The following is a 112733-nucleotide window of genomic DNA, read 5'->3' as shown; positions in this document are numbered from 1 at the left end:
TGACGATGACCGCCACGCGCAGGCCCTCGCGGTTGCGCAGGATCTGGTTGAGCAGGGTGGTCTTGCCGGCCCCGAGGAAGCCGGACAGCACGGTGACCGGAAGGCGGCGGTCGGCGCGGGAAACAGTGTTCATGTCGGAGCGGGTTGGCTGCGGAACGGAAATGTTACTGTATAACAATAGTTGCGCAAGGAACCTCCCCCGATGAAGTCGCCTTCTGCCGCCCTGCTCGATGCCGGCGCGGTCGCCCTGTCCAGCCTGTGCCTGCTGCACTGCCTGGCACTGCCCCTGCTCGCCGCCGCGTTGCCGCTGTTCGGCGCGTGGGCCGAAGCGGAATGGGTGCACCTGCTGTTCGTGGCCATCGCCCTGCCGCTGACCGGCTATGCGCTGTGGCGGGCCGAGCGCCGTCATCCGCTGCCCGTGCTGGCCTGGGCCACCGCCGGTGCCGGTCTGGGGCTGTTGCTGGCCGGCGCGCTGGCGCTGCCCTCGCATGACTGGGAAACGCCGATGACCGTTACCGGCAGCCTGCTGCTGGCTGCCACCTGGAACGCACGGCACCGACACGCGGCACGCGGCACGCGGCACGCGGGGTAGAGTCGACTGTTAGTCGACTATCGCGCGAAGCGCGGGATTTCATGCCGCCTGGGCAAAGAGCAGTCGACTAACAATCGACTCTACACCCCACGGCCTATTTGCCGTAGCGGCGCAGCAGCTCCACCAGCACTTCGGCTTCGGCGGCCCGCTGCTGCGGGTCTTCGGCGCCCACCACGTGCTCCTGCAGGTGCTCGTGCAGCAGCTCCATCAGCAGGCTGTGTGCGGCACCGCGCACCGCGGCGACCTGCACCAGCACGTCCGCGCAGTCGCCCGCCTCGCCCTCGGGCGTGTCCAGCGCCTGTTCCAACGCCGCCACCTGGCCGCCGATACGGCGTACCCGGGTCAGCAGCTGCTTTCGATGCTTGTGTACATGGGCCATGACTGGATCATATACCCTATGGGGGTATCCTTTCCACCCTCTGGTCTCCCCATGCATCTGGACGCCCTCGCCGCCGCGCGCCGCCACGAACACCGCTTCGACGACGGCAACCCGCTGGCCGAACGCAATACCCGCCGCGCCATGTGGCTCACCGTCGGCATGATGCTGGTGGAGATCATTGGCGGCTGGTGGTTCAACTCCATGGCCGTGCTCGCCGACGGCTGGCACATGAGCTCGCACGCGTTGGCACTGGGCCTGTCGGTGTTCGCCTACCGCTGCGCGCGCCGCTACGCGCACGACCCGCGCTTCGCCTTCGGCACCTGGAAGATCGAGATCCTGGCCGGCTACACCAGCGCCATCGCCCTGCTCGGCGTCGCCGCGCTGATGGCCGTGCAGTCACTGGAGCGGCTGTGGGTACCGGCGCCGATCCACTACAACGAAGCCATTGCCATCGCCGTGGTCGGCCTGGCGGTGAACCTGCTGTGCGCCTGGTGGCTGCACGACAGCCCGGGCCACGCGCATCACCACCACGGGCATGACCATGGCCATCATCACGGGCATGACCACGAACACCACGATCACGGCCGTGCGCACGGTCACGACCTCAACCTGCGCTCGGCCTACGTGCACGTGCTGGCCGACGCCGCCACTTCGGTGCTGGCCATCGTTGCCCTGCTCGGCGGCAAGCTGCTGGGCCTGACCTGGCTGGACCCGGTAATGGGCCTGGTCGGCGCGGTACTGGTCACCGTGTGGGCAGTGGGCCTGCTGCGCGACAGCGGCCGCATCCTGCTCGATGCGCAGATGGATGCGCCGGTGGTGGCCGAAGTACGCGAGGTGATCGAACAGGGCCCGTGGCCGGCACGCTTGGCCGACCTGCACGTCTGGCAGGTGGGGCGCGGCAAGTACGCGGTCAGCGCCAGCCTGGTCACCAGCGACGCCAGTCTGGATGCCGATACCGTGCGCCAAGCGCTGGCGATCCACGAAGAACTGGTGCACGTGACGTTGGAGATACACCGCAGCTGATCCTGCGCGACTGCGGTCGAATCTGTAGAGCCGAGCCCATGCTCGGCTTGCCGTTGCCCTTGTAGCGCCGAGCCATGCTCGGCTGTCGCAGGCCATCAGCCGGGCACGGGCTCGGCTCTACAATCAGAGCTTCAGCATCATCCGCAACAGGTACATCAGCAGCGGCAGCGCACTCAGCACCGCACCACCGATGCCGATCCACGGCCAGCGCTCGCCGCGCACGCGCGACGCCACCGCCAGACCGCCACCCACCAGTGCCGCACCCAGCACGCCCACGCCTAGTCCGGCGGCCATGCCATTGCCGCCTGCGGCCACCGCCGCCTGCGCCGCCAATGTACCGGCGCCCCAACCCACAGCGATCCCCAGCCAACTGGCCACGCCGCACCACGGTGCCTTACCCTGCGCCATCCGAAAACCCCTGTGTTCTTGCCGAATTTCTGTACGGGCCGTGCCCGCATGCTGCCTACACTAGCCGCACCTGCCCCGTCGGGACATCCCATGCGCACGCTCCGCCTGCTGCTGCCCGGTGCCCTCCTGCTGCTCACCGCCTGCGGTGGCGACGCCGGGCTTCCGTTCTCCGCTGATCCGCTGCAGGGCTGTTTCGCCACCAGCGCGCGCAAGCAGGCCGACTTCCGCATCGACAGGGAAGGCGGCCAGTACTTCGTCTCCTTCAGCCGCGGCGACCAGTGGCAGCGCGAGCCGAATGCCCTGCACAAGGCCACCCGCAGCGAGATCAGCCGCTACTTCCGCGATGACGCCGAGCAGATCGACAGCGCGCTGATCCGTATCGCCGGCGGCTTCGGCATCTTCCACTTCAACAAGGACGCGACATTGAAGGGCAAGGCCAGTGATAGTGACTACATGGCGCTGATGCTGATCGGTGCTGGGCCGGTGTATGCGGTGAAGTGCCCGTAAGACGCAATGATTCTGATGGCGACTCAGGGCACTATGGGCGCATCCTGTCTTCTTTGAGGAGCGATGCCAATGCTGCTGCTTCTGCTGCTTGCGGTAAGCGCGCCGAAGACCCAGGGTGCCTATGACGAAGTCCGGCAGCTGCCCGATGGCCAGACCCTGATCATGCGCACCCTGGACTGGGATCTCGGTGATGGTCGCCACGAGCGCGTTACCGTGCATTGGCTGCTGCAGGAAGACGGCCGCCTGCGCTACGACTTTGATCGGCAGCCACCGGAAACCCAGGACGTCCATCGTCGGTCGTGCGCGCTGCAGGGCATGCAGCCCTCGCGTGGCGTCAACATGATTTCAGGAGAAGGAGCTACACACGGCTACAGCTGCACAAGCCAGCTGTAACGCCGAGCCCACGCTCGGCTCCTGCCGTCTTCATCCACGCATGGCGTGGATCTACAGCAGCAGCCACCCCGGGACCCCGGTAAAAGCTGCGGTACCATGCCCTCCCCCGAACCGCCCCGGTACCCGCCGTGCCCCATTACACCGGCCCCCTGCTGACCCGCGACAGCGCCGATACCCTGCGCCGTGCCCATGACAAGGGCGCGGCCGACTGGCAGGGCTCGCTCGACCTTGGCCGCAGCCAGGACAGCGTGGCGCTGGATGGCGACGGCTTCCACTTCCGTGGCCAGCACTACCCGTGGCCGGGCAAGCTGAAGGACCGCACGCTTTACTACTGGGATGGCGACGAGTTCGCGTCGATTTCGCGCTACAGCGGTTCGCTGATCAAGCTGGTACCGACCGAATGGGGTGCGCCCACCTTCGAGATCGACGGCATCAAGATGCTGCCGACCTCCAAGCTGTCACCGTTCGAGGATGCGCGCCGCAAGGTCGAGCTGGTCGCTCCGGCCGGCAAGGTCATCCTCGATACCTGCGGCGGCCTGGGCTACTTTGCCGCCTGTGCGCTGGAGGCCGGTGTCGGCCAGATCCGCTCGTTCGAGAAAAACGCCGACGTGATGTGGCTGCGCACGCTCAACCCATGGTCGCCGGATCCGGACTCAGCCGCGGCCGGTGGCCGCCTGCAGTTCAGCCACGGCGATGTCTCGCAGCAGATCGAACAGGTGGCCAGCAACAGCGTCGACGCGATCCTGCACGACCCCCCGCGCTTCGGCATCGCCGGCGAGCTGTACTCACAGGTGTTCTACGACCACCTTGCCCGCGTCATCCGCAAGGGCGGGCGTCTGTTTCATTACACCGGTGCGCCGAACAAGCTGACCAGCGGCCGCGACGTGCCGCGTGAAGTAGCCAAACGCCTGGAAAAGGCCGGGTTCAAGGCCGAGCTGGCGCTTGACGGCGTGCTGGCCGTCAAGCGCTGAGCCTCACTCCGAATCTACCTTGGCCAGCTTCATCACCCACCTTGGCACTTCCGGGTCACCGGCGTAGAAGTCCTTCGGTTTTTTCTCCGCCATCGCCCAGCGGTGCAGCCAGCTCGGGCCGTAGCGGCCACTGTAGCCTTCGGCCCCGCGTGCATAGGCCGGATCGCGCATCGCCTCGTCCAGCGAGATGAAGCGATAGCCGCGGCGCTTCGTCGCGGCTACCAGTTCGGCGAAGGTGGCCGCGTTGAGTTCGTTGGCATGCATCAGCCACACCTGCGGCAGCGCATAGCCCAGCAGCGCCTGCGACTGCTTCTCGTAGTAGTCGAGCTTGTTCAGCATGTACGGCACATAGCCCTTGCGCAGCTGTGCCAGCGTCGCCTCGCGCGCCAGGGAATCCGGCTGCTCGTTCATTACGTTGGCATAGGCGAACGCCCACACCCACTCGCCGTTGTCGACCGTCACCGGTGCCACGCGGTAGCCATGCTGCTTGAAGAACACGTCCATCTCCGCGCGTTCTTCCGGCGTGCGCCCGGCACGCAGATAGGGGTGACGCATCCACTGCGGTTTCAGCCCGCGCTCGGCCAGCAACGGCCGCAGCACCGCCTCACCACGAAGGAAATCCTGCTGGAACGCAGGCACGCCCTTGGCGTTCAGGTCCATGTGCGAGTAGGTGTGGTTGCCCAGCACATGGCCGGCGTCCAGCCAGTCGCGCAACATCTTCACCCGCGCCGGCTGCACCTGCCCTTCGATCTCAAGCTTGTTCTCGTTGACGAAGCCGACCACCGGCACGTCTGCCTGATGCAGCTGCGCCATCAGCGCTTCGTGCCGCGACTGAAGATCCGGCGGAACGATCTCGTCCACCCGCGCCCAGGGCAGGTCGTCGATGGTCACCGCAATCCGGCGATCGACTTCAGCGGCGTGTACCGCCAACGAACACAGCAGCAATGGCACAGCACGCAGCAACCAATGCATCAGCACATCCTTGCAGGAGCGAAGCGCAGACTGTAGCGCGATTGCGGGCGCGTGGTTGGTCACACACCTCTCAGGGGCTGGGCGACTGGACCTGACGTTCGCGCACGATCGCCCGCCACAGCATGAATCCCGCCGCCATCGCCATCAACAGCAGTGCGGCCAGCACCAAGGCCAGATCATCAGGATTGCGCAGCAACGGTGCATGCGCGCGGGTAAGAATCTCGAACACCACCTGTTGCGCCTGGGCCAGCGGCAACCGCCCCTGCTCACCCAGCTCCACCAGACACGCTGCCGGCGAAAGCGTGGCCACGCTGGTCCACGCCATGTCATACAGATGCAGGACGCGGGTAGCCAGCAGCAAGATCACGGCATGCAGTGCCATCAAGCCCCAGTTGGTCCATCGCAACCGTTCCGGCAAGCGACCCAGCCGGTAGATGCTGATCGACATCGCACCCAGCAGCGCCAGCACCACACCGGCCATCGGAACCCACTGCAACGGTTGCCACGGCGCCAATGCGGTGGACCGTGCCATCAGCTGCTCTGCCACCTGCATGCGTGCGGCAGCGTCAGGGCCACCACAGGCTTCATCCACAGGCTCGAGCAGCAACCCCACGCGGCTGTGGAAGAAGCCGGCGGCAAGCGCCACCGCCAGCAATGCCACGACCTGCAGAACCAGCAGGATCGGGCCCGGGCCACAGATACGGCAGAAGCGGGTAGCAGCAGAGGCCATCGGTTCATCCATGACAACAAAGGACCATCCTAACCAAGCTCCCTGTGCTTGTCGGCTGTCGGATGCGACAACCGTCGCGTGGTCCCGGTAGGATGTGGATGAGCATGGATGGGCGTATGTAGAGGTGTTGTGGATGGTCACGCTGTATCTGTGGGTGCGAACGCTGCTCCCGCTGCTGGCGTTCGTGATCGCGTGGATGCTGCTGTCGCACCTGATCAAGACCCGCGCGGCGCGCCTTCCACGCGTTCCCTTGAACCTGCCCGAGCACAGCAGCAGCCCGCGCCGGAAGGACCGGCGCATCTACGCACGCAAGCTGCGGCGCAGACCGGGCCTGCGCACCGCAACGCGCCCGGCCACCGCGCCGCGCAGCTGGAACCTCGCCGCAGTGTTCGTTTCGTTCTCTGCGTTGATTGCCGCCGTGCTGGTCATGCCGGATGGCGCGCGCTTCCAGGTGATGGCCGAGAGCCTCACCGGCTACCCGGCCACGATTGCTGAGGTACGTGTTCCGGCGGCCCGGCAGCCCCTCGTGCTGCAGGCGTGGCGGCCAGCACTGGCGCAACTGTCGCGGCCGGTAAGGATGCGCTACCCGATCGGTCGCACCGGCGGCGAGCATGAAGCGCACGCCACGCTACCGGTACAGGTCAGGCATCAGGGGGATCGGCTGCAGGTAGCTACGGCCGTGCGGGTGGATGCCGATGTGCTGCATGCAGAGCTTGCGCGCCTGGCGGGGCTGCCGGTTGAGGCCATCACCGTCCGCCAGAAAAAGATCGCGCCCTTGCTGGAACCCGGTTGGACGCCGCTGGCCAACCTGTAGAGCCGAGCCCACGCTCGGCTGCTGTTCCGTGAAAAAAGCACGCGCTATGCGCGCTAGCCGAGCATGGCTCGGCTCTACAGATCAGGACCCCCGCGGCAGCTTCGCCGCCCACATGTTGTCCACCAGATTCGGGTAACGTCGTCCATTCTCTTCCGCACGCTGCCGCGCCGCCTCTTTCTGCGCAGGCGACAAGGGCTGCGAGGTCTGGCCCTTGGGGTTGGGCTTCTTCCACGGGGGTGTCTTGGTCTGGCGCATGGATGCAGCTTACCGCTTCAGGAAGTTCAGCAGCGCCAGATTGAAGTGGTCGGCATGGCTCGTATTGCAGCCATGCGGCGCGCCTTCCAGGATCACCACCTCGCTGCCCGCTATCGCCTGATGTGTTCGCTGCCCGGAACCTTCGAACGGCACGATCGCGTCGCTGTCACCGTGCAGGATCAGGGTTGGCACCGTGATCTTCTTCAGATCGTCGCGGAAGTCGGTAGTGGCAAACGCCTGCATGCAACCCAGCGCCGCCGTCTGGTCGGATTGATGGCACAGTGCGATCGCCGCCTGACGCGTCTCTTCGGTCACCATCAGCTGGCCATTGGCGCTGAAGAAATCGCGGGTGAAGCCATCGAAGAAAGCCTCGCGATCCTTCTCCAGACCACTGCGCATTTCGTCAGCCTTGTCCTGGGTCAGCGGGCCTTCCGGGTTGTCGTCGCCGCGTAGCAGGAACGGCGGCACCGCCGCCGCGAACACCACGCTGTGCAGGCGATCCTGGCCATGGTTGGCCACGTAACGCGCCACCTCGCCACCGCCCATCGAGAAGCCGACCAGGGTGACGTCGCGCAGGTCACGTTCATCGATCAGCCCAGCCAGATCCGCCGCCAGCGTGTCGTAGTCATAGCCCTCGGCCGGTTTTTCGGAGCGGCCGAAGCCGCGCCGGTCGTAGCTGATCACCCGGTGCTGGGCGTCGCGCAGGATCGACACCTGCGTCTTCCAGGCATCGGCGGACAGCGGCCAACCGTGAATCAGAATGACCGGGCGGCCATCGCCACCGGTGTCTTCAACGTGCAGGCGGACGCGGGAAGCAGGCATGGGAGCTCCTGTGGAAGGGGAGGATTTCAGGATATGCGCCGACCCCTATCGCGGTCGTGATGGAATCGCCGGTCGCCATGACACCGCCTGCACAGGGCACGCCACCCGGACAATCCATGGATGCGGGCATTCACCCCCTGGAAAACCCGTTTCGTCGCAGCGCGGCTGCGGCCCCCGGAGCGCCGTGCGACCCTGCGTGAATCCCGCCCTGGAGCCTTGCCATGCTGCTGCTCACCCTGCCCCTGCTTGCTGCCGGCCTGGCCGCCACGCCGGGCGCTAACGAAGCCCTGCGCGAGCAGATCCGTCAGGCCGACGCGCAGCTGTTCGCCGCCGCATTCGACGACTGCGACGCCGACAAGGCCGCGACCATGACCACTGAAGACATGGAGTTCTTCCATGACAAGGCGGGCAAGTCCGCCAGCAAGCGTGACGACTTCCGCCGCAGCGTGGCTGCCCTGTGCGAGAGCACCCGCGCCAACCGCACCCACCTGCGCCGCGAGTTGGTGGAAAGCTCGCTGCAGGTGTTTCCGCTGCACGACGATCGCGCCCTGGAGATCGGCGATCATCGCTTCCATGAGCGTGATGCAAAGGGCGTCGAGCACTGGACTGGCCAGGCGCGCTTCATCCAGGTCTGGCACCGCGTAGACGGGCGCTGGCTGGCCGAGCGGGTGATCAGCTACGACCATCGGCCGGCGGACTGATCGCCGCGATGCGGTGGTTCACGGGCCGGTTCTATACTGACCCGATCCATCACGACCTACCGCTGCAGATCGCCCCATGGCAGAGATCACCCCCAACCACCCCGACTATGGCCTCAACCAGCAGATCCGCCAAGGCGTGGCCGCACTGGATGCCCAGCACGGCCGTGCGTTCGACCAGACCAGCGAGCGGCTGACCGCCAGCCTGACCGTGCTCGCCCGCGAGCAGGGCCTGCAGCAGGTCGACCACGTGCTGGTCAGCAACGCCACGGCCAACCAGCCGGCGGGACACAACATCTTCGTGGTACAGGGCGACCCGGCCAATCCGGCGCACCTGCGGGCGATGATGCCGACCGCAGTGGCTGCGCAGACGCCGGTGGAGCAGTCGATGCAGAAGCTGGGCATTGCCCCGCAGCAGCCGTCCATGGGGCAGCTGCCCGAACAGCAGGTCCGTGAGCAGGAACAACAGCAGAACCCGGCACACCGCCTGGGCTGAGCCGCCTCCAGCGTTACCGGCGGCCCACCGCGAGAACGTCGACTCGCCGTGCGCTTGCTGCCCTAGGCCATGCGCGGCCCGGACTGCTCCTGCACCTGGCGCTGCTGCAGTTCATCCTGCGTGCGCGCCTGCCCAGACTGCGACAGCTGCTCAGCGCGCTCGAACGAGGTTTCTGCCGGTGTCTGCGCGGCCACCGCCGTTGGCATGCTGGCCCGCAACTGTGCCGGGTCGTTGCGCTCACCCTGGACGATGAAGATGCTCTGCGCCACATCGGCCTGCGCAGTGCGATCGCTCAACAGCACATGGTCAACCTGGGTCAGGCCATTGGCTTTGGCCAGCGCGTACAGGCTGGCACTGATGTTCTCGCTGGTGGCATCGAAGTCGCGGCCCCGCTCTGCATCGAGCCGGGCCACGCCCTGGTTGATCTGCGAGAGCAGCGGATCGTTGCTGTGCCAGGCCAGACGATCACCGCTTCGTTCGCCCATGCTCTCAGCATCACTCAGCATGTGTTGCTTGAGACTGCGCTCCGGCAGGGGATTGGTTTTCCTCTGGTTGAGCTCGCTGTCCGGAAACGGCGGATCAATGCTGTCCACACCGTGGATGTTGCGCAGCGGTCGGAATGCATCCTTGCCTGCCCCCTTGATGTCAAGAGGAATGCGAACATCCGGAAGAAGCTGGCCGGCGGGACCTCCCAACGCGTTCACGTCGATGCTGCTTTTCCGCTGGATGCCCGCGTGATTCAGCGCCTCCCAGGTGAAGTCCACGCAGTTGTGGCGAACATCCTGATAGTGCTTGCTGAAGCCGAATTTCTCCGGGTCCGAGCCGAACTGCTGGAGCTTCCTGTACTGCTCTTCGCTGATCTCGAGGGTACGGGTGTAGCGCGGGTCTCTATAGACCGTTGCGTCATCCTCCATGATGGCGCCAGGACCATTCATGCTTCCGTGCTCCTTGGGAGCAAATCCGTAGCTCTTCGCAGGCACGCCGGGTGCATGCAGGACGTAGAACATATGTCCTGGGGCGGACGTCTGCGGAACACCCTCAGCGTCGACGGCCTGCTTGTGCGTCCTGGGGTCGATCAGCGGTGTGCCAGGTGCAGCAATAACGATCTCTACGGTATAGCGCGGCTTGTCCATAAGGTGATTCCTTCGTTCCTTCCAGCGGTGAAGTTGATTACTTGCCTGGCGGCCGGGCTGCGTGTAACCGCACCTGAGCCGAGTAATGCTGCAGTTCCGGCGAGGCCTGCACAGTACGGACCTGTACGCGATAGCGGTTATCAGGCTCCAGTGGCAGAGCAACCAGGCTCAGCGTGTACTGGCCGTCACTGCCCATGTGCGGCGACGTATACCGCCATTGGCTGGATGCATGCCATTCCGGAAGCTGTTCACCTGCATTGAGCACCCCGGCCTGATAGCTGTCGTAGGTGGGAACATCCTTCCAGGCATCAGTGCCCCACTGCTGCAGGGTCACCTCGAACGGGACCCTCGATGTGCCCACGTCAGGCTCGTCCGGCCTTCGCGTCCCTTGGCGCTGCAACTCCAGCTCCAGCGCATACGTGCGACCCGGCTGGAAGTTGCGGGCATTCGTCTCGAACTCGAACCGCACCGCTTGCCCGGACTCGGCAAGGTTGATCGGCTTGACCAGATCCAGCGGCTCCGGCGCATCCGGTACGCGGCTGCTGCAGGCGCCGAGTGCGCTCGCCAGCGTGAAGATCAGGCCGGCACGCAGCCAGCGGTGGATACCCAGCATGATTCAGATCCTTTGGCTCCCTGCCATGGGGTTCAACCCTAGCGGGTCGGCGTTGGGCACTGCAACCGGGCAAAGAAAAAGGCAGGGTCTTCACCCTGCCTTCTTCACGCCAAGAACCACCCGGCGGGCCAGAACATCCGGGTGGTGCAGGGCGATCCGGCCAATCCGGCGTACCTGCACGCGAATTCCGCACCGCGATTGGGCTGTACGTCAGCCCATGCGCATGGCGCTCGGTTCCTGCGCGGTCTGCTGAGGCTCCAGCGCCGCCGCACGCACCTGCGCGTGCTGCCCCTGCTCCAATTGTTCCACGCGCGCGAGTGACTGCTCGACAGGTGACTGCGCCGCCATGGCGGTGTCCATCGACACCCGCGTGGCCGCGGGATTGTTCGGGTCGCCCTCGACAAGGAAGATCCGCTGCCCCGCATCAGCATCTGCAGTGGGCTGGCTCAGCGCCACATGGTCCACCCGCTCGATGCCGTTTTCCTTGGCCAACGCAAACAGGCTCGCAGACATGCGTTCGCTTGCGTCGTCAGGGGTGCGGCCATGCTGCTGGTCCAGCGCTGCCACCTTGCCGCGAATGGACTCCAGCAACTCGCGGTCCTTCTGCGGAAGCTGCTGCTCGCTGATCAGGTATTGCATCAACGTGCGCTCCGGCATCGGGTTGCGCACCTCCCTGTTCAGCTCGCTGTCCGGAAAGGGCGCGCGGATACTGCGTATCGCATCCACGTTGTCCAACGGTTTGAGGTGGCCCTCGAAGCCCTTCCGCTCCATGCCCAGGATGTTTTGAGGATGCAGGCCCGCGTGATTCAACGCACCCCAGGTGAAGTCGATGCAGCTGTTGCTGGCACCGTTGTAATTCATCTCGAAGCCGTGCTTCGCAGGTGCATTGCCGAACGTCAGCAGTTTGTCGTACTGCTCCCTGGAGATCTCCATGTCGCGCCGGTAGAACGGCTTCTGATACTGATCCGCATCGTTCGTATACACCTTGCCCGGACCACTGCGGGCGCCATGCTCTTCCGGCGCGAACCCCAGGCTGTGGCTCGTTTTCCCATCAGAGACCGTGTAATACACGTGCCCGGCCATGGACGTGCCGCCCGCGCGAAGCGGTGTACCGGGGGCGGCAACATAAATGGAAACGATGTAGCGATCATCCATGACGTACTCCTACTTGGCGCGATGTGTGTAAGCCAACTGCAGTTCAGATGGAACAGCCTCCAACCCGGCCGGCGGTGACAGCAGCTGGATGCGCAGGCGGTAGCGCCCGGGCGTCACCTGCTCCGCCCAGGCGAAGGTCACGGTGCGATAGTGCCCGCCCGGCTCAGACAGGCCGGCCGCCACCAGCGACGCGTCATCAGCACTGTCGGGTACTACGCCGGGCACACGCCCATCCGGGCCAACTGCCACCATTTCCGAGGGCTCGAAGCCCTTGAACTGGCGGCGCGTCAGCGGCACCGGCGAGTTGCCAGCCGCATCGATGCGCTCAAGCCGCACCTCAGCCGACAGCCCGTCGCGCACGAGGCGTTCTGCAGCCTGCGCAGCCTGCTCTTCATCCGTGCCTTTCACACGCAGGCCGATCAGCAAGGTGGGGGCCGCATTCGGGCCGGGCGGTGCCAGTTCGAAATCGACCACCATCGGTTCATGCATGGCTGTCAGCGGGAACGATCGGACGATCGGCACGACGTTCTCCTTCTGCGAGGCGCCGGGAGCCTGTGGCGCAGGTGCGTCGGTCGGTTGGCAGGCCGCCAGCAGGGCCACGCATGCCACGGCGGCCGACTTCAGCAGGTGACTACGAAGTGTCATCCATGTACCTCGATCAGAGCATCTGCAGGCAATCTACATCACGCACACCTGCCACGATGTGATTGGTGTTGGCCTCCAGTTCATCGAATTGCGTCGCTCAGGCGCACACAAAGAAGGGCAGGACGCACCACCCTGCCCTTCCTGTTCATGCTGCCGGATGCCCTTACAGCTGGATGCGCGCCACGCTCTCGTCAGCGCCCTTGTCATCCTTCTCGCCGTTCTTGATGCTCACGAACAACACGTTGTTCTTCGCATCCAGCGCCAGGCTGTTCGGGTGGGTCGGCACCTTGTAGGTCGCCACCTTCTGGTAGCTGTCACTGTTGTACGCGGTCACCGTACCGGCTTCGCGGTTGGTCACGTACAGGCGCTTGCGCGGTGCATCCAGCAGGATGCCCAGCGGGCCAGCATCGGTCGGGATGCTGGCCAGTTCCTTGCCGGTACTGCGGTCGAGCACCAGCACGCGCTGGCCCGGATGCTTGCTGACCAGGCCGCTGCTCTTGGCCTGGTAGCCACGCAGGAATTCCGAGCCCTGGTCGGTCACGAACAGGCGCTTGCCGGCCGGGTCCAGCGCGATGTTCATCGGCTGCTCGGCGGCGATCCTGTGCTGCGCCACCACCTTGTTCGAATCCGTGCCCACCACCACCAGGTCGGCCAGCAGGTTGCTGGTGTAGATGCGCTTGTTGGCCGCATCCAGCGCCAGGCCCGGCGCCTTGGCATTGCCCAGGCCGTCGATGGTGTTGATCACCTTCAGCGTGGTGGTATCGATCACGAACAGCACGCTGCTCACGTCCGGCTGGCTGCTGTGGCCGGTCACGTACAGGCGGTTGGCCGCGCTGTCGACCACCAGCTCGCGCAGGTCGTGGGTGTAAGCAGCCTTGCCGTCCTTGCCGGTCTTCTTCTCCATCAGCTGGATGGTGCCGACGGCCTTGTTCTGCGCGGTGTCGACCACGGTCACCGACAGGTCCACGGTGTTGCCCACGTACAGGCGGTTGTGGGCGTCATCCAGCACCACGCCGAAGGCCTTGCGCTCCAGCGGAATGCGGGTTTCCACGGCCAGCGTGGCCGGGTCCAGGCGCAGCACCTGGGCCGGGCCGGCGTCATCGCCGAAGCCACCGGACGAGGCCACGAACACGGCGTTCTGCTTCGGGCTGTAGGCCAGCTCGTACAGGCCCTTGGCCACGGCCTTGCGCTGCACAGCGGCGGTGGCGCTGGCGGCGGGTGCGTTGTCGGCGAACGCGGAGGGCACGCCGAGGCTGAGCGTAAAGGCCACGGCCAAGGCGGCCGAGCGGAAGAGAGGATTACGGAACATGCGAGCGTCCTTGAATGGGCACGGGAAGGTGTCCTGGCTCGCTGGGCCGTACTGCGACGGCGCGCCCCGCATCTGTCTGCGCGGGGTGGGCTGGCTGGGCTTGCGGGGGAATGGTAGCAGGTGGGGGGCGTGGCGTGCGCCGGTGCGCGTATGGCAGGCGCGCGGATTACTGCTCCTTCAACCGCAGCGAATCGGCCACATCGGTCTTGGCCGCCACCTCGGTGGCGATGCTGGCGCGGCGGTGCCCCGGGTCGTTGCGGTCCCCCTGCACGATGAAGATGCTCTCCGCCGCATGGCTGCTTTGGGTCGGCCTGCTGAGCAGCACGTGGTCCACGCGCGAGAGATTGTTCTGCTTGGCCAGCACCAGCAGGCTGGCGCTGATGCGCTGGCTGGTCGCATCGAAAGGGCGGCCATGCGCAGCGTCCAGCTCGGCCACTTTCTGGATCAGCTGCGAGAACAGGCGATGGTCCGGATGCGAAGGGTCCAGCAGCGTGCCGGCCACTTCAATCGGCGTCGGCGGCGGCTCATCGCTGGCACGGTCGCCCTGGCGATGATGCTCGGCCTCGCGCTCGGGCATCGCGTGGTGGGTTTCGGCATTCAGATCGCTGCCCGGGAACGGCGCGGCAACGCACTGGATTTCCGGCAGGTTGAACAGCACCGCGAACTCGCCCAGGTTGCTGCCGCCATCCAGCGGCGCCGGCAGCGGATGCAGGCCGGCGTAGCGCAGCGCCGCCCAGACGAAATCGCTGCAGCGGTTGATGGTGGCCGGGCGATCCGCGTCGAATTCGAACTCCGCCGGCTCCTCGGCGAAATCACGCAGGCAGCCGTAATGCTCCTCGGAGATTTCCAGGGTGCGGCTGTAGTACGGGTCCAGATGTTCGTCGGCATCATCGTGGCGCACCTGCGCGTACTGCACGCCGGTGCGGGCTTCGCCCGGCGCGTGGCGCGGTGGCGCGAAGCCGTAGCTGTGGGTCTCGTCGCCCGCGGCCACCTGAAGGTACATATGGCCGCGCGGCGAGATGCCTCCACTTTTCAGCGGGGTGCCGGGCGCGGCCAGGTACAGCGTTGCGGTGTAGCGTGTTGCCTGCTCCATGCCTGTTCAGCCTTGATGGGTGCTGCGGTCCTGGCCGGATGATGGCATAGGTGGGATGGGGGGTAGGTGGAGGACAAAGTTGGGGCCACGACTGGCATGCTGAATGTGTGAACCAGCGTGCATTCCGGCGGTGCCCATGTATCGTTGTATGGAGTAAGGCGGGAGTGGGCCGTATAGTTGGCGCATGTGAAGCAATGGATTTGCTCATGGACCTCATCGTGAGGCTGCCGACACTGTTGCCCTTGTATGAACGATTACGCGGGCCGTGCTTTCAGGCTCGGCCCGCTGTCGCGATTGGCTCGAAACCAACCATCAGCCAAGCAGACGCGCAAGGCCCACGCCCTCGCCTCAAGCAGCGATCCGACATGCTGCGGGCCTTTGAATCCCGTGATGGATCTATCGCTGGCAAGGTCATCGGCCCGACGTCGCGCGGCATCAAAGGCGACCGGGCTGTTCTGGCTACGGATGCCCTCCCTATTCTTGCGGACGCCGACCGATCCACTCAATCGGTCACTAGCAGCAGCCGCCCCACTAAACGCAGGAACTAAGATGCCCTTCCAATTCCAGGCCAAGCCTTACTCCTCGCTCGATCCGATCAGTGAAACGGAGATCCCTCGCCCAAGAATTGGACCGACTGTTCTGGCAGACGGTCGGCACGGGACCGAGTACCAGTTCGCCATCTATCGCGGAGAGTCGCGTGTAGGTGGAGTTGGATTCGATGGGTGGGATGAAACTACGCAGGACGAAGGACGCTCCGTCCACTGCTTCGTCTTTGACCTCAAGCATGCTCAGGTCATCCACGCCATGCTGGCATACAAGCAGACGTTGGTTAACGCCGATGACGACTTCACCTATCTCAAAGGGCTCGCACAAGGCTTCGTACTTTCATTCGCAGGCCGAACTGACAACGATGAATCCCTACGCTATCTCGCGGTGACCAGTCCGCAGGCACTGATGGAATCGCAGATTCCGGCACCCGCAGACGTCGTCACGTTGGCCGACGGATCCATCGTGCTGGCCAGCGTTGAAGTCCCCGCATTCGGCGCCTGAGGTCTAAGCCATGAGCAAATTCATCTTCGATGATTTTGTGAAGACCACACTCGGCGGCGCAACCCAGACCGGGAGTGGAGAAGCCCTGACTGCGCAGCAGATTTCCGATGTCATCACCTATCTGAAATCACCGGGATCGGGTCCAACCACCAGCGTCAGCTTCGAACAGTATGTAACCGGCAACATGCAGGCCCACCCTCCGCGACTTCCGGATGGGATGGATTACCTCGCGTTCTCGGGCAAGGACACCGCAAAAATATCCAACTACACCAATGCAGAGGTGTACTCAAAGGATATCAACGGAAAGTCGGGAATAATTGGCGATACCCCATGGGGAAAGTTCGTCGATCAGCTAGCCAAGAATCCAGCTCACATCCCCGATCTCCAGTCGATGGAAGCTGGCCTCAGAAGCGTGATGGAGTCAAAGGGGATCGTTCCCTTCGACAAGAACTATGTGGGTGCGCTCCAAGACATAATGTGGAACGCCGGCAGCCCAAAGTTCTTCGAGAACGCCATTGCTACGGGCAAGCCACTGATCGCTTTCGTGGATGGGGCGCCTCCCGATCGCGGTTTCAGTAGGTTCGAACTAGCCACCGCCCTCGACCACCCCACCGTCCGCATCAACGGCTATCCCATAAGTGCCTTCGGGCCTGAGCCGCTGGCCTTCGCAAGCCAGTCCGCCGCCGAGTACCAGGCGCTTGAGCGCAGCCTCGCGCAGCATGCCACCACCAACAGCGCGCACCCCGTCGACGTCGCGCAGGTGCGCCTGCATCTCAAGCCCATCGACGGCTATGACGCTGTCAGCAAGACACTCTTCGAACGACCGCTGCACGACTACAGCGCGTTGAACCTGAGCGAGATGTCGACCACGCGCGCCAACTGGGTCGCCGCGCATGCCGACCTGGGCACGGGGCCACGTCTGTTCGCTGATCTGCCCGATCCACCATCGCACGCGCCCCTGCAGCCAGGAGCTCCACGCGGCCCTCCCCATGCGGCGACGGTTGCCGAAGCAGTGGCCGACGTTGCACCGCATGGCATGCACGCCGGAATCAACCCCGCCATCAAGGTTGCCGGCGTTGCGGGCGTCGCACTGCTTGCGCACGACTTCGCCACCTCCGGGCACAAGTGGATTGAGCTGAACTCGCAAGGCAATGCCGCAGGCGCAGATTCCACCGCCGCACACTTCGTGGGCCGCAACGTCGGCGGCGCAGTGGGTGGCTTTCTTGGCGGCGCTGGTGTCGGCCTCGCTTCGGGCTCGTGGACGGGGCCCGGCGCCATTGCAACGGGTATCGGTGGCGGTGTCCTCGGTGCGTATCTCGGCGAACGCTGGGCCGAGCAGAAAGACATTGAACGCGTCTACTCCCAAGTTGACCCGATGGGTCGCACTTGGACGCGCGACGCCGCTGACCCCAATGGGCGCTGGCTGCGAGCCGGCGAACAGCAGCAGGTCCAGAGCACCGACCTGGGCACCGGCGTCGAAGTCCGCCCGGTGCAGACGGCACAGGGTGACGACGTCACCTTCCGCACCAGCTATGTTGCCACCGGCACATTGGAGCGCCAGTTGAACTGGCAGGCGGCCCGGGCCTCGTATGAGTTGGGCTTGTCGAATCCGCCACCCCCACAGAACCCCTACCGGCTGAACGCCAATGGCTTGGCCGAGCCGGCACGAGGCGCCTTCGAGACCGATCGCGCCTTTGTACGCGATGCCAGCTCGGGACAATGGGAACTTGAAATCAAGGAAATGGTGGATGGCCGAGTGCCCAACAGCCGCCACCTGCCAGTCTCGGCGGAGCAGGCGCAGGCTCTGGATGAACAGTCGCGCACGGTCATCGCCCAGAACGCGTCAAACACCAAAGCCGCGATGGCTGCGCGCTACATGGTTGCTCACGAGCAAGGACGTTGGAGCGACTTCGGCGACGCGAACAATCCATCCATTCCCCGTGCCATTCAGGACGCGCAAGCCAGCGCCGACACGTTGAAGGCGAGTGATGGCAATGCCTATACACGGCAGGCGGACGGCCAATGGGTCAGCAAGGGTGTGATCTTTGACAGCGCCGCCAACCGGAACCTGAGCGACGAGCTGGAGATCACCTGGCAAAGCCAGAATGACGGTATCGCCGGGCTGCACGACATCGCCAGGCAGCTCAAGGAGACCGCACAGGTTGCACACGAGGGTATTCGCGGCCAGGTGGATGCGCTCTACGCGCGCCATGGCATCGAGCGCACCGAGCAGCAGCTTGCAGCTACAGCCGTCGCGGTGGAGCAGACGCTGAATCTGCAGGGCAGAACAGGCGACGTGGTTCTGGAACTGATGCCAGACCCCCGTACCCACGCGCCCAGCGCAGAAAGTGCCATCGCCACGTTCGGTGACGCCGGCGGAAACCGGATGGTGCTCACCGGCACCACCACCATTGAGGACATTACGCGGGCTCAGTCGCAGTTTCGGCCTGAGGGTTCACTGGCTGCCCAAGGCGCTGCGCCTGCAGATCAGGCGACGACACCCGACGTGCCCGAGCTACGCATTGCTGCGTTGACTGCAAAGGAGCAGGACGCACACCGGCAAGCGCTGCAGGAGGCCAATCGTCAAGGCAGTGCGGCGGTGGATGCGCAGCAGGCAGCGTCTGCGGCCGTGCTGGAGGCGCGAGGGGTGCAGGTTGACCCGGGTGAGGCACTGAAGGTCAACCGTGACCTGCAACGAGGTGCGGCAACCAGTGCTGCCGTTGAACCCGCTCGCGAGCCCACTCCGGCGCCCGCTCCCGTCATCGCCGCACCCTCGGCGTCGATTGTTGAGCCAGAGCGCACGCGTCCCTCGCGTGAGAGTGAGCAGGCGGAGGATGCCGCCCGGCAGAACGCTCGGAAGGAGGAGCCGGCACCGACTGCACCAGCAGTGGGCCCTCAAAGTGCCTCGCAGCATGAACCGACTGTGGAGGAGGCCCGTGAAGCGCGGAATGCCTCGGTCGTAGGTACTGCGGCCGGTGCAGGCTCAACCCAGCCAGTTCACATGCAGGAGCACAAGGCTGAGGATCCCACGCTTCAGGGCGGTGCTGAGCCGCAGAAGCTTGCGGATGCACTGCCGGTGCAGCCAGCCGTCGCTACAGCTCAAGACAAAGCAGAGCAGCCACTGCCGCAACCTTCTGAGAGCGAGCAGGCCCCAAGGACCGCGCAGGAAGCCCCGTTGGATCTCCCAGTTCCGCCGCTACCGGCCCAGGACGATCCGGAGCCGGAACCTACAGGCCCCAGAACGGCTGACGTTGGCGGAGACGCTACCCGTCAGGCAGCGCCGCCCTCTTCCCCTTCAGATGAGGAGCTCGACCTCCCTGAGCATGTAGCGCCGCCGTCGGCCGCTCTGACGGAAAGCAATCCAATGCGGCCCGGACATCCCGATCACCCGCTCTATCAGCAGATCCGCGAGGGCGTAGCGGAGCTGGATGCCCAGCACGGCCGAAGCTTCGATGCCACGAGCGAGAGGATGACGGCAAGCCTGCTGGTTCTAGCCAAGGACAATGATCTATCCCACGTTGATCATGTGCTCGTAAGCAACGCCACGGCAACGCATCCCGCCGGCCACACCCTCTTCGTGGTGCAGGGCGAGGCGAACGACCCCGCCCATCTGCGCGCCTCCATGCCAACGGCAGAAGCGGCGCAGGCGCCTGTGGAGGAATCACTGCTGCAGTTCGATTCGGTCAGCAGGGAGGCGCAGCAGCGCGCATTGGCCAATCAGCAGGAGCAGCAACTGCAGGATGAGCGAGCACAGCTGGACATCCAGGTGCGCGCGGCAAGCGCGGGGTGAGTGCCGGTATAGATGCTCTTGTTGGCCGCATCCAGCGCCACGCCGAAGGTCTTGCGCTCCAACGATGTACGGGTTCTCGACATTGGCAGCACGAGAAAGTGGGGCGCGCCGCCATGGCACGCCCCCCCCACAAACTACCTGCGTCGCCGGGTTGGAGAGAAGCATGGCGCGGCCGCTGCAACACGTTCGCGCAACTGTGCACCGAGTACATCTTCAGGGTCGCACTCCGGCAGAATCTCGCCATGCAACTGTGATCGCAGCGTCTGCCAGCGATACTGGAGCACTCTCCACTGCCGCTCGTCATAGGTGCCTTCAAACACCACCGGACGCACCTGGATGCGCGGCATCGAATCGGCACCCTCGGGACGTTCAATCGCTCTTTCCAGCAACTGCTGCCACAGGCTGCCCATCCGATCCACCCGTCCGATCTGCTGCTCCACCACGGCCGGGTTCCATTCCAGATGCAGCAATACCACGGTGCGGCACGCCAGATGCAGGTTGAGCCCCTCACGCCCCACCTGCGACTGGGCGATCAACACCTTGGGATTCGCATTGGCGCGATTGAACGCCAGCTGCAGCAAACGGCGGGTGCCCGGTGCAGTGTCGCCATTCAGTTGGCGCGCGAACCCGCCTTGCCGATACGAGTAATCCTCCCTGAACCGCTCAAGTGTTTCGCTCCACGTGTTCTCGCCGCGGCATGCATCGTCAACGCTGCCGTCAGCATCATCGGTCAACGGATCCAGGTTGGCAGCCGCCTGCATAAGCTCAACGAACGCAGTGGCCAGCTGCACTGATGTCGGGTCTTCGGCCTCACCCTCCAGATGATCGGCCAAAGCACGCGCCACCACCGCCATTGCGCCGACTGCGGATGAGGCATCGCTGCCGGGTTGGTGCTCATCCTCGAGCATCTGCAACGGCACGGTAAAGCGCGCCCCAAGCAGCGGATCCAGCGAAGTGAAGCCTTCCTTCAGTTTGCGCAGCAAGCCTGTACGGAAGCGCTGCCGGCTGTTCTCGAGCTCACGGTAGCCAGACTGCAGCTTCTGTTCGACCGCCTCCAGGTCGGCCTCGCGGTGGAAAAGCTGCCGATGCGCCACCTGCAATGCCACACGGTCCTCGTGACTATGGAGGCCACTCTGCGGCCACACCTGTCCTTCGTCCAGAGCACGCAGCATCGCCCGTGCGTTGAGCAGGTGTTGAAGGGCGTTCATCGGCGCACGGTAGTGGCCGAACACGAGCACCTTCTCATTCACGGCAACGCTCTCGATGGCGTCCACCGCTGCAAGCAATGCGGGGTGGGTATAGGGCGCCCCACTCCCCGGCGCGGCTTCGCGCACGGCACGTTGCATGGCCCTGTGCCACCACTGGGTACGAGCCATTCGCTTGCTGGATGCCACTACATCATCCAGCGCCGTCTCATCATCCAACGCCGAAGAACTGATCTCCGGCTGCAGAGAGGCTTCCTCCTTTACCGCGTCGATCAACCCACTGATGCCGTGGCCATTGCCCACAGTCAGACGGTGCCGCTTGGCGCGGTTGTCCAGCACTCGCGTTGAGGTGAACGACAGCGCCTCAGCTGCACACACCGCACGCATCCAGGGCTCGGATGTCGTGGCCGGATCCATCCTCACCTTGATTGGACGGACTTCGCGATAGTCCTGCCCCGCCGGCGTTGCGTGCTTTGAGAACCGCTGAACCGTAGGGTCCTCGCGCTTGTCCCGGCGCAGCAGATAGGGATCCAGTGCATCGCGGTAAGCCGCCGCTGCTGCCAGGTAGGCTTGCTCGTACTCCGCATTCAGTGGTGAACGGCGCAGATCAACCACACTGGCCACGTACTTCTTGATGACATCCACGGGCGGCTTGGCAACACCGATACGGTGCAGGCTCTGCTCCCACTGCGATGCGTCCAGCTCAACCGGCGTTGCGCTCATCGCAAGGCAGCGTGCAGAGCCGCTGCGCAGTAGAACATCGTCCAGTAGCGTAGAAAGCAGGCTCTGCTCGTTCCGGCTCTTGTGCGCCTCATCAATGATCACAAGGTCGAAGGCTCCAAGCCCCAACCCCGTCACCTGATCCACGGCACGACGTAGCACGCTTCGAGCGGCGTGGTTTTCACCGTTGGCAGCTTCGCTCCATGCTGGGAGCTCTTCGTGGATGTCATGCAGCAGCGTCCCCGAGGGAGACGCAGAGCCGGCCATCGACAGATTTTCGATGATCGCCCCTGCTGCACGGGACACGCAATCCATCAGTTCCTGCTCAAATTCCCCGTAGCCGTTCGGCCACCGCTTGCCAAGTACTTCCTTGCGATAGCGCGCGAGGGTTGCCGGCAGCAGACTCCAGCGATAGTGAGCCAGCTTCCCCGGTGCCCATCGATTGAAACTGTGCGATACCAGTACCAGCTTCTCCTGCAGCCAGGGCCGCTCGGTGCCAGACCCGTCCCAGGCCTGCAGGAACTGCCAGTAGCTGCGCAGCAGGGCCGGAGGTTGCGGGCCCACCAGCGAGAATTCGCGTCGCCATTGCTCGTCCAGGCCAGGCGGCGCAACGACGACCACCCGTCCGCCCGCAGCAATCACGCAATGAGCCAGTGCTACTGCGATGCGTGTCTTGCCCATACCAACCTCGTCGGCAAGGATCGCGCCGTTGTTCCGAAGGCGTGTGCACAGGGCACGCAGGGATTCCCGCTGACCTTCAATAAGCGCCAACCGCCTTCCCACATCCGACCTGCCATCGCCGAGCAGCACTTCGGCCTGCGCGGCAACCTCATCCCAGCTGATCATCTGCTTCATTCCAGGCCCTCCAGCGACGCCAACCCCGTGGCTCCCCATGTGTCCGAGATCACCTGCAGGGCAGCCTCATAACGTTGCCCATGTTCGCTGTGCTTATCTTCAGCAAAGGCGGGGCGGAAAGGCTCTGCATGCAACGGCGAGAGTGGATCCAGCCCCAGGGCGACGAACTTCGCCACTGCGGGACTATGCCGGGTCTGGCACAGGGTCTGCTGCAGCCGCTGGCACCAACGCGGCCAGTCAGTCACTGGCACTCGTACCTGGCGGTCGGCAATGCGCTCCAGCAACCCCATCATCTGGCGGATGGCGGTGTCATCGCCCACCGCAGCATCGGACACAGGGCGGGGGGACCTGCCGTTCGTCATCGGATCACGCGGAAGTGGATCTCCCAAACCCTCCTCTTCTTCGTCTCCTTCAGGATCAGGCATGCCCGGGAAGGCCAGCAGCTGGCTTTCCGCATGATCCAGCTCCAGATCGCTCAGAGGGGTTGCGGCGACACGCCCATCTGCATCCACCACGGGAACCACCGCCTCACGGACGACACCACTCCCGGCCCAGCGCACACGCACCATGCGCGGCACCCCACCTGGCCATGCAAAGCCTCCATCCACGCGCCTGCAGGGAACACATGCGTCGTCCAGGACCTCGAATGGCGTATCCAGATCGTCATCCTGATGCGGCAGCAGCAGAAGCCCGTCTGCCGCCCTCCATTGGAGGAAGGCCACCGGTGCGGCGTAGTACTCGCTGGCCGGTGGATGCCATGCCTCTCCGGCCGACACCCCTGGTGCGCCTGGCACCAGCAGGTCACCGGCGATGGGCAGCGCGTCCTGCAGATCCAATGCCAGCTTCGCACGCAACCGTGCGCCCCAACTGGCCTTCGTTTCGAACAACAGTATCCCGGCTTCAGCGTTGCCGCCGTCCGGCGACATCGGTAGCATCATCCCGGCCGGCGTCAGATTGCCAGAGCCCAGGTACACCCATACATGGGCCCAGTTGGAACCGTTGCGCTCCGCCCGCGCCGCCACCATGAACTTGGCGTGCAGCGCTCGACCGCTGTAGGCATCTCCGATGACGTCGGCCACCTTTGCGGCATGCACATGGATGGGATGCTCGGGATGCTGCGCGAGCTCGGCAATCGAATGCGCGATGGCCTGGCAGGCGGAAGGGTTTACGTGCAGTTCCAGCGCTGCGCGTTTATCCAGCAGCCCTCGTGCCTTGAGCTTCTTTACGATCTGCAGTGGCACGCTGGCACAGGGCAGCGCGCCGCTTTTGCCAGGCAGCCCTGTCGATTCGAAGAATCCCGACCCCATCGCCAATCGAGTGGTCTTTGGCTTGTCGTGCCTCTCAACCGCATTGAGCACACCCTCAATCAGGCTGCGCGAGCGGTTATGCACGAAGCGGGGCCTGCGCTCACGTAGGGCCGGCTGGTACCTGGTGCAGACAGCAAGCCAGGCGGCAAGGTTGGCTGCGGCTGCACCAGCCCCCATAGGTGCCGGTGCTTCCAACAGACGGGTATCGTGCAGGCCGATCAGCCATTGCAGCCAATCGCGGGCGGCGATGATGTCCACGCATTCCTGGGCCAAGGCATCACCCAACGTCGCACTGTCCACCTCGACCTGGCAGGAAAGGTCCAGGCTGTCTTCCACGGTCTGGCGCGTCCAGTTACCGGTGGATACCACCAGCCGCACACACCACTTTTCAGGTTCGCTCTGGTGGCGGAATCCCAGCAAGGCCACCTTCGCGTGCAGGAGACGGAATGGAATGGGGCTCCGGCTCTCGTTTCTCAGCGGCAGATGTGCCAGCCCGGGTACGGCCGTCGGCAGCAGTGCGGGCTGGCGTGGGTCCAGCATGAGCGCCAGGCGTACTTCTCCACCGGCCTCGCGTTGCGACTTGCTCTGCCCGGTGAAGCGATGCGCAGCCTCGTTGAGGAAACTGGCGTCGGCAGAGAAGCCGCAGATCCAGCCGAACTCGCCAGCATGGTCGGCAGGAGCCTCGAAATGCTTCAACAAGGAAGGACGGGGTGCAGCGTTACCACTCATGCTGTCACCTCCGGCGCAGTGTTCCGGGTCGTGATCGCCACGCCCAGTTCGCCGGCAAGATCCAGGTACAGCAGGTACAGGTTCTCCACGCGATAGGAGATGCCCGCCGGAAGCGGCAGGCCATTGCGCCCCGTCTCGGCAACCTCCTCATCCGCGCCTTGCTCACCTTTCTCCACCACAGGTGGACGGCCGCTATAGGCCGGTCCGGGGCGCGCGCAGTCGTCAACCAGGCAGAGCACCTGATCATCACGTCGCAACAGCGCGCGCAGCACGTCGGCCTCGTTGCCCACGCACTCGCTACAGAATCGGTTGGCATCCTCGTCGTAGTGGTTGAGCGCGAGGAAGCTCTGCGCGTGCACGACCAATGCCTGCAATGCCTGATGCACCGGGAGTGGCAGTGTCCCATCCAACTGCAGGGAACGGCGCTGCCGCGCGTCCAGTTCGACTTCGACACTGTCCAGCACCGCCACTGCGGCATTGCGGACGTCGACAAGCTTCGTACCCGCACGCAGGTCGTGCCAGTGCGCGGCGTCCAGCTGGGCTGGTCCCTGCACGTCGTCCAACGACGCGACGCTGCCCGGCTCGGCGTGCAGGCAAGCCATCCAGTCCCATGCGGCCTTCCGCCGCTGGCATTGTTGCTCCGTGAGGGTCGCCCCCTTCAGGAGCGCATGCCGCAACCAGTGCCGGGCATCCTCATCCAATCCTTCCAAGGGATTCAGCGCCGCAACGACGCCGTGGCTCTTCCAACTGAGTGGGCTGCCCATGACCCAGTAGCACAGGTGGTCGACCAGGCTGTTCTTGCCCACCAAAAGGTGGCCAATGCTGGAGCCGAGGAATACATCCGCCTCTTCGCTGCACTCAAACGCGTTGAACCGAACGCTGGGGGCCGACGCCAAGCCGAGCGACGGCAGTGCCTGCGCGGTGGACATGCGCATCGGCTGCGATACGTAATAGCTGGACCGGCATGCCTGCTTGAACGAGGGGGCCCCCACATCGTGGGAAAGCTTGTTGCGGCCACGCATCCGCCAGTCCGGGCTCCATCCGTTGTGACGATAGCCGATGGTACAGGCCACCGCCTCGATGGCATTTGCGACCTCGATATGCGACCGACGGATGTTCCACGTCCTGAGCCGCTTGGCCACAGCCATTGCCAAGACGGTGTACAGCGCCTGACGTCCATACCAGAGTCCGCCCAGGCCCGGAACGGCCAGTTCGTTGAAACGGCGCACCGCCCGGCCCAGCCCGAGCGTGCGGGTGCGCCGGTTGCTGGGTACCCGGTCCGGTCCGAGCAACCCCCAATCACTTCCTGCCATCATTCTTCCTTTCATTAACCCAGTGAATTGACCGCATTTCGCGATGCTGCTGAACGAACGTGCCGCTGGCAGCGCCGGGTTCGCGTATGTAGCAGCCAGCAGCTGCACATCAGCCTGCATCTCCGCCCGCAGCGACGCTGGCTCCAGCACCTCCACCTGGCTGCCAAAACCGCGCAGCCACCAGCGCAGCGGCTGGTCCAGCGATACCGTCGCCACCACGTCCACCTGCGCTCCATCAGCCAGCTCGTGCAAGACTTGGTCTGCAGACAACGGGGTTTCGCGCAGGTGCTCTGCAGCAGCGCTCGTGAAACGGGCCATCAGCCGCACTGTGCCCTGGTCTTCGTAGCGCCCCGCCCTATCGGCGTACACGGCGAAGTCGAAATCCTGCGGCACTACGCAGGCGGCAGCCTGCACCTGAGTTTCTGAAAGGCGGTGCAGCGCCAGCTGGCGGATGTCCTGGTAGCCATCGAAGGTGCAGGCCAGGTAGTGCACCTGTCCACGAATGATCAGACCCAGCGGATGGATCAACGCGCGTCGGCCCTCGCGCGCGCCCTTGGAGCGGTAGATCACTGATAGTTGGCGGCGCAGTGCCAACGCCTCATGCACATCATCCAGCACTTCGGCGTCCAGTTGAGGGGCCAGAAGGGTCTTCACCGAGGGCTGCACTGCGGTGCGCTGATGCCAATCCTTCCAGACACCTGCCGCCAACTCCCTGCGTGCCATCTGGAACAGAGGCTGCAGTTCACGCTGTGTGGCAGCGGGAAGCAACGTTTTCAGGTGTTGCTGCGCCAGAAGCAGGGCCATGCCCTGCGGTACGCTCAGGCGCGGCATGAAGTCGAAGTTGGCGTCCTTGTGCCAGCTCCAGAGGAAGGGACGCGCGGTTTCGTCCAACTCCAGCGGGAACGTCCCCAGCAGATTCTGCAGGTCGCGCTCGATGGTGCGCTTGCCTGCCCTGATACCACGCTGCGCCAGCCCCTCGCACAGCTCTCCCGCAGTGATGTGGCGCGGAGCGCGCGGGATCATGCGCAGCATGTGCCATTGCCGTTGCAGGGTATCGGTACTGTTGCGTGACACGCGGTTCTCCTTGTCGATGGCGTGCGTCATAGGATCGCCCGTGCCGCGACGCCCGCTGTCGCAGCCCTGCGCAGAATGGAAGACCACGGAACGACAGCGGGGCACGGACGCCCCAAGGCTGCACGCAATGACCCCACGAGGAAGATCATGTTCAGGATCATCGGAGCAACGGTTGTATACGGATGGGCGCTGTATGGACTGGGTCGCTGGCTGAGCGAGCAGTACAACAACGCTGAAGAAGAGTGAGTGCGGTTGCCATGTGGGGCCGCACGCAGCACTGGACCTACAGCTGCAGCCACTGCAGCTGGAAACGCACGACTCCACCTTGCGGGGACGTGCGCATCAAGGGCTTCAACCATTTCACCCACTGCCCCAACTGCCAGTCGGCACCGGTGGTGTGCCGCCCTGCCTCCGCGCTGGACAGCCTGTTTGAGGGGCTGCCCGAAGCCTGGCTCCGGGCCGGCAAGCGCTGAAAGCTGCGACATGGCTCAGCTACGGCTGCCGTCCAGGGTGAAGAACACTTCCACCCTGCGATTGCGCGGGTCGGATGGCGGCACCTCGGCCAATGGTCGCGAGTCGCCATAGCCGGCCACCACGATCCGCCGTGCAGAGGTGGCATCCAGCGTCCCCAGCAGGGTCTTGCGCGCCTCGCGGGCACGCGCCGCCGACAGCGCGAAGTTGTCGTCGTAGACGGTGCAGAACCGCGCGAGGTCAGTGACAGGGCGCTTTACCGGTGCATCATCGGTATACCCTTCCACGAAGATCCGCCCTGCGGGGTGGTCGCGCAGGAAGGTTTCCACCTGTGCTTCCACCGCCTGCATGGCCGCACTGGCGGCAGGTGTTACACAGGCACTTCCTTGCGCGAACACACCGTCACGCAGGGTAATGCGACGGCTGGCCACGTCTACGCTGATCAAATGCCCTGCCCCCTGTGTACCCAGGGTTCCCTGCACCTGCTGCAGCAGCTCAGCCACCGGGTTGCCAGTGGCGGCATCCAGCGCAGCCAGGTCGCGCTGGTGCTGGGCCTCGGCGAACTGGCGCTGCAGGACGACCACGGCCAGCATCAGCATCACCACCGCCAGCACGCCGGCCATCAGGTCGGAGATGGCCACCCATTCGTTGGGCTTGTCCTTCATCCGGCCAGCTCCGCCTCATCCTCCACCTTGGGTTGGACCAGGCGACGGAGTTCCACATTGAGCGCTTCCAGATTGTCGGCCTGGCGCCTCAGCAGGACATCGGTACCCTGGTGCGCATCCACCAGGTCCTTGGTGCCTTGGAGCACCACCTCGCGTAGCTGTTGGCCTTCACTACCATCGCGCTGCATCGCCGCCTGAACCTTGTGCAGAGTCTCACCCACCAGTTCCAGGCTGGCATGCGCGACCTTCAACTGCGCCCCCACTTCCGCCGCGCTTCGGGCCGCAGTTGAAACCGCCTTGAGCCCGGTCTTGATCTTGATGCTGTTGGCCTTGATGTAGTTCGTCGACTTCGCGATGCTCTCCTGAGCCGCATCGGTGACGAGCTTGAGCGATTCGAGACCCTTCTGCTGCCTGTCGGAAGACGTTTCGATGCTCTTCGAAACCTGCCCCAGGGTCTGCTTTGATTCCGTCGTGAACATATCGATCGAGCTGCTCAAGCCACTCGCGATCGTCCCCAGATTGCTGGCCATGGCGCTGACGCTGTCCCGCAGCGAGGTATCCATGCGTTCGATGGTTCCTCCCAGCTCTTCCTTGATTGTTCCCAGCGTGTTGCGTACGCCATCGTCGAAGGCTGCGATGACGCCAGACACGTCCTCGGCAGCATCATTCATGTTGGAAGCTGCGGCCGACATGGTATCGGCGCTGTGCTGGATGGAAGCGCTGAAGGCCTTCTGCGAGGCAGTGAACCCCATCAGCACTTGCCGGGTATCCAGCGCAATATCGTTACCTTGCTCCTGCTTGGTGAGCAGCGCTTCCAGTGCCTGCGCAGCCTGCTCTGCCACACCCCGTTGCGCGGCCTGATCGGCCTGCATGCATTGCTGCAGCTGCGTGAACGCCTCGCCAAGCAGCACCGTCAGCTGTTCTGCCGCAGCACGGTCAGCCTGCAGCCGCAGGCTGCGATCCTGGTCCAGTGCCGCCATGAACTGCAGGCCCAGCGCCTGCACAGCCTGCTGCATCATTTCGGCCGTACCGTCATGATGCGCCAGGCGCAGGCCGCGATCCTGCCGCAGCAGCTCGTCCAGCGAACCATCCATGTGCACGGCCACTTCGGACAGCGCATCCTGCATGCGTTGGCTGCGTTGCTCTTCAAGGTGCTCGCCGGCAAGCCGGGCCTTGTCCATCTCCAGCTTCATGCGGGCAATCACCCACTGCTGCCGCTGGGTCTCCCGCCCCATGCCCGCCAACATCAGCTTTACCAGCAGGAAACCGAGGATGCCCCAGGTGGAGGTCCTGAACTTGGTGCCCAAGCCCCCCATCATTTCCAGCAGGTTGCCCATGCCGCCATCAAGCGCGTTCTGCGCGTTGGCATTGCGCAGGATGGAAGAGGCACTGTCCAAGGCAATACCCAGGCCCACAAAGGTACCCAACAGGCCAAAGATCAGGAGCAGTCCCGGTACGATCTCCGCATACTTCTCCGGCTTGGTGGCAACGGCGTCGCACACATCGTTGAACGAACCATGGTCTACATCCAGTCCGGTATTGCCGCGCCCCGCGCCTTCCCAGTTGGCCTTCCAGTTATCAGGCCGTGCAGTGCGCCACACCCCCACAACGGTCGCCGCTGCGGCACCAAGGATGATCGTGAAGAAGGCCAGCTGGAACGGCTCGCTGAAATCCGGCTTGACGAAGTCAACAACGTGCCCCAGCATCAGGCCGCAACCTCAACCAGGCGCTGCACGCGCTCCAGGCATTCATCTTCGAAGATGTTGGCGAAATCGATGATCAGTTCCTGCTGCCTGGGCGTGAACTCGTTCCACTGCCTACCCTGCTCAGCGCCTTGGATGATGAGCTCACCAACCTGCTGCCCGGCATCAATCAGGTAGCCCATTCCAGCCGCCTCAAGCTCCTCTGCGGGGCGCTCGAGTACCTGCAGGAAGCCTTCAGCCGCATGCAGGTATTGGGACAGCGCCAGCTTTTCCTCCGCCAAGTCGTCGAATGCTTTCTGCTCAAGCGGTACGGAAAGACGGAGAATATCCAGTTCCGCCTGTTCGGCTTCATCAAGGCGCCCATCTGCCGAAATGGAGAGTTCCGCCTCCAGCCGGCGGAGCTTCACCTGCCTGGCGGGCAGCGTGTCGTTCATTTCCTCCCACTGCGCCTCCAGTGCCTGGTTACGCATGTGCCATGCAGGCAGCATTTCCTCGAAGGCGAACGGCAGCAGGCCGCGGCCATGTCGGCGCTGCAGCAGGTCGTCCAGCGCCTGCGCATCCTCGCTCGACAGAGAAGGATCTGCATTGAGCAGATCAGATGCCACGCGCACCAGGAACATGTCGTCCGCATCAATGCGGCTCTCCGCATCCACCGTCGCAAACCGTGCATTCGCTTCCTTCAGCAGCTTCTGCGTAGCGCGCAGGCGCAGGAAGTGGTCGACGTCGACCACCTCGCCGGTCTCCACCAGTGCATTGACCTTGTCCTGTGCAAGCACCAGATCATTGACCATCGCCACCACCGACACCGCGTGGGCCTGCTCGCCGCTGAAGCTACCGGCAACATCGCGGAATTTCTGCTGGTACTGCTCGGCCTGGACGCGCTCCGCAGCATCAAGCTCCACCTGCACCCCCTGCTCCATCGCCGCGTTCATTCGCTTGGCGAGCTCGATGGTCCAGCTCACTGCCTTGTCAATCCAGTGCAGCACCGGGGACTTCTCCAGTGCCAACAGTGCATCAACGGCAAGAGCAACATTCTTGATCAGCGGATGGGAAGCACCTGCCTTGTGCAACAACGCCGTCGCCTGTTTCACGTAGGGGCGCGCGGTCTTCCACAGATCCTTGGCCTTGGCGACGGTCTTCTCGCCGTCTTTGGCTACCAGGGTTACAACCTTGACCGCGGTTTTCTTGACTACTTCCCAGGTCTTCTGTGCGGCACTGGCAACCGTCTGTGCCGCCGTGCTGACGAAGCGTGCGGTTGCCGCAACTGCGTTGGTGAACCATCCCATGGCTGTGTTCCTTTGGTGGTAGAGGAAGGGCGTGCTTACACGCCGAGAAGATCGCGGGCCGCCTGCGCGGCGGCAGGGAAAGACGCATTGCGCCCGACCTGCTGCTGTGCGCGCTGCACGTCACTGATGGCCTGTTGCAGGTGCGGCCAGCCCAGCTTCGCCAGAGCGGGTTGGCTGTCTGCGTCCAGCAGCGCTTTGGGCAGCGCCAGTCGCAGGCAGGTGCGGATGTCGCGCCCTGAAAGACCGTGCGAAGCGTCGGCGGCCCGCCCCAGCAGAGCCGCCCGTTCGTCAGCCAGCGGAATGCCGGGCACCAGCATGCGGTCCCAGAGCGCATGGCGGGCAAGCCTGTCGGGCAGGTCGAAGTGGATGTGATAGCTGATACGACTGCGGAAGGCTTCGTCGTAGTTGCGTGCGAAGTTGCTGGCGAATACCACAATGCCCTCGAAGCGCTCAAGCTCGATCAGCAGGGTGGAACGCATCGCGTTGACTTCGTTGTCCACGCCCTGTGTCACGTTGGAGAGGCGTGCGCCGAGCAGCGTATCGGCCTCGTCGAAGAACAGCAGCGAGGCGCTGTCGTGGGCCATCCTGAAAGCGGCCTGGATGTTGCGGGCGGTTTCGCCCATGTAGCGGCTTTCCAGCTCGGCAATGCCGATGTGGTGGAAGCCCAGCCCCAGGGTACCGGCCAGCGCTTCGGCAGCCATGGTCTTGCCCGTGCCCGGGGGCCCATGGAAGTTGATGACGCTGCTACGACCGAGCGGATCAACCGCTTCGAATCCCCATTCGCGGTAGATGGTGCGATGGTGGCGGATGCGGGCCAGGCATTCCTGCAGCTGCACGCGTGTCTGCGCAGCCAGGATTACGTCCTTCTCCAGCGAGAAGCGCGGTTGACGCACGGCCGGCAGCGCATGATCCGCCGGCACAGGCGGCGGTGTGCGGTGACCAGCCCGGCTCATACCCGGACCTTCCAGCGGTGACATCCCGTCATCAACATCTTCCCGTGTCCTGCTGGCCGGCAACAGCGCCGGCCCATAGCGTGCGACAACCCTGCGACACTGCACGTCGCAGGGCGAACCTGAGGTCGGTATCGGCAGCCCCACGAGGGACTTGAGCCTCTTTGGAGCAGCCGTGCCTGGATGGGGCTGCGAGCTACTGCCAGTGGGTTGAGGACGACCTGGACCGCATCAGGCGTGACACGCTCCGATGAGTAAACAATGGCATTGTTCTACCGTTGCGAGCATTGGTGGACAATCAGAAAACTATGAAATATGGAGAAGTGACGCGGCCGCATCCCATCCTGTGAGATGCAATACAACCATCCTTCTCTCCCCACCGGAGGACGACCATGAGCAGAGTCGATCCCACATGGCTGGAAGCCTTCGACAAGGAGCTCCTCCACCTGTTCGCCATCGACCATAGCGATGCCGGCATGGATGAATACCTGCTGGGCTGCTACGCAGACCTCCCGCCACGTGAGGCTGCACTGGCGTTCGGCAGCGACTACGACCTGGAGCGCGACGATGCGCTGTGGCCACGGCCGGGCACGCCCGTATGACACGTGCAGCAGTCCGCCACGCCGGCATTCAAGGCAAGCGATGCCAGTGGATGGCCGCTATGCTGGCAGCGCACCGGAATGGAAGCCACGTATGCCCCGCCTGAACACCGCCCTGGCACTGAACCTCGTTCTGATGCTGCTGGGCGCTGCACCTGCCATGGCCATGGCGGCAGACCCGCAGGTTTCCACTGAAGTGTTCGTAGAGCGTGGTGACAACCCCACCTTCGAGCTGCAGCAGGCGCCTGCCGTTGTTTATTCAACGACCCCTGCCACGCCGCCCGATACCTTGCTGCAGGGTCCCATGCAGGTGCTGCTAGTTGCTCAGCTGGATGAGCTGGGCCACGTTTCCAACGTGATGGTGGTGCGGTCGAGTGGACTGCGGGAGATCGATCTTGCGGCCTTTACCGCAGTGGACCAGTGGCGCTTTGATCCGGTCGTGGTTGAGGGCGTCGCACGGCATGCGCGGGTTCGGGTGCGTCTGAGCTTCGTGCCTCCGGCCGAGGCGCCGCCCGGCTGAGCCGCCGGCCCAATCTGTCGCGATTGACCCTACTCCATGGCCCTGACTGCGGGCATTCCTGCACTTGGGGCCAATAACGCCAAGCCCTTCAAGACCGTTGCGGCGCAATCGCTTGCCGGCTTAACACCGTGTGCGACAATGCCGAAAGCGTCAGGACTGGCGATCGCCGGTTCTGCAGTTTCTTGGCATTTGGCAGCTGCGCGGGTATCTCTTGGCGTGCCACCGGAAAAGGGTGGCGCGGGACTCGAAAACCCGTGTTTATGCCAGCTGTATGCGCTTGCCAGCCGACGTCACCTTTTATGTGGTGTCGGCTGGCAATCCGTTCGCGTTCCATGGCGGGCGGTGCGTGGGGGTCTTCGGACCCGCCGGTCTGGCATTTACCGGTTTTCGAGCCCGCACCGTCCGCCACCTTTATTGGTGGCGCTGCTGTCTGTCCTGTACGGAGCATTGCCATGAACACATCGGACTTCCGTTCCCTGCACGCGCAGTACGATCCGGACAACGCCGAGACCGAGCGCGCGCCCTCCCCCGATCCAAACGCGTTCGTCGCCACGCTGCATCGCATCGGTACCGGGGCGGCTGCGGACGGCCAGCCTTGGCCGGAGCGGCATCAACTTCCTGGGCGTTGCCTACAGTTGGCGGATGCGGATTGCGCCCTGGCCGGGCTGCGTGTGGTGGCGGAGCTGATGCTGGCTGCGGAGCGGACTCGGCAGAACGGCGCGCCCGAGGAGTACCTGGGGGACCGGGTGATGGAAGGATTGAAGATGGCGTGTGTGGCATTGACTGCGCAGGCTATTGAGCGACTGCAGGTGCGGGAGTAGCCCAGATGGGCCCGGCCATCTGTAACGCGGTTGGCAGCCATTGGCGCTTTGTCGCGCCCCGTTCTCTTTCTCGTCTCCTAGCTGTCTGTAGAGCTATAGAGCTACCAATGAGGTCTGTGGTCTATATCGGCGCGGTACGGGGCATTGGCCATCTGTGAGAGATCGTAGTTCGAGATCAATCCAGTTTTATCGAAGCAAAGAGCAAGAGGCAGCCCCGAGACCGTCAGAACACTTTGACCTGCCCTGGGGCTTTGCGAGCGGACTGATCCGAACTGAAAAATCTGCAAGCCGCGTTAGCCTTCAACGCAACAGATAATGTGCTCGGCAATGACTAGGCTCGGGACTGCACGGCGTTCTTATGAACGACGTGCAATCCCAGGAACTGCGGATGTCGGGGCCTGACGCCATCAAGATGAAATCCACCCACATGATTCCGAGTACTTGGAGCGACGGGATATGGCTGTGCGTCATTGATCCGGCGAATTCGGATGAATCAGCGAAAATGCTGAGCCACCACATTCACGTACTAGATCTTTCTCCGACCCGCATAGAGCGCCAAATCGTCGGCCGTAATATTGGCTGAGGACCCCAGCTCGTAGTGCTCCTCAGAGACCACCTTGATCTCGTCATCCTGCATTGCGAGCTCGAACATCGCAATCTTGTTCGCATTGATGAATTGCGCGGAGACTGGGCGACAGATCAGCCCCGGGAACTTCTCGCGACAACACGCAACATCTTGCTCTGTCTGCTGCCTCCCGTGCTTATCCTTGCCACCCTTGGCCTGAACTGGGATCACGTACTGGCATCCATGGCGATCAAGCCCAACATACAGCTCATCAATCTCAATCTGGCCGATATTCTTTACCGTCGTGCGCAGATGATTCTGAAGAGAAGACGCGGTAATCCCCAGAAAAACATCTACCAACCGATTGTATCGCACCTTCGCGAGCAAGGCCTGTTCGTCGCCAAGCGCATGCGCCTGAATGATCTCCGGTGTCGCATCAGGAATCTTTACAACTAACTGATTCGCCCTTGGCTCGATAGAGAGGGGACGCTCCAGCCGGAACTCGTACTTGGCACGACCGACACTATAAATTGCCCACATCAGACCATCAGGCGCCGTCTGCAGGATTGAAGCTGGAAGACTGCTGCGGTACTTGAACGAATAGATGGCGTCGCCGAGGTTCTTCGGCAGCCGCACCCCTCTTTCGGCCGCCGCCCTTTCGAGATCCTCCCGCTCGAACGGCACACGCGTGGCCCCCGCCCGGTATCCCTTCAAGAAGATCTCTTCAATGAGCTCGACGTAGCGATTTGGCTTTGCGGATTTCCTGGAGGGGCTCAAAATTCTTCCTTTGTAGATCCGGTCAACGTAGGGCTGATGTAGCTAGGGCAAATTTGCGGCAGCGCCAGCTGCCGACCTGCCCATGCTAGCTACTCTAGCCCAAGCGTTCGCTCTGAGGTTAGCTGTTCATCTTGCCGTTCTCAGGCTATGAGACCGCGCGCATCTAGGATCGTCCAGCCCCCCCCCCCAGCCCCTACTCCTGGACTGGCGCTTTTCCGATCAACATCGGACCTCCTCCGCTCTATAATTGGCAACATGACTAGACCCATCGGAATTGATCTCTTCGCCGGAGCCGGCGGCCTCAGCCTTGGCTTCGAGCAAGCCGGCTTCGATGTGGTGGCTGCTGTGGAGATTGACCCCGTCCATGCAGCGATCCACGCGTTCAATTTCCCGAATTGTGCGGTGATTCCCCGCTCGGTGACGGATTTGACAGGTGATCAGATTCGTGCGGCAGCGAAGGTTGGAGACCGCAGGATCGACGTCGTGTTCGGCGGCGCGCCCTGCCAAGGGTTCTCCCTGATGGGCCAACGTGCGCTCGACGACCCGCGCAACTCCTTGGTGAAGGACTTCGTCCGCATTGTGCGCGAGCTCGACTCGGACTACTTCGTCTTTGAGAACGTGAAAGGACTGACGCTTGGCAAGCACCGGCGCTTCCTTGAGGAGCTCATTGAGGAATTTCAGGCCGCGGGCTACGAGGTGGTCACTCAATGGAAGGTGCTGAACGCCTATTCCTACGGTGTTCCGCAAGATAGGCAGCGACTGTTCTTGATGGGCGCCAAGCGCGGCCTGACGGTACCCAACTATCCGGTCGCACTCACGGCGAAACCCGGCCTGAAGGATTCGAGCCTTCCTTCAGGCCCCACCTGCAAGGACGCTCTGGACGACCTTCCGGATGCCGAACGGTTCCAGGAGTTGAATGTCACTGACGAAGTTCGGATCAGGAAGACAGGCAAACCCAGTGCGTATGCGTCACTGATGCGATGCGACGGGATGGATGGCTGGGCATTCGGATATCGCCGAGCCTGGGATCCGGCCGTGATGACGTCCAGCATGCGCTCCAACCACAGCGATATTTCTCGCGGGCGCTTTGCAGAAACCGTTCCAGGCCAGGTTGAGCCAATCTCTCGTTTTCTCAAGCTGCCGCCAAAAGGAGTCAGCAACACGTTGCGCGCGGGCACGGATTCGGCACGTGGCGCATTCACGAGCCCACGGCCCATCCACTACAAGTGGAACCGGTGCGTCACCGTGCGTGAGATGGCGCGTCTGCATGGCTTCCCGGACTGGTTCCGTTTCCATGAGACCAAGTGGCACGGCGCTCGCCAGATTGGCAACTCAGTCCCGCCGCCGTTGGCGCGTGCCGTGGCTTCGGAAATTATGAAGGCTGCTGGACTGCGCCCCATTCGACCGAAAAAGTTGGTGGAGCTTGGCAGCAGGGAGTTGCTGCGCATGACCCTCGCTCAAGCTGCCACCTATTGGGGTATCGTCAGTCCGATTGGCCAGCGCAATAGGAAGAGCGGGGCGAAGAAGACTAAACAGGTTCCTTTAAACCCTGATCAGCTGGGCATTCTGCTCTAGACCTTTATACCAGGGACACAATAATGGCCTGGCGCAGCCGCGGCAGAAGCTGACCCTGATGATAGGAGTCGATGCTATCGCTAACGCTCCAAACCGATGAATCACCGGAATTATCGCCCTACCCATAATTCTTGTCCAAATGCACTTTCGGCCATTGTTGGTTTAGGAATGCTCCTGTCAAGGCGCCAACAAACGACCAATCAGTGCATTTTCAGCGCGGCGGTCTCTAGGACTTGATGACTCCCAGTCCCCGTATGCATCTTCGGCGGCCTGGCCCCCACTCAGGCATGATTAGCCCCGAGCTGACACCACCTGCCGGCGCACCATCCACAGATTGGAAAGGATAGACAGCGCGAGCAACTGCGCGGCGCACTTGACCTAAAAAGTCGCATCCGATGTCCATTTCGCGACACATCTGGCCGATCACCATACCCAGCTCGACGTACTTGAGCGCGCTCGCGATCTGCTCCTCGATGAAACGGGACCTCTTCATCGCGCCCCTCGCTTGCCATGGTACGCAATGCGGGCGAACTCCCTGCTGCGCTTTGACCCAGCTTTCCCGGGGGAGGCACTCGGCCACGGCCGGCCCTAGCTTGTAGTCTTGATAACCACAAGCTAGCGGGCCGGCCGTGAGCATCCCTTAGATGGGAGAAGAATCAAAAAATCGCGCTGGCGCGAACTGAATTCCCTGCAAGCAATTCAGAACAACATCGCTTTGGCCAGAATCAAGGCGCAATTCTACTGTCCGCCCCCTCCATACATTACCTTCTGAAAATCCTGAACGCCGTCAACATTATTGAGATATGCCACGAGTTCTTTGAGAACGATCAGATAGAGCCTTGTGTTGCCTGAACTTAAAACATGCGTGAGGCCGTGAAAATCACGCTGATGAATGTTGTCAAGATCCAGCAAGGATAATGCCTCATAAGTCCGCTTCCACTCCTCTCCGATATCCCAAACTACCGCGAGATGGACATCTTTCTCGCTTTTCTCTCCATTCTCAAATTCTCTAATCAACCCGTCAAGGCTATGCTTGTATTCAAGTATTTTGGGAGCACTAACCCGCTCGCCATCATGATGAAGCTCCTCAACTCCAAGGGGGTTCGTCATCTTGTCGAAGACGTGATTAGCGAGCGGCTCCTTAATCGAGAACTTGAATATCCCGTCGTACTGGCGAACTTGATTGGTAGCAAGCAAGCGTATGCCACGAATAACGCCGCCAGCGATTAGTTGATTAAATAGGACAATTACATCCTGCTCAGACTGAGGAATCGAAGTTATTGAAATCTCTCGAACCGGAGCAAAGAAATTTTTGTTTTCAATAACTAGGGGATTATCACTTTCGTATTTTTCCTGCTGCCTTACCCATTCATGCAATTCCAGCTCTTTGGAGATTTCCGGCTTAGCTCCGCTGTCCGTTTTTAGAAGCTTTGATCGCCACTGCTTATGACGGTTGACGATAGCTACGGATATAGCCTCAGCCGCGGTTCTCAGCTCGGGCTGAAATCCCTTTCTTCCCAGGTCAGGGTCTGCGCCTTTGAAGTGAACTAATATATGAGCTTGATTCTGATAACCAGTATTCGAAGTCAGCGGGATCACGATTAAGTCCCCTTGAATCATCCTATTGTTCGCGAGCTGGAGACCGCCCCGCAAAATTCGGTATCCCCTTCTCAACTTGGCGACTGAATCGTTCAACTGATCCCAGATCGAAGTTGAGTAAGAAAAATAACCGTAAGCCTCCACAGAGAACTCGGAAATAACTCTCGAAATATCTTCATCGACGCCTAGCGATCTCATCTCGAGAAGCTTACCAGTATCAAAGAACTCGTATATTCCATTTAGCTTTGAGTACTTTGAGGGTAGAGCCCCAGGATCCTTCCCGTCCTTGAGAGCCTTCTCCTGATAATCAAGAACATCTTTAAGATTTATACTCGCCTTGATTTTAAGGTGCGGAAACATATAAGAGGGCGGAGCATTCGAAATGCTTGTAACAGCTCCATCTTGACTGATCACCTCTAAATCAAAGGTCACCTTAGACTCCGCCTCTCCGATAAAGGGAACAGATCCCAAAGGTGTTCTAATCAGGAGAAGATAAAGCCATTGCTCGGCAGTTGTGGCCTGATACCAAGACAGCGACTTCGGCCTGGAATTTACACCTCCGAACACAATCCGAAAGTAGGAGCCTCGATCAATCGCATCAAAAGTTTGACTTGAACTCAGGGCTTCCTCAACGACAGGCCTGACGACGATACCGTTCTCGTCATCAACCCAAGTCCGACCTCCCAGCATTTCGCCACAAAAAAGATAGCCGTTACCTTTAGTCGCAAATGTCAAGCTATCGAACCCATATGCGATATAGGTTGCTCCCACCCCTTTATTACCCCGCGTCTTCCTTCCATCCTTGAAAGAAATATTCGGCGCAAGAAACGACTTAAACTCTTTTTCTTTAAATCCAACGCCGTTGTCAACTACCGAAAATGAATTTTCAGCTAGATCAATTCTGATCCAAAGCTTTGGCTTATAGCCATCCCCATCCTCAGAACATCGTCTGTCAAGCGCGTCGAGCGCGTTCTGAAGAAGCTCTGAGAACGAGTCGTACATCCCAACATATGATTTGAGGATGTTCTTTATCTGTCTCTTCTGAGCGGCAGCAATTATCTCGCCATCAATGTCATTACCGTTTTGAAGTGGATCCCATGTGACAGCCATTGCCCCTCCCTGAACTGAGCCTTTAGGTCCTAGAAGACTACCAGGGGATGTCGCATTTGGCACACCAGCTTCAGCTGGAATTGGCACTACACATTCCCTTGAGACTGTCCAGCAGACGTGAAGGCCTCTCCAAGCAGACGTATCGAGTTATGTGAAATCGGAAGCCTAGTCACTTCTCTCTAGGAAGAGCTGAAGGGAATTTGACAGCGGGTTCTGGGCTCCCCAAATGAAAAGAGAGCGGCCAATGGCCGCCCTCTTTTCGCGACAATTAATTGACGAAATCAAATCCCAACAGGATTAGCCTTCTCCGGATCAATCTTGTACTGCTTGATCGCCCGGGCCACATCCTTCGCGGTCATCTTCCCTTCCTTCGCCAGCGCCGCAATCGCGGCATGCGCGATGTAGTACCGGTCAACCTCAAAGAACCGGCGCAGGTTCGCACGCGTATCCGAACGGCCGAAACCATCCGTACCCAGCACCGTGTAGCTCATCGGCACGAACGCGCGGATCTGATCCGCATACGCACGCACGTAGTCGGTGGCGGCAATCGCCGGGCCCTGGCGGCCTTCCAGCAACTCGGTCACGTAGGCCTTGCGCTGCTCGCCTTCCGGATGCAGGCGGTTGGCACGTTCCACGTCGAAACCATCGCGACGCAGTTCGTTGAAGCTCGGGCAGCTCCAGATATCGGCGGTCACGCCGAAGTCCTTGTCCAGCAGCTCGGCGGCGGCAATGGCTTCGCGCAGGATGGTGCCCGAACCCAGCAGCTGCACGCGCAGCTCGCCCTTCTTCGGCTTGCCGGCGTCGGTCAGCAGATACATGCCCTTGACGATGCCTTCGGCCGCGCCTTCCGGCATTTCCGGGTGGGTGTAGTTCTCGTTCATCAGGGTGACGTAGTAATACTCGTCCACCTGGTCTTCCATCATGCGCTTGGTGCCGTGCTGCAGAACCACCGTCACTTCGAAGCCGAAGGTCGGGTCGTAGCTGCGCACGTTCGGAATGCCACCAGCCACCAGATGGCTGAAGCCATCTTCGTGCTGCAGGCCTTCACCGTTCAGCGTGGTGCGGCCGGCGGTACCGCCCAGCAGGAAGCCACGGGTACGCATGTCGGCGGCCTGCCAGGCGATGTCGCCCACGCGCTGGAAGCCGAACATCGAGTAGTAGATGTAGAACGGCAGCATCGGCACGTTGCTGACCGAGTAGCTGGTACCGGCGGCCATCCACGAGCTGATCGCGCCCGGCTCGCTGATGCCCTGCTGCAGCACCTGACCGCTCTGGTCTTCGCGGTAGAACATCAGCTGGTCGGCGTCGACCGGCTTGTACTTCTGGCCGAACGGCGCGTAGATGCCGATCTGGCGGAACAGGCCTTCCATGCCGAAGGTACGGGCTTCGTCGGCCACGATCGGCACGATGTGCGGGCCCAGTTCCTTGTCGCGCAGGGTGATGTTCAGGCTCTGCACGAAGGCCATGGTGGTGGAGTAGCTGCGCTCGCCGCTGCTCTTCAGCAGGCGCTCGTAGGCTTCCAGCTTCGGCGCCACGAAGGTCTTGTCGGCCTTGCGGCGGCGCTGCGGCAGGTAACCGCCCAGCGCGGCACGGCGTTCCTGCAGGTACTGCACTTCCGGCGAATCCGGGCCCGGGTGGTAGAACGGCACCTGGCCGTCGGCCAGCTGCGCGTCGGTCACCGGAATGTTGAAGCGGTCGCGGAAGTGGCGCACCGCTTCGTCGTCCAGCTTCTTGGTCTGGTGGGTCGGGTTCAGTGCCTCACCGGCGCTGCCCATGCCGTAACCCTTCACGGTCTTGGCCAGGATGACGGTCGGCATGCCCTTGGTGTTCACGGCCTGGTGGTAGGCGGCGTACACCTTGTGCGGGTCGTGGCCACCACGGTTCAGGCGCCAGATGTCGTCGTCGCTCAGGCCGGCGACCATCGCGGCGGTTTCCGGGTACTTGCCGAAGAAATGCTCGCGGGTATAGGCGCCGCCGAAGGCCTTGCAGTTCTGGTATTCGCCGTCGACGGTTTCCATCATCAGCTTCTTCAGGACGCCGTTGGTGTCCTTGGCCAGCAGGGCATCCCAATAACCGCCCCACAGCAGCTTGATCACGTTCCAGCCGCCGCCACGGAACACGCCTTCCAGTTCCTGGATGATCTTGCCGTTGCCGCGCACCGGACCGTCCAGGCGCTGCAGGTTGCAGTTCACCACGAAGATCAGGTTGTCCAGGCCTTCACGGCCGGCCAGGGCGATGGCACCCAGGGTTTCCGGTTCGTCGCTCTCGCCGTCGCCGATGAAGCACCACACCTTGCGGTCGGACTTCTCGATCAGGCCACGGTTTTCCAGGTAGCGCATGAACTGCGCCTGGTAGATGGCGGCCAGCGGGCCCAGGCCCATCGACACGGTCGGGGTCTGCCAGTAGTCCGGCATCAGCCACGGGTGCGGGTACGAGGACAGGCCACCGCCGTCCACTTCCATGCGGAACTTGTCCAGCTGCTCTTCGCTGATGCGGCCTTCCAGGAAGGAACGTGCGTAGATGCCCGGGGCGCTGTGGCCCTGGATGAACAGCAGGTCGCCCGGGTGGTTTTCGCTCGGGGCGCGCCAGAAGTGGTTGAAGCCCACGTCGTACAGGGTGGCGCCGGAGGCGAACGAGGCGATGTGGCCGCCCAGGTCACCCGGCTTGCGGTTGGCGCGCACCACGGTGGCCATCGCGTTCCAGCGGATGATCGAACGGATGCGCCATTCCAGCTCGGCATTGCCCGGGCTCTTGGCCTCGAGCTGCGGCTCGATGGTGTTGACGTACTCGGTGGTGGGAGAGAACGGCAGGTAGGCGCCCGAGCGACGGGTCAGTTCCACCATGCCTTCCAGCAGCTGATGCGCGCGCTCGGAGCCCTCGACATCAATAACGGCCTTCAACGACTCGATCCACTCCTGGGTTTCCACAGGATTCGGGTCGTTGTTCAGCACCTCGTTCAACCAGTTCATTAGCGCTCCCATAACCGCACGCACGCGCGCGACTGTTGTATAGATTTCTAGACCGCAAAGTGTAGCGCACCAAGGGCTTTCGTCACTTGGCTACGCAGGCGTATGGATGCAGGCGGCCAGTGTCCGCAAGGCCTGTCCCGCCCTGTCCAGCAGCAGGACAGGCCCCTGTTTCCGGCCGCTACGGCCTCCTGCGGCCGGTGCCCGGCTGTCGCATCAGGACCGCTGCGTCCATGTGCAGGACGCAGTGTTACTGCGGCCGATGACGGTTGTGGGGCAGCGTCGGGGCCACGGCGGGCGACGTTCGGGCTTCGCTACTGAACCGGCGACAACGTGTCGCACCCGCCTCTGGACTGCCGCAGACCGCGGGCCCAAGGTGGCCCGTGAGTGATGGGCCTGGTGGCCCTGCTCCCTTCCACAGCATCGCCGGGGCGCCTCGCAAGGGGCGCCCCTTTTGCTGTGGATGGCGCTGGCCGTGGCCCAAATTGCACGTGCTTGTGGCCGGATCGGGTGTTGTCGCTTTCGACATATCGATATATCGTTTGCACACTCGTTTACCGATATATCGAAATGAGCCGAAGCCCCTCTCCCAGAGCCCGTTCCACCGATTCGGCGGTACCCCGTCGCAACGGCCAGCCGCGCGTGCTCAGCCGTGGCGACCTGCGCCTGCTGGTGCTGGCCCTGATCGGCGAGCAGCCGCGCCATGGCTACGAGCTGATGCAGCTGATCAGCAACCAGTTCATGCAGGCCTACACGCCCAGCGCCGGCACCATGTACCCGCTGCTGGCCAGCTTCGAGCAGGCCGGCTGGATCGAGGCCGAGGAAGTGGACGGCAAGCGGATCTTCCGCATCACCGCCGCCGGCGAGTTCGAGCTGAAGGTGCAGCGCACCCAGGTGCGGCTGGCGCAGCGACGCGCCTTCGACCGTGCCCGCGAGATCACCAAGGCCTCGCTGCCGGCGCCGCTGGCCGGCGCCCTGCACGAGTTCAAGCGGGCGCTGGTGCACCACCACGGACGCTGGGCCGAGGGCGAGGCGGACGAAGTGGCCGCGCTGCTGACCCGGGCCTCGGCCCTGCTCAACGGTACCGCCGGTAACGAGCAACCACCGATTTCAACGACCCAGCCAGACTGATTCCAGCCAGGTCCTCCCCCATGCCGCGCGCCCCCGCGCGACACCTTTACAGGTATCCCCATGACCGAACACAACAACACGCGCCTGCGCCTGGATGTGCGCTTCCGTGAGCTGACCGTGCTGCGCACCGAAGAGGTCACCCCGCACATGCGCCGCATCGTGCTGGGTGGCGACGACCTGGCCGGTTTCGATTCGCCCGGCGCCGACGACCACATCAAGCTGTTCTTCCCCAACGCTGCGGGCGAGATGGTGCTGCCGGTGCTGACCGCCGAAGGCCGCAGCTACCCGGACGGCAAGGAGCCCTCGCCCGCCCGCGACTACACCCCGCGCTGGTGGGACCACGAGACCGGCGAGCTGGCCATCGACTTCGTGCTGCACGACCAGGGCATTGCCGGGCCGTGGGCCGAACGCGCGCAGCCGGGCGACACGCTGGTGATCGGCGGCCCGCGCGGCTCGTTCGTGGTGGCCGACACCTACGACGCCTATGTGCTGATCGGCGATGAAACCGCGCTGCCCGCCATCGCCCGTTGGCTGGACGTGCTGCCGGACGGCGCCGAGGTGCAGGCCTTCATCGAAGTGCGCGACGAGGCCGAGCGCCAGGACCTGCCGCAGTACGAGAACGTGCGCATCCACTGGCTGGAGCGCAACGGCTTCCCGGCGGCCAGCAGTACGCTGCTGGAAGACATGCTGACCGACTTCGAGGCGCCGGACGGTGATGTCTTCTACTGGATCGCCACCGAATCACGCCGTGCGCGGATGATGCGCAAGTTCATCGAAGGCCACCTGGGCGTGCCGCGCGACTGGATTCGTTCCACTGGCTACTGGAAGGCCCACCCGGACGAAACCGACGGCGATTGATCAAAAGGCGGTGGGTGCGGACCGTTGGTCCGCACGCTCTTGACGGTGTAGAGCCGAGCCCACGCTCGGCTGCTCTCCGCTCGGCCACCGATGGACCCATCGCGCTACGCGCGATGAGCCGAGCATGGGCTCGGCTCTACAGCAGGGACCGCGACCGGCGGCTTGGCCCCCTGCCGCGTCCACCCAACCCGCACCGCGTGCCAAGGGGCCATCGCCAAGACGGTCGAGGCCGGGCAGTGGGTGTTCGCTCAGATAGGCCGAGGCGACGGTCTCGGCCACATCGCCCACCGTGCCCTGGCTGCGCAATGCATCGCGCATGCGCGGGTCGTCCAGCGAATCGGTGAAGCCTTCGCTCCAGCCTTCCACCAGCGTCTGCAGGTGTGGCTGGAAATGATCGAGCTGCTTGAACAGCGCGCGGTGCGCACCGGCGGTGAAGCCCAGCTGCAGGCCGAAGAAGGCGGTGGCCAGCGGCAGCAGCACCACGTAGCTGGCCAGCAGCCAGTGATGCCAGCGCTTGCGCCGCTGCAGCCAGCCGCGGCGATGCAGCCAGCGCCAACCGAGGAGGCCCAGAACCAGGCCGAGCAGCGTGCCGAGCAGGCTGCCGCCCAGCAGGTCGAGCAGGCTCAGGCCCGACCAGAATTCGTTCAACCAGTACTGCGCGTCCTGCATGGGTCTTCCTTCCGTGGGTGCGGCTGCGCCTGAAATGCCAGCCAGGTAGAGTCGACTGTTAGTCGACTAACGCGCGCAGCGCGGGGGTTTCCGGCATCGCGCCAAGAGCAGTCGACTAACAGTCGACTCTACCAAAGCGGAAGCCTCCCGGCCCGGAGCACGCCAACCAATGCGACAATCGCGCTCCTTTCCTGCAGCAACGAGGCCCACATGGCCAAACTGACCCTGGCCAGCGTGGATGCGCTGCGTACCCGCTTTGCCGATGACGCCGCCTGCGATGCGGCGCTGGCCGCCTTCGCCGACACCGTTGCCCTGCGCACGCCGCTGCGCGAACTGGTGGAAGCACAGCACCGCTACCTGCAGGCCGAGTTCGAAGTGGCGCAGGTGGCCGACGTGCTGCGCCGCGACCAGAAGTACGCGCCGGTGGGCCGCCCGTCGGTGCATATCGTGCAGCTGCGCAAGCAGCAGGCTGCGACCAAGCAGGCCGCGTTGATCGCCCGCCAGGTGGTGGCGCAGGCGGCGCAGACCTTCGTGCGCGTGGGCGGGCTGGCGGTGAAGGCCAAGCAGAGCCCGAGCGAAGCCTGCGTGGCATGGTTGGGCACGCTGCGCTGAGCGCGCCGCGCACGATGTGATGGAACCGACCAGCGTGTGATGGAACCGACCCGCGCGTGATGGAACCGACCGGCGCGTGATGGAACCGACCGGCGTGTGATGGAACCGACCGGCGCGTGATGGAACCGACCAGCGCGTGATGGAACCGACCAGCGCGTGATGGAACCGACCGGCGCGTGATGGAACCGACCGGCGTGTGATGGAACCGACCGGCGCGTGATGGAACCGACCAGCGGTAGAGTCGACTGTTAGTCGACTCGCGCGCGCAGCGCGGGGTTTTGGCATCCCGCGAAGAGCCGTCGACTAACAGTCGACTCTACCAAAGCAGGTTTTCCGTGCAGTGCAGGGTTTTCGTGCAGTGCAGGTTTTCCGTGCAGTGCAGGGTTTTCGTGCAGTGCAGGTTTTCCGCGCGGTGCAGGGTTCTCGTGCAGTGCAGGTTTCCCACGCAGTGCGAAGTTTCCACGCGCCATCGACGGGGATCGCATTGCCCAAAAAGAAGGCCCGCTTTTCAGCGGGCCTTCTGCCTTCTCACGACGAGTGAGCGGGGGGCATCAAGCCGCCGGCTTTTCGCCGGTGGCTTCGGTGGTGATGCGGATCTTCACTTCATCGCTGACGTTCGGGGCATACGCGCCGACGCCGAAATCGCTGCGCTTCAGGGTGGTGGTGGCATCGAAGCCAGCCGCCGGAACCTTGGCCATCGGGTGCTCGCCGCCGCCGTTGACGGTGACGTCCAGGGTGACCGGCTTGGTGATGCCCTTGATGGTCAGGTCGCCGGTGACGGTCAGCTTGTTGGTGCCGGCCGCTTCCACCTTGGTGCTCTTGAAGGTGGCATCGGCGAACTTGGCGGCGTCGAAGAAGTCGGCGCTCTTCAGGTGCTCGTCGAACTTGGCGGTGAAGCTGTTCAGGCCGCTCAGCGGCAGCTTCACTTCCACGGTGGACTTGGTCACGTCTTCGGCGTTGTACACCAGGGTGCCTTCAACATTGCCGAAGTGCGCGCTGGGGTTGGAGAAGCCGAAGTGGCTCCACTGGGCCAGCACGTCGGTGTGGCTCGGGTCCAGCTTGTAGGTGCCCGAGGCGATCTTGATCGCTTCGGCGGCCGGGGCGGCAGCAGCGGCATCAGCCGCCGGGGTGGCGGCCTGCTCGGTGGTGGCCGGGGCGGCGGCATCGGCGGCCGGGGCAGCGGTGTCGGCCGGCTTGGAGCAGGCGGCGATGGCCAGGGTCAGGGCCAGCGGCAGCAGCAGTTTACGGGTGGCGCTCATCTCAGGAACTCTCCGGATCGTAGGGTGGGTACACGGTGCAGCAAGAGCCCGCCGCGGGACGGCGGGCCCGAAACCGATACAACGACTTACGCGATGCGCGCCGCTTCGTCGAACGACAGGCGCGGCAGACGCGGGAACAGGCCCGCCGAGTCACCGTAACCCAGGTTGACCAGGAAATTCGACTTGATGGCGGTGCCGGCGAAGAATGCTTCGTCCACCTTGGCCGGGTCGAAGCCCGACATCGGGCCGGCATCCAGGCCCAGCGCGCGCGCGGCCAGGATCAGGTAGGCGCCCTGCAGGCTGCCGTTGCGGATGGCGGCTTCGTGGCGGCCTTCCTGCGGGCCATCGAACCAGGCCTTGGCATCGGTGTGCGGGAACAGATAGGGCAGCTTCTCGTGGAAGTCCAGGTCGAAACCGATGATGACGGTGACCGGCGCGGCCATGGTCTTGGCCAGGTTGCCTTCGGACAGGGCCGGGGCCAGCTTTTCCTTGGCTTCCTTCGAGGTGACGAAGACGAAGCGGGCCGGCGTGGTGTTGGCGGCGGTCGGGCCCCACTTCACCAGGTCGTACAGTTCCTTCAACAGGCTCTCAGGAACCGGCTTGTCCAGGAAAGCATTCTGGGTGCGGGCAGTACGGAACAGCTGATCGAGGGCAGCAGCGTCGAGCGCGTGGGACATCGGTGGATCTCCAGGGCAGCGAAGGGAAGTCAGTGCCCGCGGGCGGCGCGGGGCGAATCGACGAGCCGCAGTGTAGAGTGTCGCGACTGTTGCAACACCCAGCAGGGCTGAAACGAATTAATGCCAATGGTGAAACGATCGAGCGCACCCTGGACGGTCACTGACGGCCGCGCGGGCAATGTCCGCCAGGCGGTCGCGCTGGCCTCGGCGCTGCGCCAGGGCGCCCATCGGCCGCTGGTCCTGCAGCCGCGCGCCCCCTGGCGCTGGCTGTCGCCGCGCCGCCTGCCGGGCGATGTGAACGGCTACGGCGAGGCCTTCGCGACACTGGCCGCCGAGCCCCCGCCACTGGCGATCGGCTGTGGTCGCCAGGCTGCGGGCGCGCTGCGCGTGCTGCGCGCCCGTGGCAGCCAGGTGGTGCAGATCCTCGACCCGCGCATCGCTGCACGCCACTGGGATGTGGTGGTGGTGCCCGAACACGATGCCCTGCGCGGCAGCAATGTGCTGACCCTGCTCGGCAGCCTCAACCCGGTGGACGATGACTGGCTGGCCTGGGGCCGCGCCGCGTTCGCCGGCTTCAGCACCCTGCCCGGCCCGCGCACCGCGCTGCTGGTGGGTGGACCGACGCCGCTGGCGCCGTGGGATGAAACGGCGATGGTCGCTGTGTTCCGTGCGCTGGCCGACCAGATACGCAGCGAGGGTGGCAGCCTGCTGGCCACCACCTCGCGACGCACGCCGCCGGCACTGGCCGAGATCCTGCGTGCGACCTTCGCGGACCTGCCGCACGTGATCTGGGGCGATGGTGGCGACGGCACCAATCCCTATGGCGGCCTGCTCGGCTGGGCCAACCGCGTGGTGGTGTCGCCTGATTCGGTGAACCTGCTGTCTGAAGCCTGCGCCACGCGCATGCCGGTGATGGTGGCGCTGGCCGATACCGCGCAGGGTCGGCTGGCGCGCTTCCAGCAGCAGCTGCGCGAGCGCGGGCGGTTGCAGGCGCACTGGCTGGACTGGCAGTACGACCGCATCGAGCCGTTGCGCGAGACCGCTCGGGTGGCCGCGGAAGTGAAAGCGCGGCTTGGCTTTTCGCAAGAGCCCGGGAAAACAGCGAAGGAGTTGTAGAGTCGACTGTTAGTCGACTGCTGTTGGCGATACCGCTGAAAACCCCGCGCTGCGCGCGATAGTCGGCTAACAGTCGACTCTACCGCGCCGCGGCCCAAGCCCCGCGACATGGCCTAAGCCCCCGACTTGCTCCGGCCCTCCGTTAACCGGGTGCGCAGCGATTTCTGAACATTTGGATCCGGCTGCACGGTTAGAGTCCAGCTTCCCCCCTCACGCTGAACGTCTTCATGCGCCCCCTGCTCCTGCTGCCACTGGCCCTGCTCGCTGCCTGCTCCACTACGCCCACCGAGCTGGACCCGATTTCCTACCAGTGCCAGCAGCAGCTGGATGCATACCGCGAACAGCCGGCGCTGCGCGATCCGAAGACGGGCGAGCGCCCGCCGCTGCCGATCGCGCCGATCAGCGAGGCCTGCGACCGCGAGCTCAAGCGCAAGGGCGTGGACCGTCCGCTGCGCTGACCGGCGTATGATCGGCGCGCGGGCCTGCCCGCCGTTGAAGGTACCGACATGGATCGTTTCTCCCGCCTGCCCCGCGCTGCGCTGCTGATCACCAGCCTGCTGGTGACCGCGCCCGCTTGGGCCAACAGTTCCGAGTGCCGCGAACGCTACCCCAGCGTCGCCTCGCAGGCGGCGATGCTGGACGTGGCCTGGACCACCGCCGAACGCCTGGACGCGCTGCCGGATGTGGACGTGGTGGTCGCCGCACGCGGCGGCCAGGATCTGAGCCGCTACGGCCTGCGACACAGCCACCTGGCCTTCCTGCTGCGCGAGGACGATGGCCGCTGGCGCGCGATGCACCTGCTCAACCGTTGCAAGACCGACAGCTCGCAGCTGTACCACGAAGGCCTGGGCAACTTCGTCGGCGAGAGCGGCGGGCATACCGACCTGCGCATTGGCGTGCCTTCGGCACCGCTGCGTGCTGCATTGAAAGCGATGCTGGTATCGCCGTCGATCCAGCCCAAGGCGCTGCACGAAACCAGGTACAACGTGGTCGCCTACCCGTTCGCCACCGACTACCAGAACTCAAACCAGTGGGTGCTGGAAGTGCTGGCCGCAGCGATGGCGCAGGCCGATGGGGCACCCGCCATCGTCAAGCGCGAACAGGCCCAGCAGTGGCTGCGCCAGCAGAAGTACCAGCCCAGCGTGCTGCATATCGGCCTCGGCAAGCGCGTGGGTGCGCGCCTGTTCGTGGCCAACGCCACCACCACCGACCATCCGGCCGGCGAGCGTATTTCCGGCAACTATTCGGTGGTGACCGTGGAATCGGTATTCGACTTCCTGCACCAGCGCAGCCAGCTGCAGCAGGAACTGGTGATCCCTCATGTGCCGGTGGCTGAAGCCACCGCTGCCTCGCCCTGAATCCTGCAAGGAGAACGAGATGCGCGCACTGCCTGTTTCCCTGATGTCGATGGTGATGGTTGCTGGCCTGCTCTGCACGAACGCCGCCCATGCCGAACGCCGCATCGTCATCATCCACGACCCGGGCCCACAGGGACCGAGCCTGGAGATGTCCTCGCAGATGGTGAACGCGGCCCGTGCGGCGGCGGCCCAGGAAGCCCAGGACGCAGCCGACGCAGGCCGCCCGCTTGCCCGCCCGCAGCAGATCAAGCTGCCGCAGATGCAGGTAAGCGCCATCGCCACCACCGTCGATGGCCGACGGGAAGTGCAGCTGCGCGATGCCAACGATCCGCGGAACACCGCCTCGATGCAGTACCCGCGCGGCATCGGTGATCCGGCCGTGCAGTTCACCGTGGGCCAGACCGTGAACTTCGAGCCGACCGGCAACGATCAGGGCTGGCAGCTGAAGGACAACCAGGGCCGTCCGCTGGAATACCTGCCCGAGGCCACCGGCCCGCGCGACATCTTCGATACCCGGCGCTGAGCCGCCGTCCTCACATTGACCAGGAGGTCTCCATGTTCCGTTGCCTGCGCGTTCCCGCGTCCGCCCTGCTGCTCTCGGCACTGCTGGTGCCCACCGCCCATGCTGGCGCCGCGCCACAGTTGAACAGCAGCGAGGCCAGCGTGCTGATCACCTCGGTGATCGTGGTCTCGGTGCCCCTTGCCGCATCGGCAGGCCTGTCCGAACTGTCCAAGGCGCCGTTCAAGGCCAGCGAACGCCGTGAGAAAGCCCAGCGCACCAAGGCGGTGCCGCTGCCGCCGATGGAGGTGAAGAAGGTGGAGACCACCCCGGAGGGCGAGCGCCAGGTGCAGCTGCAGGTGCCGGACAAGGCCGACCAGACCGCGACCCTGCGGTGGCCGGCGCGCGTGCATGAAGACCAGACCGCCGCGTTCGTGGTGGGGCAGCGGGTGCATTTCGACCCCACCGAGGCCGGTGCCGGCTGGACCGTGAAGAGCGCGCAGGGCCAGGCATTGGCCTACGTGCCCACCGCCTACGCCGCGGGCGATGTGATGAGCGAGGCGCTGTAAAGCTGAACGAGTGTTTTTGGATTTGGCGCGGGCCGGGCGGATAATGGGTAATTCCCCTTGTCCCCCCATGGCTCGCCATGTCCGTGCGTCCTGCCCCTCTGTTCGCCCCGCTGACCCCGCGCGCCCTGGTGCTGGCGGTGCTGGCGATGGGCGCGGTGGTGCTGCTGTCCAACGTACTGGTGCAGTATCCGATCAACGATTGGCTGACCTGGGGTGCCTTCAGCTATCCGGTGGCGTTCCTGGTCAGCAACCTGATCAACCGCCGCTTCGGCCCGGGCCCGGCGCGCCGCGTAGCGTGGATCGGCTTCCTGGTGGCGGTGCTGCTGTCGATCTGGGTGGCGACGCCGCGCATCGCCATTGCCTCGTGCTCGGCCTTCATCGTGGCGCAGCTGCTGGACATCACCGTGTTCGATCGTCTGCGCCGTGGCAGCTGGTGGCGCGCACCGATGGTGGCCACCACCTGTAGTGCGACGGTGGATACCACCATTTTCTGGTCGATCGCGTTTGCTGGTTCCGCCCTGCCGTGGGTGAGCTGGGCGGCGGGTGACCTGGCGGTGAAGCTGGCGATCGGCGTCTGCCTGCTGGCCCCGTTCCGCGCGCTGCTGTGGAAGATGGCGCCGCTGCGCGCCGCCAGCTGACCCCCACATGCCTTGGTAGGTGCCAACCTTGGTTGGCACGCTGTTGCCGGGGTCATGAACGCTGATGGGTTGTGCCAACCAAGGTTGGCACCTACCAAGAGCGCATTCCCGCACGACCGTGCATCACCCGAACGGCAACGCCGCGGCTCTGCACGCTGCCGTAATCGCAGCGCACGCCTCTTCAATCGCCGGTGTAGTCGGTGCCAACCGCGGGCGCCGATCCAGCGTGCAGGCCAGGCCTACGTCCAGCAGCGTGGCATGCGCGCCATGCACGGCCTGCGCGGTGCCTTCCGGCAGGAAACCGGCAACCGCCAGCGCATCGATCAACGACGGCGTATCGCGCGGCTGCAGCAGCGCCGCGTGCTGCGCACTGCGCGCCAGCACGCCGGTCTGCAGCAGGAACTCCAGGTCCACCACGCCACCCGCACCCTGCTTCAGGTCCAGCCGCGCGGCATCGCTGCGGTCCAGTTCGGTGCGCATGCGGCCACGCATCTTCAGCACATCGGCATACAGCGTGGCCGGATCGCGCTCACGTCCCAGCGTCTGCGCACGCACCTGTTCGAAGTCGGCCAGCAGGCTGGCATCACCGGCCACGCCGCGTGCGCGCACCAAGGCCTGGTGTTCCCAGGTCCATGCGCGTTCGCGCTGGTATTCGGTGTAGCTGGCCAACGAAGACACCAGCGAACCCTTGCCACCGTCCGGGCGCAGGCGCACGTCGATGTCGTACAGGCGGCCGGCGGCGGTGACCGCGCCAAGCAGTGCCATCACTTTCTGTGCCAGACGCGCGTACCAGCGGCCCGGCTCCAACGGCCGTGCACCATCGCTGGCGTCCACCCCGGCGGGGTTGTCGTGCAGGAACACCAGGTCCAGGTCGGACCCGAAGCCCAGCTCCAGGCCCCCCAGGCTGCCGTAGCCGATGATCGCGAAGCGCCCACCGGGAATCTCCCCGTGTGCGGCGCGCATGTCCGCTTCGGCCATCGCCAGCACAGTGATCACCACCGCCTGCGCCAGCTCGGCCAGTTGCCGGGTGCTGTCCACCGCGCCCTGGCGGCCATCCAGCGTGGCCATCGCCATGCGGAAACTGAGTGCCAGCCGCGTTTCATTGAGCCAGCGCAGCGCGGATTCGGGATCCTCCACCGCCAGCACCTGCTGGCACTCGGCCAGCATGCCGGCGGCGTCGGGCATCGGCCCGGACACGCGCACGTCCAGCAGCTCATCCAGCAGCAGCGGATACGCGGCCAGGCGTTCGGCCAGCAGTGCACTGCGCGCCAGCACATCCACCAGCCGCGCCAACGCACTCGGTTGCTCGTCCAGCAGCGCGAGATAGCTGGTCCGGCGCAGCACCGCCTGCAACAGGCCGAGTACGCGCTTGAGCGCGGCGTCGGGCTGCGGCGAACGCGTGGCGGCATGCAGCAGTGCCGGCAGCACGCGATCCAGCCGCGCACGCGCGGCATCAGACAAGGACTTCACACCGGTGCTTTGGGCGAAATCGCGCAGCGACTGGTCAGCGCCGTTGGCATCGAGGAAGCCGGCCTCGGCCAGCAGTGGTGCGCTGCTGCCGTCGGGCAGGCTGCGCCAGTAGTTGGCCAGTGCGTCGGGTGCGGCCTGGCCCTTGCGCGGCGCCAGCAGCGCAGCGAATTCGGTACTGACCCGCGCCTGCTGCACGGCCAGCGCCGCGCGCAGCACGTCCCAGTCGGGGTAACCGAGGCCGACGGCGATGCGCTCGCGGTCCAATGCATCGCTGGGCAGCACGTGGGTCTGTGCGTCGCGCAACATCTGCAGGCGGTTCTCCAGCCGGCGCAGGAACAGGTAGGCCTCGCGCAGCGCCGCGCCATCCGCCGGCGCGATCTGACCGGCGGCGACCAGCGCATCCAGTGCCACCAGCAGGCGGCGCTCGCGCAGGGCCGGTTCGCGACCACCGCGGATCAGCTGCAGCGCCTGGCACAGGAACTCGATCTCGCGGATGCCACCAGCGCCGCGCTTGATGTCTTCGTGCAACTCGCGGCGCGCGACTTCGGCGGTGATCGCCGCCTTCATCTCGCGCAGGCCATCGAGCGCGGTGAAATCCAGGTAGCGGCGGTACACGAACGGGCGCAGCGTCTGCAGCCACGCCTCACCGGCGGCGATGTCGCCGGCCACCGCACGCGCCTTCAGCCATGCATAGCGTTCCCAGTCGCGGCCCTCGCGCTGGAAGTACTGGTCCATTGCCGCGAATGACAGTGCGACGCGGCCGGCGCTGCCGAACGGGCGCAACCGCAGGTCGACGCGGTGGCTGAAGCCATCGACGGTGGTTTCATCCAGCAGCTTGGCCAGGCGCTGGCCGAGCCGGGCGAAATACTCTTCGGCGGCCAGCGCGCGCGGACCATCGGATTCGCCACCGTGCGCGTAGGCGTAGACCAGGTCGATATCGGAACTGAAGTTGAGCTCGCCACCGCCCAGCTTGCCGAGGCCGAACACCACCAGCTGCTGCGGAGCGCCTTCGCCATCGCGAACCACGCCGTGGCGCTGGGCGAACTCCTGCTGCAGCGCGTCCAGCGCCAGCCGCAGGCAATCTTCTGCGAGTGTCGTGGCGCCGGCCAGGGTCTGCGCCACGTCGTCCAGCCCGGCCAGGTCGCGCCAGATCAGCCGCGTGGACATCGCCGCACGCCAGCGCCGCAGCTGTGCCGGCCAGTCGCTGGACTGCAGCGGGTCGAGCACCGGCGCCGGGATCGGCGGGCAACCGGGCGCGGCCAGCTGCGCCAGCAGGGCCGGTTGCCGCACCAGGGTATCCAGGGCGAAGTCGCTGGCCACCGCCAGCCGGGTCAGCAGCGGCAACAGGTCGGCCGGGGCGGGCTCGGGCAGCACCTGGGCCAAACGCGACAAGGCGCGGTCGACAACGGGCTGCAGGGAAGCGGGCAGTTCAGCGGGGGCGAGGGTCATGCCCTGATTGTATCGACCGGCTGGGGTCGGATCCCTTTGCCATCGGCGAAGGGCTCTGCCCCCAGGAATGCCGCGGGTGGGGCCAGAGCCTTTTGCCTTTGGCAAAAGGATCCGACCCCGCGCCAAGTGCGCGCATTCATACTGGGCGACAGGCAATAAAAAAGCCCGCTTGCAGCGAACTGCCAGCGGGCTCTGCTCCCTCCCCCACGTCGGGATGCAGGGCCATCGTGCGGGCTGCGAAAGCACTTTGCACGCTGCACTGCAAAACAAAACCGGCGGGTATGGGTGAGCCCTCCGGGGAAAAGCCATTCCACGAAGGTAGAACCCCCCGTACGGATGAGGATGGCCGATAATCGGGATTCCCCCCAGAAACACTGTCGTCATGTCTGTTGATCGCATCGCCAACGCGCGTCTCCGCGACCGCGTGGTCTCTGCCGAGGCCGCAGCCGCGCTGATCCAGCCCGGTGAAACCGTGGCCATGAGCGGCTTCACCGGCTCCGGTTACCCCAAGGCCGTTCCGGTGGAACTGGCCCGCCGCATCGAAGCGGTACACGCCCAGGGCAACCCCTTCCAGATCAAACTGATGACCGGCGCCTCCACCGCGCCGGAACTCGATGGCGCGCTGGCCAAGGCCGATGGCATCGCCATGCGCATGCCGTTCCAGAGCGACCCGGATGCGCGCAACCGCATCAACGAAGGCAAGCTGGATTACATCGACATCCACCTCAGCCACGTCGCCCAGCACGTGTGGTTCGGCTTCTACGGCGAGATCGATACCGCCGTGATCGAAGTGTCGGCCATCCGCGAGGACGGCTCGCTGGTGCCCTCCACCTCGGTGGGCAACAACAAGACCTGGCTGGACCTGGCCAAGAAGGTGATCGTCGAGGTCAACGAGTGGCAGCCGGCCGGCGTTGACGGCATGCATGACATCTACTATGGCACCGCGCTGCCGCCGCACCGCAAGCCGATTCCGCTGGTGAACGCCAACGACCGCATCGGCGACACCGCGCTGCGCTGCGACCCGGACAAGATCGTGGCCGTGGTGCGCACCAACGGTCCGGACCGCAACAGCCCGTTCAGCCCGATCGATGCGACCAGTGAACAGATCGCCTCGCACCTGATCGAGTTCCTGCAGCACGAAGTGAAGAAGGGCCGCCTGCCGCCGAACCTGCTGCCGCTGCAGTCGGGCGTGGGCAACATCCCCAACGCCGTGCTGGCCGGCCTGGCCAAGAGCGGTTTCCGCGATCTGGCTGCGTTCACCGAGGTGATCCAGGACGGCATGCTCGACCTGCTGCGCGACGGCGTGCTGAGCTATGCCTCGTGCACCGGCTTCGCGCTGAGCCCGCAGGCCAACGAGACGTTCAAGGAAAACATCGATTTCTACCGCGAGCGCATCATCATGCGCACGCAGGAAATCTCCAACCACCCGGAACTGGTGCGTCGCCTCGGCTGCATCGGCATGAACGGCATGATCGAGGTGGACATCTACGGCAACGTCAATTCGACGCACGTGATGGGCACCCGGATCATGAATGGCATCGGCGGTTCGGGTGACTTTGCCCGCAACGGTTTCCTGTCGGCGTTCCTGAGCCCGTCCACCGCCAAGAACGGCACCATTTCGGCGATCGTGCCGATGGCCAGCCATGTGGACCACACCGAGCACGACGTGTCGGTGATCGTGACCGAACAGGGCCTGGCCGACCTGCGTGGGCTGACCCCGCGCAAGCGCGCGCAGGTGCTGATCGACAACTGCGCGCATCCGGATTTCCGCCCGCAGCTGCAGGACTACTTCGACCGTGCCAGCCGCGAGAGTTACGGCAAGCACACCCCGCACCTGCTGCCGGAAGCGTTGTCGTGGCACCAGCGCTGGCTGGATACCGGCACGATGAAGGGCTGACGCCCGCGGCTGTAGAGCCGAGCCCACGCTCGGCGCCACGGCAAGCGGTTTACCCGCGCAGCGCCGCCAACGATTCGGCCTGCAGCCGCTCGTAGATTTCGAACTCGTCATTCACCGCCACGCCCAGCGCCTGCTCGAAGGCCTCGCGGTTGGCGTGTGCGGCATAGGCGCGCTGTTCTTCACCGCCCAGGTTCGACTGGAAGATGCCCGCGGCGCTGACCGGCAGGAAATCCTCATAGACAATCGGATCGGCCGTGGCCAGGCCCGCGGCCACCAGCACTTCCGCCGGCAGATCGGCCACGCGCTCGGGCGCAGCCCGGCCGGCGTCGGTCAACTGGTAGCGGTAGTAGCCCAGGCCTTCCTGGCGCAGGGTGTCGTGGTCATCCGGGAAGCTGGCGAATACCGCCTGCAGGCGCTGCCCGTAATCGCCGCCGGTGCTGCCTTCGCCACCGGCATCGCGTGCCTGCGACAGCAGCTGGTCGTACAGCGCGCGGCCCTTCGGGGTCAGCGCAAGGCCGCGTTGCTCGATCTCGCCGAAGCGCGCGGTGTGGGTGCCGGCATCGCCACCTTCCGCGTCCGGGAAATGCACCGCCTCTTCCAGTGCCTTGAAGCTGGTCTGGCGCAGCAGGATCGGGCAGGCGCGGCGCGGCGGGCCTTCGATCACCGCCTTGGCCGCCATGCCGTGTTCGATCATGGCCACCTGCGCGGCGTCGATGTCGAGCGTGCGCGGGGTCAGGTGGTTGATGTGCGGGCCACGGAAGCTGACCACGTCAGCCACCAGGCGATGCGCGTTGTGCAGCGCGTGGTAGGTGGGCAGGTCGACGGTGGCATCGCCGTGCCAGCGGAAGGTTTCCAGCGCCTCATCGACGAAGCGCTCGGCATCGGCCTGCGACAGGCCGCCGTCACGCTCGGCCTGGTCGATCAGTGCCAGCGCGCCGTCGGTGAAGATGCGGCGGCGCGCAAGGATCTTCGCCGATTCGGCGCGCAGGGCTTCGTCTTCGATCAGCTCCAGGCGCAGCAGCGAGGTGAACACGCGGAACGGGTTCTGCGCCAGCGCGGCGCCGGTGAGCGGGCGGAACGCGGTGGAGTGCACCGGCACGCCGGCCACCGACAGGTCGTAGTAGCCCACCGGGTACATGCCCATCACCGCGAACAGGCGGCGCAGCGTGGCCAGTTCCTGCACGGTGCCCACGCGGATCGCGCCATGGCGCTCTTCGTCCAGGCGTGCACGCTCATCGTTGCGCTCCAGCTGCGCGGCCAGCACCGGGTCCTGGGCAAGCACCTGCGCATTGATCCGCTCCACCAGTTCCACCAGCGTGCCGTACAGCGGCACTTCGGTGCGGTACATGCGGGACATGGCCTGCGCGAACAGGCGGCGGATCACATCAGGCGAAACGAAAGAGGCGCTCATCAGTCACTCGATTACGGGAACGGGGAACAGCTCGAACCCATATTGTCGCCGGAGTGCGGGGCGGCCGCGATATGCAGAGCAACATGAAAAATACCGGTAGTGCCGGCCTCCGGCCGGCAACCTCCGGACTGCTCCTGGTAGGTGCGAACCTTGTTTCGCACCCACCGGACGCGGCCCGGCACTACCGGTTGAGCTGGCGCTTCAGGGTGGCATCCAGGGTGATCGGCCGGTCCCAGTGCCTGTAGCTGGCCACGATGGCGTGGCGCACCGCACGCACATGCAGGTTCTGCGGCTTCACTGGCATCCGCTTCACCACCGCTTCCCAGCCGCCTTCCCGGTCCTGGCTGAAGGCGCGCACGCTCTCACGGCAGGTCTGGCCGCTGGCCTTGGCCCAGAAACAGGCGAAGTAGATATCCCCAGCCTGCCAACCGTGGGTGGTGAACAGCGCGCTGATGTAGCCACGCGGCACGTCGGCATAGCGCGACACCTCATCGAGAAAGGCATCCGGGTAGCGCTCGGCGTAATGGTTGATGTCCTGCAGCTGGGCATCGACCCAGCTGTCGCCGGTGTCCACTTCATAGGTGGCCGAACGCTCGGCCGTCTGCTGGGCCAGCACGGTGGCCGGCGCGAGCAGCAGGCACAACAGCAGCATGCGCAGTCGGTGGTTCATGGCCCGATTCTGCCGCAGCCGCCGGGCCCTGTCAGGCCGCCGCCGCAGCCTTGGCCTCGATCGCGGCCAGGGCGGCCGGCCAATCGTGGGCAGTATCGGCGGTGACCATGCGCGGTTCGTCGTCGGCCACGCCGTGCTGGGTCTCGTGGGCCCAGGTGACCGCATACGGGGTATGCACGCCCCAGCCACCGAGGGTGACCACCGGTTCGATGTCCGACCGCAGCGAGTTGCCGACCATCACGAAGCGCTGCATCGGCAGGTCGAACTCGGCCAGCACGCGGGCGTAGGTTTCCGGATCCTTCTCCGAAACGATCTCGATGCGCGGGAACAGCTCGGCCAGGTTGGCGACCTTGATCTTGGCTTCCTGGTGGAACAGGTCACCCTTGGTGATCAGCACCACCGGGTAGTGCTCGGCGATGGCTGCTACCGCTTCTCGCACGCCGTCGATCAGCTCGACCGGGTGGCGCAGGGTGTCGTGGCCGATGTCGAGGATGCGCTGGATGTCCTTCGCGTCGATGCGCTGGCCGGTGATGTCGATGGCCGCTTCGATCATCGACAGCGTCATGCTCTTCACGCCGTAGCCAAAGGTGCCCAGGTGGCGCTGCTGCACTTCCAGCAGGTGGCGCGCGGTCTGGGTGTCATGCACGTCGACGTAGCGTGACAGCAGGTCAAGGTAATCCTGCTCGGCCTTGCGGTAGTAGTCCTCGCTCTTCCACAGCGTATCGTCACCGTCAAAACCGACCAGGCCGATGGCGCGCGACGGCGCAGGCGTGGGGGTGTTCATCGGCCAAGGATACAGGGGCAGCGATGACGAGAAAAACCCGGGCGGCCGAAGCCGCCCGGGTCCCCATGCACCGGTTGTCCCGAATCAGGCGTGGATCATTTGCCGGCGCCGGCACCCGCGCCGGCCTGCTGGGCGGCCACGTAGGCCTTGTATTCGTCGGCGCTGAGTTCGCCATCCTTGTTGGTATCGGCCTGGTCGAACACCTGCGCCAGGCCCGCGTTCACCTGCGCCTCGGTCTTGCTGATGGTGCCGTTGCCATCGGTATCGATGCTGGCCCAGGTCTGGCCACCGCCATTGGCCTGCGCCGATGCGGCTGCGGCCGCGTTGGTCGCCTGATCTGCAGCCTGCCCCGCCTGTGCAGCCGCCTGCTGGGCCTGCGCGGCTTCATTCTGCGCATGCGCGGCCTGCTGCTTGGCCGACTGGGCCATCGCCGGAATGGCCAGTACGCTGCCGGCGGCGACGATCAGGGCGATCAGGGGCTTGCGGTTGCGAATAGTCATCGGGGGTGTCTCCTACCTGTTGGGTGGTGTTGCGCGGCCTGTTGTTTCCGCACGGCACCTACCCTGCCACCGACTTCATGAATCGATTTTGCGTTGCGACCGGCGTCCACACACGCGATTAACCACTCGCCCGCGTGCATGCATTAGCGCGCTGGTTAGGGTGAAGTGAGTGGTGCATAAGCTGCGCATTCAGCGCCTCCGGATTTAACCGGCAGGCAACGAAAAACCTGCGTCAGTCGACGGTCTTTTCCGATGACCGCGAACTGAACGACACCCAGCCGAGGGCGACACCGGCCAGCGCGCCGGCGATTTCCAGCACCACGCGGCTGCCAAGTTCGTTCGGATCGTGGATGGTGGACAGGAAAATGCGCGCGTACAGCGGCGATTCCAGCCGCACGATGCCCATGTAGAACAGCTTCCACGCATCGATGCCGGCGGAGGCCACTACCGAGATGACACAGGCCCAGCCGATGGCATGCCCCATCGACCAGTGCAGCACCCGGCACAGCCGCGACCACAGCAAGTACACCAGCAGGCCGACCAGCAGGGCGATGGCGCCGGCTTCCAGGGTGCCGAGCAGGCCGAAGTGCAGGGGAAGGTTCATCGGGTGGGCAGGGATGAAGAAGCGGCCAGTGTAAGGGATCTGCCCCGGACGCAATCCGGCAGCCACAGTAGTTCCACGCCATGCGTGGATGAATCTCCATCGAAATCGAATATCTCGACGATTGAACAAGGAGCAGCCGAGCATGGGCTCGGCTCTACAACGGACCGCGCGGGAAACCGTCAGAGGCGGGGCGCAGCCCTGCCGATACCCCTACCGCACTGGGATGTCGTACGCGGTGCCCGGATCCGGTTCGGGCTGCAGGGTGTAGTGCCACCACTCCTGCGGGTAGTTCACGAAGCCACGTCGCGCCATCGCCTGCAGCAGCTGCTGGCGGTTTGCCTGCTGCCTGTCAGTCAGCCCACTCGTCCGTGTATGCGCACGCGGGCCGAAGAAATCGAAGTCGGTGCCCATGTCCAACGGCGTGCAATCACCGCTGCGGCAATCCAGCAGGCCAAGGTCGACGGTGGCACCGCGGCTGTGGCCGGAGCGCTCGGCGATGTAGCCGTCGGCCAGCAGGCGCGGCTTGTCCAGGCCCGGGTACTGCAGGGCCTTGCGCGAAAGCTCGCGCGGGTCGTTCACCCAGGCCATGAAGGCCTGCACCGAACGCACCGGGCGGTAGCAGTCGTAGAGCCGCAGGCCGAAGCCCTGCGCACGCAGGTCCTGTTCCACCTGCGCCAGCGCCTTCGCCACCGGCACCAGCAGATAGCACGATGGCGCCTCGTAGCCCGGCACGCGCGCACCGGTGAAGTTGTTTGCGCCGGCGTAGCGGATGTCCATGTCGATACGCGGCGACAGCGAACGGATCTCGACCAGACCGGCACTCGCCGCGTCCGTTGCGGGCGAGACGCGCGGTGGTTCAGCGGCGTGGGCGGTCGCTGCCAGGGCAGTCGCCAGTACGAGTGAAATGCAGGTCCTGGAAGTCATAGCTGAAGTCGATGTCCGGATCGATGGCACGCAGGTCCAGTGTCGGTGCCGGGCCTTCGCCTGGCTGCAGCCACGCCTGCGCGTCGTCGCCCAGCGTATCCCAGCGCAGCAGCCAACGCTCCTGCAGTTGCAGTACGGCGCCCTGCAGCCGCGGCGATCTGTCCACGCTGAAGCGCAGGCCGTCCCTGCCCGGGCACAGCGATGCGGGCCCCAGCCAGGGATCACTGTAGCGACCCTGCCAACGCGGCAGATCATCGCCACGTGCCGGCTGTGCGGCTGCGGTCGCTGGCCGTTGGTGGCCAGATGCTGCCTGCGCGACCTGGTCAGCCTTCAGTTCAGCCAGGTACGCCATCGCTGGACGCGCATCATGGGGCGCGGTAAAGCGCTTCAGCATGGCCTGCATCAACGCGGTACGCGCATCCTCGCCATCGCCGTTGATCAGCATCACCACGCCCACCCTGCGGTCGGGCAGCAACGCCAGCGACGAATACATGCCTGACAGCGTGCCGGTATGCGCTACCTTCCACTGCCCGTCCATGTCCGATACCCGCCAGCCATACCCATAACCGTAGAAATGCGCGTTGTCCCAGCGCCGCTGGCGCTCGCCCAGTGGCATCGGCATGTGCAGGGTCCACAGCGTGCGGCGTTGCGTGCTGTCCAGCCAGCCAGGTACCAGGGCGGGATCGAGCAGCACCTGCATCCAACGCGTCATGTCGCGCAGCGAACAACGGATGCCACCCGCCGCCATCGAAGGCAGGTCCGGGCTGATCGCAGCATCGGCGTTCACCACCTCGTTGCGTCCACCACGCCGGGCATGCGGCTGTGCCACGTTGCCCACGCGTTTCACCGACCACGCCCCCACCTGGCAGCGCGTCATGCCCAGTGGTTCGAACACCTGCTCGCGCATCAGCTGGTCATACGGCTTGCCGCCCGCCGCCGCCGCCACTTCGCCGGCCACCACGTACATCAGGTTGTCGTACGCGTAGCGGCTGCGGAAGCTGCTGACCGGCTTCAGGTGCGCCAGCCCGGCGATGATGTCGGCGCGGGTGAATGCGTTCGGCTCCGGCCACAGCATCAGGTCACCGGCGCCCAGGCCGAGGCCACTGTTGTGGATCAGCAGGTCGCGCACCTGCATCTGCTCGCCCACCCACGCATCGTGCATGCGGAAGTCAGGCAGATGCCGCTGCACCGGATCGTCCCAGTGCAGCCTGCCCTGCTGCACCAGTCGCGCCAGCAGCGCAGCGGTCATCGCCTTGCTGTTGGAGGCGATCTTGAACAGCGTGTCCTCGTCGATGCGGCCGCCATCGCCACGCGCGCCTTCGGCATGGCGATGGACCACCCGCCCGTTGTCGACCACTGCCAGCGCCAGCCCGGGCAGATGCTCGGCCTGGACCACGGTGCCGATGTCGGCATCGATGGCGGCGCTGTCGACCGACGAAGCGGACGGGGCGGCCAGTGCCGCCGCGAGGATCAACAGGTGGTGCATGCGGGCAGACCCTCCATTGCCCGCGCCGCCGCAGTGGACGGCGCGGATCGTGGCCTCAGAAGTTCCAGGTCACCACCAGCTGGGTATAGCGCGGGGCCTGCCAGCGCGTGCCGGTCGCAAATGTCGCCTCACGGTACTGGCCGGGTTGCGCTTCATAGCGCTGGTGCACGTTGATGGTCTTCTGGTTGTTGGTGATGTTGTAGACCGACAGACGTGCACTGAGGTCGATACCTTCCACCGGCAATCGCCAGGTCACGTTGGCCCCCATGGTCCAGGTCCACGGCAGGCGACCGAACGCACCGCGCGGGCTGTATTCGAACTGGCGCTGGTTGTAGGGGCCTGAACAGTTGGCCACGCACAGCCAGCCGGTGCCACCACCACTGCCTTCACTGGACGTGCTGCCACCGGCGATGGAGTCGTTCGGCCACATCACGCCGTAGGCGGTGATCGGGCCACCGGACTGCACCTGCAGCGTGGTACCGAACGACCACTGCTTGTTCAGCGCATACGCGGCACGCAGCTTGAACTGATGGCGGAAGTCGTTGAACAGAACACCATAGCGTTCATTGGTGGCCGGGTGGTCCCAGAACTGCACCATGCCGGTGTCACCGTAGTTGGTATCGGAGTTCACCGGCCCTTCGAAGTTGCCCTCGCTCTTGGACCACAGGTAGGACGCGTTGAACATCCACTTCTCGTCCCAGGCACGGTCGATCTGGAACTCCAGCGCCTTGTAGGTGCGCTTGGGCTTGGAGTAACCGATCACCTCGCCACTGCCGCCCTTTCGATAGCCGCTGTTGGCGGTATCGATGGTGATCCAGCCTTCGTTGGCGCAACCGATGCTCTTGTCGCCCCAGATCGTCAGGCTCTCGCCCGGGTTGGCGATCGGCCACAGCGTGCTGGGAGTCGGGCCGCACGGGGTGTAGTTGATGCGGATGTCATCCAGCGCGCGGGTCATGCGCCGGTAGGTGGCATTGACGCCCCACGACCAGGCCTGGTTGATCATGTTCTGGAAGCCCAGGATGTATTCGTCCTGGTAGACCGCCTTCAGGTCGCGGTCCACGCTCTGGCGCAGGTCGGCACCGCCGGTGTTCATGCGGGTGTCGGTCGGCCCGATCTGCTGGCCGACGATCGGTGCCATGTACGGCGAACCGGTCGGCGAGGTCTTCTGTTCCCAGCCGTTCAGTACGTAATAGCTGTATTCGTCGGTCAGGCCACCGGCGAAATTCACGTTGATGTTGTTGGTGACCGGCAGGTAGTAGCGGCCGGCGTTGCCGAACAGTTTGGTGCTGCCATCACCGCGCATGTCCCACGAGAAGCCGACGCGGGGTGCGATCAGGTCATCCATCTTGATGAACGCCTTGCCGGCGGCGGTGCGGTTCTCGAAGCGGTCCCAGCGCACGCCGAGGTTCAGCATCAGGTTCGGGGTGATGTTCCAGATGTCTTCCAGATAGAAGGCATTGGCCTCGGTCTCGAAGGTACCGCCCGAGCGGCGGTTGCGAGCGCGCAGCATCTCGGTGACGCCAGCCGGTACGTAGGCGTTGGCGCCATCCCACACTTCATCCCCCGGCCGCGCCAGGTAGGCGGTGTAGCTCAGCGCGGTCGGCCCTGGATAACGCGTGGACTGCTTGGTGGTCATCAGCTCGCGATCGACACCGAAGCGCAGGAGGTGGTCGCCCAGCTGCCATTCGAAGTCCAGGCGCGCCACGTCGCGGGTGTCGTCACGCTCGGCCACGGCCGCACCGGTCGGATGGCAGCCGGCACGCAGGCCCTGCAGCTTGCCCAGCCGCGGGCCGTAGGTACTGTCGGTGAACACCGGGCTGCAGGCCTGATCCAGCGATGAACTGGTGAACGCACGCTGGTTGTTCTGGCCCACCATGGCGCGGGCGGTGAAGTTCTGGCCGAAGTGGCCGGTGTAGGTGGCCGACCAGTTGCGGCCGCCAGTCTCGGTAACCGAATCGCCGCCCCAGGCACCGAGCTGGTCGGCCTTCCAGTTGTAGCCGTACGACGCATTGGTGACGTCGCCCTCGTCGGAGAACGCCAGCAGTGCCAGGCTGTGGTTGTCGTTGATGTTCCAGTCCAGCTTGGTGCCCCAGAAGCCGTTGCCGGAATCGTTCTTGAACCAGGTACTGCCATCGGACGAGGTGTTGTGGCCCTTATCACTGCGGTCCTCGTACATCGCGAACAGGAACAGCTTGTCCTTGATGATCGGCCCCGAGCCCCAGACATTGGTCTTCAGGAAGGAGTTGTTGTCGCGGCTGCCGTAGGAATGCGGAGTACCGTCACGGTGGAAATGATCGCCGCCACTGGCGCGCCACGCACTGGGCTCGGCGGTGACTTCAACGCCGCCCTCGAATTCGTTGCTGCCCGAACGGGTCACGGCATTGATCACGCCGCCGGTGGAGCGGCCAAACTCGACTGAGTATCCGCCGGTCTTGACCTGGAACTCGTTGAAGAAGGCAAACGGCGCGGTGCTGAAGCCACGACGGGTGTACATGTCGGTGACATTCAGACCGTTGATGAAGACCGCATTCTCGGCCACCGATGAACCGGCGAACGACAGGCCACCGAATGACGAGTTTCCACCGACCACGCCCGGCGCCATCAGCGCGACCGCAGACAGGTCCTGCGCCACCGGCAACCGCGAGATCTCCTGGCGGTTGATGTTGAACGAGGTTTCGGTGGAGTAGACATCCACGCGGTTGATCACGCGGGTGCCAACCACTTGCAGTGCATCCAGGTTGGTGACACCGCCGCCGCTGGCCAGGTTGACCGTGGTGGTGCCGCCGACGGCAACGCTCACCGGCACCTGATCGCCCAGCTTCTGGCCATCGCGGCTGAGCTGCAGCTGATAGTCACCCACCGGCAACTGGCCGAGGCGGTAGCTGCCATCGGCACCAACGGTGACGGTACGGGTCAGGCCCGTGCTGCTGCTGACCACGGTCACCTGGTCACCGGCGGTTGCACGGCCGGCCACCGCGCCGCTCACGTTCTGTGCCATCGCAATGCCTGGCAGCACTGCGCCCAGACACGCCCCCAGGGCGACGCACAACGCCGCCCGCTTGATGCTGTAAGCCTTCATCCCCTGCTCTCTCCTGCAAGAATTGAATGGTGTGAGTTGCGATATGTCGCGCTAGCGTTGCCCGGCTGGCAGTACCCGCCACTGGAAGTCGTAGCTCCATTGGTCGAAGTACAGGTTGCCGCCTGCCCACTCGGCCTCGCCGCGCTGCGAGTCGACCGTTTCCGAGCGGAAGTGCTGTTTGGCCGGCACCAAGGGCTGGCCGAAATCGTCGTTGAAGGCGATACGGTAGCCATCGAGGCCCCCCAGGTAGAAATCGCGCAGTGCCGGCACATCGCTGGCCAGCGCGCCGGTGGTCACGTCCATTGGCAGCCAGCCGTACGGCGCCAGGTAGACCTGCCCCCAATCATGCAGGTTGTTGTAGCCGCTGCCGTCGTCGGAGAACACCATGCCCGACTGCCAGCGCGCGGGAATGCCGTTCAGGCGCAGCAGCGTGATCAGCAGCAGGGTCTGCTGGCCGCAGTCGGCATGGCCGGCACGCAGCGCGTAGTCGCTGATGTTGCTGATCGTGGAATATTCGCGCGCTCCGGCCCAGGGAATGCGGTCGACCGCAGTAAACAGCTTGCGTACCACTTCATGCGGGCGCGTCTCGCCCTGCAGCACCTGGTCGGAGAACAGCTTCAATGCCGGCGTGAAGCGCACATGCGGCAGCTGTTCGGCCAGGAAGGGCTTCAATGCGGGATCGTTCGGTGTGGCCTGCACCTTGGCGGGATCGATCGCGGTGTGCCGGGCAAAGAGCGTGACCGCATAGCGGATCTCGAAGCGGGTCGGCTGCCCGGCCACGGCCTTGGCCTCCAGGTAGGCGGTGCGCTGCAGGGTACTGGCGGGTGCCACCCGCGACTTGCCCGGGGTGCTGCCCAACCACTGCACCTGTTCCTGCTGCCCCGGCATTTCGCGTGGGTACGGAATCCACGCGCGCACGGTTTCGCCGGCCGGCACCGCATCGGCCTTCACCGTCAGCGATTGGGTGAATTCGATGCGCTGTGGCAGCACCGAGGCCTGCCCGCTCTGCGCTGCCGCAGCGAGCACCCGCATGTGGTGTTCGTTGAGCACTTCGTTCGGGCCCGGCGCCGGCATCGGCGCATCTGCGCGGCGGCGTGCACGCGCTTCGTCGCTGAGCAGGAACAGGTTCGATGGTGCGCGCTTGAAGTACCAGCGCGTGCCATCAATATCGAGGTGTTCGATCAGGCCGAGCTGGTCCCAGCGTGCAAATTCCTCGTCGGTGAGGTCGGGAATCCAGCGGCGCACGGCGGACCTGGCGGCGGTTTCGTCGAGGGAAAAATCCAGGCGGATGCGGCGCATGCGTTCTTCCTGGAACGCGATGTCGTCGACACTGACGCCAGGCTCCGCCGCGTCGGCGGCCGACCAGGTGTTCAGTTCGCTGTGCGCTTCAAAGAACCGTCCCGCGTCGATCATCTGCACGACACGTGCAAACTGGGTGGCCGACGGCGGCGGCTCCGCTCCCGCCGACCATGCCCACAGCAGCAGCGCGGCACACAGGCCGGCAGCAGCAGGCAGACGCGGTTTGCGAACGGCAGGATCCACAGCGACACTTCCCCAGCGCGGGTGGTAATGGCTGTGTAACACGGGCTGCCGGACCGGTCAATAATTTATTCTTGCTTTCGCCAGAGAAAGGAATAAATATTCCATCTGGCATTTTAGGAGGGTATGCAGCGCATGATCCTGGCTTTCCGCGCACCGGACCGGCAGTGGCCGCGCCGGTTGACCCTGGCCCTTTGCGTGCTGGCCGCACCGGCTTTCGCACAGGCTGCACCGCCACCTGACCCCGGCGCGCCGCTGCCCTATGTGGTTGGCCTGCACGAGGCCTACCTGACCCCGCAGTACTGGGCCGCGCGCCTGGACAACGCTGACGCGCCGATCCTCGACCGCGCGCAGATCGACGCGCAGAACGCGCGGATGCGGGCGCAGGACAGCCACATCCAGGACATCGCCGCACTGCCCGCACAGCTCGATGCCGCGCAGGTACGCGCCAGCATCAGCGCATTGTCGCGCTGGCCCGAGCGTGTACTGTTCAACGAGAAGGGCCAGGCCATCGCCCCCGCGCTGCGCAGTGGCATCGAAGCCAACCTCGGCCTCGATGCGATTCCTTCCCAGGTGTCACCAGCCTTCGGCCTGGTGGTGAAACGCGCGGCGCTGCGCACCTTCCCCACCCGCGAACGCGTCTTCAGCACGGCCGGCGACACCGACATCGACCGCTTCCAGGAATCGGCACTGTTCCCCGGCGACAAGGTCGCCGTGGTCCACCGCAGTGCCGACGGCCGTTGGCTGTTCGTGCACAGCGAGCGCTACAGCGCGTGGATCGAAGCCGACGCCATCGCCAGCGGCGACAAGGCCACGGTGCTCGGCTACGGCGCAAAGGGCCCGTACCGCATCATCACCGGTGCCACGGCGCAGACCGCCTACACCCCGGAGGAACCGCGCGTCTCGCGCCTGCAGCTGGACATGGGCGTGCGCCTGCCGGTGCTGGCCGACTGGCCCGCCGCCGAACCGGTGAACGGCCAGCAGGCGCATGCCTCGTGGGTGGTGCAGCTGCCGGTGCGCGAAACCGATGGCCGCCTGAAACTGGTGCCGGCGCTGCTGCCGCGCTCGCAGGACACCGCCGCCGACTACCTGCCGCTCACCCCGCGCCTGCTGCTGCAGCAGGCCTTCAAGTTCCTGGGCGAACGCTATGGCTGGGGCCACGACTACGACACCCGCGACTGCAGCGGGTTCGTTTCCGAGATCTACCGCAGCTTCGGCGTGCTGCTGCCGCGCAATACCAGCGCACAGGCGATCAGCCCGGCACTGGACCGCCTGCCCTTCACCGGGAAGGTCGGCAAGGCCGCGCGCGACCGTGCGGTCACCGATCTGCAGGTGGGCGACCTGGTCTACATTCCCGGGCACGTGATGATGGCCATCGGCCACGTCGACGGCCGCACCTGGGTCATCCATGATACGGCGGGCGGCAGCTGGTTCGGTGCCGACGGCAAGCGCGTACAGGCCCACCTCAATGGTGTTTCGGTCACCCCGCTGGAGCCGATGATGGCCAGCGATACCGTCCGCTACATCGACCGCATCACCAACATCCAGCGCCTGCGGGCCAAGACTCCTGAATGAAGATCACCGCCATCGAACTGGGCATGCTGCGCGTGCCGCTGAAAACGCCGTTCAAGACCGCCCTGCGCACGGTGGAGACCGTGGAGGACGTGGTGGTGCTGATCCGCACCGACACCGGCCACACCGGCTACGGCGAAGCCCCCGCCACTGCGGTGATCACCGGTGATACGCACGGCTCGATCATCGAAGCGATCCGCCACTTCATCGCGCCGCGCCTGATCGGCCAGGACGTGGCCAACCTCAACCGCCTGTGCGGGCTGGTGCAGACCGCGATGGAGCGCAACACCAGCGCCAAGGCCGCGGTGGAGATCGCGCTGTACGACCTGTGGGCGCAGCTGCACGGTGCACCGCTGTACCAGATGCTCGGTGGCGGCGACCCGGTGATCACCACCGACATCACCATCAGCGTGGACTACATCGACAAGATGGTGGCCGATTCGCTGTCGGCCATCGAGCGCGGTTTCGAATCGCTGAAGATCAAGGTGGGCAAGGACATCGGCCTGGACATCGAACGGGTCAAGGCGATCCATGCCGCCGTCGAAGGCCGCGCCCTGCTGCGCCTGGACGCCAACCAGGGCTGGACCGCCAAGCAGGCGGTGCATGCCATGCGCACGCTGGAAGAGGCCGGTGTGGTGCTGGAACTGCTGGAGCAACCGGTCAAGGCGGCCGACATCAGCGGCCTGAAGTACGTCACCGATCGCGTCAACACACCGGTGATGGCCGATGAAAGCGTGTTCAGCCCCAGCCAGGTGATGGACCTGATCCAGCAGCGCGCGGCCGACATCATCAACATCAAGCTGATGAAGACCGGCGGCCTGTCCAACGCGATCCGCATCGCCGACATCGCCGGCATCTACGGCGTGCCGTGCATGATCGGCTGCATGATCGAATCGAGCATCAGCGTGGCCGCCGCCGTGCACCTGGCGGTGGCCAAGAGCGATGTGATCACCAAGGTCGACCTGGACGGCCCGTCGCTGGGCCAGTTCGACCCGGTCAGCGGGGGCGTGCATTTCAACGAGTCGGAGATCAGTATCAGCGACGTGCCGGGCTTGGGCATCACCGAAGTGCGTGGGCTGGAGATGCTGGGTTGATCTCTGCCTTGCGGCTGACGTTGCCTGCCACTGACGCTGGGTCGCGCGTTACTTTTCTTTTCGCGAAAAGAAAAGTAACCAGAAGAAACGCTCCGCCGGCCGCGAGCCGGTGCTACGCACCGGTTCCCTGCGCTCCTCGGCCCGTCGAGGGACGGCGCGGGAACTCGCTGCGCTCAGACACCCGCGCCTCTTCGCCCTCGCCGGACCTGCGGTGCTCGGCTCGCTACAAGGCGGACTCAACGTCCAATGCAACAGCTGCACCCAGTAGATCCACGCCACGCGTGGAAGCGCTTGTTTTTGCCCTACCCCGTAATCCCTTCGCGGCTGGCACGCGCGCGATGTGTCCAGGGTCGGGCGGGTGGGGCTTGCGGGGGTGTCCGCCGCATGGATGCGGCGGCCAAGCCTACACGGACGTACTTGCGGCGTCCCCCGCAATCCCCACCCGCCCGACCCACCCCATAATTCGCTTTATGCGGCCAACCGCAACGCCTTTGCAGACCCCCGGACACCCCGCATGCCGCCCCTGCTGAAGATCCGTTCCGAGCGCGGGCAGATGTCGGCCATCGAGCGACGCATCGCCGACTTCATCCTCGACAACGCCCACCTGCTGCGCGACTACTCGTCCCAGCAACTGGCCAGTGCGCTCGGCATCAGCCAGTCCAGCGTCGTGAAGTTCAGCCAGAAGCTCGGCTTCAAGGGCTACCCGGACCTGAAGTACTCGATCGGCCAGGACGTGGCTCGCGCCGGTGCCGATCCACAACAGGCCCCCAGCGAACCCGACAGTGGCGATGACTACCTGCGCCTGGGCGACGCCCTGCGCCGCAGCAAGGCGCAGGCCGAGGAGGAAACCCGCCAGGCCAACCCACGCGAGGAAATCGAGCGCATCGTGCAGCTGCTCGACGGCGCGCCCAAGCTGTTCGTGTACGGCCTGGGTGACGACGGCCTGTATGCCCGCGAGTTCGCCATGCGGCTGTCGCTGCTCGGCCTGCTGGTGGTACCGCATACCGACCCGATCCTGATGCTGGCCAACCTGTCGGCCGCACGCCCCGGCGATGCGCTGCTGGTGTTCTCCGAATTCGGCAACCTGCCGCAGCTTTCGCAGCTGTCGCGGCAGTTCCAGGACATGGGTGGCAAGGTGATTTCCATCACCCGCCACACCGCCAACCCGCTGCGCGCGCATGCTGACGCAGCACTGGGGGTGTGCGCGCACGATCGCACGCCGCAGGTCGCGCAGCTGCTGTACCGTAGCGCCATGCATGCCCTGCTCGATTTCCTGTTCGTGCTGCTTTGCCACACCAATCCGGACCGCCAGCAGCAGCTGGCGGTGAACCTGGAGCGGATCGATCACCTGCTGGATTCCTGACCGGAGCACCTGTTGATGAAATCGCTGGTCCGTCGCGCTACCGCTGCGCTGCTGCTTGCTGCAGCGGTGTCCGTCCACGCCGCGCCGCTGGAGGGTGCGCGCCAGCTGATCGTGGTCACCAGCGAAGGCTGGGACAGCACCCAGGGCCAGCTGCAGGCCTATGTGCGCGATGGCAAGGGCTGGCATGCGCATGGAGAGGCGTTCCCGGTGGCACTTGGCCGCACTGGCAGTGCCTGGGGCCTGGGCCTGCACCCGGCACAGGCCGATGGCCCGCAGAAGCAGGAAGGCGATGGCCGCAGCCCGGCGGGCGTGTTCGCGCTCGGCAGCGCGTTCGGCTATGCCGTCACACGCCCAGGCACGGCCATGGCCTACCAGCCGATGCTTGAAAGCAGCTACTGCATGGACGTACCCGGCTCGCCGTTCTACAACCGCATCGTCGATGAAAGGAAAGTCGGCAGTGCGGCGATCAAGGGCTCCACCGAGCCCATGCGGCTGGACCTGCACAACAAGGGCGACGTGCGCTACCAGGAAGGCTTCGTGATCGCCCACAATCCGGACAACCAGCCGGGCAAGGGCAGCTGCATCTTCGCCCATCTGTGGCGCCAGCCCGGCGAGGCCACGGCCGGCTGCACCGCTATGCCGCAGGCACGCATGCGGGCCCTGCTGGACTGGTTGCGCCCGCAGGAGGCGCCGCGCTTCGTGCTGCTGCCGCGCGCCGAATACACACGCCTGCAGGCCCAGTGGCAGCTGCCCGCACTCAGCGGAGACGCCCGTTGAGCGCGCAGGACGAACCGCAGCTGCAACGCGCGGTCAGCCGCTGGCAGATCGTCGGCCTGTCAATCAACGATGTGATAGGCAGCGGCATCTACCTGCTGCCGGCCGCCACCGTCGCCCTGCTCGGCCCCTTCAGCCTGTGGGGCGTGGTCGCCGCCGGCATCGTCGTCGCGCTGCTGGTGCTGTGCTACGCCCAGGCCGCCAGCTACTTCGATGAACCCGGCGGCAGCTACCTGTATGCGCGCGAAGCGTTCGGGCGCTTCGCCGGATTCGAGATCGGCTGGATGATCTGGCTGACCCGCATCAGCTCGGCGGCCGCATTGAGCAATGCGCTGGCCGATGCGGTCGCGCGGTTCTGGCCATGGGCCGGTGCCGGCATGGGGCGCATCGCGATCATCGTGGTGTCGCTGGGCTTCCTGACCGGCGTCAACATCATCGGCGTGCGCTCGGCCGCGCGGACCGGCGTGGTGCTGGTGATCGGCAAGATGCTGCCCCTGCTGCTGTTCGTGGCCATCGGTGCGTTCTATATCGACCCACAGCTGGCGTTCTCCGGCCAGCGCCCGGACCCGCATGACCTGCAACGCATGGGCGAGGCCGCGCTCCTGCTGCTGTACGCCTACGCCGGTTTCGAAAACATCCCCGCTGCGGCGGGCGAGTACCGCAATCCGCGCCGCGATATCCCATTCGCGCTGATCACCATGATCATCACCGTCACCGTCATCTACGGCGCGGTGCAGGTGGTGGCACAGGGCACGCTGGCCGGCCTGGCCAGCTCGGCAACGCCGCTGGCCGATGCCGCCGCCGGCTTCGGTGGCGAAGCACTGGCGCTGATCCTGACGGTGGGTGCCACCATCTCCATCCTCGGCACCAACAGCAACACGATGATGATGGGCCCGCGCTTCCTGTTCGCACTGGCCCGTGATGGCTATGGCCCGAAGATCCTGGCGCAGGTGCATCCACGCTTCCACACGCCGGCCGCATCGATCCTGTGCCAGGGTTTGATCGCACTCGGACTGGCGCTGTCTGGTTCGTTCGTGCAGCTGGCGCTGCTGTCGATGACCACGCGGTTGTTCGCCTACATCGGCACCGCGGCTGCGGTGCTGGTGCTGGCCAAGCGCTTCGCGGACCGGCCAGGCGCGCTGAAGCTGCCCGGTGGCCCGCTGATTCCGGTGCTGGCGCTGCTGCTGTGCCTGGCGCTGTTCGCCAGTGCCAGCTGGCAGAACATCGCCGCGGCGCTGGTGGCGTTTGGCATCGGCGCGGTGATCTACAAGCTGCCGCGCAAGGATGCCGACGCCGGGTGACCGGTCGCACCGGGCCATGCCCGGCGGATTGATCTGGTGATCACGCTGCCGGACCGGGCCGTTAACCACCACGCAGGCACGATCAGGCTTCGTCAACAACGGAGCCCTTCCATGGCTGAGTACCAGATTCCCGGCCGCGTACCGGACGACAGCACGCCGCGCGATGCGGTCAGCAACTACTGGCGCGAACGCTACACGGCCGAGCCGTACTACGACGACCAGCTGTTCTTCGAGGACTACGAGCCTGCCTACCGCATCGGCCACGCCGCGCGTGCACAGGACATGATCCGCGCCTACGAACAGGTCGAAGCCGAGCTGGAATCGCGCTGGGCCAGTGAACGCGGCCGCAGCCGGCTGGAATGGGCGCAGGCGCGCGGCGCTGTGCGCCGTGGCTGGGAGGATGCACAGCTGGCGGACCCGCGGTTGAAGCGGTAACGCCATGCTTCTGTAGAGCCGAGCCCATGCTCGGCTGAGAGTCGAGCATGGCGCGACGCTACAGAAATCCTGCGAGAGCCGAGCGTGGGCTCGGCTCTACGGATTCACTCCTGTTCCGGCAACGGTGGCACGACCGGGCTGCGCGTGCTCTCACCAGCACCTGCAGCGATGAGGTCGCGGGTGTTCTTCTGCACCGCCACCGCACCGAACAGCGACAGCGCGTAGGCCATGCCGTAGAAGCCTTTCTCGCTCGATGCCAGCGTGGCATTCCACAGCCCAACCAGCAGCAGCATCAGCGCCGAGAGCAGCGCGAACCAGCACAACGCGTAGTACAGCGCGCTCACTGGGATACCCTCAACGCGGTCACGCACACTCTTCTGCAGCGACACCGCCGCGAACAGGCCGAACAGCAGCAGGGTCAGGTAGTAGCCCTTTTCATTGAGCGCCATCGTGGCGGCGTTGAACAGGCCGATCAGGTAGGCCGCCGCGCCCAGCAGCAGGGCCACCCACGAGGCGGCGATGAAGGCGGTGGACGGCTTGTGGGGCATGGCAGTGTTCATTGCAGATCCTTGGCAGGCAGTCGGGCACGCTTTGCCCGGGCGTGCCCACCCTAGACGATCCCGCCGCCGTCGCACAGGGGGGAGCAGGACCTTCGGGCCACGACGGTCACGCCTCCAGTGGTATACAAGGGACAGCCCGGCCATCCGCATCCCCGCCCTGGAGATACCCATGACCCGCACACCCCTGCTGCTCGCCCTCGGCCTGGTGCCGATCCTCGCCGCCTCTGCCTGCAATGCCGCCGACCCTGGCGCCAACGGCGCCCAGACCAGCGCGCCCGCAGCCGCCTCCGCCGCCGACCAGCGTCCGTTCACCGCTACCGAAGTCAGCCGTTTTGACCAGCCGTGGGCGATGACCTTCCTGCCTGACGGCAGCCTGCTGGTCACCGAGAAGCGCGGCAAGCTGCAGCACCTGGATCTGGCCAGCGGCCAGAAGCATGAGATCACCGGCGTTCCGAAGGTCGCCTACGGTGGCCAGGGTGGCTTGGGCGACATCATCCTGCACCCCGACTTTGCCCGGAATCACGTCGTTTACCTCAGCTATGCCGAGGAAGGCACGCTGGATACCCGCGGCGCGGCCGTGGCCCGCGCCACGCTGGCGCTGGATGCGAACGGGGCTGGGCAGCTGAAGGACCTGAAGGTGATCTGGCGGCAGACTCCCAAGGTCAGCGGCCAGGGCCACTACGGCCACCGCCTCGCCTTCGGCCCGGACGGCAAGCTGTGGATCAGCTCCAGCGAGCGGCAGAAGTTCGATCCGGCCCAGGACATGGGCGGCAACCTCGGCAAGATCATCCGCCTCAACGACGATGGCAGCCTGCCCGCCGACAACCCGTTCGCCTCGCAGGGCGGCGTTGCCGCGCAGGTGTGGTCGCTGGGCCACCGCAATATTCTGGGCATGGCCTTCGACGCCAACGGCAAGCTGTGGGCACATGAGATGGGCCCGGCCGGCGGCGACGAACTGAACCTGATCGTGCGCGGCGCCAACTACGGTTACCCGGTCGTTTCCAATGGCGACCACTACGACGGTCGCCCGATCCCCGACCACAGCACCCGCCCTGAATTTGCTGCGCCCAAGGTGACCTGGACGCCGGTGATCTCGCCGGCCGGCTTCGTGATCTACAGCGGCAGCCTGTTCCCACAGTGGAAGGGCAGCGGCTTCATCGGTGGGCTGTCGTCGACCTCGCTGGTGCGTGTGGCCTTCGACGGCGACAGCGCGCGCGAGGCCGAACGCTTCAACATGGGCGAGCGTATCCGCGAAGTGGAACAGGGCCCGGATGGCGCCCTGTGGCTGCTGGAAGACGGCAGCAAGGCGCGCCTGTTGAAGCTGACGCCGAAGGCCTGAGGCAGCGCCGGCCGCTGGCCGGCCCCCTGAATTCTTCCGGCATCCTGCGGCCGCCGGCCAGCGGCCGGCACTACCCTTCTGCAACGGCCCCGCATGCGGGGCCGCTTCCGTTTACTGGATGGTGATGACCTTCACCTCGGTCTTCGTGCAGGCCTGGTCCAGGCACTGCCCGTTCAACCACACCTGTCCATCGCCGATCATCACGCCCTGCTGGTTGACGAAGACCTTGCCGAAGTCCTGTTCGGACACCGCCTTGACCACCGCCGGTGTGATGATCTTCTCGTAGTTGCGCTGGAACTCGCCCGGGCCGGTGATCTTCTTTCCATCCGCGATGTTCAGCGGGAAGCGCACTTCCTCCACCACGGCAGCACGATCCCCACCGACCACTGCGGTCTTGAACGCGTTGAACACCTTTTCGTACTGCGCCGCATCACCAAGCAGGGTTTCGATGCGTGCGCGTGCGTCTTCCGCGGGCGCATCCGCTTCGGGTGCGGCCGGGGCAGCGGCGGCGGGCTCAGCGGTGGGTGCCGCGGGCGTTGCCGGGGCGCTGGCCTCCATCGGCGGCGGTGCATCCGCGACGGGCTCGGACGGTGGTGCCGCCGGCTGCGAACAGGCCGCCAGCAACAGGGCGGGAATCAGACAAGCCATCCGGCGCATGCGCGCACTCCATCGAAACAGGGAGCCCGATGGTAGCGCCCGGGCACGCCCGGCGTGTTCGTGCAATGTGAGCGCAGCAACGCCGGGCATGGCCCGGCGCTGCCATACCGCGATCAACCCTTCAGCAGCTCGAACTGCACGGCTTCGCCGGCCGCCGACGAGGCGCAGACCCACAGGTCAAACTGACCCGGTTCCGCACGCAGCACGCCGTCGCGGCCGGTGAACGCCAGCTGCTCACGGGTCAGGGTGAACACCACTTCGGCCGACTCGCCCGGCTGCAGTGCCACCTTGCGGAAGTCCTTCAGTTCGCGCACCGGGCGCACGCGGCTGGCCACGCGGTCGTGGATGTACAGCTGCACCACTTCCTCGCCGGCCACGCGGCCGGTATTGGTCAGCACGGTGGTGATGGTCAGGGTGTCCTCCCAGCCGAGCTGTGCCGTGCTCAGCTGCGGCACGCCGTAAGCGAAGGTGGTGTAGCCGATGCCATGGCCGAACGGGTACAGCGGTTCGTTCGGGATCTCGCGCCAGCGCGCCTTGAACTCCGACATGGTCGGCAGTTCCGGGCGGCCGGTACGCGGGTGGTTGTAGAAATACGGCTGCTGGCCGGACACCTGCGGGAAGCTGACCGGCAGGCGCGCGGACGGGCTGTAATCACCGAACAGCACATCGGCCACGGCATGGCCGGTCTGCGTGCCCAGGTACCAGGTGACCGCCACGGCGTGCGCGTTGCGCACCGCGCCCTGCAGCGCCAGCGCGCGGCCATTGCGCAGCAGCACCACCAGCGGTTTGCCGGTCATCGCCACCGCTTCGGCCAGCGCCTGCTGTGCCGGCGGCAGAGTGATCTCCACGCGCGACTGCGCTTCGCCGCTGTAACGCTGCGGTTCGCCCAGTGCCAGCACCACCACGTCGGCACGCAGCGCGGCGGCAACGGCCGCTTCGGTGCCGCCCGGAATCGCGGTTTCCAGATCACAGCCGGGCACGATCTCCAGCAGCGAGGCATCGCCGATGGCGGCGCGCGCGCCGGTTTCCAGGTCCACATAGCGCTGCTTGTCACCGAACAGCGTCCAGCAGCCTTCGATGTTCTCGCGGTCCTGCACGAAGGGGCCGATCAGGGCGATCTTCTGCCCGGTCTTCTGCAGCGGCAGCACGTTGTCGCGGTTGTTCAGCAGCACGATCGAGCGGCGCGCGGCATCGCGCGACAGTTCGTCATGCGCGGCGATGTGCGAGGTATCGGCTTCGCGCGCCGGGTCCAGCGAACGGTACGGGTCGTCGAACAGGCCGATGGTTTCCTTCAGCCACAGGATGCGGCGCACGCCTTCATCCAGCACCGCCATCGGCACCTCGCCGCTCTCGACCAGGCCCGGCAGGTGCTCGGCGTAGAAGCCGCTCTGCATGCTCAGGTCCAGGCCGGCGGTGAACGCCTTGGCGGTGGCATCGCGGTCGTCGGCGGCATAGCCGTGGGCGACCAGTTCCATGTCGGCGGTGTAATCGGAGATCACTACGCCCGGGAACTTCCACTCACCGCGCAGGATGTCGGTCAGTAGTTCGGCATTGGCGCTGGCCGGCACGCCGTTGATGTCGTTGAACGAGGACATCACGGTGATCGCGCCGGCGTCGAAGGCGGCCTTGAACGGCGGCAGGTGCACGTCGCGCAGGGTCTGCGGCGAGATGTCCACCATGTTGTATTCCATGCCGGCCATCACCGCGCCATAGGCGGCGAAGTGCTTCGGCGTGGCCAGCAGCGAATCGGCGGCACGCAGATCGCCGCCCTGGAAGCCGCGCACGCGGGCGGCGGCGAACGCGCAGCCCAGGACCACGTCCTCACCGGCGCCTTCGGCACCCCGGCCCCAGCGCTGGTCGCGGGCGATGTCCACGGCCGGTGCGTAGGTCCAGTGCAGGCCGGCGGCGGTGGCCTCGATGGCGGTGGCGCGCGCAGTGCGCTCGGCCAGGTCCGGCTCGAAGCTGGCGGCCTCGCCCAGCGGAATCGGGAACACGGTACGCATGCCGTGGATGACGTCGGCCGCCAGGATCACCGGGATGCCCAGGCGGCTCTCCTCGGTGGCGACCTGCTGGATGCGGCGACCCAGTTCGGCGCCGACGCCATTGAACAGCGAGCCGACCTTGCCCTCGCGCACCTGCTGCAGCACCTGGTCGGCATTGCGCACGTTGGCTTCCGGGTTCACGTCCGGGGCGAACGGGCGGACCATGTCCGCGAAGACACCCAGCTGGCCGACCTTTTCCTCGACGGTCATCTGGGCAATGAGGGATTCGATGCGATCGGAGGCCACCAGCAGTCCTTGATGAAAACGTTTACAAGCCCGGCATTCTAGCGATCCCGAGCCATTTGGCGAGAGGTTTCGTCATTCAGTTTCAGGCTCCAGCCGGATCCGTACGGTCCGGCCGGAGGCATCGCAGCTTACTCCGAGCCGGCCAGCTGGCGCTGCCCGGCCATCAACATGGCGTCGCTGGAGGCCTGGAACACCCGCAGCCCGAAGGCGGGCAGGATGGCCAGCAGGTGGTCGAAGATGTCCGACTGCACCGCCTCGTACTCGCCCCAGGCGGTGCTGCGGGTGAAGCAGTACAGCTCCAGCGGCAGGCCCTCGGTGGTCGGCTGCAGCTGCCGTACCAGCAGGGTCATGTCGGTATGGATGCCCGGATGGCTGCGCAGGTAGCGCTCGACGTAGGCGCGGAAGGTCCCCAGGTTGGTCACCCGGCGGCTGTTGACCTCGGCCACGCCCTGCTCGCGCAGGCGCCCGTTCCACTGCCCCAGCTCCTGTTCCTTCTCACGCAGGTAGTCGCGCAGCAGCGCGAACTGGCCGAGGAAGGCCAGGTCGCCCTCGTCCAGGAAGCCGACGCTGTGCTGGTCCAGGTACAGCGCGCGCTTGATGCGGCGGCCACCGGCTTCCTGCATGCCGCGCCAGTTCTTGAACGACTCCGTCACCAGCTTCTTGGTCGGGATGGTGGTGATGGTCTTGTCGAAGTTCTGCACGGTGATGGTGTGCAGGGCGATGTCGATCACATCACCATCGGCGTTCTGGCTGGGCATCTCGATCCAGTCACCGATGCGCACGCGACCATCGCCGCTGATCTGCACGCTGGCTACCAGCGACAGGATGGTGTCCTGGAAGATCAGCATCAGCACTGCGGTGGCGGCGCCAAGGCCGGTGACCAGATAGCGCAGGTCGACACCGGCCAAGGTGGCGACAATCGACAGGCCGGCGATCACGAAGATGACGATCTTGGCGACCTGCAGGTAGCCCTTGATCGGCTTGTTGCGTGCTTCGGGGCGACGTTCGTAGAGATCGTTGGCCGCATCCAGCGCATGCGAGATGGCCAGCACCACGGTCAGGATCGCCCACGCCTGGCAGGCGCCGATGATGAAGCTCACCAGCCCCGGCGGCAGATCGGGCACGATGCGGATGCCGGAAGCGATCACCTGGCTGGGCACCACATTGGACAGCCGCGAGATCACCCGCATGAGGTGGCTGCCACGGCCGGTGTCAGCGCCCGGCAGGCGCTGCAGCAGGCGCCGCAGGCCCCGCAGCAGGATGCGCTTGGTCACCCAATTGGCCAGGCCGGCGGCGATCAGCAGCGCCGAGATCATCAACGCCAGGTAGGCGCCAGGATAGGGTTCCAGTGTGTCCTGCAGCTTTTCCAGCCACTGTACCGCCACCACCGCGTCTACCATCCGTTGTCTCCTTGTTTTATTGCTGATGAGGTTGCCGACCTGCGGCCGGGTTTACCGGGTCAGTCGCGCGTGCGCTCGATGATCACGCCCACCGCGCGCGCGCCGCGCACCGCACCGGGCTTGCTCAGCTTCAGGCGCAGCCACTTCACGTCGAATTCGGTCAGTACGATCTGGGCGCAGCGCTCGGCCAGGGTCTCGACCAGGCCGAACTCCGACTCGCGCACGAACTGCTCCAGGCGCTTGCTCACCGCCTTGTAGTTCAAGGTGTGGGCGATGTCGTCGGTGGCCGCGGGGCGACGGTTGTCGAAGCCCATTTCCAGGTCGAACACCAGGTCCTGGCGGATCCGTCGCTCCCAATCGTAGATACCGATCAGGGCGTCGATCGTCAGCCCCTCGATGAAAACCTTGTCCATTGCGGTTACCAGCGCCAATACAGGCCACCATGGTAACGGCACGGCGGTGACCCTGCCTGGAACGGGCAGTGGACCGCCGGCGTGGGGCGGCCCGGAAAAGACAAAGGGCCCTGCTAGCGGGGCCCTTTGGTACCTCTCAACGTCCCCAGGGGGAGCTGGAATCCAGCCGCGAGTCCCGGAGCACACGCTGGCGCAGGTATCCCATCGGTCCTGCTCGATGCGAGAGGCGATTGCGGCAATTGCTGGTGACGGAAAAAACAAAGGGCCCCGCTAGCAGGGCCCTTTGGTACTACCGTTTGTCCCCGGGGGGAGCTGTTGAACAGCCGCGAGTCCCGGTGGCGCAGGCACGCAGGGTAGGCAAGGACCGGATCGTCGGTCAAGGCCAATTCCGACAGGCAAGCTCAGGTATTCGTCCGAGGCGAAACACGGAGAATCGGCCGCACGGACAACGACGTTCCCTTATGGTTGTTGCCCGCCTGACTGGCCAACATCGATCCATTCTTCACCACCGCACATCACGATGGCTTCATACGATGCACTGCGGCGCGCGTTGTCAGCGGAGCGTCTGTCCACTTACGAGAGAATCGCATCGACCTGCGGCCCCGACGTCACAGCCGAATCCCTCTACCTCTGGAACATGCGGCTGTGCGGTGCACTGATGATGCCGGTCCATCTGTGCGAGGTGGTCACCCGCAATGCCGCGGCAATGGTTCTTGTTCGGCAGCACGGTCCACGTTGGCCCTGGAATGATGCCTTTAGACGCAGGCTGCCAACTTCGTCCAGTACTTCTCCACGCACGGCACTGGAACAACTTGCCAGTCGCGTAAGCGATACACCTGAAATCGTCGCCAACCTGCCTATGGTGTTCTGGCAGCAGCTATTCACATGTCGCTTCGATTCCACGCTGTGGATACCGGCACTCAGCGGAGTCCTGCGCCATGCGCCTTGCGCCCACCCCAGTGTCATCCGGAAAGCCATCCACGCGGATATTGGCCGCATCCGCCACCTGCGCAACCGCATCGCCCATCACGAGCCCATCCTCGAGCGCGACATCGGCGCCGACCTGGCCGCGATCGGGCGGCTGATCCACGCCCGTAGCCCGCACACCCTGGGCTGGCTGCAGCGCCATGAGCGGGCGACGACCGTGCTGGCGGCGTCGCCGTTGGCAGGGCATCGGTAATACGTCCGCCGGGCGTGGCCCGGCGCCGCTGGTTCACACCGCTGGCAGGGTCGCCATGTCCCAGCGCGGGGTCACGTCCACCTTCGGCGGGCTGTGCTGGCCGGCCTGCAGGCGCAGGGCGCCGGCGAAGGCGATCATCGCGCCGTTGTCGGTGCACAGTGCCGGTCGCGGGAAGCAGGCGCGGCCGCCCAGGCGCTCGGCCATCTGCTGCAGGCGGGCGCGCAGGCGCTTGTTCGCGCCCACGCCGCCGGCCACCACGATCACGTTGGTGCCGGCCGCTTCAAGCGCGCGCTCGCACTTGATCGACAGGGTCTCGACCACGGCATCTTCAAAGCCACGGGCGATGTCGGCGCGGGTCTGCTCGCTCTGGTCGCTGTCGCGCCAGGCCATCAGGACCTGGGTCTTCAGGCCGGAGAAACTGAAATCCAGCCCCGGGCGGTCGGTCATCGGCCGCGCGAAGCGGTACGCGCCCGGCGTGCCCTGCTCGGCCAGCCTGGCCAGCTGGGGGCCACCCGGGTATGGCAGGCCCATCAGCTTGGCGGTCTTGTCGAAGGCCTCGCCGGCCGCATCGTCCAGGGTCTCGCCCAGCAGGCGGTACTGGCCGATGGCGTCCACCGCCACCAGCTGGGTATGGCCGCCGGACACCAGCAGCGCCACGAACGGCGCTTCCGGCGGGTCGTCCTCCATCAGCGGGGCCAGCAGGTGGCCTTCCATATGGTGTACGCCCACCGCCGGCACCTCCAGCGCCCAGGCCAGCGAGCGGGCCACGCCGGCGCCCACCAGCAGCGCACCGACCAGGCCGGGACCGGCCGTGTAGGCCACCCCGTCGATATCGCCTACGCCAAGGCCGGCGTCGGCCAGGGTCTGGCGCACCAGCGGCAGCAGCTTGCGGACGTGGTCGCGGCTGGCCAGCTCGGGCACTACACCGCCGTACTCGGCATGCAGGGCGATCTGGCTGTAGACCGCATGGGCGCGCAGGGCCGCGCTGCCGGCCAGGTCGGTGTCATACACCGCCACGCCGGTCTCATCACAGGAAGATTCGATGCCAAGGACTCGCATGCCTGCTATTATGACGCCCCTGCCGCCCCCTCGGGGGATGTGCAGATCTCACTGCTTTCGAACTTCCGGCCCGTATTCAGGGTTGGCCGCTTGCAGTTTGTCTATTCGCCGCTATAATGTGCGGCTCGCCGGGCGTGACCCGGTTCTACTGTGTCCCGGAGATTCCATGCCCAGCGTCAAAGTCCGCGAGAACGAGCCCTTCGAGTTTGCTCTTCGCCGCTTCAAGCGCACTTGCGAAAAGGCCGGTGTGCTGGCCGAAACCCGCAAGCGCGAGTTCTACGAAAAGCCGACCCAGGAGCGCAAGCGCAAGGCCGCCGCTGCTGTGAAGCGTCAGCTGCGCCGCTCGTCGCGCGACGTCACCAAGCGTCAGCGCCTGTACTGATCGGACGCATCTTCATTGCGACGGGCCTGCCTGTCGCGATGGAGCCGAAGCCGGCACGCGCGAGCGTCGCCGGCTTTTTGCGTTTCCGGGTTCGGGCATCCGCCCCGCCCCACCTACCACCACGAGGTTCCTCATGAGCATGAAGCAGCAGCTCACCGACGACATGAAGGCCGCCATGAAGGCGGGCGAGAAGCACAAGCTGGGCGTGATCCGCCTGATCAACGCTGCCATCAAGCAGCGCGAAGTGGACGAGCGCATCGAGCTGGACGACACCGCCGTGATCGCCGTGCTCGACAAGATGGTCAAGCAGCGCAAGGACTCGGTCAGCCAGTTCGAAGCCGCCAACCGTGAAGACCTGGCCGAGATCGAGCGCGCCGAGATCGTGGTCATCGAAGCCTACCTGCCGGCCAAGATGGGCGAAGCCGAGATCGTGGCCGCCATCCAGGCCGCCATCGCCGAAACCGGTGCTTCCGGCCCGGCCGACATGGGCAAGCTGATGGGCGCGCTGAAGCCCAAGCTCGCCGGCCAGGCCGACATGGGCCTGGTGTCCAAGCTGGTCAAGCAGCTGCTGGCATAAGCCATTGCCGGGGTCGGATCCCTTTCGCATCGCGGAAGGGCTCTGACCCCATCAGCGCCCCTGTTTCACCGCACCTTCGTCGGTCGCCTGCTACAACCGCACACATGGTCGAACCCGAGCCCAACGTTCCCGTGTCACTGCACAAGTACATCAAGCGCCTGCAGGACAGCTTCCCGATGGCGGTGGCCAAGCGCTTCATCGACGTCGACGTGCTGACCCAGGCAGCTTCCGTCTCCTTCTACGCCCTGCTGTCGATGGCACCGTTGCTGGTCCTGCTGCTGTGGCTGACCGCCTCACTGTACCCCCCGGCCCAGCAGGCGCTGATCGACCAGATCAGCTCGGTGGCCGGCAGCAGCGCGGCTACCGTGGCCGAAACCGTTCTGAAGAACGCCGACAACCAGCCGGATGTCGGGTCGCTGGCGGGTGTATGGAGCACGCTGCTGCTGTTCGTGGGTGCCACCGCCGTGTTCGCCCAGCTGCAGAACGCACTGAACCTGATCTTCCGCACCAGCGGCGAGCGCCTGGAAGGCGTCAAGGCCTGGCTGCGCAAGCGCGTGTTCTCGTTCGGCGTGGTGCTGGCGCTGGGCTTCCTGTTGATCCTGTCGATGACCGCCACCACGGTGCTGCAGGTGGCCTTCGCGCAACTGCCTTCGATCCTGCCCGCGCTGGGGTACGTCACGAGCCTGCTGCTTTACGCAGTCGGCTTCGCCTTCATGTACCACTATCTGCCCGACCGTCGCGTGGCGTGGCGCCAGGCCTTCATCGGCGGCGTGATCACCTCGGCACTGTTCGCACTGGGCCGCTACGGCATCGGCGTCTACATCGCCACCGTGGCACCCGGCAGTGCCTACGGCTCGATGGGCGCGCTGGTGATCTCGCTGGTCTGGATCTACTACGCCACCGTGGTCTTCTTCGTTGGCGCACTGATGACGGCTGTGATCGATGAACGCCTGCGCGCACGTCATCACCTGGCCGCAGCCGGCATTGATCCGGCAACCGCCAGCCAGGTGCCCGACAGGGGGTAAACTAGGCCGACCGCCCCCGGTTCCGTCGCGTGGTCCTGCACCGCGCCCTGCCCTGTTGCCCATGGCCCGTATCCCCGACGCTTTCATCGACGACCTGCTCGCCCGCACCGACATTGTCGAGGTGGTGGGCAGCCGCGTGCCGTTGAAGCGCCAGGGCAAGGAGTACGCAGCGCGCTGCCCGTTCCATGACGAGCGCTCGGCCTCGTTCACGGTCTCGCCCACCAAACAGTTCTATCACTGCTTCGGCTGCGGCGCGCACGGCACCGCGATCAGCTTCCTGATGAACTACGACCGCCTCGAGTTCCTCGACGCGGTGGATGAGCTGGCCAAGCGCGCCGGCATGGAAGTACCGCGCAACGAGAACCCGCGCAGCCCGCAGCAGCAGGACGACAGCCGCGAGCTGTACTCCGCTCTGGACGCCGCTGCCAAGTTCTTCCAGAAGAACCTGGAAGGCAGCGAGAAGGCGCGCAGCTACCTCGACGGCCGCGGCGTGGACGAAGAGAACCGCGCACGCTTCCAGATCGGCTATGCGCCCGATGGCTACAGCGGGCTGCGCGATGCGCTGGGCAAGGACGAGCGGCGCATGAAGCTGCTCGACCGCGCCGGCCTGTTCTCCAAGAACGACCGCGGCCACGTCTACGACAAGTTCCGCGACCGGGTGATGTTCCCGATCTTCGACCGCCGGGGTCGGGTGATCGCCTTCGGCGGCCGCGTGTTCGAGAAGGATGACGGCCCCAAGTACCTCAACTCGCCCGAGACCGCACTGTTCCACAAGGGCCGCGAACTGTACGGCCTGTGGCAGGTGCGCCAGGCCAACCAGAAGATCGAGCGGCTGATCGTGGTCGAGGGCTACATGGACGTGGTCTCGCTGTTCCAGTTCGGCGTCACCCAGGCGGTGGCCACGCTGGGCACCGCGACCACGCCGGACCATGCCGAGCTGTTGTTCCGCAACGCGCCGGATGTGTTCTTCTGCTTCGACGGCGACGCCGCCGGCCGCCGCGCCGGCTGGAAGGCGCTGGAGTCGGTGCTGCCGCGCATGAAGGATGGCCGCCAGGCCTTCTTCCTGTTCCTGCCCGATGGCGAGGACCCGGACACCATCGTGCGCAAGGAAGGCGCCGAGGCCTTCAACGAACGCTTGAAGCAGGCCACGCCGCTGTCGCAGTTCTTCTTCGACGAACTGACCCGCGAGATCAACCTGGGGACGCTGGACGGCAAGGCGCGCCTGGCCGAACGCGCAAAGCCGATGCTGGCGCAGATTCCCGACGGCGCCTTCGGCGATCTGATGAAGCAGCAGCTGGGGCAGCTGACCGGCCTGGGGGGTGGCAACGCTGCCGCCACGCGCACACCGCAGCCACAACGCCAGCCCTCGCGCACGATCCAGCCAGTGGCCAGGCGCAGCCTGGTGCGCGGCGCGATCGCCGTGCTGCTGCAGCAGCCGTCGCTGGCGCTGACCCTGGGCGGCAAGCATCACTTCCAGGGCCTGCGCCTGCCCGGCGTGGAGCTGCTGCTGGAGCTGCTGGGACTGGTCGAACAGCGCCCGGACATCAGCACCGGTGCCCTGCTGGAACACTTCGACGGCCGCGAGGAACAGTCCTCGCTGCATACGCTGGCGGCACAGACGCTGCCCGGCACCGAGGCCAGCTGGACCCAGGAACTGCACGACGCGGTGGCCCAGCTGGAAAAACAACTGCTGGTGCAACGTCTGGACGAACTGCTGGCAAAGCAGCGCCAGCAGGGTCTGGACGATACTGACAAGTACGAACTGCGCGAGCTGCTGAAGGCCCGCGCCGGGCTGCGCCTGTAGAGGGGCAGAACGCTTTCACGGAGAGGACCATGCTGCTGCGCCTGACCTGCCTGCTGTTGTCGTCGCTCTGCCTGCCGCTGGCGGCCCTGGCCGCAGATGGCCCGCTCAATGAAGTCCGTCCGGGCCTGTATGCCGGCGGCCAGCCCAGTGCCGCACAACTGCGCGAACTGGCTGCACAGGGTGTGCGCACGGTGATCGACCTGCGCCAGTCCGACGAGGACCACGGTTTCGATGAAACCCAGGTGGCCGAATCGCTGGGCCTGCGCTATGTACGCATTCCGGTGGCCGGCGCCGAGGGGCTGGATGCGCCCAATGTGCGCGCCGTGCATCAGACCCTGCAGCAGAGCCAAGGGCCGGTGCTGCTGCACTGTGCCTCCGGCAACCGCGCCGGTGCCGTGCTCGGGCTGGTCAATGCACGCTACGAACATGCCAGCCCGGAACAGGCCCTTCAGCTGGGCCAGCGTGCCGGCCTGAAGTCGCTGGGAGCCGCCACCCGCCAGCGCCTGGCCACGCCAGCCGCTTCGCCCTGACCCCCCACCGCTCAAGGATCCTGTCCACCATGACCCGCTGGTGGTCGCGCCTGCGACCCGACAACTTCACGCTCGCCCTGCTGTGCACTGTTGGCCTGGCTTCGCTGCTGCCGATGAAGGGCGCAGCCGCCATCGTGCTGGACGATGTCACCACCGTGGCCATCGCCGCGCTGTTCTTCCTGCATGGCGCGCGCCTGCCGCGCGAATCGATCATCGGCGGCATGCTGCACTGGCGCCTGCACCTGACCATCCTGGCCTGCACCTTCATCCTGTTCCCGCTGCTGGGCCTGCTGTTCAAGCCGCTGTCGGGCTGGCTGCTGACGCCGGAGCTGTACCTGGGCGTGCTGTTCCTGTGTACGTTGCCGTCCACCGTGCAGTCGTCCATCGCGTTCACCTCGATGGCCCGCGGCAATGTGCCTGCAGCGGTGTGCAGTGCCTCGTTGTCGAGCATCCTCGGCGTATTCCTGACCCCGCTGCTGCTGACTGCGCTGGCCGGCACCTCCGGCGGCGTGCACGACCCGCTGCATGCCATCGGCGGCATCATGCTGCAGCTGCTGGTCCCGTTCGTGGCCGGCCACCTGCTGCGGCCGTGGATTGCCGGCTGGGTGGAACGGCAGCGCGCGCTGCTGCGCTACACCGACCAGGCCACCATCCTGCTGGTGGTGTACTCGGCGTTCGGCGAGGCAGTGACCGAAGGGCTGTGGAGCAAGACGCCGCTGCTCTCGTTGCTGGCCGTGGCAGTGGTGGCCGCAGTGCTGCTGGGTATCGCCATGCCGCTGATCACCTTCATCGCCCGCCGCCTGCGCTTCAACCGCGAGGACGAGATCGCCATCGTGTTCTGCGGCTCGAAGAAGAGCCTGGCCACGGGTGTGCCGATCGCCAAAGTGTTGTTCGCCGGTGGCAGCCTGGGTGCGATTGTGCTGCCGGTGATGATCTATCACCAGATCCAGCTGATCGTCTGCGGTGTGATCGCGCAGCGCTACGCCAGGCGCAAGCCCTGACCCGACGGGGAGAGCATCCACGCATGGCGTGGATCTACTGTAGAGCCGAGCCCACGCTCGGCTGGCGGTTGAACGGCGCAGTTGAATCCACGTCACGCGTGGATGATCACCAGACCGAATCACTGTCCAGCAGCCGCGCCACGCTGAATCGCGGCAGCCATACCCTCAGGTCGTAGCTGCGGTCAGCACCGGTATCCACCCTGGGCGATGTCCCGGCATGACCCGGCAACTGGCGCGCCTCGCAACGTCCAGGGGCGGCACAGCCCCAACCCTCCCCGCCACGCGCCTCGATACGCACGTTGTAGAGCTCCAGATCGTTCAGCAATGCCGTCATCGGGGGGTATGCAATCATCTTCGGCTGCGTACGCATGCCATGCACATTGCCGGTCAGCACCAGCAGCCGTGCGTTGTTCGGCAATGCCTTTGCGCGCACGCGGACCTCTTCGGCCATCGCCCGGTCGCGAGCCCCACTACCCGCCGTTTCGGCAGGTAGCACGCGATCAAAACCGAATACCTGCACGTCGCGCCCCCGGCTACGCAGCGCGCGCGCCGCTTCGATCAGGTCGAGCATGTCCTTGCTGCGACGGCCGTCATGCATGCGGCTGCGGACGCTCCAGTACGGCGTGCCACGCAATGCAGCGCGCGCCTTGGCAGTGCCGGAAGACGCCAGATAGGTCGCCAGCGCGGCGTTTTCGTCAGTCGGTAGCTCCAATGCCAACCGCACCGGAGTGCCATCGGCTGCGTATGCCTCCATCAGTTCCCGAACCAGTAGCGGTGTCTCGCGGGTACCGTGGAATTCGCCCAGTACCAGCAGGCGGTGATCACCGGCGTGCTGGCGGATCTGCGCGACGGTGTCGTCGGCGGCATGCGCAGTGAAGGCCATGCCCAGCACCAGCAGCAGCGCGGTGGTCCAGCGGAAAATCGAATGCATCCGTGCTCGCTCCTTTCCTTGGGGTCAGGAACAGCAATGGCGACGCCGTTGGAGGAGATCAAGTATAGAGCCGAGCCCACGCTCGGCTGCTCTTCCAACCACCCCTCAGCCGAGCATGGGCTCGGCTCTACAGGTGGCGCTTTACAACCAGGGCAGGATCCAGTGGTCCACCAGCAGGAAGGCGAACAACGCCATCAGGTACACGATGGAGTAATAGAACATCTTCATCGAGAACAATTCATCCGGCGGGTTCAGCATGCGCCAGGCGTACCAGAGGAACACAGCGTTGAGCACGATCGCGCCGCCCAGGTAGAACGCGCCGCTCATGCCCACCAGGTACGGCAGCAGGCAGACCAGGGCCAGCACCACCGAATACACCATGATCTGCTTGCGGGTGTGCACCACGCCGTGGGTCACCGGCAGCATCGGGATTTCGGCCTTGGCGTAGTCCTCGCGGCGGAAGATCGCCAGCGCCCAGAAGTGCGGCGGCGTCCAGATGAAGATGATCAGCACCAGCAGCGACGAGTACGCCCAGTCCGACGAGCCCTGCATGCCAGTCACCGCGGCCCAGCCCAGCATCGGCGGCATCGCGCCGGCCAGGCCACCGATGACGATGTTCTGCGAGGTCGCACGCTTCAGGTACACGGTGTAGATCACCGCGTAGCCGATCAGCGAGGCGAAGGTCAGCACCGCGGTGATCAGGTTCACCCACAGCACCAGGAGGGTCATCGACAGCACGATCAGCACGCCGGCGAACACCAGCACCTGCCACGGCTTGACCTTGCCCACCACCAGCGGGCGCCACGAGGTGCGGGCCATCTGCGCATCGATGTGCGCATCCAGCAGCTGGTTGATCGCGGCGGCGGCCGAAGCGGCCAGCCAGATACCGAGGAAGCCGAGCACGCCTGCGCGCACCTGCTCCCAGCTGGGCACGCCGGGGATGGCCAGGACCATGCCGACCAGGGCGGTAAAGACAATGAGCGCAACGACCTTGGGCTTGGTCAGGTCCCAGTACTGGCGGTAATTGGAAAACATGGAATCAGTCCGGGGCACGCAGGCGGGCCAGCAGGCTGACCAGTACGAACAACAGGGCAACGGCCACGCCGTTGTGGGCCACCGCCACTTCCAGCGGCAGCGCCAGCTTCACATTGAGGATGCCGAGGGTGACCTGCAGCACCAGCAGCGCGATCAGCGCGCTGGCCCAGCCACGCATGCTCGGCAACCGGAACAGGCGCACGCCCAGCCACAGCAGGTAGACGGCCACCACTACCGCGAACAGGCGGTGCGCCATCTGGATGGCGATGCGCGAGGCGCCATCCAGCACGCCGCCTTCGTAATCCACGCCGATGCCACGCCACAGGGTGAAGCCTTCGACGAAGTTGTGCTGCGGCCACCACTGGTTGGCGCAACGCGGGAAGTTGTCCAGCGAGGCGCTGCCACCGCCGCAGGCGAGTGCGGCGTAGTTGGCGCTGACCCAGCCCCCCAGCGCAATCTGGGTGACCAGCACCGCCACGCCGATGCGCAGCAGCCACTTCAGCTTCGGCGCTTCGGCCAGGGTGATCGGCATGTGCGTGGCGCGCCAGGCCATCCACACCAGCAGCGCGAACATCAGCATGCCGCCCAGCAGGTGGCCCATCACCACGATGGGTTTGAGCAGCAGGGTCACCGTCCACATGCCCAGCAGGGCCTGGAAGATCACCACCGCCAGGGTCAGCAGGGCAGCGCGCGCCAGGTCGATGTTGCTCCAGCGCAGCGCGGCGATCAGCAGGATCGCCTCGCCTATCAGCGCCAGGGCGCTGGCGGTGCCATGCCAGCCCATCATGTACAGCGGTATGCCGGCGGCCACCAGTACGCAGGCGGTCACTACCGCCGTGCTTCCGAATCGCCGCTTGCGCGTGGCCAGCAGCGCAAGGGTCAGGATCTCGATGCCCAGCGCGCCGGCCAGGAAGCGGTGCACCTGCTCTCGCCAGGCCTTGTGCGTTTCCAGCGGGCGGATTTCCGCCGCCGGGTGGCCAATGGTTTCTTCCACGTGCTGCGGCCAGGTGGCCTGGCCATAGCAGGTGGGCCAGTCCGGGCAGCTCAGGCCGGCGTCGGACAGGCGCACGAACGCGCCAAACATGATCGTGCTCGCGGTCATGATCATGGCGAACCACGCCAGGCGGTGGAAATTGCGGTGCAGCGCCGGACGCGCGGAAAGACTCATCAAACGGGACTCACTTCAGTTTCAGCAACGTGGCCATGTCCTTGCGCAGGCCCCCCAGGTCACTGCCGGGGGCATGGCGCATGATCACGAAGCCGTTCGGATCGATCACGTAGACCGGCAGTCCCGCCGGATCATCAACGCCCGGCAACGCCGCGCGCAGGGCTGGCGACGGAGCCAGCGGCCGCAGCGCGGGCAGCGAGGCGATCGACGCCGGTGGCGTACCCAGCCACAGGATCTCGACATTATCGGCGTTATGGCCGAACAGCTGCCACACCTTGCCCAGTCCCTGCGACAAAGTGACGCACTGCGCGTCGCAGGCACCGGCCGGTGCCACCAGCAGGCGCCAGGTCCGGGCCTCGGGGTTCCACGGGTAGGCCTGGCCAGTGGCCAGGGTCGGGCTCTGCTGGCGCAGGTCCACCGGCGGCTTCAGCAGTTGGCCGGCATTACGGTGCCCGGTCGGCTGCCAGCCGGAGAAGCGCAGCACGGCAGCCAGTGCCATCGCCCCGAAGAACACGGCAAACAGCAGCACCAGGGTCCGGCGGCCGGAGCCGCGCGCCTGCGGGGACGTAGCAGTGTTCATGCGGGGCATTTTCTCATGGTTGGGTACGGGATGCCGGTCGGGCCACGGCGCGCCTCCTGCGCCATTCCAGCACCAGCGCCACCACCAGCACGGTCAGGGCCAGGCCGAACCACTGCACGGCGTAGCCCAGGTGACGCTGCGGCGGCAAGGTGTTCGGCAGCAGGTCCAGGTCGCGCTCGTCACCGAAGGGCAGTGCAGGGTCCAGGCGCAGTACACGATCGGGAAGCAACTGCACCCCCAGCGCGCTTGCCAGGCCTTCGGCTGGCAAGCGGCTGGCCAGCCAGCGACCCGCTTCCCCCGTGGCGGAGAATGCGGGGCCGAGTGCCAATCCGGCGGCCGGCGGTGGCGCCAGCAACCCACGCACCGCCACCGGCGAGGGGGGGGCCGGCAGCTCCGGCAGGGTGCGATCCGGCGGCAGTGCGCGCCATCCCAGATCGACCAGCAACACACTGCCGTCGTCACTGCGGAACGGGCGGTAGATCTTCACTCCGGCACGGCCGTGCCGGGTCTGGTTGTCCAGCAGCACCACGCCGGGAAGGAAGCGACCGTGGTCGGCCACGCCGTGCAACGCACCGGGCGCTGCCAGCGCCTGCGCCAACGACAGTACCTGCGCTGCGGCTGGACCCTGTGCATCCAACATTGCCTGTTTGGCATGCATGCGCTGCAGCTGCCACAGCCCCAATGCGGTGAAACCGGCCATTGCCAGCACCGCCAGCAGCCATCCGAGCACGCGCGTGTGCTGGCGCATCATGACAAGTCCGCGCAAACGCGGTCAGATAGGCACATCCACCCTGCCCTCGAGCCGCGCATGAGTGATTCGCTGAAGACCCTGCTGGTAATCGCGTTTCTGATCGTCATCGTCTGGAATCTGGGCGCCGGCCTGTATTACCTGCTGGTCGACCGCGGCCAGACCAAGCGCACGGTCAACGCACTCACACGCCGCATCGCGGTGTCGGTGGCTTTGATCGTACTGGTGATCGTGAGCATCTACATGGGCTGGATCAAACCGCACGGCATCGGCGGCTGAGGCCACCGATGCATGCGCGGTCAAAGCACGTAGACGAACATGAAGAGCATCAGCCACACCACGTCGACGAAGTGCCAGTACCACGCGGCGGCTTCGAAACCGAAATGGTTGTCGCGGGTGAAGTGTCCCTTGGCCGAACGCAGCCACATCACGATCAGCATGATCGTGCCCAGCAGCACGTGCGCGCCGTGGAAGCCGGTCAGCATGAAGAACGTCGAACCATAGATGCCCGAGCCGAGCGTCAGGTTCAGTTCCTTGTAGGCGTGGATGTACTCCTCCGCCTGCAGGGTCAGGAAGCCGAGGCCGAGCACCACGGTCAGGCCCAGCCAGATCAGCAGCTGGCGGCGGTTGCCGGCCTTCAGCGCGTGATGGGCGATGGTCAGGGTCACGCCGGAGGTGAGCAGGATCAGCGTGTTGATCAGCGGCAGGCCCCAGGCCGGGATGGCCTGGAACGCACCACCGATCGCTGCCGGGCCGTTGGTCGGCCAGCCGGCGGAATAGCCCTGCCAGAGCAGCTCGTTGGTCATCACCCCGCGGCCTTCGCCGCTGAGCCAGGACAGGCCCAGGTTGCGGGTGTAGAACAGCGCGCCGAAGAAGGCGCCGAAGAACATCACTTCGGAGAAGATGAACCAGATCATCCCCATCCGGAACGAGCCATCGACCTGGTGGTTGTAGTTGCCGGCCTGTGATTCGCGCACCACGTCGCTGAACCACCAGAACAGGGTCAGCACCAGCATCGCGATGCCGACGTAGAACGTCCAGCGTCCCCAGCTGGCGTCGTTGAGCCAGCTGGCCACGCCCACCATGGTCACCATCATCGCGATGGAACCCACGAACGGCCATTTGCTCTGGGCCGGGACGAAGTACACGTTGGCGTCGGTCGGTGTCTGGGCCATGTCGGTATCCGGGTCAGGGTGCGGCGTGCGCGCCTTCGGAGGTAGCCGCAGGGGCCAACCGGTCCGAGAGTGCGTCGTTGCGGTAGAAGGTGTAGGACAAGGTGATCGTCCTGATTTCCGGCGGCAGGTCCGGATCGACGATGAAGCGCACCGGCATGTCGCGCTTCTCGCCGGCCTGCAGCGTCTGCGCGGTGAAACAGAAACATTCGGTCTTGCTGAAGAAACCCGACGCGCGCGCCGGTGCCACCGATGGCACCGCACTGCCGACCACTGCCTGCTGGCTGTCGTTGCGGGCGAAGTACAGGGCCTCGTTGAGCTCGCCCGGCACCACGTCCATGGTCAGCTGTTCGGGGTGGAACGACCACGGCAGGCGCGAATTGACGCCGCCATCGAACTCCACCCGTACGGTGCGCTTGCCGGCCGTGGCACCGGCACTGGCTTCGCTGCCGGGGCCGCGCTCCAGGCGCACGCCGAATACCTTCTCGCAGGCGATGCGATACAGCGGCACCAGCGAGAACGTCAGCAGGAACACCGCCACCGCCACGCCGATCAGGCGCGGCAGCCCGGCACTGCGTGAGGTCCCGGTGGCCGGTGCGTCGCTCATCGGCCGATCACCCCACTGAGGATGAAGCCGACGTAGACCAGCACCGCGATGACGCCGACCCAGAGGGCGGTGCGCCTGGCGCGCTGGCGTTGCTGTTCGATGCCGTTTTCCGGGGCCTCGCCCGGGCTGTTGTAGAGCCGAGCCATGCTCGGCTGCGTGTCGTCAGTCGGGCATGGCTCGACTCTACTCAAGGCGTCAGCCGAGCATGGCTCGGCTCTACACGGGGCAAGTGGGCTCTCGTTATGCATGCCCCACCTCAATGCGTGATGTCGTCATGCGCCAGATCCCCCGGGCGGATGGTCGGCGGCGTGGTGAAGGTATGCGCCGGTGCCGGCGACGGCAGCGTCCATTCCAGGCCACGCGCACCTTCCCAGCTGCGCGCCTCGGCCTTCTCGCCGTTGCGCAGCGAGGACAGCAGGATCGCGGCCATCATGAACGGCGTGACGAACATGCCGAACGCACCGATCGAGCTGATCAGGTTCCAGTCGGCAAACGCCACGCTGTAATCGGGAATGCGGCGCGGCATGCCGGCCAGGCCGAGGAAGTGCTGCGGGAAGAACAGCAGGTTGACGAACACGATCGACCACCAGAAGTGCACCTTGGCCCACTTCTCGCTGTACATGCGCCCGGTCCACTTTGGCCACCAGTAGTACACCGCGGCGATCAGCGCGAACACCGCACCGGTCACCAGCACGTAGTGGAAGTGGGCGACCACGAAATAGGTGTCGTGGTACTGGAAGTCGGCGGCCACGATCGCCAGCATCAGGCCGGAGAAGCCACCGATGGTGAACAGGATGACGAAGGCCACCGACCACAGCATCGGCGCTTCGAAGGTGAGCGAGCCGCGCCACATGGTGCTGACCCAGTTGAACACCTTCACGCCGGTCGGGATCGAGATCAGCATCGTGGCGAACATGAAGTAGATCTCGCCACCCAGCGGCATGCCCACGGTGAACATGTGGTGGGCCCAGACGATGAACGACAGGAACGCGATCGCGGCAGTGGCGTACACCATCGCCTGGTAGCCGAACAGCGGCTTGCGGCTGAAGGTCGGGATGATCTCGCTGACCACGCCGAAGGCGGGCAGGATCATGATGTAGACCTCGGGGTGCCCGAAGAACCAGAAGATGTGCTGGTACATCACCGGGTCACCGCCACCGGCGGCATTGAAGAAGCTGGTGCCGAAGAACTTGTCGGTCAGCAGCATGGTCACCGCACCGGCCAGCACCGGCATCACCGCAATCAGCAGGAACGCGGTGATCAGCCAGGCCCAGCAGAAGATCGGCATCTTCAGCAGGTCGATGCCCGGCGCGCGCATGTTCAGCACGGTGGCGATGATGTTGATCGCGCCCATGATCGAACTGATGCCTGCCACATGGATGGCGAACACGCTGAAGGCGACGTTGTAGCCCCCCTGCAGGGACAGCGGCGGGTACAGGGTCCAACCACCGGCCGGTGCACCACCGGGCAGGAACAGCGTCAGCAGCAACAGGCTGAAGGCCACCGGCAGCAGCCAGAACGACCAGTTGTTCATGCGCGGCAGCGCCATGTCCGGCGCGCCGATCTGCAGCGGGATCATCCAGTTGGCAAGGCCAACGAAGGCCGGCATCACGCCGCCGAAGATCATCACCAGCGCGTGCACGGTGGTCATCTGGTTGAAGAACTCGGGCTTGACGAACTGCAGGCCCGGCTGCGCCAGCTCGGCGCGGATCACCACGCTCATCGCCGCGCCGATGATGAACATGATGAAGCTGAAACCCAGGTACAGCGTGCCGATGTCCTTGTGGTTGGTCGAGAAGAACCAACGCTCGAAGAAGCTCTGGTGATGATGGTGATCGTCGTGCCCAACTGCCGAGTGCGCCATTGCAAAACACCTCTCAGAATCGGTTGTCACCGCGGCCGCAGCAGGCGGCCACGGGCGTTACATCACGCGCCGCTGGCTGCGGTGGCAGGTGCGTTGCCGGCTTCAGCCGCCGCCGGGGCCGCGGGCGCCTCGGCGGCCGGTGCCGCAGGTTCTGCCGGTGCCGCAGGCGCGGCCGGCGGTGCCGGCTTGCGCTGCGCCAGCCACTGCTTGAACTGTTCCTTGGACACCGCCTCGACCACGATCGGCATGAAACCGTGGTCCTTGCCGCACAGCTCGGCGCACTGGCCGCGGTACACGCCGGGCTGCTCGATGCGGGTCCAGGCCTCGTTGATGAAACCGGGGATGGCGTCCTGCTTCCAACCCAGCGCCGGCACCCACCAGGCGTGGATCACGTCGTCTGAAGTGATGACGAAGCGCACCTTGGTATCGACCGGCAGCACCAGGCGGTTGTCGACGTCCAGCAGGTAGTGCGGATGGCTCTCGCGGGTCGGCACGACGCCGCTCTGCCGCACCCGATCCGACTCGCGGTCCAGGCGACTGGTGAAGGTGACGTTCTCGCCGAGGTATTCGTACTTCCACATCCACTGGTAGCCGGTGACCTTCACCGTCATCTCGGCATCGCGGGTGTCGTACATCTTGATCAGGTTGGCCGTGGCCGGCCATGCCATCACGATCAGGATGATCACCGGGATCACCGTCCAGATGATCTCGGCCTTGGTGTTGTGGCTGAAGGTGGCCGCGACCGCGCCCTTGGATTTGCGGAACTTGAAGATGGCGTAGGCCATCGCCCCGAACACGATGACGCCGATCACCGTGCAGATGATCAACGAGAGGTTGTTCGATTCCCAGGCCAGGCGCGAGGTCTGGGTCACCCCCTTGCCCATGTTCAGCTGCCACGGCTTGGGATCGGCCGCCTGGGCCCAGGCCAACGCCGGCATCAGTCCCCCGGTCGCCAGCACTGCGGCCACCGCGTTCACGCACTTCGTGCCCCACCTGCTGCTTTGCTTCATTGCCTAGACCCTTAGCGTCGTCGGTTGCCGCCATCGCTGGCGGCGAGCAAGCTTTCAAGTGTCTCTGCGAGCGTCTGACGTTCGGCCGGCGCGAGGAAACTCCCCACCTCCACCTGCCGGCCGCTGGATGCCAGCCGGACCCTCTCATCGTCGGTGAGCAGGCGCACCCAATGGGGGTGGGCCCGGAACACCGGCGATCCACCGGGTACGGGAATGACCTCCACGTACGCCGGCACTACCCGGATCTCCTCCTGTCGTTCACCACTGCGCCACAAGGCACGCAGCGCCGCCGCCAGCACCAGGCTGTAAAGCAGCGCGAACAGGGGCGCGAATGCATTGCCGGCCAACCACCCAAGGGCGGACACCAGCCACATCGCACCCGACAACACGGTGAACAACAGGACGAACTGCCGGGCATCGAGCGCCCGTGGGGGACGCAGCCGCAGCTGCGTACCTGACCCATCCGGAGCTGGAAGCACCTCGATCATGTCGCAACCGCGTTCCTGCCGCGGGAAACGTCTCGATGGTAGCCCCGCCCTCTCGCCGGTAGCAAGGGTGCATTCACACCTTTTCCGATGCTGCAACACAGCATGAGGTCGGCGGCGCGAATGACGAATTCGGCACAAATACGACCGAGTTTGCTGAACACGCCAAATCCACCACGGTTAGGGGCTATCAGCCCTTCATGAAGGTGTCTGCGCGGCACTTCCGAAGGCCGCAAAAATGTTTAAAATCGCCAAGTTTTCCACTGGCCGGACCGGCATGAACGCACCTTCCTCCTCCCCTGCCGCGCACGACGCCCCGCGTCCCGGCGCGCTGCTGTCGCCGGAACTGCCGGCGCCCCCCAACCCGTTCCGCCAGGCCATCACCGATGCCTGGTTGAAGGACGAGGCCAGCCATGTGCGCGAGCTGCTGGCGCAGGCCCGCCTGCCCGCCGAGGAACAGGCCAGGGTGCAGGCGCTGGCCGCCGACCTGGTCGGCCGCGTGCGCGTGCGTGCCAAGGACCAGGGCGCCATCGAAGCCTTCATGCGCCAGTACGACCTGGGCAGCGAGGAAGGCGTGCTGCTGATGTGCGTGGCCGAGGCGCTGCTGCGCATTCCGGACCAGGACACCGCCGACAAGCTGATCCGCGACAAGCTGGCCGATGCCGACTGGGAAAAGCACCTGGGCGGCAGCGACTCGGTGCTGGTCAACGCCTCCACCTGGGGCCTGATGCTGACCGGCAAGCTGGTGCAGATGAACGACGCCACCCGCGCCGATGCCCCCAGCGCGTTCAAGCGCCTGGTCGGCCGCGTCGGTGAGCCGGTGGTGCGCCTGGCCGTGCGCCAGGCCATGAAGATCATGGGCCACCAGTTCGTCATGGGCCGCACCATCAGCGAAGCGCTGGCGCGCTCGCACAAGGGTGACAACGCCAGCTACCGCTACTCGTTCGACATGCTGGGCGAAGGCGCGCTGACCATGAAGGACGCGCTGCGCTACCTGGAAGACTACCGTCGTGCGATCCACGCCATCGGCGGTGACCACAAGGCACGCGGCGGCCGTCCGGATGGCGACGTCAACAACGCGCCGGGCATCTCGATCAAGCTGTCGGCGCTGTACCCGCGCTACGAGCACGCCAAGCGCGAGCGCGTGCTGAAGGACCTGGTGCCGGGCGTGCTGGAACTGGCGCAGCTGGCCAAGAGCTACGGCATCGGCTGCACCGTCGACGCCGAAGAGTCCGACCGCCTGGAACTGTCGCTGGACATCATCGAGCAGGTGTTCTCCGATGCCTCGCTGTCCGGCTGGGATGGCTTCGGCGTGGTCGTGCAGGCCTACCAGAAGCGCACCCCGTACACGATCGACCACCTGGCCGACATGGCGCGCCGCGCCGGTCGCCGCCTGCAGGTGCGCCTGGTCAAGGGCGCCTACTGGGATGCCGAGATCAAGCGCGCGCAGATCGAAGGCTATCCGGGCTACCCGGTGTTCACCCGCAAGCAGAACACCGACGTCTCCTACCTGGCCTGCGCCAAGCGTCTGTTCACGCATGCCGATGCGATCTACCCGATGTTCGCCACGCACAACGCGCACACCATCGCGGCGGTGCGCAGCATCGCCAACGGTGGCGTGTACGAACACCAGAAGCTGCACGGCATGGGCGACGACCTGTACGCCGAAGTGGTGCCGGCCGACCGCCTGGGCCTGCCGTGCCGCGTGTATGCGCCGGTCGGTTCGCATGAAGACCTGCTGCCCTACCTGGTGCGCCGCCTGCTGGAAAACGGCGCCAACTCCAGCTTCGTCAACCGCATCACCGACGAACGCGTGCCGATCGCTGACCTGATCCGCGATCCGGTCGAGATGGTCGCCTCGTTCGCTTCGATTCCGCATCCCAAGATCCCGCTGCCGGTTGACCTGCTGCGCAGCCAGAACCACGACAGGAAGAACTCCATGGGCGCCAACCTCGCCAACGACAACGAACTGCGCGCCCTGGCCGAGCAGATCAACGCTGCAGTGAAGCCGTGGCAGGCCGCTCCGCTGGTGCCGGGTGCGAACCCCGCCGGCGCCACACTACCGGTGACCAACCCGGCCGACACCCGCGAAGTGGTCGGCCAGTGGCTGGCCGCCGATGCTGCCACCGTGCAGAAGGCCCTGGCCAACGCCGTGGCCGCGCAGCCGGCCTGGAACCGCACCCCGGCCGCCAGCCGCGCCGCCATCCTCGAGCACGCCGCCGACCAGCTGGAAGCGCGCATGCCGGAGTTCATGGCGCTGTGCGTGAAGGAAGCCGGCAAGAGCCTGCCCGACAGCATCGCCGAAGTGCGCGAAGCGGTGGATTTCCTGCGCTACTACGCCAAGCAGGCGCGCGAGCAGTTCAGCCACGCCGAGAAGCTGCCCAGCCCGACCGGTGAATCCAACGAGCTGCAGCTGCACGGCCGCGGCGTGTTCGTCTGCATCAGCCCGTGGAACTTCCCGCTGGCGATCTTCCTGGGCCAGGTGGCCGCCGCACTGGCCGCCGGCAACAGCGTCATCGCCAAGCCGGCCGAGCAGACCAACCTGATCGGCTACTACGCCGTGAAGCTGCTGCACGACGCCGGCGTGCCGGCCGAGGTGGTGCAGTTCCTGCCGGGCGACGGTGCCACCGTCGGTGCCGCGCTGACCGCCGACCCGCGCGTGGCCGGCGTGGCCTTCACCGGCTCCACCGACACCGCCCGTGCGATCAACCGCGCGATGGCCGCGCGTGATGCCGCCATCGGTGTGCTGATCGCCGAAACCGGCGGCCAGAATGCCTTCATCGCCGATTCCTCGGCGCTGCCGGAACAGCTGGTCAAGGACGCGATCGGTTCGGCCTTCACCTCCGCCGGCCAGCGCTGCTCGGCCGCGCGCGTGCTGTTCGTGCAGGACGACATCGCCGACAAGGTGATGACCATGCTGGCCGGTGCGATGAAGGAACTGAAGGTCGGCAACCCCGGCCTGCTGTCCACCGACGTCGGCCCGGTGATCGACGCCGATGCGCTGAAGATCCTGCAGGACCACGCCGCGCGCATGGACCGCGAAGCGCGCCTGATCGCTGCTGCCGAACTGTCCACCGAAGCCGCCAACGGCACGTTCTTCGCACCGCGTGCGTATGAATTGAAGGACCTGGCCCAGCTGCAGAAGGAAGTGTTCGGTCCGGTGCTGCACGTCATCCGCTGGAAGGGCGACCAGCTCGACGCGGTGATCGACCAGATCAACGCCACCGGCTACGGCCTGACCTTGGGCGTGCATTCGCGCATCGACGAAACCGTTGATCGCATCAGCAACGGCGTCCACGTCGGCAACGTCTACGTCAACCGCAACCAGATCGGTGCGGTGGTCGGCGTGCAGCCGTTCGGCGGCCAGGGCCTGTCCGGCACCGGCCCGAAGGCCGGCGGCCCGCACTACCTGCTGCGCTTCGCCACCGAAAAGACGGTGACGGTGAACACCACCGCCGCCGGTGGCAACGCCTCGCTGCTGACCCTGGGCGACTGATTCCAGACGTCATGCAGTGAACGAAAAACCCCGCGAACGCGGGGTTTTTTTGTGCTTTGCTTCCTGTAGAGCCGAGCCCACGCTCGGCTTTCCTGGCGCAGCCGAGCATGGGCTCGGCGCTACAGAGGCAGGGAGACACTGAACCGATTGGCCGCCCGCTTCGCCAGCTCGCCCTGCACGCGTGCGATGCGCGTCTCCACATCGCCTTCCAGCAGCACATACTCGACACCTGCTACCTGCAACTGCTGCAGATACCACGCATGCTGCTGCGCCCGGAACGCCTCGCCCACACGGGTTCCGTCCTGGTCGAACGGAATATCCGGCGCGCACAGGAACAGCAGGTCGTACCTTCGTCGCGCGGCCTGTCGCAGCGGCTCCGGTGCGGTACCGAACATCCATCCGCTGTAACCCAGTGTTACCAGCGGCGTGGTATCGCAGAACAGCCAGCGCTGCGCCGTCAGCGCCGCCGCATCCTCACGCCGGGGCTGCTCTTCGGCGATGCGCAGCAGGTCCGGTTCGCGCAGGTCACCGCCCTGCATCTCCCACAGCGTCCGCCCGTATTCCGCTACCCATGTCGTGTCCATACGCTCGGCCAGCACGCGCGCCAGCGTGGTCTTGCCGGTGGATTCGCCACCAATGAAGGCCACGCGCTGCACGTAGTCCGCATACACCTGTGGTGCTAGGCCATGCCGAAGCGCATGCGGATCAGCGCGCAGCTGGGTACCGCTGGGCTGGCCGACATCGCGGCTGCGCTCCAGCCGCTGGTGCTGCACCGGTGCGTGGAAATGCGCGGCCAGCGCCGCGGCGAAACCATCGCCGTAGTCTTCACCGGTGAACACCGCCTGCACCGGCCCACCAAACAGGTGCAGGCACAGCCAGGCGGTGAAATCGCGCTGCGCCTGCTCGCTGTCGCTGTCGCGTGGCAGCGCGCGCGGTGGCAGGCCGTGCTGTTCGCAGAGCGCGGCCAGGCGGGCATCGTCCAGCACCGCCACCGTCGCCTGCGGAAAGCGCGCCCGCAGCCAACGTTCGCGGCGGGCGGCGCTGTAACCGGCAAAGCCCGGCTGCGACCAGCCGATCACCAGCAGCTGCCGGCAGTGCGCGGCGGCGAAGTCGATCAGGTGTTCATGGCCGCGGTGCAGCGGGCAGAACTTTCCCACCACCAGGCCCCGCGCAACGCGCTCAGGCAGCGGCATCGGCTGCCCTGGCCTCGGTCCGCATCAGGAGGCGCCAGTGGCGCAGGGCGACCAGCGCGTTTATCCAGAAACCGATGTAAAGGATCGAGGTCAGGTGCAGTCCTCGGCTGTAGTACAGCGGCACCGCCACGGTATTCACCAGCAGCCACACCCACCACGATTCCAGCTTGCGGCGCATCATCAGGATCTGCGCGATCACGCTCAGCACCAGCACCGCCGAATCGATATACGGTGCATAAGCATTGGTCAGGCGGGTCAGCATCCAGCCGTAGCCGAAGGTTGCGACCACCGCCAGCGGCGCCAGCCAGACCCAGGCGCGTGGTCGCAAGGAGGTGATCGGCAGCGGCGCGCCGTGGTTACCACGCAGCCACTGCCACCAGCCCAGCACGCTGATGGCGATGAAGAAGAACTGCAGCACCATGTCTGCATACAGGTGAGAGCGCTCGAACACCGCCGCGAACAGCGCGCAGCCGACGACGCCCAGCCACCAGGTGTGCACGTTGTTGCGGCCCGCCAGCAGGATCGAGCCGGCGACGGCGATGTTGGCGGCCAGCTCCAGCTGGAAGTTCGGGTCAGACAGGTTCATCGCGCTATTGTCGTTGATCCGCGCGCCATGCGTGGATCACTCCTGCGCACTGGGGTCAGAGCCCTTTCCTTCGGAAAGGGTTTCGCTCCCGCCACACCGCAGCAGATGCACGCCATGCATGGATGGCCGCCGCCACAAAAAGAAAGCCCCGCTTGCGCGGGGCTCTCTCGTGCTGCTTCAGGCCAGGGCCTGGATCAGAACTTGTACTGCATCGAAGCTGCCAGCACGTCGCCGCTCACCTTGTACTTGCCGGTCACGGTGTTGCCGGTGGCCGAGGTCGAGGTGATGTTCGGATCCTTGGTGAACAGGTGGGTGTAGCCCACGCTGTATTCCATCTTGTCCGAAGCGGCATAGGTCAGGCCCAGCGACAGCCACTTGCGGGTGGTGTCCGGCACGCGCACGTCGCGGTGGGCGTCGGTGGTCGGGGTCTGGTCGTAGGCGAGACCGCCGCGCAGGGTCAGCTTCTCGTTCATGCGGTACTCGGTACCGATCGACGCGAAGGTGGTGTCGCGGTAGTGGAACGGCAGCACGCTGTCCGGCTGGTTGGAGTCATAGTCGACGGTGACCTGGTCGAACTTGCTCCACGCCGTGCGCGTGACTTCGGCCATGATCTGCCACTGGTCGTTCACGCGGTGGGTGAAGCCCACGGTGGCGCTGGCCGGCAGGGTGATGGTCGCGCGGCCGTTGCTGTCGATGAAGGTACCCGGGGCCGCAGTCCGCAGGAACTGCTCGGCGGCCGGCGTCATGGTGAAGTCGGCCTTGCCGTCGGTGATCTTGTGTTCGACTTTCGAGCGGTAGCTGAAGGCGATGTTGGTGCCTTCCACCGGGGTGACGGTCATGCCCAGGGTGTAGCCCACGGACACTTCATCGCCCTTGATGCGCAGGTAGCCATCGGCGGTACCCGGCGAGAAGCCGAGCTGGGCCGCCTGACGGCCGGCGGCCTGTGCGGCAGCGGCGGCCTGGGCCGGGGTGCGGCCAGCGGCCAGCGCAGCGGCTGCAGCACGCTGCTGGGCGCTGGCATTGATCGCGCTGCCACCGTCAACGGCGCTGGTCAGGTCGACGTTCAGGCGCTCGGCGAATACCGAGGCACCGAACGACAGGTACGGGTTGACGTCGTAGGAGAACGCCACGCCCAGGTCGATCGCCTGCAGCTCGGTCTTGACGCCGTTGTAGCGGCCGACCCAGTCACGGTCGTATTCGGTCTTGAAGCCGAACGGCACGGTCAGCGATGCGCCGAAGTGCATGTTCTCCTTCTCGCCGAACGGCAGGTGGAAGTAGGCGGCCGGAACCGGGGCGATCATGCCGGCATCGCCGCCGTTGCCACCGGAAATCGGAGCGCCGTTGGCGTACTTGCCCTGGCCACGGAACTTGGCGCCGAAGCTGATGGCGCTGACGTCGCCCTGGATCAGGGTGCCGTCGAGCAGGCGCATGGAGGCCGGGTTGGTGGCGATGACCGAGGCGTCACCTTCGGTCGAGGTGGAGCCGGCGAACGCGCGGCCCAGGCCCTTGGCGCTGTTTTCCTTCAGCTGGAAGGCGGCAGCATTGGCATCGGCGGCGGCCAGCGCACCGGCAACGCCGACGGCCAGCAGGGTCAGTCGGGCAATGGTGGAAGCGGTTTGCATCGTAGTTCTCTCTCCGGTAAGCGGTGATGTTGCTCTGAGTGCGCCTGCGCCCGATCGGCCCGTGGGCCCTTCGAAGCGCGCCGGATTCCCCTCCCGACATACGACGCCGTATGCGAGTATTACCCAGAGCTGTTAATGAAACAATAACAGCGCAGGCGGTTTTTTCGTCTCAAAAGCTGAACAGGACCGTCCCCACCGAAAGTGGCCGCACGCTAGGCTATTGGCATGTTCGTCTCGCTCCCGTCCCGCAAGAAGGCGGCCCTGCGCTGGGCCACGCCCGTGCTGTTTGCGGCACTGTGGCTGGCGTTCCTGTGGTCGATCTCGCGCCCGGACGATGCCCGTGGCAGCCTCTGGCTGGACTGGGGTGCCCTGTCCACCGGCCTGACCCACCCGCTGGACTGGTGGGCGACCCTGCAGGACGGCAGCGTGCTGCGGCTGTTCACCGCCCTGTTCCTGCACGCGGACTGGTCGCACCTGCTGGGCAACCTGGTGTTCCTGCTGATCTTCGGCCTGCCCGCCGAACGGGTGCTGGGGCCGTGGCGCCTGCTGCTGCTGTTCCTGGTGGGCGGCGCGGTATCCAATCTTGTGGCGATCTACACGATGGGCAGCCCGGACCAGATCATCATCGGTGCCAGCGGTGCAGTGTCGGCGCTGATTGGCGCCTACCTGGCGCTGTTCCCGGGCGCCCGGCTGGGCGTGGTGATCCCGCTCGGCCTGTTCCTGGAATTCGTGCGTGCCCCGGCCTACCTGCTGATCGGCGTCTGGGCCGCACTGCAGGTGGTGTTCGCCCATATCGGCCCCAGCTTCGGCATGGTGGCCTGGTGGGCGCACATCGGCGGCTTCGTGTTCGGCGTGGTGTACGGGGTCTACGTGCGGGCGGCCATCGCCCGCCGCCTGCGCAAGCGCCACGGCTTCTGACGCCGGGTAGTGCCGGCCGCTGGCCGGCTCCACGCTCACCGGCCGGTTCGTAGCGTCGAGCGTGCTCGACTCCTTCATCGATATGGATCTGCTCCGTCCGTGATGATGCTGAATGCGTCACTCGCGACTGACCACCAACGTGTTGTGGTGGGTATCGAACAGCAGCGTAGCGCCGTCATCCAGCACCACGAAGTACTCAAAGAACGGCAACTCGCCGAGCAAAGGAATCAGTTCACTTGCCTGCAGAGTCCAGATCGGCCACGGCGATGCGCGCTCATCTGACGCAACCAGGCAGATTTCGCCGTTCACTTCCGCCAGCAGTTTCGCTAAGCAGGAAAGGCCTTCATCGCTGCCGTCGTATTGGATCGTCTGATCAGCCGACGCTTTGCCTGCCCACCAATATACAAAGCGCGGATCGATCCCATGGCGGACCGCCAGGGATTCCAGCAAGGTGGCGGCCCGGTCAGGTGGCAGCGGATCACGACCAAGCAGTTGGCTGATCGTAGTCGCTAGGTTCGAATCGTCCATGGGCCGATTCTATCCGGCGACGCCTCGGCCGCTTCGCCTTGTGTATGGGCAGGGTGTCCGCCGGGCACAGCCCGGCGCTACCGTCAGGGCTTGGCCGGAACCGGAATGGACTTCGCTTCCGGCTTCGCTTCCGGCTTCGCTTCCGGCTTCGCTTCCGGCTTTGCTTCCGGCTTTGCCGCCGCGGCCTTCGCGGCCTTGGCCGCATCTGCCTTGGCGGCTTCGGCCTTCAACCGTGCCGCCACCGAACCGGGATTCTTCAGTTCGGCCAGCGCATCGTTGATCGGGCCGTCGCCTGGCAGCACCGCGCCGGCGTGGTAGCCCTCGGTGCCTTCGTCATCGCCGCGCAGGTGGCCCGGCAAGGTCGCTTCGCTGTAATCGCTCAGGCTGGCCGGCAGAGCATCGTCGGCCGGCGTCGGGGCGGGCTTCAACTCAACGTCCGGCACGATGCCGGTGGCCTGGATCGACTTGCCGCTGGGCGTGTAATAGCGCGCGGTAGTCAGCTTCACCGAGTCGCCGTTGTCCAGCGGCAGCACGGTCTGCACCGAACCCTTGCCGAAGGTACGGCTGCCGACCACGCGTGCGCGCTTGTTGTCGCGCAGCGCGCCGGCCAGCACTTCCGAGGCACTGGCCGAACCGGCATCGGCCAGCACCACCACCGGTGCGCCCTTCAGCAGGTCGCCCGGCGTCGCATCGAAGCGTGCATCACTGATGCTGATGCGGCCGCGGGTGCTGACGATGTTGCCCTTGTCGAGCAGATCGTCGGCCACCTGCACGGCGGCGGTCAGCAGGCCACCCGGGTTGCTGCGCAGGTCCAGCACCAGGCCCTTGAGCTGGCCACCGGACTGCTTCTGCAACTGCTGTACGTGCTTCTGGAAGTCCGAACCGGTATCGGCCTGGAAGGTGCTGAGGCGGATGTAGCCATAGCCCGGCTCCAGCAGACGGCTGCGCACGCTGGTGACGCGGATGGTCTGGCGGGTCAGGCTGACATCGAACGGCTTCGGCTTGCCATCGCGCACGATCGTCAGCACCACCTTGCTGCCGGCCGGGCCGCGCAGCGGCTCACTGGCATCGATCGCACTGATCGGCTTGCCGTCGATGGCGATGATCAGGTCACCGGCAAGGATGCCGGCCTTGGCCGCCGGCGTGTCGTCGATCGGCGCGATCACCTTCATGCTGGCGTTGTCCGGCTGCTGCTGCAGCTCCACGCCGATGCCTTCGTAGGCGCCGTTGGCCTGTTCGTCGAAGGCCTGCGCGTCTTCCTTGTTGAAGTAGGTGCTGTGCGGATCAAGGTCGAGCAGCAGGCCACGCACGGCTGACTGCATCAGCTTCTTGTCATCGACCGGGTCGACATAGGCGGCGCGCACCGCGTTGTACACGGCCACGAAACGGCGGATTTCCTCCAGCGGCACCTTCGAGGTCACCGCCTCCTCGCTGTTCGCTGCCTGCCCGCTGGTTTCCTGGCTCGGGGCGGGCGCGGTCTGCTGCGCCCAGGACAGCGCCGGCAACAGGGCCAGCAAGAGGGTGGCGGTACGGGCTGCGCGCATGGATCACTCCTGTCGACGTTGGCATCGTGCCCAAGGCACATGCACCGATTATGCGCGAAGCACAGCTAAATTCCCGTTGAATCCACCCTGCACGCGGAGGCGCTGGATTCAGCGCCGCTGCAGCCAGCTGTCGGGGTTCACCGGCTGCCCGCCACGGCGCAGCTCGAAGTACAGCGCGGTGACGCCCTGTCCGCCGGAATTGCCGACCTTGGCCACCGCATCGCCCCGGCTGACCCGCGCGCCGGCGTCCTTCAGCAGGGTGTCGTTGTGCGCGTACAGGCTCATGTAGCCGTTGCCGTGATCGACGATCAGGATCATGCCGTAGCCGGTCATCCAGTCGGAGAACACCACGGTGCCGTCGGCCACGGCGGTAACGGTGCTGCCGGCGGGCGCGCCGATCAGCACACCGCTGCTGGTGCGGCCATCGGGCAGCTTGCCGCCATAGCGCGCCAGCAGGTTGCCCGACAACGGCCAGCCCAGGCCACCGACCTTGGGGGCCGGTGCGGAGGCGACGGCAGGCGGCACCTTGGTTGGCGGCGGCGGCGGACGGCCCTCCGCGGCAGCCTGGCGTGCGGCCTTTTCCGCGGCGGCCTTCTCGGCCGCGGCGCGGCGCGCTGCGGCGCGGCGCTCGGCTTCAGCCCGGGCCGCGGCGGCACGCAGGTTGGCCAGCAGCGTTTCCAGTGCCTTGGCATCCTGGCCCAGCGCCTGTTCCTTCTCGCGCTGGTCCTTGAAGCGTTCGTCCAGCGAAGCCACCGTCTTTGCGCGATCGCGGCGATCGGCTTCCAGGGCGGCTGCCTGCTGCTTCTGGTCCTGCTGCGTCCCCTGCAGCTTCTGCTTGCGCTCGGCGATCTGCGCCTGCACCGCTTCCAGTTCCTTCAGGTCAGCAGTCAGCGTGGTGATGCGCTGTGCGCGCTCGCGCTGCAGGTAGCGGTGGTAGGCCAGTGCACGGTTGGCGTCGGCCACCGTGTCCTGCGACAGCAGCAGCTTCAGCGGTGCGTGGTTGCCCAGCTGATACGCCGCACGCAGCAGCCCGGCCAGCTCGCGATGCTGCTGGGCCAGGTTGGTCTGCAGGGTGTTGCGGCGCTGTTCGGCTTCGGCGAGGGCGCGGCCCTGCTCGCGCAGCGCGGCTTCCGTCTGCGCAAGTGCACGGCCGGTGCGGGCCACCTTCTCGTCGGCCTCGCGCAACTGCTGCGACGCCTGGCCGCGCTGGCCTTCAATCTGCCGCCGCTCCTGCGCCACGCCTTTCAGTTCGGTGCGCAGCTTCTGCAGTTTGCGCTCGGTCTCGCGGGTGGTCTGCGCGGCACCCGGCAGTGGCAGCGCCAAGGCAATGGCCAGCCCCAACAGCAGGCAGCGCCCGCCGCGGGCAGCGGCGATGTGATGTCGGCGTGATGGGAAGGCGTTGTTGCGCAAGGGCTTTCCAGTGACTTCAGGCAGTTGCAGGGGGTACCGGGGAATGGTGACATCTCCGCACGCGGCCTGCCAGCCGCACATCCATCGAGGCCCCATGAAAACTCTTTCCATTCCGCTGTTGTTGGGCGTCCTGCTCGTCGCCGCCCCGGCCGGCGCCCAGGACAACATCAGCAAGGTCAACGGCAGCATCAGTGCCGAACCTGGCCAGCGCTACGGCAAGCTGGACACCGTCAACGGGGGGATCCGTGTCGGTGAAGGCGTCGAGACCGGCAGCATCGACACCGTCAACGGCGGGGTCAAGGTCGCCGACCGTGCACGCACCGGCAAGATCGAAACGGTCAACGGCGGGGTGCGCCTTGGCCGTGAGGTGATCGCCCGCGGCAGCGTCAGCACCGTCAACGGCAGCATCTTCAGCGACCGCGGCAGCCAGGTCGAAGGCGGCGTCGAGACCGTGAACGGCGGTATCGGCCTGGTCGAAAGCCGCGTCGGCAAGGACGTGGAGACCGTCAACGGCGACATCACCGTCGGCATCGGTTCCCAGGTCAACGGCGGCGTGCACGTGCGCAAGCCGAACTTCAGTGTCTCGCTGACCGCCAGCCGCAAGCCGCGCGTGATCATCGGCCCGAATGCGGTGGTCAACGGTCCGCTGCAGTTCGAGCGCGAGGTGGTGCTGTACGTGCATCGCACCGCCCGTATCGGGCCGGTGACCGGCGCCGAGCCGATCCCGTTCGACACCGAAACCGCTCCGGCGGACTGAGCGCACCGGACCGCTTGGTTCGGTGATACTCGCTGACACCGGCCGTGCACGACGTGCGGCCGCCCTTTGTTTTCCAGGAATCGACGATGCCCCGCAAACTCCTCCTGTGCCTGGCCGCCGCGGCCGCGCTCAGTGCCTGCAAAGGCGACGACACGCCGGCCACCGCGCCGGCCGCCGATACCGCTGCCGTTGCCCCGAAGCCGGCCGCTCACCAGTTCTCCCCGGAGATCAACGCCGGCGACTTCGCCGAGATGGTCAAGACGCTGGCTTCGGATGAATTCGAAGGCCGCGCCCCGGGCAGCAAGGGTGAGGAACTGACGGTCAACTACATCCGCGACCAGATGCAGCGCATCGGCCTGCAGCCCGGCAACGGCGACAGCTGGTTCCAGGATGTGCCGATGACCGAAACCACGGCCGACGCATCGACCGTGCTGAAGATCACCCAGGGCGGCAAGACCACCGAGCTGAAGTTCGGTACCGACATGGTGGTCGGCACCCGTACCGGCCAGGCCGAGGTGAAGGTCGACGCCAGCGACCTGGTGTTCGTCGGCTACGGCGTCGATGCGCCCGAACAGAAGTGGAACGACTACGCCGGCCAGGATTGGAAGGGCAAGACCGTCGTGATGTTCGTCAACGACCCGGGCTTCCATGTCGATGACGCAACGTTGTTCGACGGCAAGCGCATGACCTACTACGGTCGCTGGACGTACAAGTTCGAGGAGGCCGCCCGCAAGGGCGCCGCAGCCGCGCTGATCGTGCACGACACCGCGGGCGCGTCCTACGGCTGGGATGTGGTGAAGAACTCCTGGGCCGGCCCGCAGTACGACCTGCCGGCCAAGGATGACCCGGAAGCCCGTATTCCGGTGCAGGGCTGGCTGAGTGCCGACGCCGCCAAGGCGCTGTTTGCCGGTGCCGGCCTGGACCTGGCACAGGCTTACAAGGATGCCAGCAAGCGCGGCTTCAAGCCGGTGCCGTTGAAGGCCACCGCGGCCGTCGACCTGAAGAGCCAGATCGCGCAGAAGCAGTCGCGCAACGTGGTGGGCGTGCTGCCGGGCAGCAAGCGTGCCGACGAAGCCGTGCTGTACATGGCGCACTGGGATCACTTGGGCAAGCACGAGGGTGAGACCGGCGACAACATCTACAACGGTGCGGTCGACAACGCGACCGGCGTGGCCGGCATCCTTGAGGTGGCCGAAGCCATGGCCCACCAGGATCCGAAGCCGGAGCGTTCGGTGGTGTTCCTGGCCGTGACGCTGGAAGAGTCCGGCCTGCTGGGTTCCAAGTACTACGTCTCCCACCCAACCTTCCCGCTGGACAAGATCGCCGGTGTGATCAACATCGATGCGATGTCGGTGGCCGGCCGCGCCAAGGACGTGACCGTCACTGGCTTCGGCAGCTCCGAGCTGGAGGACATCCTCAAGCCGCTGGCTGCGGCCCAGGGCCGTACCCTGCACGGTGAGACCTCGGTGCAGAGCGGCTTCTACTTCCGCTCGGATCACTTCAACTTCGCCAAGGCCGGCGTGCCGGCCCTGTACGCCGATGGCGGCGAGGACCTGCGCGAGGGTGGCGTGGAAGCGGGCCGCAAGGCCGCGGCGGACTACGGCGCCAACCGCTACCATGGCCCGAAGGACGAGTTCGACGCGGCCACCTGGAAACTGGACGGTACGGTGGAAGACCTGCAGCTGATGTACGGCGTCGGCAAGGAACTGGCCGGTGGCGATCGTTGGCCGAACTGGTACGAGGGCAACCCGTTCAAGGCGGCTCGCGACGCGATGATGAAGGACAAGGCCCCGGCAAGGTAAGTCGGGCCATTCTCGACTGAACATCGTTGAGAGCAGAGCGGCGCCCCACGGGGCGCCGCTTTTTTGTGCGCTCCACCATGGGTGGGTGCCAACCTTGGTTGGCACCTTGGTTCCCCGCCGAGAGCCACCACGCATGGCGTGGGTCTATCTGGCCACCGATCGCGGTGTGTGCCTGCTGTGGGGAGTTACCAACCTAGGTAGGCGCCTGGGTTACGTGCCCGGCGTTTCCCGCGCACAAAGAAAAACCCCGCTGCGTGAGCAGCGGGGTTTTGGGTGTAAACCCTGGCGATGACCTACTCTCGCATGGCTTGAGCCACACTACCATCGGCGCAGCTGCGTTTCACTTCCGAGTTCGGGATGGGATCGGGTGGTTCCACAGCGCTAATTTCACCAGGGAGACGGTTGCAGCAGCGCTTGCAGCGCCAGCTTCGCGATCTTGCCCTTGGGGCGGAAGGAACCCGGAAAATGCAGTGCCTTCACTTAATAAGAAAAACCCCGCTGCGTGAGCAGCGGGGTTCTCGGGTGTAAACCCTGGCGATGACCTACTCTCGCATGGCTTGAGCCACACTACCATCGGCGCAGCTGCGTTTCACTTCCGAGTTCGGGATGGGATCGGGTGGTTCCACAGCGCTAATTTCACCAGGGAGGCTTTTGGAGAGTCGCACT

General features: G+C 65.4%; 102 protein-coding genes and 2 rRNA genes (1 of these 104 running past the window's edge). 43 read left to right on the top strand and 61 right to left on the bottom strand.

Annotated elements, in window-relative coordinates; genetic code table 11:
- A protein-coding gene (locus AC5P8Z_RS19015) for a GTP-binding protein (protein WP_495229760.1) crosses the window boundary here: on the bottom strand, positions 1–133 show its 5' end (the start). Its footprint begins 1193 nt before the window's first position; only the first 133 of its 1326 coding nucleotides appear in the window; the start codon lies at positions 131–133; its stop codon lies off the left edge, out of view.
- 69 nt (positions 134–202) lie between these two features.
- On the opposite strand from AC5P8Z_RS19015, the gene AC5P8Z_RS19010 reads away from it, so the two are divergent.
- Complete coding sequence (locus AC5P8Z_RS19010) at positions 203–592, top strand: MerC family mercury resistance protein (protein ID WP_495229759.1); 390 nt, start codon at positions 203–205, stop codon at positions 590–592.
- Between the two features lie 94 nt (positions 593–686).
- Here the strand turns inward: AC5P8Z_RS19010 and AC5P8Z_RS19005 are convergent, their stop codons facing one another.
- The gene (locus tag AC5P8Z_RS19005) at positions 687–971 is read right to left on the bottom strand and encodes a metal-sensing transcriptional repressor (protein ID WP_110710900.1); all 285 of its coding nucleotides are present in this window, start codon (positions 969–971) and stop codon (positions 687–689) included.
- 51 nt (positions 972–1022) lie between these two features.
- Between AC5P8Z_RS19005 and dmeF the strand changes: the two genes are divergently transcribed.
- Positions 1023–1994, top strand: coding sequence for a CDF family Co(II)/Ni(II) efflux transporter DmeF (gene dmeF, locus AC5P8Z_RS19000; RefSeq protein ID WP_295568387.1), 972 nt, complete (start codon positions 1023–1025; stop codon positions 1992–1994).
- 123 nt (positions 1995–2117) lie between these two features.
- Here the strand turns inward: dmeF and AC5P8Z_RS18995 are convergent, their stop codons facing one another.
- The gene (locus AC5P8Z_RS18995; RefSeq protein WP_049454421.1) at positions 2118–2402 is read right to left on the bottom strand and encodes a hypothetical protein; all 285 of its coding nucleotides are present in this window, start codon (positions 2400–2402) and stop codon (positions 2118–2120) included.
- A gap of 90 nt (positions 2403–2492) precedes the next feature.
- Between AC5P8Z_RS18995 and AC5P8Z_RS18990 the strand changes: the two genes are divergently transcribed.
- From AC5P8Z_RS18990 to AC5P8Z_RS18980, 3 genes are all read left to right on the top strand, one after another.
- Positions 2493–2909, top strand: coding sequence for a hypothetical protein (locus AC5P8Z_RS18990; RefSeq protein WP_495229758.1), 417 nt, complete (start codon positions 2493–2495; stop codon positions 2907–2909).
- Between the two features lie 69 nt (positions 2910–2978).
- Positions 2979–3302 carry a hypothetical protein gene (locus AC5P8Z_RS18985; RefSeq protein WP_286070781.1) on the top strand — a complete coding sequence of 108 codons (324 nt, stop codon included), beginning with the start codon at positions 2979–2981 and terminating at the stop codon, positions 3300–3302.
- 128 nt (positions 3303–3430) lie between these two features.
- Positions 3431–4273, top strand: a complete 843-nt coding sequence (locus AC5P8Z_RS18980) for a class I SAM-dependent methyltransferase (RefSeq protein ID WP_495229757.1) — start codon at positions 3431–3433, stop codon at positions 4271–4273.
- A gap of 3 nt (positions 4274–4276) precedes the next feature.
- On the opposite strand, the gene AC5P8Z_RS18975 is transcribed toward AC5P8Z_RS18980, so the two are convergent.
- On the bottom strand, positions 4277–5245 hold the full coding sequence (locus AC5P8Z_RS18975; RefSeq protein WP_495229756.1) for a polysaccharide deacetylase family protein: 969 nt from the start codon (positions 5243–5245) through the stop codon (positions 4277–4279).
- A 70-nt stretch (positions 5246–5315) separates the two neighbouring features.
- Positions 5316–5975, bottom strand: a complete 660-nt coding sequence (locus tag AC5P8Z_RS18970) for a hypothetical protein (protein WP_295568396.1) — start codon at positions 5973–5975, stop codon at positions 5316–5318.
- 133 nt (positions 5976–6108) lie between these two features.
- On the opposite strand from AC5P8Z_RS18970, the gene AC5P8Z_RS18965 reads away from it, so the two are divergent.
- Positions 6109–6789 (top strand): hypothetical protein, encoded by a 681-nt coding sequence (locus tag AC5P8Z_RS18965; RefSeq protein ID WP_495229755.1) that lies wholly within the window; start codon positions 6109–6111, stop codon positions 6787–6789.
- Between the two features lie 81 nt (positions 6790–6870).
- Here the strand turns inward: AC5P8Z_RS18965 and AC5P8Z_RS18960 are convergent, their stop codons facing one another.
- Complete coding sequence (locus tag AC5P8Z_RS18960; protein WP_005412082.1) at positions 6871–7044, bottom strand: hypothetical protein; 174 nt, start codon at positions 7042–7044, stop codon at positions 6871–6873.
- 9 nt (positions 7045–7053) lie between these two features.
- Complete coding sequence (locus AC5P8Z_RS18955) at positions 7054–7866, bottom strand: alpha/beta fold hydrolase (protein WP_495229754.1); 813 nt, start codon at positions 7864–7866, stop codon at positions 7054–7056.
- Between the two features lie 221 nt (positions 7867–8087).
- Here AC5P8Z_RS18955 and AC5P8Z_RS18950 point away from each other — a divergent pair, with 221 nt between their 5' ends.
- Together AC5P8Z_RS18950 and AC5P8Z_RS18945 are read left to right on the top strand one after the other, a co-directional pair.
- Positions 8088–8567: a DUF4440 domain-containing protein gene (locus AC5P8Z_RS18950; protein ID WP_495229753.1), complete on the top strand. Its 480-nt coding sequence runs from the start codon at positions 8088–8090 to the stop codon at positions 8565–8567.
- Positions 8568–8643: 76 nt separating this feature from the next.
- Positions 8644–9060: an XVIPCD domain-containing protein gene (locus AC5P8Z_RS18945; protein ID WP_286070774.1), complete on the top strand. Its 417-nt coding sequence runs from the start codon at positions 8644–8646 to the stop codon at positions 9058–9060.
- 62 nt (positions 9061–9122) lie between these two features.
- On the opposite strand, the gene AC5P8Z_RS18940 is transcribed toward AC5P8Z_RS18945, so the two are convergent.
- The 6 genes from AC5P8Z_RS18940 to AC5P8Z_RS18915 all read right to left on the bottom strand — a co-directional run bounded on the left by AC5P8Z_RS18940 (position 9123) and on the right by AC5P8Z_RS18915 (position 15008).
- Positions 9123–10193, bottom strand: a complete 1071-nt coding sequence (locus tag AC5P8Z_RS18940) for an XVIPCD domain-containing protein (RefSeq protein ID WP_286070773.1) — start codon at positions 10191–10193, stop codon at positions 9123–9125.
- 37 nt (positions 10194–10230) lie between these two features.
- Positions 10231–10806 carry a hypothetical protein gene (locus tag AC5P8Z_RS18935; RefSeq protein ID WP_286070772.1) on the bottom strand — a complete coding sequence of 192 codons (576 nt, stop codon included), beginning with the start codon at positions 10804–10806 and terminating at the stop codon, positions 10231–10233.
- Between the two features lie 210 nt (positions 10807–11016).
- Positions 11017–11961: an XVIPCD domain-containing protein gene (locus AC5P8Z_RS18930; RefSeq protein ID WP_495229752.1), complete on the bottom strand. Its 945-nt coding sequence runs from the start codon at positions 11959–11961 to the stop codon at positions 11017–11019.
- 9 nt (positions 11962–11970) lie between these two features.
- Positions 11971–12483 carry a hypothetical protein gene (locus tag AC5P8Z_RS18925; RefSeq protein WP_286070770.1) on the bottom strand — a complete coding sequence of 171 codons (513 nt, stop codon included), beginning with the start codon at positions 12481–12483 and terminating at the stop codon, positions 11971–11973.
- Between the two features lie 286 nt (positions 12484–12769).
- The gene (locus AC5P8Z_RS18920) at positions 12770–13915 is read right to left on the bottom strand and encodes a YncE family protein (protein ID WP_495229751.1); all 1146 of its coding nucleotides are present in this window, start codon (positions 13913–13915) and stop codon (positions 12770–12772) included.
- 166 nt (positions 13916–14081) lie between these two features.
- Positions 14082–15008, bottom strand: a complete 927-nt coding sequence (locus AC5P8Z_RS18915) for an XVIPCD domain-containing protein (protein WP_495229750.1) — start codon at positions 15006–15008, stop codon at positions 14082–14084.
- A gap of 549 nt (positions 15009–15557) precedes the next feature.
- On the opposite strand from AC5P8Z_RS18915, the gene AC5P8Z_RS18910 reads away from it, so the two are divergent.
- Positions 15558–16058 carry a hypothetical protein gene (locus tag AC5P8Z_RS18910; protein ID WP_495229749.1) on the top strand — a complete coding sequence of 167 codons (501 nt, stop codon included), beginning with the start codon at positions 15558–15560 and terminating at the stop codon, positions 16056–16058.
- 10 nt (positions 16059–16068) lie between these two features.
- Complete coding sequence (locus AC5P8Z_RS18905) at positions 16069–19848, top strand: XVIPCD domain-containing protein (protein WP_495229748.1); 3780 nt, start codon at positions 16069–16071, stop codon at positions 19846–19848.
- A gap of 134 nt (positions 19849–19982) precedes the next feature.
- On the opposite strand, the gene AC5P8Z_RS18900 is transcribed toward AC5P8Z_RS18905, so the two are convergent.
- The 7 genes from AC5P8Z_RS18900 to AC5P8Z_RS18870 form a co-directional block, all read right to left on the bottom strand.
- Positions 19983–22628, bottom strand: coding sequence for a DEAD/DEAH box helicase (locus AC5P8Z_RS18900; RefSeq protein ID WP_495229747.1), 2646 nt, complete (start codon positions 22626–22628; stop codon positions 19983–19985).
- A complete protein-coding gene (locus AC5P8Z_RS18895) occupies positions 22625–24664 on the bottom strand; it encodes a hypothetical protein (RefSeq protein ID WP_495229746.1) in 2040 nt (679 codons plus the stop codon). Before AC5P8Z_RS18895 ends, AC5P8Z_RS18900 begins: the two co-directional genes overlap by 4 nt.
- Positions 24661–27081 carry a helix-turn-helix transcriptional regulator gene (locus tag AC5P8Z_RS18890; protein WP_495229745.1) on the bottom strand — a complete coding sequence of 807 codons (2421 nt, stop codon included), beginning with the start codon at positions 27079–27081 and terminating at the stop codon, positions 24661–24663. Before AC5P8Z_RS18890 ends, AC5P8Z_RS18895 begins: the two co-directional genes overlap by 4 nt.
- Positions 27082–27539: 458 nt before the next feature.
- Positions 27540–28187, bottom strand: a complete 648-nt coding sequence (locus tag AC5P8Z_RS18885) for an OmpA/MotB family protein (protein ID WP_495229744.1) — start codon at positions 28185–28187, stop codon at positions 27540–27542.
- Positions 28184–29893, bottom strand: coding sequence for a hypothetical protein (locus tag AC5P8Z_RS18880; protein WP_495229743.1), 1710 nt, complete (start codon positions 29891–29893; stop codon positions 28184–28186). The genes AC5P8Z_RS18885 and AC5P8Z_RS18880 overlap by 4 nt, the downstream gene beginning before the upstream one ends.
- The gene (locus AC5P8Z_RS18875; RefSeq protein WP_126560613.1) at positions 29893–31176 is read right to left on the bottom strand and encodes a hypothetical protein; all 1284 of its coding nucleotides are present in this window, start codon (positions 31174–31176) and stop codon (positions 29893–29895) included. The genes AC5P8Z_RS18880 and AC5P8Z_RS18875 overlap by 1 nt, the downstream gene beginning before the upstream one ends.
- A 35-nt stretch (positions 31177–31211) precedes the next feature.
- Positions 31212–32129 (bottom strand): ATP-binding protein, encoded by a 918-nt coding sequence (locus AC5P8Z_RS18870; RefSeq protein ID WP_197654786.1) that lies wholly within the window; start codon positions 32127–32129, stop codon positions 31212–31214.
- Positions 32130–32518: 389 nt separating this feature from the next.
- Between AC5P8Z_RS18870 and AC5P8Z_RS18865 the strand changes: the two genes are divergently transcribed.
- From AC5P8Z_RS18865 to AC5P8Z_RS18855, 3 genes are all read left to right on the top strand, one after another.
- Positions 32519–32728 carry a hypothetical protein gene (locus tag AC5P8Z_RS18865; RefSeq protein WP_495229742.1) on the top strand — a complete coding sequence of 70 codons (210 nt, stop codon included), beginning with the start codon at positions 32519–32521 and terminating at the stop codon, positions 32726–32728.
- A gap of 91 nt (positions 32729–32819) precedes the next feature.
- A complete protein-coding gene (locus AC5P8Z_RS18860; RefSeq protein WP_495229741.1) occupies positions 32820–33245 on the top strand; it encodes a TonB family protein in 426 nt (141 codons plus the stop codon).
- A gap of 452 nt (positions 33246–33697) precedes the next feature.
- Positions 33698–34066 carry a hypothetical protein gene (locus tag AC5P8Z_RS18855; protein WP_049433451.1) on the top strand — a complete coding sequence of 123 codons (369 nt, stop codon included), beginning with the start codon at positions 33698–33700 and terminating at the stop codon, positions 34064–34066.
- Positions 34067–34592: 526 nt separating this feature from the next.
- Here AC5P8Z_RS18855 and AC5P8Z_RS18850 read toward each other — a convergent pair.
- Entirely contained in the window at positions 34593–35408 is an 816-nt protein-coding gene (locus tag AC5P8Z_RS18850; protein ID WP_495229740.1) for an endonuclease, read from the bottom strand.
- 255 nt (positions 35409–35663) lie between these two features.
- Between AC5P8Z_RS18850 and AC5P8Z_RS18845 the strand changes: the two genes are divergently transcribed.
- Positions 35664–36983 carry a DNA cytosine methyltransferase gene (locus AC5P8Z_RS18845; RefSeq protein WP_495229739.1) on the top strand — a complete coding sequence of 440 codons (1320 nt, stop codon included), beginning with the start codon at positions 35664–35666 and terminating at the stop codon, positions 36981–36983.
- Positions 36984–37721: 738 nt separating this feature from the next.
- Here AC5P8Z_RS18845 and AC5P8Z_RS18840 read toward each other — a convergent pair.
- Together AC5P8Z_RS18840 and aceE are read right to left on the bottom strand one after the other, a co-directional pair.
- Positions 37722–39779: an ATP-binding protein gene (locus AC5P8Z_RS18840; protein ID WP_495229738.1), complete on the bottom strand. Its 2058-nt coding sequence runs from the start codon at positions 39777–39779 to the stop codon at positions 37722–37724.
- A 194-nt stretch (positions 39780–39973) separates the two neighbouring features.
- On the bottom strand, positions 39974–42661 hold the full coding sequence (gene aceE, locus AC5P8Z_RS18835; RefSeq protein WP_495229737.1) for a pyruvate dehydrogenase (acetyl-transferring), homodimeric type: 2688 nt from the start codon (positions 42659–42661) through the stop codon (positions 39974–39976).
- Between the two features lie 567 nt (positions 42662–43228).
- Between aceE and AC5P8Z_RS18830 the strand changes: the two genes are divergently transcribed.
- Both AC5P8Z_RS18830 and AC5P8Z_RS18825 read left to right on the top strand, forming a co-directional pair.
- Positions 43229–43789, top strand: a complete 561-nt coding sequence (locus AC5P8Z_RS18830) for a PadR family transcriptional regulator (protein WP_295568437.1) — start codon at positions 43229–43231, stop codon at positions 43787–43789.
- A 60-nt stretch (positions 43790–43849) separates the two neighbouring features.
- On the top strand, positions 43850–44647 hold the full coding sequence (locus AC5P8Z_RS18825) for a siderophore-interacting protein (protein ID WP_495229736.1): 798 nt from the start codon (positions 43850–43852) through the stop codon (positions 44645–44647).
- On the opposite strand, the gene AC5P8Z_RS18820 is transcribed toward AC5P8Z_RS18825, so the two are convergent.
- Positions 44648–45316 (bottom strand): hypothetical protein, encoded by a 669-nt coding sequence (locus AC5P8Z_RS18820; RefSeq protein WP_286070754.1) that lies wholly within the window; start codon positions 45314–45316, stop codon positions 44648–44650.
- Positions 45317–45526: 210 nt separating this feature from the next.
- Between AC5P8Z_RS18820 and AC5P8Z_RS18815 the strand changes: the two genes are divergently transcribed.
- Positions 45527–45928, top strand: a complete 402-nt coding sequence (locus AC5P8Z_RS18815; protein ID WP_495229735.1) for a hypothetical protein — start codon at positions 45527–45529, stop codon at positions 45926–45928.
- Positions 45929–46479: 551 nt separating this feature from the next.
- Here the strand turns inward: AC5P8Z_RS18815 and AC5P8Z_RS18810 are convergent.
- Together AC5P8Z_RS18810 and AC5P8Z_RS18805 are read right to left on the bottom strand one after the other, a co-directional pair.
- Positions 46480–47187: a YceI family protein gene (locus AC5P8Z_RS18810; RefSeq protein WP_005415047.1), complete on the bottom strand. Its 708-nt coding sequence runs from the start codon at positions 47185–47187 to the stop codon at positions 46480–46482.
- Between the two features lie 86 nt (positions 47188–47273).
- The gene (locus tag AC5P8Z_RS18805) at positions 47274–47864 is read right to left on the bottom strand and encodes a malonic semialdehyde reductase (RefSeq protein ID WP_286070752.1); all 591 of its coding nucleotides are present in this window, start codon (positions 47862–47864) and stop codon (positions 47274–47276) included.
- Positions 47865–47990: 126 nt separating this feature from the next.
- On the opposite strand from AC5P8Z_RS18805, the gene AC5P8Z_RS18800 reads away from it, so the two are divergent.
- The 6 genes from AC5P8Z_RS18800 (at position 47991) to AC5P8Z_RS18775 (ending at position 52044) form a co-directional block, all read left to right on the top strand.
- Positions 47991–48980 (top strand): mitochondrial fission ELM1 family protein, encoded by a 990-nt coding sequence (locus AC5P8Z_RS18800; protein WP_495229734.1) that lies wholly within the window; start codon positions 47991–47993, stop codon positions 48978–48980.
- Between the two features lie 227 nt (positions 48981–49207).
- Positions 49208–49438 carry a hypothetical protein gene (locus AC5P8Z_RS18795; RefSeq protein WP_286070750.1) on the top strand — a complete coding sequence of 77 codons (231 nt, stop codon included), beginning with the start codon at positions 49208–49210 and terminating at the stop codon, positions 49436–49438.
- A 48-nt stretch (positions 49439–49486) separates the two neighbouring features.
- Entirely contained in the window at positions 49487–50338 is an 852-nt protein-coding gene (locus tag AC5P8Z_RS18790) for a DUF2145 domain-containing protein (RefSeq protein ID WP_495229733.1), read from the top strand.
- Between the two features lie 19 nt (positions 50339–50357).
- Complete coding sequence (locus AC5P8Z_RS18785) at positions 50358–50861, top strand: hypothetical protein (protein ID WP_286070748.1); 504 nt, start codon at positions 50358–50360, stop codon at positions 50859–50861.
- Between the two features lie 32 nt (positions 50862–50893).
- Positions 50894–51406: a hypothetical protein gene (locus AC5P8Z_RS18780; RefSeq protein WP_295568452.1), complete on the top strand. Its 513-nt coding sequence runs from the start codon at positions 50894–50896 to the stop codon at positions 51404–51406.
- A gap of 77 nt (positions 51407–51483) precedes the next feature.
- Entirely contained in the window at positions 51484–52044 is a 561-nt protein-coding gene (locus tag AC5P8Z_RS18775; RefSeq protein WP_286070746.1) for a queuosine precursor transporter, read from the top strand.
- A 123-nt stretch (positions 52045–52167) separates the two neighbouring features.
- Here AC5P8Z_RS18775 and glnE read toward each other — a convergent pair whose 3' ends face one another.
- Positions 52168–54963, bottom strand: coding sequence for a bifunctional [glutamate--ammonia ligase]-adenylyl-L-tyrosine phosphorylase/[glutamate--ammonia-ligase] adenylyltransferase (gene glnE, locus AC5P8Z_RS18770; protein WP_495229732.1), 2796 nt, complete (start codon positions 54961–54963; stop codon positions 52168–52170).
- Between the two features lie 382 nt (positions 54964–55345).
- On the opposite strand from glnE, the gene scpC reads away from it, so the two are divergent.
- Positions 55346–56860 (top strand): succinyl-CoA:acetate CoA-transferase ScpC, encoded by a 1515-nt coding sequence (gene scpC, locus AC5P8Z_RS18765; protein WP_019662193.1) that lies wholly within the window; start codon positions 55346–55348, stop codon positions 56858–56860.
- Positions 56861–56909: 49 nt separating this feature from the next.
- Here the strand turns inward: scpC and hglS are convergent, their stop codons facing one another.
- The 9 genes from hglS to AC5P8Z_RS18720 form a co-directional block, all read right to left on the bottom strand.
- Positions 56910–58271 (bottom strand): 2-oxoadipate dioxygenase/decarboxylase HglS, encoded by a 1362-nt coding sequence (gene hglS / locus AC5P8Z_RS18760; protein ID WP_295568457.1) that lies wholly within the window; start codon positions 58269–58271, stop codon positions 56910–56912.
- Positions 58272–58452: 181 nt separating this feature from the next.
- Positions 58453–58941, bottom strand: coding sequence for a hypothetical protein (locus tag AC5P8Z_RS18755; RefSeq protein ID WP_295568460.1), 489 nt, complete (start codon positions 58939–58941; stop codon positions 58453–58455).
- Positions 58942–58972: 31 nt separating this feature from the next.
- Entirely contained in the window at positions 58973–59725 is a 753-nt protein-coding gene (locus AC5P8Z_RS18750; protein ID WP_180852948.1) for an HAD family hydrolase, read from the bottom strand.
- 95 nt (positions 59726–59820) lie between these two features.
- On the bottom strand, positions 59821–60225 hold the full coding sequence (locus AC5P8Z_RS18745; RefSeq protein WP_286070741.1) for an EF-hand domain-containing protein: 405 nt from the start codon (positions 60223–60225) through the stop codon (positions 59821–59823).
- A 232-nt stretch (positions 60226–60457) separates the two neighbouring features.
- Positions 60458–60829 (bottom strand): hypothetical protein, encoded by a 372-nt coding sequence (locus AC5P8Z_RS18740; RefSeq protein ID WP_295568463.1) that lies wholly within the window; start codon positions 60827–60829, stop codon positions 60458–60460.
- A gap of 210 nt (positions 60830–61039) precedes the next feature.
- Positions 61040–61753 (bottom strand): M15 family metallopeptidase, encoded by a 714-nt coding sequence (locus AC5P8Z_RS18735; protein ID WP_495229731.1) that lies wholly within the window; start codon positions 61751–61753, stop codon positions 61040–61042.
- On the bottom strand, positions 61686–63239 hold the full coding sequence (locus AC5P8Z_RS18730; RefSeq protein WP_495229730.1) for a serine hydrolase domain-containing protein: 1554 nt from the start codon (positions 63237–63239) through the stop codon (positions 61686–61688). The genes AC5P8Z_RS18735 and AC5P8Z_RS18730 overlap by 68 nt, the downstream gene beginning before the upstream one ends.
- A 55-nt stretch (positions 63240–63294) precedes the next feature.
- A complete protein-coding gene (locus AC5P8Z_RS18725) occupies positions 63295–66318 on the bottom strand; it encodes a TonB-dependent receptor (RefSeq protein WP_495229729.1) in 3024 nt (1007 codons plus the stop codon).
- Positions 66319–66369: 51 nt separating this feature from the next.
- A complete protein-coding gene (locus AC5P8Z_RS18720; RefSeq protein ID WP_495229728.1) occupies positions 66370–67860 on the bottom strand; it encodes a transglutaminase-like domain-containing protein in 1491 nt (496 codons plus the stop codon).
- Between the two features lie 132 nt (positions 67861–67992).
- Here AC5P8Z_RS18720 and AC5P8Z_RS18715 point away from each other — a divergent pair, with 132 nt between their 5' ends.
- The 6 genes from AC5P8Z_RS18715 to AC5P8Z_RS18690 all read left to right on the top strand — a co-directional run bounded on the left by AC5P8Z_RS18715 (position 67993) and on the right by AC5P8Z_RS18690 (position 74396).
- Entirely contained in the window at positions 67993–69432 is a 1440-nt protein-coding gene (locus AC5P8Z_RS18715) for a C40 family peptidase (protein WP_286070735.1), read from the top strand.
- Positions 69429–70523, top strand: a complete 1095-nt coding sequence (locus AC5P8Z_RS18710) for a dipeptide epimerase (RefSeq protein ID WP_032130035.1) — start codon at positions 69429–69431, stop codon at positions 70521–70523. The genes AC5P8Z_RS18715 and AC5P8Z_RS18710 overlap by 4 nt, the downstream gene beginning before the upstream one ends.
- Before the next feature lie 514 nt (positions 70524–71037).
- Complete coding sequence (locus AC5P8Z_RS18705) at positions 71038–71886, top strand: MurR/RpiR family transcriptional regulator (RefSeq protein WP_286070733.1); 849 nt, start codon at positions 71038–71040, stop codon at positions 71884–71886.
- 15 nt (positions 71887–71901) lie between these two features.
- Positions 71902–72663, top strand: a complete 762-nt coding sequence (locus tag AC5P8Z_RS18700; RefSeq protein ID WP_286070732.1) for a L,D-transpeptidase family protein — start codon at positions 71902–71904, stop codon at positions 72661–72663.
- Positions 72660–73961, top strand: coding sequence for an APC family permease (locus AC5P8Z_RS18695; protein ID WP_286070731.1), 1302 nt, complete (start codon positions 72660–72662; stop codon positions 73959–73961). Before AC5P8Z_RS18700 ends, AC5P8Z_RS18695 begins: the two co-directional genes overlap by 4 nt.
- 111 nt (positions 73962–74072) lie before the next feature.
- Positions 74073–74396 (top strand): hypothetical protein, encoded by a 324-nt coding sequence (locus AC5P8Z_RS18690; RefSeq protein WP_286070730.1) that lies wholly within the window; start codon positions 74073–74075, stop codon positions 74394–74396.
- A gap of 104 nt (positions 74397–74500) precedes the next feature.
- Here AC5P8Z_RS18690 and yiaA read toward each other — a convergent pair whose 3' ends face one another.
- Positions 74501–74956 carry an inner membrane protein YiaA gene (gene yiaA, locus AC5P8Z_RS18685; protein WP_286070729.1) on the bottom strand — a complete coding sequence of 152 codons (456 nt, stop codon included), beginning with the start codon at positions 74954–74956 and terminating at the stop codon, positions 74501–74503.
- A gap of 169 nt (positions 74957–75125) precedes the next feature.
- Here yiaA and AC5P8Z_RS18680 point away from each other — a divergent pair, with 169 nt between their 5' ends.
- Positions 75126–76295 carry a PQQ-dependent sugar dehydrogenase gene (locus AC5P8Z_RS18680; protein WP_495229727.1) on the top strand — a complete coding sequence of 390 codons (1170 nt, stop codon included), beginning with the start codon at positions 75126–75128 and terminating at the stop codon, positions 76293–76295.
- Positions 76296–76406: 111 nt separating this feature from the next.
- Here the strand turns inward: AC5P8Z_RS18680 and AC5P8Z_RS18675 are convergent, their stop codons facing one another.
- From AC5P8Z_RS18675 to folB, 4 genes are all read right to left on the bottom strand, one after another.
- Positions 76407–76952, bottom strand: a complete 546-nt coding sequence (locus AC5P8Z_RS18675; RefSeq protein WP_286070727.1) for a hypothetical protein — start codon at positions 76950–76952, stop codon at positions 76407–76409.
- A 113-nt stretch (positions 76953–77065) separates the two neighbouring features.
- Positions 77066–79240, bottom strand: a complete 2175-nt coding sequence (locus tag AC5P8Z_RS18670; RefSeq protein ID WP_495229726.1) for a glycoside hydrolase family 3 N-terminal domain-containing protein — start codon at positions 79238–79240, stop codon at positions 77066–77068.
- Positions 79241–79368: 128 nt separating this feature from the next.
- Positions 79369–80640 carry a mechanosensitive ion channel family protein gene (locus AC5P8Z_RS18665; protein WP_495229725.1) on the bottom strand — a complete coding sequence of 424 codons (1272 nt, stop codon included), beginning with the start codon at positions 80638–80640 and terminating at the stop codon, positions 79369–79371.
- A 59-nt stretch (positions 80641–80699) separates the two neighbouring features.
- A complete protein-coding gene (gene folB / locus AC5P8Z_RS18660; RefSeq protein ID WP_019336361.1) occupies positions 80700–81053 on the bottom strand; it encodes a dihydroneopterin aldolase in 354 nt (117 codons plus the stop codon).
- 520 nt (positions 81054–81573) lie between these two features.
- On the opposite strand from folB, the gene AC5P8Z_RS18655 reads away from it, so the two are divergent.
- Positions 81574–82233 carry a hypothetical protein gene (locus AC5P8Z_RS18655; RefSeq protein ID WP_286070724.1) on the top strand — a complete coding sequence of 220 codons (660 nt, stop codon included), beginning with the start codon at positions 81574–81576 and terminating at the stop codon, positions 82231–82233.
- A gap of 33 nt (positions 82234–82266) precedes the next feature.
- On the opposite strand, the gene tsaD is transcribed toward AC5P8Z_RS18655, so the two are convergent.
- Complete coding sequence (gene tsaD, locus AC5P8Z_RS18650) at positions 82267–83292, bottom strand: tRNA (adenosine(37)-N6)-threonylcarbamoyltransferase complex transferase subunit TsaD (RefSeq protein ID WP_021202939.1); 1026 nt, start codon at positions 83290–83292, stop codon at positions 82267–82269.
- Positions 83293–83458: 166 nt separating this feature from the next.
- On the opposite strand from tsaD, the gene rpsU reads away from it, so the two are divergent.
- The 6 genes from rpsU (at position 83459) to AC5P8Z_RS18620 (ending at position 88611) form a co-directional block, all read left to right on the top strand.
- Entirely contained in the window at positions 83459–83674 is a 216-nt protein-coding gene (rpsU, locus tag AC5P8Z_RS18645) for a 30S ribosomal protein S21 (RefSeq protein WP_002808376.1), read from the top strand.
- 133 nt (positions 83675–83807) lie between these two features.
- Positions 83808–84251: a GatB/YqeY domain-containing protein gene (locus tag AC5P8Z_RS18640; RefSeq protein ID WP_049426948.1), complete on the top strand. Its 444-nt coding sequence runs from the start codon at positions 83808–83810 to the stop codon at positions 84249–84251.
- A 104-nt stretch (positions 84252–84355) separates the two neighbouring features.
- A complete protein-coding gene (locus tag AC5P8Z_RS18635) occupies positions 84356–85276 on the top strand; it encodes a YihY/virulence factor BrkB family protein (protein ID WP_286070722.1) in 921 nt (306 codons plus the stop codon).
- A 61-nt stretch (positions 85277–85337) separates the two neighbouring features.
- Positions 85338–87080, top strand: coding sequence for a DNA primase (dnaG, locus tag AC5P8Z_RS18630; protein ID WP_286070721.1), 1743 nt, complete (start codon positions 85338–85340; stop codon positions 87078–87080).
- Positions 87081–87109: 29 nt separating this feature from the next.
- Positions 87110–87610, top strand: a complete 501-nt coding sequence (locus tag AC5P8Z_RS18625) for a protein tyrosine phosphatase family protein (protein WP_495229724.1) — start codon at positions 87110–87112, stop codon at positions 87608–87610.
- A 29-nt stretch (positions 87611–87639) separates the two neighbouring features.
- Positions 87640–88611, top strand: a complete 972-nt coding sequence (locus tag AC5P8Z_RS18620) for a bile acid:sodium symporter family protein (protein WP_286070719.1) — start codon at positions 87640–87642, stop codon at positions 88609–88611.
- Positions 88612–88717: 106 nt separating this feature from the next.
- On the opposite strand, the gene AC5P8Z_RS18615 is transcribed toward AC5P8Z_RS18620, so the two are convergent.
- The 5 genes from AC5P8Z_RS18615 to AC5P8Z_RS18595 form a co-directional block, all read right to left on the bottom strand.
- Positions 88718–89542 carry a calcium-binding protein gene (locus AC5P8Z_RS18615; protein WP_495229723.1) on the bottom strand — a complete coding sequence of 275 codons (825 nt, stop codon included), beginning with the start codon at positions 89540–89542 and terminating at the stop codon, positions 88718–88720.
- Positions 89543–89683: 141 nt separating this feature from the next.
- Complete coding sequence (cyoE, locus tag AC5P8Z_RS18610) at positions 89684–90577, bottom strand: heme o synthase (protein WP_019662220.1); 894 nt, start codon at positions 90575–90577, stop codon at positions 89684–89686.
- A gap of 4 nt (positions 90578–90581) precedes the next feature.
- Positions 90582–91745 (bottom strand): COX15/CtaA family protein, encoded by a 1164-nt coding sequence (locus AC5P8Z_RS18605; protein ID WP_057501836.1) that lies wholly within the window; start codon positions 91743–91745, stop codon positions 90582–90584.
- Between the two features lie 10 nt (positions 91746–91755).
- Positions 91756–92325 (bottom strand): redox-active disulfide-containing membrane protein, encoded by a 570-nt coding sequence (locus AC5P8Z_RS18600; RefSeq protein ID WP_111111327.1) that lies wholly within the window; start codon positions 92323–92325, stop codon positions 91756–91758.
- A 13-nt stretch (positions 92326–92338) separates the two neighbouring features.
- Positions 92339–93076, bottom strand: coding sequence for an SURF1 family protein (locus tag AC5P8Z_RS18595; RefSeq protein WP_286070716.1), 738 nt, complete (start codon positions 93074–93076; stop codon positions 92339–92341).
- Positions 93077–93133: 57 nt separating this feature from the next.
- On the opposite strand from AC5P8Z_RS18595, the gene AC5P8Z_RS18590 reads away from it, so the two are divergent.
- Positions 93134–93352 (top strand): twin transmembrane helix small protein, encoded by a 219-nt coding sequence (locus AC5P8Z_RS18590; RefSeq protein ID WP_008264755.1) that lies wholly within the window; start codon positions 93134–93136, stop codon positions 93350–93352.
- 20 nt (positions 93353–93372) lie between these two features.
- Here the strand turns inward: AC5P8Z_RS18590 and AC5P8Z_RS18585 are convergent, their stop codons facing one another.
- The 6 genes from AC5P8Z_RS18585 to AC5P8Z_RS18560 form a co-directional block, all read right to left on the bottom strand.
- Complete coding sequence (locus AC5P8Z_RS18585) at positions 93373–94248, bottom strand: cytochrome c oxidase subunit 3 (protein WP_495229722.1); 876 nt, start codon at positions 94246–94248, stop codon at positions 93373–93375.
- Between the two features lie 13 nt (positions 94249–94261).
- On the bottom strand, positions 94262–94852 hold the full coding sequence (locus AC5P8Z_RS18580; RefSeq protein WP_286070715.1) for a cytochrome c oxidase assembly protein: 591 nt from the start codon (positions 94850–94852) through the stop codon (positions 94262–94264).
- Entirely contained in the window at positions 94849–95100 is a 252-nt protein-coding gene (locus AC5P8Z_RS18575) for a hypothetical protein (RefSeq protein WP_495229721.1), read from the bottom strand. Before AC5P8Z_RS18575 ends, AC5P8Z_RS18580 begins: the two co-directional genes overlap by 4 nt.
- Positions 95101–95108: 8 nt before the next feature.
- On the bottom strand, positions 95109–96716 hold the full coding sequence (ctaD, locus tag AC5P8Z_RS18570) for a cytochrome c oxidase subunit I (RefSeq protein ID WP_005407790.1): 1608 nt from the start codon (positions 96714–96716) through the stop codon (positions 95109–95111).
- Between the two features lie 62 nt (positions 96717–96778).
- Positions 96779–97726 carry a cytochrome c oxidase subunit II gene (gene coxB / locus AC5P8Z_RS18565; RefSeq protein WP_495229720.1) on the bottom strand — a complete coding sequence of 316 codons (948 nt, stop codon included), beginning with the start codon at positions 97724–97726 and terminating at the stop codon, positions 96779–96781.
- A gap of 11 nt (positions 97727–97737) precedes the next feature.
- On the bottom strand, positions 97738–98214 hold the full coding sequence (locus tag AC5P8Z_RS18560) for a DUF2244 domain-containing protein (RefSeq protein ID WP_004153894.1): 477 nt from the start codon (positions 98212–98214) through the stop codon (positions 97738–97740).
- Positions 98215–98488: 274 nt separating this feature from the next.
- Between AC5P8Z_RS18560 and putA the strand changes: the two genes are divergently transcribed.
- Positions 98489–101707 carry a bifunctional proline dehydrogenase/L-glutamate gamma-semialdehyde dehydrogenase PutA gene (putA, locus tag AC5P8Z_RS18555; RefSeq protein WP_286070712.1) on the top strand — a complete coding sequence of 1073 codons (3219 nt, stop codon included), beginning with the start codon at positions 98489–98491 and terminating at the stop codon, positions 101705–101707.
- Positions 101708–101826: 119 nt separating this feature from the next.
- On the opposite strand, the gene AC5P8Z_RS18550 is transcribed toward putA, so the two are convergent.
- The 3 genes from AC5P8Z_RS18550 to AC5P8Z_RS18540 form a co-directional block, all read right to left on the bottom strand.
- Entirely contained in the window at positions 101827–102900 is a 1074-nt protein-coding gene (locus AC5P8Z_RS18550; protein ID WP_495229719.1) for an AAA family ATPase, read from the bottom strand.
- Positions 102887–103486: a nicotinamide riboside transporter PnuC gene (gene pnuC, locus AC5P8Z_RS18545; RefSeq protein WP_286070710.1), complete on the bottom strand. Its 600-nt coding sequence runs from the start codon at positions 103484–103486 to the stop codon at positions 102887–102889. The genes AC5P8Z_RS18550 and pnuC overlap by 14 nt, the downstream gene beginning before the upstream one ends.
- A gap of 194 nt (positions 103487–103680) precedes the next feature.
- A complete protein-coding gene (locus tag AC5P8Z_RS18540; RefSeq protein WP_286070709.1) occupies positions 103681–105108 on the bottom strand; it encodes an outer membrane protein transport protein in 1428 nt (475 codons plus the stop codon).
- A 225-nt stretch (positions 105109–105333) separates the two neighbouring features.
- Here AC5P8Z_RS18540 and AC5P8Z_RS18535 point away from each other — a divergent pair, with 225 nt between their 5' ends.
- Positions 105334–106026, top strand: a complete 693-nt coding sequence (locus AC5P8Z_RS18535; protein ID WP_019662230.1) for a rhomboid family intramembrane serine protease — start codon at positions 105334–105336, stop codon at positions 106024–106026.
- A 117-nt stretch (positions 106027–106143) separates the two neighbouring features.
- Here the strand turns inward: AC5P8Z_RS18535 and AC5P8Z_RS18530 are convergent, their stop codons facing one another.
- From AC5P8Z_RS18530 to AC5P8Z_RS18520, 3 genes are all read right to left on the bottom strand, one after another.
- Positions 106144–106554: a hypothetical protein gene (locus tag AC5P8Z_RS18530; protein WP_495229718.1), complete on the bottom strand. Its 411-nt coding sequence runs from the start codon at positions 106552–106554 to the stop codon at positions 106144–106146.
- 83 nt (positions 106555–106637) lie between these two features.
- Positions 106638–108098 (bottom strand): S41 family peptidase, encoded by a 1461-nt coding sequence (locus tag AC5P8Z_RS18525; protein ID WP_495229717.1) that lies wholly within the window; start codon positions 108096–108098, stop codon positions 106638–106640.
- A 108-nt stretch (positions 108099–108206) separates the two neighbouring features.
- The gene (locus AC5P8Z_RS18520; RefSeq protein WP_495229716.1) at positions 108207–109508 is read right to left on the bottom strand and encodes a murein hydrolase activator EnvC family protein; all 1302 of its coding nucleotides are present in this window, start codon (positions 109506–109508) and stop codon (positions 108207–108209) included.
- A 94-nt stretch (positions 109509–109602) separates the two neighbouring features.
- On the opposite strand from AC5P8Z_RS18520, the gene AC5P8Z_RS18515 reads away from it, so the two are divergent.
- Together AC5P8Z_RS18515 and AC5P8Z_RS18510 are read left to right on the top strand one after the other, a co-directional pair.
- Positions 109603–110265, top strand: a complete 663-nt coding sequence (locus tag AC5P8Z_RS18515; RefSeq protein WP_286070706.1) for a DUF4097 family beta strand repeat-containing protein — start codon at positions 109603–109605, stop codon at positions 110263–110265.
- An 86-nt stretch (positions 110266–110351) separates the two neighbouring features.
- On the top strand, positions 110352–112067 hold the full coding sequence (locus AC5P8Z_RS18510; protein WP_495229715.1) for a M28 family metallopeptidase: 1716 nt from the start codon (positions 110352–110354) through the stop codon (positions 112065–112067).
- 280 nt (positions 112068–112347) lie between these two features.
- Here AC5P8Z_RS18510 and rrf (AC5P8Z_RS18505) read toward each other — a convergent pair.
- Together rrf (AC5P8Z_RS18505) and rrf (AC5P8Z_RS18500) are read right to left on the bottom strand one after the other, a co-directional pair.
- Positions 112348–112462: ribosomal RNA gene (gene rrf / locus AC5P8Z_RS18505) — 5S ribosomal RNA — on the bottom strand.
- Positions 112463–112596: 134 nt separating this feature from the next.
- Positions 112597–112711 (bottom strand): 5S ribosomal RNA (gene rrf / locus AC5P8Z_RS18500).
- Between the last annotated feature and the right edge of the window lie 22 nt (positions 112712–112733).

Source organism: Stenotrophomonas sp. YJH_SMC_17, assembly GCF_059371655.1.
Note: the sequence above shows the minus strand (reverse complement) of the source record. Positions and strands in the feature narration are given on the sequence as shown.

Excerpts from the sequence above, each read along its gene's own strand:
- AC5P8Z_RS19010 (WP_495229759.1), top strand. The coding sequence starts at position 203 with ATGAAGTCGCCTTCTGCCGCCCTGCTCGATGCCGGCGCGGTCGCCCTG.
- AC5P8Z_RS19005 (WP_110710900.1), bottom strand. The coding sequence starts at position 971 with ATGGCCCATGTACACAAGCATCGAAAGCAGCTGCTGACCCGGGTACGC.
- dmeF (WP_295568387.1), top strand. The coding sequence starts at position 1,023 with ATGCATCTGGACGCCCTCGCCGCCGCGCGCCGCCACGAACACCGCTTC.
- AC5P8Z_RS18995 (WP_049454421.1), bottom strand. The coding sequence starts at position 2,402 with ATGGCGCAGGGTAAGGCACCGTGGTGCGGCGTGGCCAGTTGGCTGGGG.
- AC5P8Z_RS18990 (WP_495229758.1), top strand. The coding sequence starts at position 2,493 with ATGCGCACGCTCCGCCTGCTGCTGCCCGGTGCCCTCCTGCTGCTCACC.
- AC5P8Z_RS18985 (WP_286070781.1), top strand. The coding sequence starts at position 2,979 with ATGCTGCTGCTTCTGCTGCTTGCGGTAAGCGCGCCGAAGACCCAGGGT.
- AC5P8Z_RS18975 (WP_495229756.1), bottom strand. The coding sequence starts at position 5,245 with ATGCATTGGTTGCTGCGTGCTGTGCCATTGCTGCTGTGTTCGTTGGCG.
- AC5P8Z_RS18970 (WP_295568396.1), bottom strand. The coding sequence starts at position 5,975 with ATGGCCTCTGCTGCTACCCGCTTCTGCCGTATCTGTGGCCCGGGCCCG.
- AC5P8Z_RS18965 (WP_495229755.1), top strand. The coding sequence starts at position 6,109 with ATGGTCACGCTGTATCTGTGGGTGCGAACGCTGCTCCCGCTGCTGGCG.
- AC5P8Z_RS18960 (WP_005412082.1), bottom strand. The coding sequence starts at position 7,044 with ATGCGCCAGACCAAGACACCCCCGTGGAAGAAGCCCAACCCCAAGGGC.
- AC5P8Z_RS18955 (WP_495229754.1), bottom strand. The coding sequence starts at position 7,866 with ATGCCTGCTTCCCGCGTCCGCCTGCACGTTGAAGACACCGGTGGCGAT.
- AC5P8Z_RS18950 (WP_495229753.1), top strand. The coding sequence starts at position 8,088 with ATGCTGCTGCTCACCCTGCCCCTGCTTGCTGCCGGCCTGGCCGCCACG.
- AC5P8Z_RS18945 (WP_286070774.1), top strand. The coding sequence starts at position 8,644 with ATGGCAGAGATCACCCCCAACCACCCCGACTATGGCCTCAACCAGCAG.
- AC5P8Z_RS18940 (WP_286070773.1), bottom strand. The coding sequence starts at position 10,193 with ATGGACAAGCCGCGCTATACCGTAGAGATCGTTATTGCTGCACCTGGC.
- AC5P8Z_RS18935 (WP_286070772.1), bottom strand. The coding sequence starts at position 10,806 with ATGCTGGGTATCCACCGCTGGCTGCGTGCCGGCCTGATCTTCACGCTG.
- AC5P8Z_RS18930 (WP_495229752.1), bottom strand. The coding sequence starts at position 11,961 with ATGGATGATCGCTACATCGTTTCCATTTATGTTGCCGCCCCCGGTACA.
- AC5P8Z_RS18920 (WP_495229751.1), bottom strand. The coding sequence starts at position 13,915 with ATGTTCCGTAATCCTCTCTTCCGCTCGGCCGCCTTGGCCGTGGCCTTT.
- AC5P8Z_RS18915 (WP_495229750.1), bottom strand. The coding sequence starts at position 15,008 with ATGGAGCAGGCAACACGCTACACCGCAACGCTGTACCTGGCCGCGCCC.
- AC5P8Z_RS18910 (WP_495229749.1), top strand. The coding sequence starts at position 15,558 with ATGCCCTTCCAATTCCAGGCCAAGCCTTACTCCTCGCTCGATCCGATC.
- AC5P8Z_RS18905 (WP_495229748.1), top strand. The coding sequence starts at position 16,069 with ATGAGCAAATTCATCTTCGATGATTTTGTGAAGACCACACTCGGCGGC.
- AC5P8Z_RS18900 (WP_495229747.1), bottom strand. The coding sequence starts at position 22,628 with ATGAAGCAGATGATCAGCTGGGATGAGGTTGCCGCGCAGGCCGAAGTG.
- AC5P8Z_RS18895 (WP_495229746.1), bottom strand. The coding sequence starts at position 24,664 with ATGAGTGGTAACGCTGCACCCCGTCCTTCCTTGTTGAAGCATTTCGAG.
- AC5P8Z_RS18890 (WP_495229745.1), bottom strand. The coding sequence starts at position 27,081 with ATGACGCACGCCATCGACAAGGAGAACCGCGTGTCACGCAACAGTACC.
- AC5P8Z_RS18885 (WP_495229744.1), bottom strand. The coding sequence starts at position 28,187 with ATGAAGGACAAGCCCAACGAATGGGTGGCCATCTCCGACCTGATGGCC.
- AC5P8Z_RS18880 (WP_495229743.1), bottom strand. The coding sequence starts at position 29,893 with ATGCTGGGGCACGTTGTTGACTTCGTCAAGCCGGATTTCAGCGAGCCG.
- AC5P8Z_RS18875 (WP_126560613.1), bottom strand. The coding sequence starts at position 31,176 with ATGGGATGGTTCACCAACGCAGTTGCGGCAACCGCACGCTTCGTCAGC.
- AC5P8Z_RS18870 (WP_197654786.1), bottom strand. The coding sequence starts at position 32,129 with ATGAGCCGGGCTGGTCACCGCACACCGCCGCCTGTGCCGGCGGATCAT.
- AC5P8Z_RS18865 (WP_495229742.1), top strand. The coding sequence starts at position 32,519 with ATGAGCAGAGTCGATCCCACATGGCTGGAAGCCTTCGACAAGGAGCTC.
- AC5P8Z_RS18860 (WP_495229741.1), top strand. The coding sequence starts at position 32,820 with ATGCCCCGCCTGAACACCGCCCTGGCACTGAACCTCGTTCTGATGCTG.
- AC5P8Z_RS18855 (WP_049433451.1), top strand. The coding sequence starts at position 33,698 with ATGAACACATCGGACTTCCGTTCCCTGCACGCGCAGTACGATCCGGAC.
- AC5P8Z_RS18845 (WP_495229739.1), top strand. The coding sequence starts at position 35,664 with ATGACTAGACCCATCGGAATTGATCTCTTCGCCGGAGCCGGCGGCCTC.
- aceE (WP_495229737.1), bottom strand. The coding sequence starts at position 42,661 with ATGAACTGGTTGAACGAGGTGCTGAACAACGACCCGAATCCTGTGGAA.
- AC5P8Z_RS18830 (WP_295568437.1), top strand. The coding sequence starts at position 43,229 with ATGAGCCGAAGCCCCTCTCCCAGAGCCCGTTCCACCGATTCGGCGGTA.
- AC5P8Z_RS18825 (WP_495229736.1), top strand. The coding sequence starts at position 43,850 with ATGACCGAACACAACAACACGCGCCTGCGCCTGGATGTGCGCTTCCGT.
- AC5P8Z_RS18820 (WP_286070754.1), bottom strand. The coding sequence starts at position 45,316 with ATGCAGGACGCGCAGTACTGGTTGAACGAATTCTGGTCGGGCCTGAGC.
- AC5P8Z_RS18815 (WP_495229735.1), top strand. The coding sequence starts at position 45,527 with ATGGCCAAACTGACCCTGGCCAGCGTGGATGCGCTGCGTACCCGCTTT.
- AC5P8Z_RS18810 (WP_005415047.1), bottom strand. The coding sequence starts at position 47,187 with ATGAGCGCCACCCGTAAACTGCTGCTGCCGCTGGCCCTGACCCTGGCC.
- AC5P8Z_RS18805 (WP_286070752.1), bottom strand. The coding sequence starts at position 47,864 with ATGTCCCACGCGCTCGACGCTGCTGCCCTCGATCAGCTGTTCCGTACT.
- AC5P8Z_RS18800 (WP_495229734.1), top strand. The coding sequence starts at position 47,991 with ATGGTGAAACGATCGAGCGCACCCTGGACGGTCACTGACGGCCGCGCG.
- AC5P8Z_RS18795 (WP_286070750.1), top strand. The coding sequence starts at position 49,208 with ATGCGCCCCCTGCTCCTGCTGCCACTGGCCCTGCTCGCTGCCTGCTCC.
- AC5P8Z_RS18790 (WP_495229733.1), top strand. The coding sequence starts at position 49,487 with ATGGATCGTTTCTCCCGCCTGCCCCGCGCTGCGCTGCTGATCACCAGC.
- AC5P8Z_RS18785 (WP_286070748.1), top strand. The coding sequence starts at position 50,358 with ATGCGCGCACTGCCTGTTTCCCTGATGTCGATGGTGATGGTTGCTGGC.
- AC5P8Z_RS18780 (WP_295568452.1), top strand. The coding sequence starts at position 50,894 with ATGTTCCGTTGCCTGCGCGTTCCCGCGTCCGCCCTGCTGCTCTCGGCA.
- AC5P8Z_RS18775 (WP_286070746.1), top strand. The coding sequence starts at position 51,484 with ATGTCCGTGCGTCCTGCCCCTCTGTTCGCCCCGCTGACCCCGCGCGCC.
- glnE (WP_495229732.1), bottom strand. The coding sequence starts at position 54,963 with ATGACCCTCGCCCCCGCTGAACTGCCCGCTTCCCTGCAGCCCGTTGTC.
- scpC (WP_019662193.1), top strand. The coding sequence starts at position 55,346 with ATGTCTGTTGATCGCATCGCCAACGCGCGTCTCCGCGACCGCGTGGTC.
- hglS (WP_295568457.1), bottom strand. The coding sequence starts at position 58,271 with ATGAGCGCCTCTTTCGTTTCGCCTGATGTGATCCGCCGCCTGTTCGCG.
- AC5P8Z_RS18755 (WP_295568460.1), bottom strand. The coding sequence starts at position 58,941 with ATGAACCACCGACTGCGCATGCTGCTGTTGTGCCTGCTGCTCGCGCCG.
- AC5P8Z_RS18750 (WP_180852948.1), bottom strand. The coding sequence starts at position 59,725 with ATGAACACCCCCACGCCTGCGCCGTCGCGCGCCATCGGCCTGGTCGGT.
- AC5P8Z_RS18745 (WP_286070741.1), bottom strand. The coding sequence starts at position 60,225 with ATGACTATTCGCAACCGCAAGCCCCTGATCGCCCTGATCGTCGCCGCC.
- AC5P8Z_RS18740 (WP_295568463.1), bottom strand. The coding sequence starts at position 60,829 with ATGAACCTTCCCCTGCACTTCGGCCTGCTCGGCACCCTGGAAGCCGGC.
- AC5P8Z_RS18735 (WP_495229731.1), bottom strand. The coding sequence starts at position 61,753 with ATGACTTCCAGGACCTGCATTTCACTCGTACTGGCGACTGCCCTGGCA.
- AC5P8Z_RS18730 (WP_495229730.1), bottom strand. The coding sequence starts at position 63,239 with ATGCACCACCTGTTGATCCTCGCGGCGGCACTGGCCGCCCCGTCCGCT.
- AC5P8Z_RS18725 (WP_495229729.1), bottom strand. The coding sequence starts at position 66,318 with ATGAAGGCTTACAGCATCAAGCGGGCGGCGTTGTGCGTCGCCCTGGGG.
- AC5P8Z_RS18715 (WP_286070735.1), top strand. The coding sequence starts at position 67,993 with ATGATCCTGGCTTTCCGCGCACCGGACCGGCAGTGGCCGCGCCGGTTG.
- AC5P8Z_RS18710 (WP_032130035.1), top strand. The coding sequence starts at position 69,429 with ATGAAGATCACCGCCATCGAACTGGGCATGCTGCGCGTGCCGCTGAAA.
- AC5P8Z_RS18705 (WP_286070733.1), top strand. The coding sequence starts at position 71,038 with ATGCCGCCCCTGCTGAAGATCCGTTCCGAGCGCGGGCAGATGTCGGCC.
- AC5P8Z_RS18700 (WP_286070732.1), top strand. The coding sequence starts at position 71,902 with ATGAAATCGCTGGTCCGTCGCGCTACCGCTGCGCTGCTGCTTGCTGCA.
- AC5P8Z_RS18690 (WP_286070730.1), top strand. The coding sequence starts at position 74,073 with ATGGCTGAGTACCAGATTCCCGGCCGCGTACCGGACGACAGCACGCCG.
- yiaA (WP_286070729.1), bottom strand. The coding sequence starts at position 74,956 with ATGAACACTGCCATGCCCCACAAGCCGTCCACCGCCTTCATCGCCGCC.
- AC5P8Z_RS18680 (WP_495229727.1), top strand. The coding sequence starts at position 75,126 with ATGACCCGCACACCCCTGCTGCTCGCCCTCGGCCTGGTGCCGATCCTC.
- AC5P8Z_RS18675 (WP_286070727.1), bottom strand. The coding sequence starts at position 76,952 with ATGCGCCGGATGGCTTGTCTGATTCCCGCCCTGTTGCTGGCGGCCTGT.
- AC5P8Z_RS18665 (WP_495229725.1), bottom strand. The coding sequence starts at position 80,640 with ATGGTAGACGCGGTGGTGGCGGTACAGTGGCTGGAAAAGCTGCAGGAC.
- folB (WP_019336361.1), bottom strand. The coding sequence starts at position 81,053 with ATGGACAAGGTTTTCATCGAGGGGCTGACGATCGACGCCCTGATCGGT.
- AC5P8Z_RS18655 (WP_286070724.1), top strand. The coding sequence starts at position 81,574 with ATGGCTTCATACGATGCACTGCGGCGCGCGTTGTCAGCGGAGCGTCTG.
- tsaD (WP_021202939.1), bottom strand. The coding sequence starts at position 83,292 with ATGCGAGTCCTTGGCATCGAATCTTCCTGTGATGAGACCGGCGTGGCG.
- rpsU (WP_002808376.1), top strand. The coding sequence starts at position 83,459 with ATGCCCAGCGTCAAAGTCCGCGAGAACGAGCCCTTCGAGTTTGCTCTT.
- AC5P8Z_RS18640 (WP_049426948.1), top strand. The coding sequence starts at position 83,808 with ATGAGCATGAAGCAGCAGCTCACCGACGACATGAAGGCCGCCATGAAG.
- AC5P8Z_RS18635 (WP_286070722.1), top strand. The coding sequence starts at position 84,356 with ATGGTCGAACCCGAGCCCAACGTTCCCGTGTCACTGCACAAGTACATC.
- dnaG (WP_286070721.1), top strand. The coding sequence starts at position 85,338 with ATGGCCCGTATCCCCGACGCTTTCATCGACGACCTGCTCGCCCGCACC.
- AC5P8Z_RS18625 (WP_495229724.1), top strand. The coding sequence starts at position 87,110 with ATGCTGCTGCGCCTGACCTGCCTGCTGTTGTCGTCGCTCTGCCTGCCG.
- AC5P8Z_RS18620 (WP_286070719.1), top strand. The coding sequence starts at position 87,640 with ATGACCCGCTGGTGGTCGCGCCTGCGACCCGACAACTTCACGCTCGCC.
- AC5P8Z_RS18615 (WP_495229723.1), bottom strand. The coding sequence starts at position 89,542 with ATGCATTCGATTTTCCGCTGGACCACCGCGCTGCTGCTGGTGCTGGGC.
- cyoE (WP_019662220.1), bottom strand. The coding sequence starts at position 90,577 with ATGTTTTCCAATTACCGCCAGTACTGGGACCTGACCAAGCCCAAGGTC.
- AC5P8Z_RS18605 (WP_057501836.1), bottom strand. The coding sequence starts at position 91,745 with ATGAGTCTTTCCGCGCGTCCGGCGCTGCACCGCAATTTCCACCGCCTG.
- AC5P8Z_RS18600 (WP_111111327.1), bottom strand. The coding sequence starts at position 92,325 with ATGAACACTGCTACGTCCCCGCAGGCGCGCGGCTCCGGCCGCCGGACC.
- AC5P8Z_RS18595 (WP_286070716.1), bottom strand. The coding sequence starts at position 93,076 with ATGATGCGCCAGCACACGCGCGTGCTCGGATGGCTGCTGGCGGTGCTG.
- AC5P8Z_RS18590 (WP_008264755.1), top strand. The coding sequence starts at position 93,134 with ATGAGTGATTCGCTGAAGACCCTGCTGGTAATCGCGTTTCTGATCGTC.
- AC5P8Z_RS18585 (WP_495229722.1), bottom strand. The coding sequence starts at position 94,248 with ATGGCCCAGACACCGACCGACGCCAACGTGTACTTCGTCCCGGCCCAG.
- AC5P8Z_RS18580 (WP_286070715.1), bottom strand. The coding sequence starts at position 94,852 with ATGAGCGACGCACCGGCCACCGGGACCTCACGCAGTGCCGGGCTGCCG.
- AC5P8Z_RS18575 (WP_495229721.1), bottom strand. The coding sequence starts at position 95,100 with ATGCATAACGAGAGCCCACTTGCCCCGTGTAGAGCCGAGCCATGCTCG.
- ctaD (WP_005407790.1), bottom strand. The coding sequence starts at position 96,716 with ATGGCGCACTCGGCAGTTGGGCACGACGATCACCATCATCACCAGAGC.
- coxB (WP_495229720.1), bottom strand. The coding sequence starts at position 97,726 with ATGAAGCAAAGCAGCAGGTGGGGCACGAAGTGCGTGAACGCGGTGGCC.
- AC5P8Z_RS18560 (WP_004153894.1), bottom strand. The coding sequence starts at position 98,214 with ATGATCGAGGTGCTTCCAGCTCCGGATGGGTCAGGTACGCAGCTGCGG.
- putA (WP_286070712.1), top strand. The coding sequence starts at position 98,489 with ATGAACGCACCTTCCTCCTCCCCTGCCGCGCACGACGCCCCGCGTCCC.
- AC5P8Z_RS18550 (WP_495229719.1), bottom strand. The coding sequence starts at position 102,900 with ATGCCGCTGCCTGAGCGCGTTGCGCGGGGCCTGGTGGTGGGAAAGTTC.
- pnuC (WP_286070710.1), bottom strand. The coding sequence starts at position 103,486 with ATGAACCTGTCTGACCCGAACTTCCAGCTGGAGCTGGCCGCCAACATC.
- AC5P8Z_RS18540 (WP_286070709.1), bottom strand. The coding sequence starts at position 105,108 with ATGCAAACCGCTTCCACCATTGCCCGACTGACCCTGCTGGCCGTCGGC.
- AC5P8Z_RS18535 (WP_019662230.1), top strand. The coding sequence starts at position 105,334 with ATGTTCGTCTCGCTCCCGTCCCGCAAGAAGGCGGCCCTGCGCTGGGCC.
- AC5P8Z_RS18530 (WP_495229718.1), bottom strand. The coding sequence starts at position 106,554 with ATGGACGATTCGAACCTAGCGACTACGATCAGCCAACTGCTTGGTCGT.
- AC5P8Z_RS18525 (WP_495229717.1), bottom strand. The coding sequence starts at position 108,098 with ATGCGCGCAGCCCGTACCGCCACCCTCTTGCTGGCCCTGTTGCCGGCG.
- AC5P8Z_RS18515 (WP_286070706.1), top strand. The coding sequence starts at position 109,603 with ATGAAAACTCTTTCCATTCCGCTGTTGTTGGGCGTCCTGCTCGTCGCC.
- AC5P8Z_RS18510 (WP_495229715.1), top strand. The coding sequence starts at position 110,352 with ATGCCCCGCAAACTCCTCCTGTGCCTGGCCGCCGCGGCCGCGCTCAGT.